At 36.7% G+C, this 115,343-nt stretch carries 123 protein-coding genes, 1 tRNA gene, 1 pseudogene and 2 riboswitches (2 of these 127 only partly in view); of the genes and pseudogenes, 120 read left to right on the top strand and 5 right to left on the bottom strand.

Annotated elements, in window-relative coordinates; genetic code table 11:
- A protein-coding gene (aspS, locus tag UFO1_RS09685) for an aspartate--tRNA ligase (RefSeq protein ID WP_038670306.1) crosses the window boundary here: on the top strand, positions 1-1,421 show its 3' portion. It extends 373 nt beyond the left edge of the window; 1,421 of the gene's 1,794 nt are visible here — the last part of the coding sequence; its start codon lies off the left edge, out of view; the stop codon is at positions 1,419-1,421.
- A gap of 123 nt (positions 1,422-1,544) precedes the next feature.
- On the opposite strand, the gene UFO1_RS09690 is transcribed toward aspS, so the two are convergent.
- Positions 1,545-1,862 carry a hypothetical protein gene (locus UFO1_RS09690; protein ID WP_038670308.1) on the bottom strand — a complete coding sequence of 106 codons (318 nt, stop codon included), beginning with the start codon at positions 1,860-1,862 and terminating at the stop codon, positions 1,545-1,547.
- 176 nt (positions 1,863-2,038) lie between these two features.
- Here UFO1_RS09690 and UFO1_RS09695 point away from each other — a divergent pair, with 176 nt between their 5' ends.
- The 62 genes from UFO1_RS09695 to UFO1_RS10005 all read left to right on the top strand — a co-directional run bounded on the left by UFO1_RS09695 (position 2,039) and on the right by UFO1_RS10005 (position 53,307).
- On the top strand, positions 2,039-3,340 hold the full coding sequence (locus UFO1_RS09695) for a replication-associated recombination protein A (RefSeq protein WP_038670310.1): 1,302 nt from the start codon (positions 2,039-2,041) through the stop codon (positions 3,338-3,340).
- Positions 3,341-3,439: 99 nt separating this feature from the next.
- The gene (locus UFO1_RS09700; protein ID WP_038670312.1) at positions 3,440-3,898 is read left to right on the top strand and encodes an Rrf2 family transcriptional regulator; all 459 of its coding nucleotides are present in this window, start codon (positions 3,440-3,442) and stop codon (positions 3,896-3,898) included.
- Complete coding sequence (gene nifS, locus UFO1_RS09705) at positions 3,879-5,084, top strand: cysteine desulfurase NifS (RefSeq protein ID WP_038670314.1); 1,206 nt, start codon at positions 3,879-3,881, stop codon at positions 5,082-5,084. Before UFO1_RS09700 ends, nifS begins: the two co-directional genes overlap by 20 nt.
- Positions 5,085-5,107: 23 nt before the next feature.
- Entirely contained in the window at positions 5,108-5,479 is a 372-nt protein-coding gene (gene nifU, locus UFO1_RS09710; RefSeq protein WP_038670316.1) for a Fe-S cluster assembly scaffold protein NifU, read from the top strand.
- A gap of 8 nt (positions 5,480-5,487) precedes the next feature.
- Entirely contained in the window at positions 5,488-6,579 is a 1,092-nt protein-coding gene (gene mnmA / locus UFO1_RS09715) for a tRNA 2-thiouridine(34) synthase MnmA (RefSeq protein WP_038670318.1), read from the top strand.
- A 147-nt stretch (positions 6,580-6,726) separates the two neighbouring features.
- Complete coding sequence (locus tag UFO1_RS09720; protein WP_038670320.1) at positions 6,727-7,230, top strand: PRC-barrel domain-containing protein; 504 nt, start codon at positions 6,727-6,729, stop codon at positions 7,228-7,230.
- Between the two features lie 66 nt (positions 7,231-7,296).
- The gene (locus tag UFO1_RS09725) at positions 7,297-7,479 is read left to right on the top strand and encodes a hypothetical protein (RefSeq protein ID WP_038670321.1); all 183 of its coding nucleotides are present in this window, start codon (positions 7,297-7,299) and stop codon (positions 7,477-7,479) included.
- A 352-nt stretch (positions 7,480-7,831) separates the two neighbouring features.
- Positions 7,832-8,827: an AI-2E family transporter gene (locus UFO1_RS09735; RefSeq protein ID WP_236639423.1), complete on the top strand. Its 996-nt coding sequence runs from the start codon at positions 7,832-7,834 to the stop codon at positions 8,825-8,827.
- Positions 8,828-8,907: 80 nt separating this feature from the next.
- Positions 8,908-11,526, top strand: a complete 2,619-nt coding sequence (gene alaS / locus UFO1_RS09740) for an alanine--tRNA ligase (RefSeq protein ID WP_038670324.1) — start codon at positions 8,908-8,910, stop codon at positions 11,524-11,526.
- A 230-nt stretch (positions 11,527-11,756) separates the two neighbouring features.
- On the top strand, positions 11,757-12,011 hold the full coding sequence (locus UFO1_RS09745; protein WP_038670325.1) for an IreB family regulatory phosphoprotein: 255 nt from the start codon (positions 11,757-11,759) through the stop codon (positions 12,009-12,011).
- Positions 12,012-12,038: 27 nt separating this feature from the next.
- On the top strand, positions 12,039-12,455 hold the full coding sequence (ruvX, locus tag UFO1_RS09750; protein ID WP_038670327.1) for a Holliday junction resolvase RuvX: 417 nt from the start codon (positions 12,039-12,041) through the stop codon (positions 12,453-12,455).
- Between the two features lie 68 nt (positions 12,456-12,523).
- Positions 12,524-12,865 (top strand): DUF1292 domain-containing protein, encoded by a 342-nt coding sequence (locus UFO1_RS09755; protein ID WP_038670330.1) that lies wholly within the window; start codon positions 12,524-12,526, stop codon positions 12,863-12,865.
- A 233-nt stretch (positions 12,866-13,098) separates the two neighbouring features.
- A complete protein-coding gene (gene mltG / locus UFO1_RS09760) occupies positions 13,099-14,112 on the top strand; it encodes an endolytic transglycosylase MltG (protein WP_038670332.1) in 1,014 nt (337 codons plus the stop codon).
- Between the two features lie 13 nt (positions 14,113-14,125).
- Complete coding sequence (locus tag UFO1_RS09765) at positions 14,126-14,725, top strand: O-methyltransferase (protein ID WP_038670334.1); 600 nt, start codon at positions 14,126-14,128, stop codon at positions 14,723-14,725.
- Positions 14,722-15,951, top strand: a complete 1,230-nt coding sequence (locus tag UFO1_RS09770; protein WP_038670336.1) for a U32 family peptidase — start codon at positions 14,722-14,724, stop codon at positions 15,949-15,951. Before UFO1_RS09765 ends, UFO1_RS09770 begins: the two co-directional genes overlap by 4 nt.
- On the top strand, positions 15,944-16,150 hold the full coding sequence (locus UFO1_RS09775; protein ID WP_038670338.1) for a DUF4911 domain-containing protein: 207 nt from the start codon (positions 15,944-15,946) through the stop codon (positions 16,148-16,150). Before UFO1_RS09770 ends, UFO1_RS09775 begins: the two co-directional genes overlap by 8 nt.
- Before the next feature lie 71 nt (positions 16,151-16,221).
- The gene (locus tag UFO1_RS09780) at positions 16,222-17,895 is read left to right on the top strand and encodes a penicillin-binding protein 2 (RefSeq protein WP_038670339.1); all 1,674 of its coding nucleotides are present in this window, start codon (positions 16,222-16,224) and stop codon (positions 17,893-17,895) included.
- Between the two features lie 80 nt (positions 17,896-17,975).
- A complete protein-coding gene (gene aroQ / locus UFO1_RS09785; protein ID WP_084159808.1) occupies positions 17,976-18,431 on the top strand; it encodes a type II 3-dehydroquinate dehydratase in 456 nt (151 codons plus the stop codon).
- A 1-nt stretch (position 18,432) separates the two neighbouring features.
- A complete protein-coding gene (locus tag UFO1_RS09790; RefSeq protein ID WP_038670342.1) occupies positions 18,433-19,500 on the top strand; it encodes an aminopeptidase P family protein in 1,068 nt (355 codons plus the stop codon).
- A gap of 36 nt (positions 19,501-19,536) precedes the next feature.
- Positions 19,537-20,094 carry an elongation factor P gene (gene efp, locus UFO1_RS09795; protein ID WP_038670344.1) on the top strand — a complete coding sequence of 186 codons (558 nt, stop codon included), beginning with the start codon at positions 19,537-19,539 and terminating at the stop codon, positions 20,092-20,094.
- A 196-nt stretch (positions 20,095-20,290) separates the two neighbouring features.
- Positions 20,291-20,731, top strand: a complete 441-nt coding sequence (locus tag UFO1_RS09800) for a CD1247 N-terminal domain-containing protein (RefSeq protein WP_038670346.1) — start codon at positions 20,291-20,293, stop codon at positions 20,729-20,731.
- Between the two features lie 153 nt (positions 20,732-20,884).
- Positions 20,885-21,883: a stage III sporulation protein AA gene (spoIIIAA, locus tag UFO1_RS09805; protein WP_038670348.1), complete on the top strand. Its 999-nt coding sequence runs from the start codon at positions 20,885-20,887 to the stop codon at positions 21,881-21,883.
- 43 nt (positions 21,884-21,926) lie between these two features.
- Positions 21,927-22,448: a stage III sporulation protein SpoIIIAB gene (spoIIIAB, locus tag UFO1_RS09810; protein WP_038670350.1), complete on the top strand. Its 522-nt coding sequence runs from the start codon at positions 21,927-21,929 to the stop codon at positions 22,446-22,448.
- Between the two features lie 61 nt (positions 22,449-22,509).
- Positions 22,510-22,707 carry a stage III sporulation protein AC gene (gene spoIIIAC, locus UFO1_RS09815; protein WP_038670352.1) on the top strand — a complete coding sequence of 66 codons (198 nt, stop codon included), beginning with the start codon at positions 22,510-22,512 and terminating at the stop codon, positions 22,705-22,707.
- Between the two features lie 12 nt (positions 22,708-22,719).
- Positions 22,720-23,106, top strand: coding sequence for a stage III sporulation protein AD (gene spoIIIAD / locus UFO1_RS09820; RefSeq protein ID WP_038670353.1), 387 nt, complete (start codon positions 22,720-22,722; stop codon positions 23,104-23,106).
- 8 nt (positions 23,107-23,114) lie between these two features.
- Positions 23,115-24,275, top strand: coding sequence for a stage III sporulation protein AE (gene spoIIIAE, locus UFO1_RS09825; protein ID WP_038670355.1), 1,161 nt, complete (start codon positions 23,115-23,117; stop codon positions 24,273-24,275).
- Between the two features lie 18 nt (positions 24,276-24,293).
- Complete coding sequence (gene spoIIIAF / locus UFO1_RS09830; RefSeq protein ID WP_236639426.1) at positions 24,294-24,887, top strand: stage III sporulation protein AF; 594 nt, start codon at positions 24,294-24,296, stop codon at positions 24,885-24,887.
- A gap of 15 nt (positions 24,888-24,902) precedes the next feature.
- A complete protein-coding gene (locus UFO1_RS09835; RefSeq protein ID WP_038670359.1) occupies positions 24,903-25,508 on the top strand; it encodes a hypothetical protein in 606 nt (201 codons plus the stop codon).
- A gap of 10 nt (positions 25,509-25,518) precedes the next feature.
- A complete protein-coding gene (locus UFO1_RS09840; protein ID WP_038670361.1) occupies positions 25,519-26,049 on the top strand; it encodes a SpoIIIAH-like family protein in 531 nt (176 codons plus the stop codon).
- A 125-nt stretch (positions 26,050-26,174) separates the two neighbouring features.
- On the top strand, positions 26,175-26,576 hold the full coding sequence (locus UFO1_RS09845) for an Asp23/Gls24 family envelope stress response protein (RefSeq protein ID WP_038670363.1): 402 nt from the start codon (positions 26,175-26,177) through the stop codon (positions 26,574-26,576).
- 40 nt (positions 26,577-26,616) lie between these two features.
- Complete coding sequence (gene amaP, locus UFO1_RS09850) at positions 26,617-27,156, top strand: alkaline shock response membrane anchor protein AmaP (RefSeq protein WP_038670365.1); 540 nt, start codon at positions 26,617-26,619, stop codon at positions 27,154-27,156.
- A 41-nt stretch (positions 27,157-27,197) separates the two neighbouring features.
- Positions 27,198-27,428 (top strand): DUF2273 domain-containing protein, encoded by a 231-nt coding sequence (locus UFO1_RS09855; protein WP_038670367.1) that lies wholly within the window; start codon positions 27,198-27,200, stop codon positions 27,426-27,428.
- Between the two features lie 124 nt (positions 27,429-27,552).
- Entirely contained in the window at positions 27,553-27,963 is a 411-nt protein-coding gene (gene nusB, locus UFO1_RS09860) for a transcription antitermination factor NusB (RefSeq protein ID WP_038670370.1), read from the top strand.
- An 81-nt stretch (positions 27,964-28,044) separates the two neighbouring features.
- A complete protein-coding gene (locus UFO1_RS25170) occupies positions 28,045-28,185 on the top strand; it encodes a hypothetical protein (protein WP_158442789.1) in 141 nt (46 codons plus the stop codon).
- Positions 28,186-28,298: 113 nt separating this feature from the next.
- Complete coding sequence (gene xseA, locus UFO1_RS09865; protein ID WP_038670372.1) at positions 28,299-29,513, top strand: exodeoxyribonuclease VII large subunit; 1,215 nt, start codon at positions 28,299-28,301, stop codon at positions 29,511-29,513.
- Positions 29,500-29,766, top strand: coding sequence for an exodeoxyribonuclease VII small subunit (xseB, locus tag UFO1_RS09870; RefSeq protein WP_038670374.1), 267 nt, complete (start codon positions 29,500-29,502; stop codon positions 29,764-29,766). Before xseA ends, xseB begins: the two co-directional genes overlap by 14 nt.
- A complete protein-coding gene (locus UFO1_RS09875) occupies positions 29,760-30,638 on the top strand; it encodes a polyprenyl synthetase family protein (protein WP_038670376.1) in 879 nt (292 codons plus the stop codon). Before xseB ends, UFO1_RS09875 begins: the two co-directional genes overlap by 7 nt.
- 10 nt (positions 30,639-30,648) lie before the next feature.
- Positions 30,649-31,107, top strand: coding sequence for a divergent PAP2 family protein (locus UFO1_RS09880; protein WP_038675076.1), 459 nt, complete (start codon positions 30,649-30,651; stop codon positions 31,105-31,107).
- Between the two features lie 131 nt (positions 31,108-31,238).
- The gene (gene dxs / locus UFO1_RS09885) at positions 31,239-33,125 is read left to right on the top strand and encodes a 1-deoxy-D-xylulose-5-phosphate synthase (RefSeq protein WP_038670377.1); all 1,887 of its coding nucleotides are present in this window, start codon (positions 31,239-31,241) and stop codon (positions 33,123-33,125) included.
- 3 nt (positions 33,126-33,128) lie between these two features.
- Positions 33,129-33,941, top strand: coding sequence for a TlyA family RNA methyltransferase (locus UFO1_RS09890; RefSeq protein WP_038670380.1), 813 nt, complete (start codon positions 33,129-33,131; stop codon positions 33,939-33,941).
- A 137-nt stretch (positions 33,942-34,078) separates the two neighbouring features.
- The gene (locus UFO1_RS09895) at positions 34,079-34,948 is read left to right on the top strand and encodes an NAD(+)/NADH kinase (RefSeq protein WP_038670382.1); all 870 of its coding nucleotides are present in this window, start codon (positions 34,079-34,081) and stop codon (positions 34,946-34,948) included.
- The gene (locus UFO1_RS09900) at positions 34,935-35,549 is read left to right on the top strand and encodes a class I SAM-dependent methyltransferase (protein WP_038670383.1); all 615 of its coding nucleotides are present in this window, start codon (positions 34,935-34,937) and stop codon (positions 35,547-35,549) included. The genes UFO1_RS09895 and UFO1_RS09900 overlap by 14 nt, the downstream gene beginning before the upstream one ends.
- Complete coding sequence (gene argR / locus UFO1_RS09905) at positions 35,509-35,961, top strand: arginine repressor (protein WP_038670385.1); 453 nt, start codon at positions 35,509-35,511, stop codon at positions 35,959-35,961. The genes UFO1_RS09900 and argR overlap by 41 nt, the downstream gene beginning before the upstream one ends.
- 19 nt (positions 35,962-35,980) lie before the next feature.
- Positions 35,981-37,696, top strand: coding sequence for a DNA repair protein RecN (recN, locus tag UFO1_RS09910; protein WP_038670387.1), 1,716 nt, complete (start codon positions 35,981-35,983; stop codon positions 37,694-37,696).
- A gap of 218 nt (positions 37,697-37,914) precedes the next feature.
- Entirely contained in the window at positions 37,915-39,258 is a 1,344-nt protein-coding gene (gene spoIVB, locus UFO1_RS09915; protein ID WP_038670389.1) for a SpoIVB peptidase, read from the top strand.
- A gap of 77 nt (positions 39,259-39,335) precedes the next feature.
- Entirely contained in the window at positions 39,336-40,193 is an 858-nt protein-coding gene (spo0A, locus tag UFO1_RS09920) for a sporulation transcription factor Spo0A (protein WP_371256684.1), read from the top strand.
- Positions 40,194-40,418: 225 nt separating this feature from the next.
- The gene (locus UFO1_RS09925; protein ID WP_038670393.1) at positions 40,419-40,946 is read left to right on the top strand and encodes an NUDIX domain-containing protein; all 528 of its coding nucleotides are present in this window, start codon (positions 40,419-40,421) and stop codon (positions 40,944-40,946) included.
- A gap of 113 nt (positions 40,947-41,059) precedes the next feature.
- Positions 41,060-41,701, top strand: a complete 642-nt coding sequence (gene spoIIM, locus UFO1_RS09930; protein WP_038670395.1) for a stage II sporulation protein M — start codon at positions 41,060-41,062, stop codon at positions 41,699-41,701.
- A gap of 510 nt (positions 41,702-42,211) precedes the next feature.
- Entirely contained in the window at positions 42,212-43,099 is an 888-nt protein-coding gene (gene xerD / locus UFO1_RS09940) for a site-specific tyrosine recombinase XerD (protein WP_038670399.1), read from the top strand.
- Positions 43,100-43,335: 236 nt separating this feature from the next.
- Entirely contained in the window at positions 43,336-44,661 is a 1,326-nt protein-coding gene (locus tag UFO1_RS09945) for a pyrimidine-nucleoside phosphorylase (RefSeq protein ID WP_038670401.1), read from the top strand.
- A 118-nt stretch (positions 44,662-44,779) separates the two neighbouring features.
- Complete coding sequence (locus tag UFO1_RS09950; protein WP_038670404.1) at positions 44,780-45,955, top strand: D-alanyl-D-alanine carboxypeptidase family protein; 1,176 nt, start codon at positions 44,780-44,782, stop codon at positions 45,953-45,955.
- A 104-nt stretch (positions 45,956-46,059) separates the two neighbouring features.
- Entirely contained in the window at positions 46,060-46,395 is a 336-nt protein-coding gene (spoIIAA, locus tag UFO1_RS09955; protein ID WP_038670406.1) for an anti-sigma F factor antagonist, read from the top strand.
- A 10-nt stretch (positions 46,396-46,405) separates the two neighbouring features.
- The gene (gene spoIIAB, locus UFO1_RS09960) at positions 46,406-46,837 is read left to right on the top strand and encodes an anti-sigma F factor (protein ID WP_038670408.1); all 432 of its coding nucleotides are present in this window, start codon (positions 46,406-46,408) and stop codon (positions 46,835-46,837) included.
- Between the two features lie 10 nt (positions 46,838-46,847).
- Positions 46,848-47,579, top strand: a complete 732-nt coding sequence (locus UFO1_RS09965) for a SigF/SigG family RNA polymerase sporulation sigma factor (RefSeq protein WP_038670410.1) — start codon at positions 46,848-46,850, stop codon at positions 47,577-47,579.
- 319 nt (positions 47,580-47,898) lie between these two features.
- Positions 47,899-48,099: a dodecin family protein gene (locus tag UFO1_RS09970; RefSeq protein ID WP_007934091.1), complete on the top strand. Its 201-nt coding sequence runs from the start codon at positions 47,899-47,901 to the stop codon at positions 48,097-48,099.
- Between the two features lie 168 nt (positions 48,100-48,267).
- On the top strand, positions 48,268-48,720 hold the full coding sequence (spoVAC, locus tag UFO1_RS09975) for a stage V sporulation protein AC (protein ID WP_038670413.1): 453 nt from the start codon (positions 48,268-48,270) through the stop codon (positions 48,718-48,720).
- A gap of 11 nt (positions 48,721-48,731) precedes the next feature.
- Positions 48,732-49,739 carry a stage V sporulation protein AD gene (gene spoVAD / locus UFO1_RS09980; RefSeq protein WP_038670416.1) on the top strand — a complete coding sequence of 336 codons (1,008 nt, stop codon included), beginning with the start codon at positions 48,732-48,734 and terminating at the stop codon, positions 49,737-49,739.
- 42 nt (positions 49,740-49,781) lie between these two features.
- Positions 49,782-50,129, top strand: coding sequence for a stage V sporulation protein AE (spoVAE, locus tag UFO1_RS09985; protein WP_038675077.1), 348 nt, complete (start codon positions 49,782-49,784; stop codon positions 50,127-50,129).
- A complete protein-coding gene (locus UFO1_RS09990; RefSeq protein WP_038670418.1) occupies positions 50,129-50,521 on the top strand; it encodes a hypothetical protein in 393 nt (130 codons plus the stop codon). Before spoVAE ends, UFO1_RS09990 begins: the two co-directional genes overlap by 1 nt.
- 9 nt (positions 50,522-50,530) lie before the next feature.
- Positions 50,531-51,217, top strand: a complete 687-nt coding sequence (locus tag UFO1_RS09995; RefSeq protein WP_038670420.1) for a hypothetical protein — start codon at positions 50,531-50,533, stop codon at positions 51,215-51,217.
- A gap of 1 nt (position 51,218) precedes the next feature.
- Positions 51,219-51,827: a stage V sporulation protein AE gene (locus tag UFO1_RS10000; RefSeq protein WP_305809538.1), complete on the top strand. Its 609-nt coding sequence runs from the start codon at positions 51,219-51,221 to the stop codon at positions 51,825-51,827.
- Positions 51,805-53,307 carry a spore germination protein gene (locus tag UFO1_RS10005; protein WP_038670424.1) on the top strand — a complete coding sequence of 501 codons (1,503 nt, stop codon included), beginning with the start codon at positions 51,805-51,807 and terminating at the stop codon, positions 53,305-53,307. Before UFO1_RS10000 ends, UFO1_RS10005 begins: the two co-directional genes overlap by 23 nt.
- Positions 53,308-53,333: 26 nt before the next feature.
- On the opposite strand, the gene UFO1_RS10010 is transcribed toward UFO1_RS10005, so the two are convergent.
- A complete protein-coding gene (locus tag UFO1_RS10010) occupies positions 53,334-54,077 on the bottom strand; it encodes a DUF4363 family protein (RefSeq protein ID WP_038670426.1) in 744 nt (247 codons plus the stop codon).
- Between the two features lie 228 nt (positions 54,078-54,305).
- On the opposite strand from UFO1_RS10010, the gene UFO1_RS10015 reads away from it, so the two are divergent.
- The 6 genes from UFO1_RS10015 to ytfJ all read left to right on the top strand — a co-directional run bounded on the left by UFO1_RS10015 (position 54,306) and on the right by ytfJ (position 58,365).
- Positions 54,306-54,926, top strand: a complete 621-nt coding sequence (locus UFO1_RS10015; protein WP_038670428.1) for a site-2 protease family protein — start codon at positions 54,306-54,308, stop codon at positions 54,924-54,926.
- Between the two features lie 16 nt (positions 54,927-54,942).
- On the top strand, positions 54,943-55,932 hold the full coding sequence (trpS, locus tag UFO1_RS10020; protein ID WP_038670430.1) for a tryptophan--tRNA ligase: 990 nt from the start codon (positions 54,943-54,945) through the stop codon (positions 55,930-55,932).
- Between the two features lie 2 nt (positions 55,933-55,934).
- Entirely contained in the window at positions 55,935-56,642 is a 708-nt protein-coding gene (locus tag UFO1_RS10025; RefSeq protein ID WP_038670431.1) for a ScpA family protein, read from the top strand.
- Positions 56,643-56,649: 7 nt separating this feature from the next.
- On the top strand, positions 56,650-57,165 hold the full coding sequence (gene scpB / locus UFO1_RS10030; protein WP_038670433.1) for an SMC-Scp complex subunit ScpB: 516 nt from the start codon (positions 56,650-56,652) through the stop codon (positions 57,163-57,165).
- Between the two features lie 91 nt (positions 57,166-57,256).
- A complete protein-coding gene (locus UFO1_RS10035) occupies positions 57,257-57,922 on the top strand; it encodes a DUF2953 domain-containing protein (protein WP_038670435.1) in 666 nt (221 codons plus the stop codon).
- A 2-nt stretch (positions 57,923-57,924) separates the two neighbouring features.
- A complete protein-coding gene (gene ytfJ, locus UFO1_RS10040; protein ID WP_038670437.1) occupies positions 57,925-58,365 on the top strand; it encodes a GerW family sporulation protein in 441 nt (146 codons plus the stop codon).
- A 118-nt stretch (positions 58,366-58,483) separates the two neighbouring features.
- On the opposite strand, the gene UFO1_RS10045 is transcribed toward ytfJ, so the two are convergent.
- Complete coding sequence (locus UFO1_RS10045; RefSeq protein WP_038670439.1) at positions 58,484-58,672, bottom strand: hypothetical protein; 189 nt, start codon at positions 58,670-58,672, stop codon at positions 58,484-58,486.
- 193 nt (positions 58,673-58,865) lie between these two features.
- Between UFO1_RS10045 and UFO1_RS10050 the strand changes: the two genes are divergently transcribed.
- From UFO1_RS10050 to UFO1_RS10065, 4 genes are all read left to right on the top strand, one after another.
- Positions 58,866-60,023 carry a D-alanyl-D-alanine carboxypeptidase family protein gene (locus UFO1_RS10050; protein WP_038670440.1) on the top strand — a complete coding sequence of 386 codons (1,158 nt, stop codon included), beginning with the start codon at positions 58,866-58,868 and terminating at the stop codon, positions 60,021-60,023.
- 85 nt (positions 60,024-60,108) lie between these two features.
- Positions 60,109-60,702, top strand: a complete 594-nt coding sequence (locus tag UFO1_RS10055) for a nucleoside recognition domain-containing protein (protein WP_038670442.1) — start codon at positions 60,109-60,111, stop codon at positions 60,700-60,702.
- A 4-nt stretch (positions 60,703-60,706) separates the two neighbouring features.
- Positions 60,707-61,240 carry a spore maturation protein gene (locus UFO1_RS10060; RefSeq protein ID WP_038670444.1) on the top strand — a complete coding sequence of 178 codons (534 nt, stop codon included), beginning with the start codon at positions 60,707-60,709 and terminating at the stop codon, positions 61,238-61,240.
- A 164-nt stretch (positions 61,241-61,404) separates the two neighbouring features.
- Entirely contained in the window at positions 61,405-62,448 is a 1,044-nt protein-coding gene (locus UFO1_RS10065; RefSeq protein ID WP_236639371.1) for an FAD-dependent oxidoreductase, read from the top strand.
- Between the two features lie 20 nt (positions 62,449-62,468).
- Here the strand turns inward: UFO1_RS10065 and UFO1_RS24045 are convergent, their stop codons facing one another.
- Entirely contained in the window at positions 62,469-63,929 is a 1,461-nt protein-coding gene (locus UFO1_RS24045; RefSeq protein WP_051788887.1) for a recombinase family protein, read from the bottom strand.
- Positions 63,930-64,326: 397 nt separating this feature from the next.
- Here UFO1_RS24045 and UFO1_RS10075 point away from each other — a divergent pair, with 397 nt between their 5' ends.
- From UFO1_RS10075 to UFO1_RS25175, 10 genes are all read left to right on the top strand, one after another.
- The gene (locus UFO1_RS10075; RefSeq protein WP_038670446.1) at positions 64,327-65,526 is read left to right on the top strand and encodes an iron-containing alcohol dehydrogenase; all 1,200 of its coding nucleotides are present in this window, start codon (positions 64,327-64,329) and stop codon (positions 65,524-65,526) included.
- Positions 65,527-66,101: 575 nt separating this feature from the next.
- Positions 66,102-66,189, top strand: a riboswitch (glycine riboswitch).
- 157 nt (positions 66,190-66,346) lie between these two features.
- The gene (gene gcvT, locus UFO1_RS10080) at positions 66,347-67,450 is read left to right on the top strand and encodes a glycine cleavage system aminomethyltransferase GcvT (RefSeq protein ID WP_038670448.1); all 1,104 of its coding nucleotides are present in this window, start codon (positions 66,347-66,349) and stop codon (positions 67,448-67,450) included.
- Positions 67,451-67,452: 2 nt separating this feature from the next.
- On the top strand, positions 67,453-67,842 hold the full coding sequence (gene gcvH / locus UFO1_RS10085) for a glycine cleavage system protein GcvH (protein ID WP_038670450.1): 390 nt from the start codon (positions 67,453-67,455) through the stop codon (positions 67,840-67,842).
- Position 67,843: 1 nt separating this feature from the next.
- Positions 67,844-69,190: an aminomethyl-transferring glycine dehydrogenase subunit GcvPA gene (gcvPA, locus tag UFO1_RS10090; RefSeq protein WP_038670452.1), complete on the top strand. Its 1,347-nt coding sequence runs from the start codon at positions 67,844-67,846 to the stop codon at positions 69,188-69,190.
- Positions 69,187-70,638: an aminomethyl-transferring glycine dehydrogenase subunit GcvPB gene (gene gcvPB, locus UFO1_RS10095; RefSeq protein ID WP_038670453.1), complete on the top strand. Its 1,452-nt coding sequence runs from the start codon at positions 69,187-69,189 to the stop codon at positions 70,636-70,638. The genes gcvPA and gcvPB overlap by 4 nt, the downstream gene beginning before the upstream one ends.
- Positions 70,626-71,426: a radical SAM protein gene (locus UFO1_RS10100; RefSeq protein ID WP_038670455.1), complete on the top strand. Its 801-nt coding sequence runs from the start codon at positions 70,626-70,628 to the stop codon at positions 71,424-71,426. Before gcvPB ends, UFO1_RS10100 begins: the two co-directional genes overlap by 13 nt.
- Positions 71,423-72,406, top strand: coding sequence for a radical SAM protein (locus UFO1_RS10105; RefSeq protein ID WP_038670457.1), 984 nt, complete (start codon positions 71,423-71,425; stop codon positions 72,404-72,406). Before UFO1_RS10100 ends, UFO1_RS10105 begins: the two co-directional genes overlap by 4 nt.
- Positions 72,384-73,211, top strand: coding sequence for a biotin/lipoate A/B protein ligase family protein (locus UFO1_RS10110; protein ID WP_236639372.1), 828 nt, complete (start codon positions 72,384-72,386; stop codon positions 73,209-73,211). Before UFO1_RS10105 ends, UFO1_RS10110 begins: the two co-directional genes overlap by 23 nt.
- A gap of 31 nt (positions 73,212-73,242) precedes the next feature.
- Entirely contained in the window at positions 73,243-74,649 is a 1,407-nt protein-coding gene (gene lpdA, locus UFO1_RS10115) for a dihydrolipoyl dehydrogenase (RefSeq protein ID WP_038670461.1), read from the top strand.
- Positions 74,650-74,806: 157 nt separating this feature from the next.
- A complete protein-coding gene (locus tag UFO1_RS25175; protein WP_158442791.1) occupies positions 74,807-74,953 on the top strand; it encodes a hypothetical protein in 147 nt (48 codons plus the stop codon).
- A 281-nt stretch (positions 74,954-75,234) separates the two neighbouring features.
- Here UFO1_RS25175 and UFO1_RS26115 read toward each other — a convergent pair.
- Positions 75,235-75,717 (bottom strand): annotated as a pseudogene (locus UFO1_RS26115) (CBO0543 family protein).
- Positions 75,718-76,327: 610 nt separating this feature from the next.
- On the opposite strand from UFO1_RS26115, the gene UFO1_RS10125 reads away from it, so the two are divergent.
- The 37 genes from UFO1_RS10125 to UFO1_RS10310 all read left to right on the top strand — a co-directional run.
- On the top strand, positions 76,328-76,933 hold the full coding sequence (locus UFO1_RS10125) for a DJ-1/PfpI family protein (protein ID WP_038670464.1): 606 nt from the start codon (positions 76,328-76,330) through the stop codon (positions 76,931-76,933).
- A 419-nt stretch (positions 76,934-77,352) separates the two neighbouring features.
- The gene (locus UFO1_RS10130) at positions 77,353-77,532 is read left to right on the top strand and encodes a hypothetical protein (RefSeq protein ID WP_038670467.1); all 180 of its coding nucleotides are present in this window, start codon (positions 77,353-77,355) and stop codon (positions 77,530-77,532) included.
- A 547-nt stretch (positions 77,533-78,079) separates the two neighbouring features.
- Positions 78,080-79,057 carry a hypothetical protein gene (locus UFO1_RS10140; protein ID WP_038670470.1) on the top strand — a complete coding sequence of 326 codons (978 nt, stop codon included), beginning with the start codon at positions 78,080-78,082 and terminating at the stop codon, positions 79,055-79,057.
- Positions 79,058-79,079: 22 nt separating this feature from the next.
- The gene (locus tag UFO1_RS10145) at positions 79,080-79,802 is read left to right on the top strand and encodes a pseudouridine synthase (RefSeq protein WP_038670472.1); all 723 of its coding nucleotides are present in this window, start codon (positions 79,080-79,082) and stop codon (positions 79,800-79,802) included.
- Between the two features lie 98 nt (positions 79,803-79,900).
- Complete coding sequence (locus UFO1_RS10150) at positions 79,901-81,145, top strand: NAD(P)/FAD-dependent oxidoreductase (RefSeq protein WP_038670474.1); 1,245 nt, start codon at positions 79,901-79,903, stop codon at positions 81,143-81,145.
- A gap of 78 nt (positions 81,146-81,223) precedes the next feature.
- On the top strand, positions 81,224-81,754 hold the full coding sequence (locus UFO1_RS10155; protein WP_144390879.1) for a DUF5359 family protein: 531 nt from the start codon (positions 81,224-81,226) through the stop codon (positions 81,752-81,754).
- Positions 81,755-81,828: 74 nt separating this feature from the next.
- The gene (aroF, locus tag UFO1_RS10160; RefSeq protein WP_038670476.1) at positions 81,829-82,839 is read left to right on the top strand and encodes a 3-deoxy-7-phosphoheptulonate synthase; all 1,011 of its coding nucleotides are present in this window, start codon (positions 81,829-81,831) and stop codon (positions 82,837-82,839) included.
- Between the two features lie 33 nt (positions 82,840-82,872).
- Positions 82,873-84,168: a 3-phosphoshikimate 1-carboxyvinyltransferase gene (aroA, locus tag UFO1_RS10165; protein WP_038670478.1), complete on the top strand. Its 1,296-nt coding sequence runs from the start codon at positions 82,873-82,875 to the stop codon at positions 84,166-84,168.
- 63 nt (positions 84,169-84,231) lie between these two features.
- Positions 84,232-84,906, top strand: coding sequence for a (d)CMP kinase (gene cmk / locus UFO1_RS10170; protein WP_038670480.1), 675 nt, complete (start codon positions 84,232-84,234; stop codon positions 84,904-84,906).
- Positions 84,899-85,489, top strand: a complete 591-nt coding sequence (locus tag UFO1_RS10175) for a 1-acyl-sn-glycerol-3-phosphate acyltransferase (RefSeq protein WP_038670482.1) — start codon at positions 84,899-84,901, stop codon at positions 85,487-85,489. Before cmk ends, UFO1_RS10175 begins: the two co-directional genes overlap by 8 nt.
- A 167-nt stretch (positions 85,490-85,656) precedes the next feature.
- The gene (locus UFO1_RS10180) at positions 85,657-87,627 is read left to right on the top strand and encodes a bifunctional 4-hydroxy-3-methylbut-2-enyl diphosphate reductase/30S ribosomal protein S1 (RefSeq protein ID WP_038670484.1); all 1,971 of its coding nucleotides are present in this window, start codon (positions 85,657-85,659) and stop codon (positions 87,625-87,627) included.
- Positions 87,628-87,639: 12 nt separating this feature from the next.
- The gene (gene fni / locus UFO1_RS10185) at positions 87,640-88,704 is read left to right on the top strand and encodes a type 2 isopentenyl-diphosphate Delta-isomerase (protein ID WP_038670486.1); all 1,065 of its coding nucleotides are present in this window, start codon (positions 87,640-87,642) and stop codon (positions 88,702-88,704) included.
- Between the two features lie 74 nt (positions 88,705-88,778).
- Complete coding sequence (locus tag UFO1_RS10190; RefSeq protein ID WP_038670488.1) at positions 88,779-89,537, top strand: DUF1614 domain-containing protein; 759 nt, start codon at positions 88,779-88,781, stop codon at positions 89,535-89,537.
- Entirely contained in the window at positions 89,530-90,690 is a 1,161-nt protein-coding gene (gene spoIIP / locus UFO1_RS10195; RefSeq protein ID WP_038670490.1) for a stage II sporulation protein P, read from the top strand. The genes UFO1_RS10190 and spoIIP overlap by 8 nt, the downstream gene beginning before the upstream one ends.
- A 217-nt stretch (positions 90,691-90,907) precedes the next feature.
- On the top strand, positions 90,908-92,215 hold the full coding sequence (locus UFO1_RS10200) for a DUF512 domain-containing protein (RefSeq protein ID WP_038670492.1): 1,308 nt from the start codon (positions 90,908-90,910) through the stop codon (positions 92,213-92,215).
- 4 nt (positions 92,216-92,219) lie between these two features.
- Positions 92,220-92,756, top strand: a complete 537-nt coding sequence (locus UFO1_RS10205) for a cob(I)yrinic acid a,c-diamide adenosyltransferase (RefSeq protein ID WP_038670493.1) — start codon at positions 92,220-92,222, stop codon at positions 92,754-92,756.
- 40 nt (positions 92,757-92,796) lie between these two features.
- On the top strand, positions 92,797-94,119 hold the full coding sequence (gene der, locus UFO1_RS10210; protein ID WP_038670495.1) for a ribosome biogenesis GTPase Der: 1,323 nt from the start codon (positions 92,797-92,799) through the stop codon (positions 94,117-94,119).
- A gap of 21 nt (positions 94,120-94,140) precedes the next feature.
- Entirely contained in the window at positions 94,141-94,755 is a 615-nt protein-coding gene (gene plsY, locus UFO1_RS10215) for a glycerol-3-phosphate 1-O-acyltransferase PlsY (protein WP_038670497.1), read from the top strand.
- Between the two features lie 234 nt (positions 94,756-94,989).
- Positions 94,990-96,468, top strand: coding sequence for a stage IV sporulation protein A (spoIVA, locus tag UFO1_RS10220; RefSeq protein ID WP_038670499.1), 1,479 nt, complete (start codon positions 94,990-94,992; stop codon positions 96,466-96,468).
- A gap of 256 nt (positions 96,469-96,724) precedes the next feature.
- Positions 96,725-97,171, top strand: coding sequence for an ACT domain-containing protein (locus UFO1_RS10225; protein ID WP_007934159.1), 447 nt, complete (start codon positions 96,725-96,727; stop codon positions 97,169-97,171).
- A gap of 13 nt (positions 97,172-97,184) precedes the next feature.
- Positions 97,185-98,480: a homoserine dehydrogenase gene (locus tag UFO1_RS10230; protein ID WP_038670502.1), complete on the top strand. Its 1,296-nt coding sequence runs from the start codon at positions 97,185-97,187 to the stop codon at positions 98,478-98,480.
- Between the two features lie 28 nt (positions 98,481-98,508).
- On the top strand, positions 98,509-99,420 hold the full coding sequence (gene thrB, locus UFO1_RS10235) for a homoserine kinase (RefSeq protein WP_038670504.1): 912 nt from the start codon (positions 98,509-98,511) through the stop codon (positions 99,418-99,420).
- 45 nt (positions 99,421-99,465) lie between these two features.
- Positions 99,466-99,542, top strand: a tRNA-Pro gene (locus UFO1_RS10240).
- A gap of 560 nt (positions 99,543-100,102) precedes the next feature.
- A riboswitch (purine riboswitch) is annotated at positions 100,103-100,204 on the top strand.
- A gap of 205 nt (positions 100,205-100,409) precedes the next feature.
- Complete coding sequence (locus tag UFO1_RS10245) at positions 100,410-101,207, top strand: xanthine dehydrogenase family protein subunit M (RefSeq protein WP_038670507.1); 798 nt, start codon at positions 100,410-100,412, stop codon at positions 101,205-101,207.
- The gene (locus UFO1_RS10250; protein WP_038670508.1) at positions 101,198-101,647 is read left to right on the top strand and encodes a (2Fe-2S)-binding protein; all 450 of its coding nucleotides are present in this window, start codon (positions 101,198-101,200) and stop codon (positions 101,645-101,647) included. The genes UFO1_RS10245 and UFO1_RS10250 overlap by 10 nt, the downstream gene beginning before the upstream one ends.
- A 1-nt stretch (position 101,648) precedes the next feature.
- Positions 101,649-103,937 carry a xanthine dehydrogenase family protein molybdopterin-binding subunit gene (locus tag UFO1_RS10255; protein ID WP_038670510.1) on the top strand — a complete coding sequence of 763 codons (2,289 nt, stop codon included), beginning with the start codon at positions 101,649-101,651 and terminating at the stop codon, positions 103,935-103,937.
- A gap of 108 nt (positions 103,938-104,045) precedes the next feature.
- Positions 104,046-105,377, top strand: a complete 1,332-nt coding sequence (locus UFO1_RS10260) for a nucleobase:cation symporter-2 family protein (protein ID WP_084159929.1) — start codon at positions 104,046-104,048, stop codon at positions 105,375-105,377.
- A 201-nt stretch (positions 105,378-105,578) separates the two neighbouring features.
- On the top strand, positions 105,579-106,832 hold the full coding sequence (locus tag UFO1_RS10265; protein ID WP_038670512.1) for an aspartate aminotransferase family protein: 1,254 nt from the start codon (positions 105,579-105,581) through the stop codon (positions 106,830-106,832).
- Between the two features lie 11 nt (positions 106,833-106,843).
- On the top strand, positions 106,844-107,287 hold the full coding sequence (locus UFO1_RS10270; RefSeq protein WP_038670514.1) for a type II toxin-antitoxin system RatA family toxin: 444 nt from the start codon (positions 106,844-106,846) through the stop codon (positions 107,285-107,287).
- Between the two features lie 19 nt (positions 107,288-107,306).
- Complete coding sequence (gene htpX / locus UFO1_RS10275; protein WP_038670516.1) at positions 107,307-108,176, top strand: zinc metalloprotease HtpX; 870 nt, start codon at positions 107,307-107,309, stop codon at positions 108,174-108,176.
- Positions 108,177-108,298: 122 nt separating this feature from the next.
- Positions 108,299-108,811 carry a gamma carbonic anhydrase family protein gene (locus UFO1_RS10280; protein ID WP_038670518.1) on the top strand — a complete coding sequence of 171 codons (513 nt, stop codon included), beginning with the start codon at positions 108,299-108,301 and terminating at the stop codon, positions 108,809-108,811.
- Between the two features lie 13 nt (positions 108,812-108,824).
- Complete coding sequence (gene ndk / locus UFO1_RS10285; protein ID WP_038670520.1) at positions 108,825-109,241, top strand: nucleoside-diphosphate kinase; 417 nt, start codon at positions 108,825-108,827, stop codon at positions 109,239-109,241.
- Positions 109,242-109,266: 25 nt separating this feature from the next.
- Positions 109,267-109,770, top strand: coding sequence for a cob(I)yrinic acid a,c-diamide adenosyltransferase (locus UFO1_RS10290; RefSeq protein ID WP_038670522.1), 504 nt, complete (start codon positions 109,267-109,269; stop codon positions 109,768-109,770).
- Positions 109,771-110,103: 333 nt separating this feature from the next.
- Positions 110,104-112,188: an elongation factor G gene (gene fusA, locus UFO1_RS10295; protein ID WP_038670524.1), complete on the top strand. Its 2,085-nt coding sequence runs from the start codon at positions 110,104-110,106 to the stop codon at positions 112,186-112,188.
- 164 nt (positions 112,189-112,352) lie between these two features.
- Entirely contained in the window at positions 112,353-113,396 is a 1,044-nt protein-coding gene (locus tag UFO1_RS10300; protein WP_038670526.1) for a sugar ABC transporter substrate-binding protein, read from the top strand.
- Positions 113,397-113,471: 75 nt separating this feature from the next.
- Positions 113,472-114,989: a xylose ABC transporter ATP-binding protein gene (locus tag UFO1_RS10305; RefSeq protein ID WP_038670528.1), complete on the top strand. Its 1,518-nt coding sequence runs from the start codon at positions 113,472-113,474 to the stop codon at positions 114,987-114,989.
- A gap of 2 nt (positions 114,990-114,991) precedes the next feature.
- Positions 114,992-115,343 carry the start of a sugar ABC transporter permease gene (locus tag UFO1_RS10310; protein ID WP_038670529.1) on the top strand. 872 nt of this gene lie beyond the right edge of the window, so 352 of the gene's 1,224 nt are visible here — the first part of the coding sequence; it begins with the start codon at positions 114,992-114,994; the stop codon falls past the right edge of the window.

A 115,343-nucleotide genomic window follows, 5' to 3' on the forward strand; every position in this document is an offset into this window, starting at 1 on the left:
ATGTGGATGAGACGTTACGTTTAAAATATCGCTATTTAGATTTACGCCGTCCAGAAATGCAACGTAATTTGATGCTTAGACATCGCGTAGCGAAAACTATGCGCGATTTTCTCGACAATAATGGGTTTATGGAAATTGAGACCCCAATGCTAGCAAAGAGTACTCCAGAAGGCGCTAGAGACTATCTAGTACCAAGTCGAGTAAGTCCTGGAAAGTTTTATGCTTTACCACAATCTCCTCAAACTTTCAAACAGATGCTGATGGTTGCAGGCATGGAACGTTATTTCCAAATTGTTCGTTGTTTCCGTGATGAAGATTTAAGAGCTGATCGTCAACCAGAGTTTACTCAGCTTGACATTGAAATGTCGTTTATTGATCAAGAAGAGATATTGACGATCATGGAAAATATGACAGCTCGTATATTTAAAGAAGCACTGGATGTTGAGATACAAACACCATTTTTGCGTTTGAGTTATGAAGATGCAATGAATCGTTATGGTTCTGACAAACCGGATATACGCTTTGATATGGAATTAGTTGATCTTTCAGATGCTGTAAAGAATTCAAATTTTAAGGTTTTTGAAACCGTTTTAGCAAATGGCGGGCAAGTAAAAGCTATCAATGTTAAAGGCTATGCCAATGCTCCAAGGCGTGAACTTGATGGCTTGATTGAGTATGTATCTACTTATGGTGCTAAAGGGTTAGCTTGGATTAGCTATACATCAGAGGGAATTAAATCTGCAATCACTAAATTTTTAACAGATGAAAATATGGCTGATATTACTAAAGCTGCTGGAATTGAGACTGGAGATTTATTGCTTATCGTGGCAGACAAGCCTGCTGTCGTGGCCAATTCTTTGGGACAATTGCGTTTGGAGATGGCACGTCGTCTTAATTTAATTGACAATGATAAGTTATCTTTTTTATGGGTTGTCGACTTCCCAATGTTTGAACATGATGAGGAAGAAAATCGTTGGGTAGCTATGCATCATATGTTTACTTCACCGCGGGATGAAGATGTAGAATATCTAGAGAGTAATCCTGGTCGTGTAAAAGCTAAAGCCTATGATATGGTGTTAAATGGCACCGAAGTCGGTGGTGGCAGTATAAGAATTTATAATCGTGAACTGCAAGAACGAGTATTTACTGCAATTGGTTTTACTCAAGAAGAAGCATTTGCTAAATTTGGTTATATGTTAGAAGCATTTGAGTATGGTACACCACCACATGGTGGAATTGCATTTGGATTAGATCGGTTGATTATGATTATGGCTAAACGACCATCCATTCGAGATGTAATTGCTTTTCCAAAAACCCAAAGCGCTACAGACGTTATGACGCAAGCTCCATCTGAGGTGGATGCGAAGCAGTTAAGAGAGTTATCCATAAAAACAACTGTTGTGGCAAAGGTGAAGGTATAATATGAAATAAGTAGGAGAGTACCCGCCTTTGGCAGGTACTCTCCTATTAGTAAAAAAGTCACTTTAAAGTGAGTATTTCTTTTATATTATGGAGAAAAAATAAAACCACCTCAGTAGGTGGTTTTATTTTGCGATTAGACTTTCATTTATATGTACACGCTTGTCCAATTTTTGAATATCTTCCCAAGCATAACGCAAGTCTTTTTTTATAGCACTAGTGTCTTTCTTTAAGGTAGTGGTATCTTTACGAATCGCTAGCACATCACCTTTAAGATTGGAAACATCACTACTTAAACTAAGAAGATCATCTTGTAAGTTATCGATTCTATCATGAATTGATGCTTGTCCTTCAGCTAAAGTGCTGAGTTGTCGATCGATTTTGTCAAAACGATCAGTAATTTGTTTTTGCCCTGCGAGAAGTTGCTGAAGGAATTCATTCATCGTTTATTTACCCTACCTTTAATCAATAAGTCCATAATAATTTTTAAAAATACAGGATATCACAAGTTCTTATATAAAGTATAATAAAAGGTAGATATAAAGTCAAAGGGAAATATTTAATGACGTACTTTGGTGAAAAAAGGTAATAAATGGATATTTAAAGAGAAGGTGATAACATGGACTTATTTGCATATTCCAACCAAGAAGAAAATAATCAAACGGCTCCTTTAGCAGTACGGATGCGTCCTAGGAATTTAGACGAATTTATTGGACAAAATGAGATTATTGGTAAGGATAAATTTCTGAGAAAAATGATTGATGGTGACAATCTTCCATCAATTATTTTATTTGGACCACCTGGTACAGGTAAGACAACATTGGCACAAATTATTGCTAATACTACAGGAAGTTATTTTGAAAAACTCAATGCAGTATCGGCGGGCATTGCTGATATTCGGAAAATCGTTGAGGCAGCAAAGGAAAGGCTCGGATTTTATCGACAACGCACTATTGTTTTTATAGATGAAATACATCGATTCAATAAAGGCCAACAAGATGTGCTTTTACCATATGTGGAGGACGGCAGAATCATTTTAATTGGTGCAACTACAGAAAATCCATATTTTGAAGTAAACGCAGCTTTGTTATCTAGAATGAGAGTGGTTCGCTTAAAATCTCTTGGAGTGTCGGACTTAGTAGAAATTATGCAACAAGCAATGAATGACAGTGAACGTGGACTTGGAAGCTTCAAGATTGAATACACAAATGAGGCTTTAGCTATTATCGCTGAATTATCCGGTGGTGATGCCAGAATTGCTCTAAATATTATTGAACAATCAGTAACTATGATGAGATCATCGAATGTAACTGAATTAACAATTAAAATTCTAAAGGAAGTAGTAGGTGAAAGGGTACAAAGGTATGATAAGTCTGGTGACCATCATTACGATACCGTGTCCGCCTTTATTAAAAGCATGCGTGGCTCTGATCCAGACGCCGCTTTACATTATTTAGCACGTATGATAGTAGCAGGAGAAGATGTTAAGTTTATAGCTAGGCGAATCGTTATTTGTGCTGCAGAAGATGTAGGCAATGCTGACCCTCAGGCTTTAGTAATAGCCATGTCTGCTGCTCAAGCGGTTCAGTTTATTGGTATGCCTGAAGCACAAATTATTTTATCAGAAGCTGTGATTTATATTAGTACTGCACCTAAAAGTAATGCTTCTTATATGGCCGTAGCCCAAGCAATCAATGACGTGAAGCAAAAAGATTGTGGACAAATACCGTTACATTTACGGGACGCTCATTATCCAGGGGCTAAAAAAATGGGACATGGCTTAGATTATTTATATCCCCATAACTATGATGGTAATTATATAGAACAACAATATTTACCGGATAATTTAAAGGGGACGGTCTACTATAGGCCTACTGAAAATGGCCAGGAATTAAAAAATAAAAAAAAGTCAAAAACTTAAAGATATTTTTTTGACAACAGGATTTTTTTTTGGTATATTAATAAATAAGAAAGCCTACTAAGTTACTCGGAATACTCGGGAATTGCGGGAGAGGTTACTGTGAAGATATCGACAAAAGGACGCTATGGCGTAGCAGCCATGTATGATTTAGCAGTACATTATGGAGAAGGACCAATTTCTTTAAAAAGTATTGCGCAGCGGCAAAAAATTTCAGAAAATTATTTAGAACAGTTAGTAAGCACTTTGCGTAAAGCTGGATATGTAAAAAGTATCCGTGGTGCGCAAGGCGGATATACTTTAAGTAAGGACCCGGCAAGAATTTCAGTAGGTGACATTATTAGAATCATGGAAGGCCCTATCGTTTTGGTAGATTGTCTATTAGCAGAATCAGAAGATAACGATTATTGCGAAAGGGCAGGTATATGTGTAACCCGTGGGGTTTGGGCAAAAGTTTGTGACAGTATAAGTTCAGTGTTAGATTCTATTTCACTTGCGGACTTATGCCGGGAAGAAAGATTACAAGGAGATGTTTGTGATAATGGAAAGAATTTATTTTGATCATTCGGCTACTACGCCTGTTGATAAGGAAGTAGCTAAGGTAACCCTGGAATATATGACAGAAAAGTTTGGCAATCCTTCTAGCGTTCATTTTTTTGGGCGTGAAACTCGCAAAGCTGTAGAGGAAGCTAGGTCAAGTGTAGCGGCTTTACTTGGAGCCAATGCCAATGAAATATTTTTTACCAGTGGTGGTACTGAATCTGATAATCTTGCATTAAAAGGTATTGCTTTTGCAAATCGTAAAAAAGGAAATCATATTATAACAACTACGATAGAACATCATGCAGTATTACATGCTTGTGAATATTTAGAGAAACAAGGTTTTGAAATTACTTATTTACCAGTTGATGAAAATGCTATGGTTCGCGTAGAGGATGTAAAAAATGCAATTACAGATAAAACAATCTTAATTAGTGTGATGTTTGCTAATAATGAAGTTGGTACTATTCAGCCAATTAAGGAAATTGGACAATTAGCAAAAGAGAATAAGATATATTTTCACACAGATGCAGTACAGGCCGTGGGCAATTATCCTATTGATGTAAATGAATATAATATTGATTTGCTTAGTCTTTCTGGGCATAAGTTATATGGACCTAAGGGTATCGGGGCGATTTACATACGCAAAGGGGTAAAGATTGAATCCTTACAGCAAGGTGGTTCTCAAGAACGCAAACTAAGAGCTGGTACTGAAAATGTTTCCGGCATTGTTGGTTTAGGGAAAGCCACAGAACTAGCTAGACTTGAAATGGATTCTAGAATTGCGCATGTGAAAACACTTCGTGATAAGTTGATTGCAGGAATACAAGAGAAAATTACAGATATTAAATTAAATGGTCATAAAGATTTACGATTACCTGGGAATGTTAATTTTAGCTTTCTTTATATTGAAGGTGAATCACTTCTTTTAAATCTTGACTTAAAAGGTATTGCAGCTTCTAGTGGTTCAGCTTGTACATCAGGATCTCTTGATCCTTCACATGTTTTGTTGGCTATGGGACTTACACACGAAACAGCTCATGGTTCCCTTAGGCTTTCCTTAGGGCGTGGCAATACAGAAGCCGATGTTTCCTATTGTTTAGAAGTATTACCACAAATTGTCGAAAGATTGAGGAGTATGTCACCATTAAGTGCTAATTCAAAGTTGGCGGCTAATAATCCTTGCAACCAATGTGATCATCATTAATTTATTTAAGGGGAGATATTATTATGTATACTGATAAAGTAATGGACCATTTTACCAATCCTCGTAATGTGGGTGAAATAGAAAATCCTAGTGGTGTTGGAGAAGTTGGTAACGCTAAATGTGGCGATATTATGAGAATTTATTTAGATGTAAAAGATGGAATTATCAAAGATGTTAAATTTAAAACTTTTGGCTGTGGTGCTGCGATTGCAACTAGTAGTATGGTTACTGAATTGGTAATGGGAAAAACCCTTGACGAAGCCTTAAAAATTTCAAATGATGCTGTTGCTGAAGCGTTAGACGGTCTTCCACCAGCTAAAATGCATTGTTCCAATTTAGCTGCTGATGCATTACATGAAGCTATTAAGGACTATATCAGCAAAAAAGGAAAGTGATTTGATTCATGGGTACTAAGCCAAGAGTTCTTGTAGCCATGAGCGGAGGGGTGGACAGTTCTTTAACTGCCGCCCTTTTGGTTCAACAAGGATATGATGTAATTGGAGCAACTATGCAAATCTGGGATAAAGATGTGCCGGAGAATGATGCTGAAAATCGGGGATGTTGCTCTTTAAGTGCAGTAGATGACGCTCGTAGGGTAGCTGAAAAAATTGGTATACCTTATTATGTACTGAATTTTCGCGATATGTTTGAGGAAACGGTTATTGATTATTTTATTGCAGAATATGGTGCAGGAAAAACACCGAATCCTTGCATCGCTTGCAATCGATTTGTTAAGTTCGAAGGTTTGTTGAAGAAAGCACTGGCTTTAGGAGCCGAATATGTTGCAACAGGCCACTATGCTCGTATTGGTTATGATGATAAATTAAACAGACATACGTTGAGTAAGGGAATAGATTCTACCAAAGATCAATCCTATGCTTTATATCATTTGAATCAAAATACATTGAAGCATTTCTTGATGCCCTTAGGTGATTATACTAAAGTTAGGACAAGAGAACTAGCGGCTGAATTCGGTTTATTAGTTGCGAATAAACCTGAAAGTCAAGAAATTTGTTTTATTCCGGATGATGATTATAAAGGATTTTTAGCGGAGAAAACTCCTGAGGCACTGAAACCAGGTGATGTGGTGGACTTACAGGGACAAGTCATAGGAAAACACCAAGGACTCCCTTTGTACACTATTGGACAACGTAAGGGATTAGGAATTGCTGCAGGAACACCCCTATATGTGGTAAAATTAGATTATGATAAGAATCAAGTAATAGTTGGATCGAATGAGGATGTTTTTGCTTCGGAACTTATAGCAGAAGATCTGAATTTTATTACTATTGATAAGTTAGAACATCCTATTACTGTTTCTGCTAAAATTCGTTATGGCTCACGTGAAGGTACTGCTACTGTAACTCCTCTTGCTGATGGTGGTGTTCATGTAAAATTTGATCAACCCCAAAGGGCGATTACACCAGGGCAGTCAGTTGTATTTTACGATGGAGATATGGTTATTGGTGGCGGTATAATTAGAAAATCTATGTAGGTACACAAAAGATAGACCTTATTAATAAAAACAAGGACTTGGCTTTAATGCCAAGTCCTTGTTTTTATTAGATATACTATATAGATGCATTATAAAATAATCTATTTCGGGTAATAATAGTATTACAATCTATTGGAGGCTATTCTTATGCAAAGAATGCGAGACATAGTTGGACTGCCTGTAATAGAAACTGAAACAGGTAAGCAAATAAGCCAAATAGAAGATATTGTTTTAAATATTGATGAGGCGAAAATCTATGGAATCATTACTAATAGTGCAAAGGATTTGTCATCTGAACAAGGTATCTCTTTTATGAACATATTAAGTTTAGGCCGTGATGCTGTTATGGTACGGAACCATTCAGTCATACAAGAAGCCACTGCTTTTTTTGAAATGACAGCTATTTACTATATAAAAGAATTATTTGAGAAAGAAATCGTAACGGAAGAAGGGTTACGCTTAGGTATATTAGTTGATGTTTTTTTTGATACTAGTACTGGTGAAATGAAATCATATCAAATATCTGATAGTATCATATCAGATTTACTATATGGTCGAAAAAAAATGCCGATACCCAAAATTCAAGTTATAGGCAAAGACAAGGTAATAGTTCCTGGAACAATGAAAACTCTTCTATATACTGAAATATAAGTAAACAATAAGAAGAGAGTCACTTTTCTTATTGCCAATAGATGAAAGTCGTGTGAGGTGCGAATTATGACGGTTTGTCCTGTATGTAATAGTAAAAGAGCGATTGGTAAAGTAGGAGCAGTACAATATTATTGTTGGGATTGCTGTATTGAGTTTATAGTGCGAGGGGAAGATGTTAAGATTTTTAATGTCGAACCTGATGGTACATTAACTCTCTATTTAGATCCATTAGAAACCGCTGCTCATTAAGGAAAGGGGTGATATGATGCGCAATTTTTGGCAGGGCTTATTCTGGGGAAGTTTCATTGGAATCATGTTAGGGACTATCATAAATCCGATAATGAATACGTCTACATTTAGAAGGAAACCATTCGTAGAGCGTAGTGCCGACTCAGTAGTTTCTACAACACATGGTTTAATGAGAAAGGCCCGTAAGCGGTTACTACACAAATTTGATTAGAAATAAAGTGGAGACCACAGGGTCTCCACTTTATTTTAGCTTTAGAATCATAGTTTTTAGTATTTATAAGTAACGGATCAAAACCAACTTTTTAGAATGAGGTATTTTAAAGTGCTTATAAAAAAGACACATTTTAGGATAATGATTATTTTTTCCCTTATAACAGTTTGTTTTTATTTTTTTTGGATGGTACGAAATGCATTATATCCTTTTCTCATTGGCCTATTTCTAGCATATTTATTAAATCCAGCAGTATGTTATTTGGAAAACAAAAAAATGGGAAGGGTATGGGCGATTATTGCCGTATACATACTATTATTTGGTATTGTTATTATTGGTGGAAGTAAGTTGCTTGCTATATTGATTAGAGATTTACAATCCTTTGCCCAGGATTTACCGTCTATGATAGAAAATATTAATATACTGTTGGTTAAAGTGCAATTACAGTATCAAAACTCTGCATTGCCATATTATTTAAGGTTAGCGATAGATGATGCCTTATTATTATTAGAAGGTGATGTGCAGGAATTTATTGGAGAAATCGTAAATGGTATAATTAATCTTATAACACATTCTTTGGGTTTAGCAATAAGCCCAATATTAGCCTTTTATCTTCTTCATGACTGGCATGAAATTAAAAGTAAATTATTATTGTTATTGCCAAGCCAATGGAGAGGGGAGTTGATTTCATTTTGGCGTGATGTTGATAAAGTGCTAGGGGGGATTATTCGAGGACAATTAATCGTAGCATGCATTATTGGTATCTTTGTAACAATCGGTTTATTTTTACTTCAAGTAAAGTTTGCCCTAATTATTGGGATATTGGCAGCATTGTTTGATATAATTCCTTATTTTGGTCCTATAATCGGAGCTTCGCCGGCGGTGATGTTAGCTATATTGGAGTCACCTTTGTTAACCTTAAAAGTAATTCTATTATTTTTTATCATACAACAAATTGAAGGAAATATTATTCATCCTAAAATTATAGGTGAAAATATAGGACTTCATCCCTTGACTGTGATTTTTTTTGTTTTTGTTGGAGGCGAGATGGGTGGAATTATTGGAATGCTGCTTGGTGTGCCATTCGTGGCAGTTGGTAAAGTATTGTTACATCATATAATAAAGGTATTGTTATAACCACCATTAATTGACATTGGGCAATTATTTATGTATAATGTCGAACGAGAGTATGCCTAACAATCTGGAGGTTGATGAACTTGAATTATATAACGGGAAATGAACTTCGTAAGAAATTTTTAGCTTTTTTTAAAAGTAAAGATCATTTAATATTACAAAGTTATCCATTAGTTCCTGAGAATGATCCTACATTATTATTAGTTGGTGCAGGTATGGCACCATTTAAACCATTTTTTACAGGAAAGATGAATCCGCCACATCCGAGAATTAGTACTAGCCAAAAGTGCGTACGTACAGGTGATATTGAGAATGTTGGTCGTACGGCTCGTCATCATACTTTTTTTGAGATGCTAGGAAACTTTTCTTTTGGTGATTATTTCAAAAAAGAAGCAATTGCTTGGGCTTGGGAGTTTATTACTGAGCAATTACAAATGCCTAAGGATAGATTATGGATAACAATTCATACAGAAGATGATGAAGCATTTGCTATTTGGAATAATGATATTCATATACCCGCTGATCGAATTATTAGAATGGAAGATAATTTTTGGGAAATTGGTCCAGGACCATGCGGGCCATGTTCAGAACTATATTTTGATTTAGGTGAAGAACGGGGCTGTGGAAAACCAGACTGTGCAGTCGGTTGTGATTGTGATCGATTTTTAGAAATTTGGAATTTGGTATTTACCCAGTATGATCGAGATGAAGCTGGAAATTATACCCCATTGGCTAAAAAGAACATTGATACAGGAGCAGGGCTAGAGCGTATTGCATCTGTATTGCAAAATAAAAAGTCTAATTTTGAAACAGATTTATTATTTCCGCTTATTGAGCATGCAGCAAAAGTAGCGAATGTGGAATATGGTGCTGACAACAAAATAGATGTTTCCCTTAAAGTTATTGCGGATCATATTCGGAGTATGACGGTTATGATTGGCGATGGCATATTACCTTCGAATGAAGGTCGAGGCTATGTATTACGTCGGATTTTACGTAGAGCGGTTAGACATGCCCGCTTGCTAGGTATTGAAAAAATGTTTTTGGTTCCAATGGTTGATGTTGTAATTGCTATTTTTGCTGAAGCATACCCTGATTTAGCAGAAAAACAATCTTACATAAAAAAAGTAATCCAATTAGAAGAAGAACGTTTTCAAACAACATTAGTACAGGGTATGGAGTTATTGAACGGCCACGTTCAAAGTCTAAAAAAATCTGGAATTACAATGCTAGATGGTGCAACTGCCTTTAAGTTATACGATACTTTTGGCTTTCCTTGGGAACTTACCTTAGAAATACTGGAAGAACATGACATGCAGCTAGATAAACAGAATTTTGATGCTGCGATGAAAGAACAACGAGAACGTGCACGGGCAGCCCGCCAGGATCACGCTGAAAAAGTAATTATACCTGATTTGTCTAAGCTAGCAACGGAGTTACTTACTGTTGATGAACAGGCAGATAGCGCACAGGTGGTCTTAGCTTGGAAAGATGGTATGCTTGTTGATGAAGTTCACGATGGTGAGGATGTAGCCGTTATATTGGATGTGACGGGTTTCCATGCCGAAGGTGGCGGTCAAGTTGGAGATACTGGATTTTTAGAAAGTTCCATGGGGAAAATACAAATTACTGCTACTAAGAAGTTGGCAAATGGTACAACTTATCATATTGGTAATGTTACAGAAGGTTTATTGAAAATTGGCGATACTGTAAATCTTAAAGTTGATATGATAAGGCGGCGGGAAATTGCACGCAATCATACAGCGACCCATTTGCTTCATGCTGCTTTAAAGCAAGTCTTAGGAACACACGTAAATCAGTCAGGCTCATTTGTAAGTCCTGAAAGATTACGTTTTGACTTCTCTCATTTTTCTCAAGTGACTCCAGAGCAATTAGTGGAGATTGAACAGTTTGTACATCAAGCTATTTTAGAGAACATTTCTGTTTCTATTGTTGAGACGAATCAGAGTGCAGCGAAAGAAATGGGAGCTGTAGCTTTATTTGGCGAAAAATATGGTGAGTCTGTTCGAGTTGTTTTAGTGGGCGATGTAAGTAAAGAACTTTGTGGTGGCAGCCATGTAGTCAGTACTGCAGAAATAGGATTATTCAAAATCGTTGGTGAAGCTGGTATTGGTTCTGGTATTCGAAGAATTGAAGCTGTGACAGGAAAGGGTGCAATTGAATACGTTAATGCGCGAGAACAATTACTAGTTACTGCTGCAACGGTTTTGAAATCACGTCCTGAAGAAATTGTTCTTAAGGTAGATAGTGTTGTCGCTCGTGTTAAAGAATTGGAGCATGAATTAACTGAACTCACTAGTAAATTAGCCCATGGTGAAGTAGATGCGTTATTAGCTAGTTCTCAAGAGATTAATGGTATTCAAGTTGTCGTTGGTAAAGTTAGTATTAATGATCCTGATGGTTTGCGTACCGTGGCGGATATGGTGCGAAATCGTTTAACTTGCGGTATTGTTACTTTAGGTTCTATTAATGGAGATAAAGTCAATTTTGTTGCAATGGTAACAAAAGAAGCTATAGCAAAAGGTATACATGCCGGTAATATTGTAAAAGAAGTTTCTAAAATAACTGGCGGTGGTGGTGGTGGCCGTCCAGATATGGCCCAAGCGGGTGGCAAGAATCCAGAAAAACTTGCCGATGCTTTACAATTTGCCATAGAAGTTATTAAAAAGCAGATTAAATAGTTCTAAGTGTACGTAGAGTGGGATATAGTAACTCTACGTACATTTTTGTACATAAAAAATAGTAATTGCATCTTTTGAGATTTAGAAGGTGATTTCTTATGGAGTATGTTAATTACTTAATAATATATAGCGAAATGAAATAATTATTTTTATTTTAGTGGAGGAAATAACTAGTCCAGGTAGAATATAATGGTATAATGGGGAGATACTATTAGAGAGGAGGATGCTCAATGCCTAATATATCGGAAGAAACAATGATGTTTCGTGTGGAGAATGAGGAAAATAATGCAGCGATGGTTATTAATGCTGTATATCAGTCGTTAAAGACCAAAGGATATAATCCAATAAATCAACTAGTAGGATACCTTTTATCCGGAGATCCTACATATATTACCAGCTATAACAATGCCCGTGGATTAATACGTAAATTAGAGCGGGATGAACTTCTAGAAGAGTTGGTAAGAGCATATCTCAAAGATAAATAATATGTTGTAGGTATAGTGGGAGGACAAATGCGCATACTAGCTCTTGACGTTGGTGATAAAACAATTGGTGTTGCAGCAAGTGATTTGTTATTACTGACAGCCCAAGGCATTGAGGTCATTCGCCGTACTTCTTTAGAAAGAGATTTTATTAGGTTGAGTGAGATTGTTAATGAGTATGAAGTTGAGACAATTGTAATTGGATTACCTAAAAATATGAATGGAACAATCGGTCCTAGAGGCGAGTCAATGCAAGATTTTGCTGATAAAGTTGCAGCACAGTTTCCTAAAATAAAAGTGCATTTGTGGGATGAACGCTTATCCACAGTAGGGGCGCAAAAGGCATTAATTGCTGCAGATGTGAGTCGTGCCAAGAGGAAAAAAGTAATTGATAAAATGGCTGCGGTGTTTATTTTACAGGGTTATCTAGATAGTTTGTCCTGCTAATAACTTCCTTGACAGGATAACTTTTCTAAGATAAAATTACAGTACACTAAAAGGAAGAGGTGATATGAATGGCTGATTTTGAGAAAGAAGACCTCGAAGAATTGGATGAAGAGCTTGTGGTTGTTATGACTGATGAAGAAGGTAATGAATATTATTATCGTGAAGAAATGATTGTTCCAGTGGGTGACAAGCAGTATGCCATATTAATTCCTATCGAAGATGGAGACGATTGCGAATGTCAGGATGCTGGATGCGGTTGTTCTGACGATGAAGTTGATGTATATATTGCGCGCATTGATACTGATGAAAATGGCGAGGAAATATATGTCGATCCTACCGATGAAGAATTTGAAGATGTTCGTAAGGCATATGAAGAACTAATGGTAGAAGAAGAGGATGAAGCCGAATAGGCTTCATTTTTTTACAGATTGAAAGTATAACACTTCTGATTAGGCAAGCAACTATGGTTTGCTGCAAGTCATGTTTTTTTATGATGGCATAGTTCTAATTTTGATTTCTAGTGATTAGGCTTTTGGCTTAAGTCTAGGGACTTACCAGAAACCTAGTCTTTTTTTATCTTTTTGTGTATAATATAGTCATTGCCTTAAAAAGATAACTAAAAATGCTAGGGAGGTGGTATAAGATGAGTTATAGGCTGATGCAATTTAAATGGCATATTCTGTTAGTATTTGTTTTTCTTTGTTTGGGAAACGTTATATATAGATTGACACAACCGGTTACTGCACCTGTAGCGGAAAAAGCAGTAATTGTAGTTAAGTCGGGAATGGCTGCCAATGAAATTGGTGAGTTGTTGTATCAACAAGGTATGATAAAAAGTGTATTAGCATTTCATGCTGTAGCTAAAATGCAGGGATTGGCAAATTCTTTGCAGGCAGGCGAATATGTAGTAAACAAAAATATGACGATTCAACAAATTGTAGCAATGTTAGCTAAGGGGGAAACAGTATATCAACAAATTACGATTCCAGAAGGATATACTGTCGATCAAATTGCGAAACTAATACAAGAAAAGCAGCTTGGTAGTGCGGAAAAGTTTAAAGCACTCGCTAAAAATAGTAATGTTTCTTCTTATCCTTATATGATGAATTATAATGCAAATGTAGTATATAAAGTTGAAGGATATCTATTTCCTAACACTTATCAAATCACTAAGGGTGCGACAGAAGAGCAATTACTAAATATGATGATTACTCAATTTGATAAAGAGCTTAGTGAAAGCATGAGGGAAAGAGCAACTGCAATTGGTTTATCAGTCAAGGATGTAATTATTTTGGCATCTTTAGTAGAGAAGGAAGCCCAAATAGAAGGTGATCGCCCAATTATTGCCGGAGTCTTTCTTAATCGTTTAAAACAAGAGATGCCTTTACAATCTTGTGCTACGATTCAATATATTTTAGGATATCCTAAAGTAGAACTTTCAGTGGAAGATACAGAAATTTCTTCTCCTTATAATACCTACCAACACATGGGACTACCTCCAGGACCTATTGCAAATCCTGGAATGGCAGCAATAAATGCTGTTTTATACCCAAAGGAAACCAGCTTTATATACTTTGTTGCAGATAAGCAGGGCGCGCATCATTTTAGTAAAACATATGAAGAACACCTTGCAGCAATTGAACAAGTGCGTAAATAATAGGAGTGATATATTGAATTTGCTAAATGAAATGGAAAGATATGCTACTGATAATAATATACCAATTATTAATAAAATGAGTAGTAATTTGCTAATTGACGCTGTAAAAAGTAAACAACCAAAATCGATTTTGGAAATCGGTACTGCCATTGGCTACTCAGCATTACTTATGGTTCAATATATGCCACAGGATGGTAAAATTACTACCATAGAGCAAGATGCTTCTCGTATTGATCTTGCTTATGATTACATTGCTAGGGCTGGTAGAACAGAACAAATTCAGCTATTAGACGGTGATGCGAGTACTATTTTATCAGATCTTGAGGGGACATTTGATCTAGTATTTATTGATGCGGCAAAAGCTCAATACCTTGATTATTTAGGTAAAATTATAGACAAGTTATCTGTTGGCGCTGTTATTATCGCTGATAATGTATTATTTCGCGGCATGGTTTTGAGTGAAGAGCCACCGTTGAAACGTTACAAAACTATTGTCAAGCGTTTAAAGGAATATTTGGAATTTGTTAATACAGATTCTCGTTTTACTACAACAATTCACCATGAGGGTGATGGAGTGGCTATTTCTTATTATCAAGGAGCGAATAAAAAGTGAGAAAACCCGAACTTTTGGCACCTGCTGGTAATTTTGAAAAGCTTAAGATGGCTCTTCTTTATGGAGCAGACGCTGTATTTATGGCCGGCAAGTCCTTTGGACTGAGAGCTTTTAGCGGTAATTTTACGGAAGATGAGCTAAAAGAGGGTATTAATTTTGCCCATAGTTTACAAAAAAAAGCATATGTTACTGTGAACATATTTCCTCATAATGAGGATCTACCAGAACTACCTGCCTACATTAAATTTTTAGTTGACTGTCATGTTGACGCAGTGATTGTTGCCGATGTTGGTGTATACCGAATTGTTCGAGAAGTAGCACCTACATTACCTATTCATATTAGTACGCAAGCCAATAACACTAACTGGTCTTCAGTACTTTTCTGGCAAGAATTGGGGGCTGATCGAGTAGTGCTCGCTCGTGAATTGTCTCTAGAAGAAATTACAGAAATTAGGCAAAAAGTGAGTCTTGATCTTGAAGCGTTTGTTCATGGAGCGATGTGTATATCTTATTCTGGACGTTGCTTAATGAGTAATTATTTTGCTGATCGCGATGCAAATCGGGGACAATGCGCTCAACCCTGCCGCTGGAAGTTTAACTTAGTAGAAGAGAAACGCCCAGGTGAATATTATCCTGTACTAGAGGATGAACGTGGGACTTATATCTTCAATTCAAAGGACTTGTGTTTATTGCCAAACATTCCTGAATTGATCAATAGTGGCTTGGATAGTTTTAAAATCGAAGGTCGTATGAAAAGTGTACATTACGTGGCTACAGTAATTAAAGTATACCGTGAAGCCATTGATGCTTATATAGCGGATCCAGACAAATATAGTGTTAAAACAGAGTGGCTCGAAGAATTGCAAAAAATCTCTCATCGTGCCTATACAAGTGGATTTTACTTTAACAAAGCAACTCAAGATGATCAAATTTATGGATCATCTTCTTATGAACAGACATTTGATTTTATTGGTTTAGTGAAAAGTTATGACGCCACGACACGTATGGCTATTATTGAACAACGCAATAATATAAAAATTGGGCAAAGAATAGAGATCATGCAACCTGGGAGGCCTAATTTTTCACAAGTCATTACTGAAATGTTTGACATGGAAGGCAATTCTATAAGTGTTGCGCCCCATGCTCAACAGCTTATTCGTATTCCTATGCTCCAAGAAACTGTGGAGTTTGCCATGTTACGCCGTGAGGTACAGGAAAATGCATGAACAAATTCTAATTCGTATTGATGTCAAGTACATAAATTATCTAAATCGGATTATGGAAGGGTATGAATATTTAGGTGTAGTTACTACTGTAAAAGATCAGGTTGGAGTATTACGTATCCGTGTTACACCCGATACATATAAAGAAGTACAAGATATATTAGAAAATCTACCGATTGAGTTTGAATATGTAAGCTCATAGCGCATAGCTGCAGTATAATGAAAAATTAATAATTTTACCAGACAATGCCATACTATCATTGAGGTGATAGTATGGCATTACAAGTTTCACGCATCTACAAAATGTTGACGTTATTTCTTTTGGTCAGTTGCCTACTAATTATGCGGTTATTCTATTTACAAATTATTGCTGGCAACGAGCTTGCAAGCCAAAGTTTAAGTATGCGTATTCAAGAAGTACCTATTGAAGTTGCCAGAGGAGAAGTTGTTGATCGCAATGGATTAGCGCTCACAAATACAGCGCAACATTTTAGCGTTGTTATTTTTCCAGGATTAATTCATAATGCTGAAACTACGGCTAGTCAATTAGCAATGTTAATGGGGCTTTCGAAAGAGTATATTCTATCGGAAATTACAGGTAATAAACGCCCCTTTAAGTTAAATAGTAAGGTTGATGCCATGGTTGGAGACAAAATAAATCTCTCTAACATTTCAGGAGTTATAGTCGTAGCGGAAAGAGTTAGATATGGTTATCTTCCTATAGCAGCCCATGTAACAGGCTATATTAATCATGCTGATAACCAAGGTGTCAGTGGCATTGAAGCTATGTATGATGACGTATTACGAGGCAGCCAGCCAGAATATGCTGCAGCATTGGTCGATGCAGGGCAACAGATTATACCAGGTTTAGGGTATAAGCGTTTACGATTGCTAGACCATTCTGGCCCAAGCAATGTAGTATTAACTATAGATAGACAAATACAAAAAGATGTGGAAAATATATTGGATAATCATGATGTAAAAGGGGCGGTAGTAGTAATACGTCCAAATACAGGTGAAATCTTAGCTATGGCGTCACGTCCTAATTTTGATGCAAATCATCTTGATGACTATTTAAAACAAAGTAGTGCGCCTTTATTAAATCGTGCTATCGCAGCGTATCAGCCTGGGTCAGTATTTAAATTAGTGGCGGCAGCAGCTGCATTAGAAATTGGGATTGTACATCCAGATGATAGTTTTTTTGATCCTGGTTTTATTGAGGTCGATCATATACGATTTAACGGATGGGACTATGACAAAGGTGGGCGTGGTAAATTGACTTTTACCGAAGCTTTAGCATACTCTAGTAACCCTGTCTTTATTGAAGTTGGCTTAAAATTAGGTGCGGAGAATTTAATTTCATATGCAAAAAAATTAGGCTTTGGTAACAAAACCAATTTAGATTTTTATGGTGAGGCTGAAGGGTATCTACCGCCAGTTGATAGTATTTATCCAGGAGAACTTGCAAATTTAACCATAGGTCAGGGAAAATTGGAGGCAACACCACTTCAAATTGTGTCATTAGTTGCAACGATTGCAAATGATGGCGTTAAAGTAAATCCGTATATAGTGAACAAGTTGACAAATGCGGAAGGCGTGGTTGTGAAAAATTATGTTGCAACACCAGGTAAGCAGGTATTAACCCAAAGAACCGCTAAGCAAATGCAAGAAATGATGGGAGCAGTTACCCGTTTTGGGACAGGGCAAGCGGCTTACGTGGAAACAATTGGTTCAGCAGGTAAAACTGGTTCTGCTGAAACTGGACGAACAAATGAGTCTGGGAAGAGTATTAATCATGCATGGTTTGCTGGTTATGCACCTTTAAAAAATCCACAATATGCGATAGTCGTTTTTATTGAAGAGGGAATGTCTGGCGGCGATGTAGCAGCACCAATTTTTAGTGAGATTATGTCAGCCATAATAGGCCCAGCAAAAGAATTGAAATAGCTTACAAAAAACTAGGCAATAAATTAAAAATATGATAAACTATATGAGATAATGAATTATTATGCTAAGGCTGTGATATTGTGATAGAAGAAAAACCTTGTATTTTGGTTATTCATGGGCCTAATTTGAATTTATTAGGAAAACGTGAACCAAATATTTATGGTAAGCTGACGCTAGATGAAATTAATGCAAATATAAGGGGAAAAGCTAACAACCTAGGTATTGCAGTGGAATTTGTTCAATCAAATCATGAAGGTTATATAGTGGACGCCATTCAGCAAGCTGAAGGCAAACATAAGGGTATTATTATTAACGCTGCGGCTTTTACTCATTACAGTATTGCTATACGTGACGCTTTAGCTGCTATTTCTGTTCCCGCTATTGAAGTGCATTTGTCGAATATTTATAAGCGTGAAGAGTTTCGCCATCATTCGGTTATATCTTCAGTTGTCTATGGTCAAATCAGTGGATTTGGATCTGATAGCTATCTTTTAGCATTGGAGGCAGTTGCCCGTTTAATCGGCAACAAGAGATAAAATGGAAAGAAGAATAATAAAACTTCGTAAGTTTATGAATGAAAATGATTTACATGCAATGCTTGTTAGTAAACCGGAAAATGTACGGTATTTCAGTGGATTTAGTGGTTCAGCCGGTATGTTATTAATCACTAATAACTCTAACAAATTATTAACGGATTTTCGTTATATTGAACAAGCTACTGCTCAAGCTAAGCAATTTGAAATAATACGCTATAGCGCAACTTTATGGAAAACATTGGCTGATCTTGTTAAGAGTTCAGATCTTTCAAAAATTGGCTTCGAAGGTGATTTTATCACTTATGATGGGTATCTTGAAGTAGTTGATACTCTTCCTATGATCTCCTTAGTACCAGTTAAATTAGATAACCTGCGTATGGCAAAAGATGATGCTGAAATTGTTTCTATTAAGAAGGCCGTAGAAATTGCTGACAATGCCTTTTTGCAAATCCTGTCTTTTATAAAACCTGGAATGACGGAGCAGGATGTTGCTCTTCAATTAGAATATTATATGCGTAAGCTTGGTGCAGAAAAGCCAGCATTTGATACTATAATGGCTTCTGGTGCTCGTGGGGCACTACCTCATGGAAGAGCTTCCGAGAAAGTAATTGAAGTCGGCGATTTTGTGACAATGGATTTTGGTGCAGTATATAAGGGCTATCATTCAGATATTACACGTACAATTTGTATGGGCAAAGCCAATACGCGGCAAAAAGAAATATATGGAATTGTCCTTGAGGCACAATTAGCAGGTGTCAAGGCTGTTGCTCCTGGAAAAGTTGGCAAAGAGATTGATACAGTATCTAGAGATATTATTACTAATGCTGGTTTTGGTGAATTTTTCGGTCACGGGCTAGGACATGGATTGGGGCTTAATATCCATGAAGAGCCGAGGCTTTCACCTACTAATATACATACTGTTTTATTGGAAAATATGGTAGTAACAGTTGAACCAGGAATTTATCTGCCTAATTGGGGTGGAGTTCGCATTGAAGACACTGTTTTAGTTAGTACTGAAGGGTGTCAGATATTGACTGCTAGTAACAAGCAGTTGATAGAATTAGACTAATTTATTTTTACAAATTGAATTTTTGGAGGTAGCAAAATGATATCAAGTGGTGACTTTCGTACAGGTGCAACAATTGAAATTGACAATAATGTTTGGCAGATAGTAGACTTTCAACACGTAAAGCCAGGTAAAGGTGCGGCTTTCGTGCGCACGAAAATGAAGAATGTACGTACTGGAGCGGTTGTTGAACGTACGTTTAATCCAGGTGAAAAGTTTCCTAAGGCTCATGTTGATCGTCGTGAGATGCAATTTTTGTATGAAAGCGATGGCAGCTATAACTTTATGGATAATGAAACCTATGAGCAAAGTGAATTATCCGCTGATCAATTAGGTGATGCAGTAAAATATTTAAAAGAAAATATGACTATTGGTATTATGTTTTTCCAAGGAACTATTATTGGTGTAGAATTACCAGTAGCAGTTGAACTTACAGTAGTTGAAACAGACCCTGGTATTCGCGGCGATACAGCAACTGGTGGTACTAAACCAGCGAAAATGGAATCTGGTTGTGTAGTGCGTGTACCTTTATTTATTAATATTGGTGATGTTCTACGAATAGATACCCGTACAGGTGACTATTTAGAAAGAGCGTAATTAGCTTTATATAGAGGTATAAAAGATTATTAAAAAATCTTTTATACCTCTATTTTTTATTTTTATATGAATAGATAATTCGAAAAATAGTTAAAATAAGTTGTAGTGACAGTTGAAAAAGTAACGAGAATAACTGTCTAACTATTGGGTATAATGAAAATATCGTAGTAAATTACTTTAAAGGGGGTTATTTCATATGGCAAATATTAAAGAACGAGTAGCTTATTTACAAGGATTGACGCAAGGTCTCAATGTCAGTTCTCACTCTGCCGAAGGTAAGTTGTTAATAAATATTATTGATGTCCTCGATGATATGGCTGAGGAATTTAGTAACATTCAGATGGTGCAAGAGGACTTAGAAACATATGTAGAAAGTATGGATGAAGATTTAACAGATTTAGAAGAAGAAGTATATGATGATGTTGCTGGGGAAGAACTAGTAGAGGTGCAATGCCCTTCTTGTCACGAAACAGTTAGTTTTGAGTCCAGTTTATTAGAAGATGAAGATGATTTAGAAGTTTCATGTCCTCATTGTGGTGAAACTGTATATGATAGTGCATTAGAAATTGAGGTTACGGATATTGGTGATGGACAAATTAATAATAACTTTAATTATGGACTACACCCTGGAATTTAGTAGTATATCAAAATAAATATACTTTTTCTTGGTTGTGATCTTTTATATGAAATTCTAGTTTGCAAAAAAATCCCGGGAAACCGGGATTTTTTTGTGTTATTGGCATAAATTTCTAGTTGCTCCATATCTATGTAAAGAAAGGATGTAAGATATATGACTGATAGCAAACTTATTTTAGTTAAGAATATCTTAGAAGGTTATATCTATCCTGTCTTACCTTATAAGTTAGTTACTATGATACAAGAGATACCTTTAGAAAAATTAATTGACCTAACGGAAATAAGATTACGAGTAAATCAACCCCTACTATTGGTATTAGGTAATACCGATATCCTTGTAAGCCCTATGGGAAAAGAATCAACTATTCATGGAAAAACTTATGTATGTAATCAAGATGATCTACAGAAAACATTGCAACTTATTAGTAAAAACTCACTATATGCCTTTGAGGAAGAGCTAAAAATGGGTTTTTTAACCATTGATGGTGGACATAGAATCGGTTTAACTGGACAGGCAATTGTAAATGCTGGAGAGGTTAAGGCACTAAAACATATAAGCTCTCTCAATATTCGTTTAGCTAGAGAGGTCAGGGGATGTGCTGACAAAATTATGCCATTTATTATTACTAAAGGAGGTCATGTCTTAAATACCCTAATTATTTCACCCCCTCGCTGCGGAAAAACTACAATTTTACGGGATCTTATAAGGCAAATAAGTGGAGGATCTAAAATATGTAAAGGACTGCAAGTGGGGGTTGTTGATGAACGCTCAGAAATTGCTGCATGTAAAAACGGAGTCAGTACTGTTGATTTAGGGCCGCGTACCGATATACTGGATGGTTGCCCTAAAGCTATAGGTATGTTGATGTTGATTCGCTCAATGTCACCGGCTGTAATAGCAACAGATGAGTTGGGGAGGGTTGAAGATATATATGCCGTTAATGAAGCCTTAAATGCAGGTGTTAGTGTACTAGCAACGGTACATGGTCGGAATAATAACGACTTGTTATATCGACCGTATGTGAAAGAGTTATTAGAAAATAAGTCCTTTGACCGTTACATTATCTTGGGAGACAGTCCATCTGTCGGTACTATTGAAAGAATTATCGATAGTAAAAGTAATGAAATTTTATGGGACATAACAACAAAGTAATTCACTGTGGATCATTTTTTCCATAGTAAAAAGGAGTAACGTAATGTGGCTAAAAATAATAGGTAGTATTTTGGTGTTAATAACAAGTTCCTATATTGGGTTTAAAATGGCGGCCTCGTGCCAAGAAAGGCCTCGCCATCTTAGGCAAATTATAAGTTGTATTGCATCAATGAGATCTTATATTTTATACGCCCGTGTTCCTCTACATGAAGCTGTGGCTCAATGTACGAATGGAATCTATGGACCTGTAGCTACTTTTTTTCAGAAAATAGCTGCTATGCTAGAAAAGCAAACAATATTGACTCCCCAGGAAGTGATAAGTAAGGTTTTACATGAAATGCAAGGAAGTTTAATGTTAAAGACTCCAGAAATAGAAGTACTACATGTTTTAGGTGGGAATTTAGGCCACATGAATTGTACGGAGCAAGAAAAATACCTATTGTTAGTAATTGAACAGTTAGAACGATTCGAGAATGAAGCGACAAGATTGCGCGATCTTAATACTAAAATGTATCGTTACTTAGGGGTTTGTGGGGGAATGGCCATAGTAATTATATTAGTCTAATAGGTATTAGCTAGTTATTTAAAATAACCGAAGGGTGGTAGTACTATGAAGGAGGATAATAATGGGCCTGGATATATTATTTAAGATTGCCGGTGTTGGTATTTTGGTTTCCGTTTTTCATACAGCACTAAAACAGGCTGGTAAAGAAGATATGGCACATTTATGTACACTGGCAGGATTTACTGTAGTTTTATTATGGGTTGTTCAATTATTAGGAAGGTTATTTACTACAGTACAAGATGTTTTTAAGTTATTTTAAGGGGTGCAGGGTGTGGAAATTATTCAAATTGTCGGGCTTGGATTTGTTGTAACCTTACTTATCTTAACAATTAAACGAGAAAGGCCGGAAATTGCAGTACAGTTAAGTTTAACCTTAGCAACCATCATTTTTTTAATAGTTCTTACTAAAATTAATGTTATTCTAAATTTATTCCGTGATATGGCGGATAAGGCTAATATTAGTCAAATGTATTTAAATACGATATTAAAAATTATTGGTATTTCCTATATTACTGAATTTGGAGCTCAAGTATGCCGAGATGCAGGCGAGGGAGCAGTAGCAGGTAAAATTGAATTTGCAGGTAAAGTGTTAGTTATGGTAATGGCTGTTCCTATTATCGCTTTGGTAATGGATACCATTGTCAGATTGATTCCATGAGGTGAAACATGAAAATATTTATTATGGCAATAGTATGGCTAATGCTTAACATAACTAGTGTTTTTGCCAATCCATTAAATAGTGTTGAAATTGAGCAGCAACTATTAGAGAAAGTTTCTCCTGAAAACATAAATCAATTTATTCAGCAAGTTAATCAAGAACTAAATGATGAGATCCCCTTATTAAATAGTGATACTATTCATGGTATAGCAACTCAAGGATTAAATGTAAGCTGGCAACATCTCAGGCAATCCATAATTGCAAACTTCTTTCACGAAATAACAGTAAGTACTCATTTAATGGGTAAATTATTATTTCTAGCAGTATTATGTGCAATGTTACAAAATCTACAGAATTCTTTTGAAAAATCCAGCATTTCTTTATTGGCCTATAGTGTTTGTTTTATTTTTATGTCATCGATTGCTCTAACTGCTTTCTATAATACATTAAAATTAGCAAGTCAAACAGTGGGGTATATGGTTGGATTTATGGAGGCTTTGTTACCCCTTTTAATGTCACTCTTAGCAGGAGTTGGGGCGATAACTTCTGCGAGTTTGTTTACCCCCTTAATGTTATTTGTCATAAGTAGTATGAGTGTTATTGTTAAAGATGTGGTTTTGCCTTTGTTATTTTTAACAGCAGCTCTTGAATGCTTAAACTTTCTTTCTGATACATACCGTTTAAGTAATTTAGCGAGTATATTAAAACAATCAGGTATGATAATACTCGGCTTCTCAATGGTAATATTTATTGGAGTTATTACAATTCAAGGCACAGCAGGTAGTATTGCAGATGGGTTAGCACTGCGCACGGCAAAATTCGCAACAGCAACCTTTATTCCTGTAGTAGGTAAAATGTTTGCCGACACGGTGGAATTAGTAATGGGCGCATCCCTACTTTTAAAAAATGCAGTTGGCATTTTTGGTATTATCGTAGTATCCATGATTTGCATACTTCCTTTAATTAAGATATTATCTTTAATTTTGGTGATAAAAATTTCTGGTGCATTAGTACAACCACTAGGCGATGAAAAAATGGCAAAATGTCTTGATTCTATAGGAAATAATTTATTTTTAGTATTTGGTGCAGTATTAACAGTTGCTTTAATGTTTTTTTTAGATATAACCATGATTCTAGCTGCAGGTAGTGCAGCTATGATGCTGAGGTAGGTGTTTTTATTGATTGCTATGTTTACTGGCTGGGTTAAATATATTATTTTTGTTGTTTTATTTGCATCATTTTTAGAACTTTTATTACCAAGTAGTAGTATGCAACGATTTGTAAGGGTCATTATGGGATTATTTATTATGTTAGCAATTATGAATCCAATTATTTCAATAATACAAAATCATTTAATACCAACAAATCAAGTACCAGCACTGAGTACAAACTTTGGCAATTCCATAATGAATGATTCAATGAACATGTCTAACGAGCGTGAAAGGTTATCTCTTGAACTGTACAAAAAAGAATTAGCTCAGCAAATGAAAATTTTAGTAATGGCTATTGATGGTGTAGCCGATGTTCATGTAAATATAGAAATTAATACCGTCAAGAATAGCAGTATAGCAAGTGGTATTGAAAGTGTTATTTTATATATTAAGCCGGGTTTATCGGCAAAGGATCGGAAAGTTGCTGCCGTATCAAAGATAACGATTGGCGAACAAAAAGATAAAACTGAAGACCCACATATAGATCTAAAAAAAAGAATTTCGGAGATAGTAACAGAGCTTTACCAAATTCCCAAAGAAAAAATTGAAGTAAGGATTATACATCCATAAAGGAGTGAGTAATATATGAACGGTTTAGATACTGTTTTATCGTATACAAAAAAAATGTGGCCGAGGCAATTACTAAAAGATGGGGTAATAAACTCACGATTAATTTGGCTAGGCATTTTAGGAATAGGGCTCTTGTTATTGGGAGGAGTCTTTGATCATTCCTTAATCGATTCTAATCAAAAAGCTCCTGCTGAAGTCAGTAAGAACCCTACTCCAGTAAATCGTAGTTATGAAGAGATTGTAGAAGGAAAATTAGCAAATGTATTATCACAGGTAAAGGGTGCCGGATCCGTTGTTGTTAATATCACGTGGGAAAATAGTAGCACGCAGGAACATGCTAAAAACGTAACAAAGGAAAGTAAAACCATTCAAGAAAAAGATACTTCAGGAGGAGTTCGTAGTACTACTGAAACCAAAGAGAGTGAACAAATTCTGGTAGGCAAGGAAAATGGTATCGATCGTCCAGTTCTTGTGCGAGAAGTAAAGCCAATAATAAAAGGTGTATTGGTTATCGCTGAAGGCGCATATGATTCTAATGTTAAGGCAAACTTAACGAAAGCTGTAGAAGCTGGCTTAGGGATTCCTTCCTATAAAATTACTGTATTAGCTCAAAAAAAGTGAGGAGTTTATTATGAAAATATTCACTTTCCACAAAATAAATAAATATACTATATTTGCTGTTGGACTGGGTATAACTATAATGATGCTTGTTCTAATTAAAGGTTTAGGTACCATGCTACAAGCAAAAGTAAATCAATCTAACGCAATGCAGGTTTCCGCAACAAGTGTTTCCGAACCTATTATCCCCACTAGTAGCCCAGATTTTTTTATCGAATATCGATTGGAACGCGATAAGATTCGAAGTGAGCGCTCAGATTTATTAAGAGAAAATATCAGAAATGCAAAAACAGATGATAGTAGAAATCAAGCCCAATCTACAATCCTGAAAATGATTGCTGAAAAACAAAAAGAAACTGAGATGGAAAGCCTAATAAAATCGCGTGGGTTTGCGGATGCTTTAGTATTTGTCAGAGAAAATTCAGTAAGTGCCATAATAAAGACCACCTCCTTATCTCGGGAAGAAGTAGTTCAAGTAGCAGATGTTATTAGTAAGGTCTCAGGAATGAAATCTGAAGATATTTCAATTAGCGCAAAACCTTAATATATGCAAGTTGCTTAGCTAGTTTGTAAAGATGGAAAATGTTTGTTATAATAAAATAGCTATCGTAACGTAATTGTATTATTATATATAGTATAAAATTATCTTGAAATGGGGGGGATTTGTGAGTGGATAAACGTGAACGCAGTGAAAAGATGGAAAATAACGACGTTGGCTCTATTCGTATTGCGGATGAAGTCGTAGGGATTATTGCAGGTATGGCTGCCACCGAAATTGCTGGCGTAGCAGGCATGAGTGCAGGCTTGGTAGGTGGTATTGCGGAGATGCTTGGCAAAAAAAGCCTGGCTAAAGGCGTAAAAGTAGAGGTTGGCGAGCGTGAAGCTGCCGTGGATTTATACATAATTGTTGAATATGGCGTACGTATACCGGACATTGCTTTAAGAGTACAAGAAAATGTAAAACGTGGAATCGAATCAATGACAGGGTTAGATGTTGTAGAAGTTAATGTTCATGTACAAGGCGTGGGCTTTAATCAGGATGGTAAAGAAGAAGATATTCGTGTGCGGTAAAGTCATGTTGTAGCAGCAGTCGTGTAGAAAGGAGTAATATATGGGAATTTTTGATCGCATCATTTTATCTATTTACACCTTATTGTTGGCAATTTTATCAATAGGCGTAATCTTACTTTCTTTGCGCCTTATTTCTTTGGAATGGGTTTGGACAGGTATTTCGCTTCTTAGCGGACAATGGGAAGCTGGTTTGGTAGGGGCGGTGTTTTTATTGGTAAGTATTCGGTTGTTACTAGCAAGTATACGTTCTCACCGAATTAAAGAAACTATAGTTCATCATACCAATATGGGTGACGTACATATTTCACTTGATGCCATAAAAAATTTAGTTGAAAAAACAGCTAGACATACACGCGGTGTACGAGGAGTTAAAGTTCGTGTTAGTCATGATGGACAAGGTTTAAAAGTATCTTTAAAAGCAGTTGTTAGTCCAGAAAACAACGTTCCAAGTGTTTCAGAAGAATTGCAAAAGAGGGTTCATGCCTATATAAAAAATACGGTTGGTATTGAATTAGTTGATGTACAAATTTTAGTTGAAAATATATCTAATGATTTTAAGTCTAAGCAACGTGTAGAATAATAGTTAAGAGAAAATTCTCTAGTATGTAAAGGAGTGTAAATATGAATTCCGAGTTACTAGCAAAAATATGGCAGTATCATAGCGGGAAAATTATAGGTTTAGTGACAGGGTTTTTAGTTGGTATTTTCATTTTAGTATTCGGCTTTTTACATACTATGTTTGTAATGATATGCATGGTTGCTGGTTATTTGGTCGGCAAACGAATTGACGAAAAAGAAGACATTATGGATATTTTGGGTAAATTATTGCCTCCAGGATATTATCGTCAATGAAAAAAGTATGGTATACTATAAGTCCAATAGTAACGATGTTGTTATAAGAATTTTGTATGACTTACCAAATGTCATGAATTTAGTTTTACAACATTGGAGTGAAGCATAAGAAAAGAGGGAAGTTATGAGCCGTAGACAAGCCCGTGAATTGGCACTTCAGACTTTATTTCAGTTAGATTTTAACACTACAGGTAAAGATGAAGCACTACAGACAGCATTAAGTGAACATGATAATATTGATGAAAACACTAGAAAATACACCGAAAATCTTGTTATTGGCACACAGGAACATTTAAAAGAAATAGACACAATTATTGGGGACATTTCAAACGATTGGAAAATAGATCGTATGCCTGGAATTGATCGAAATATCGCTAGGATGGCAATTTATGAAATGAATTTTGGTAATGAATCATTACCACCTAATGTAGTAATTAATGAGGCTATTGAATTGGCCAAGCTTTTTGGAACTGAAGAATCAAGTCGATTTGTAAATGGAATTCTAGGAACATTGGTCAAAAGAACGGACAAGTAAGCTATAGTTGCTCGTCTATTAGTACCATTCAGTATTTACTTTGCATATGATACATAAAAAACATATGCGGAGGTGCTTTCGATGTTGAGATATATGTTATTTGGGGCGGCAATAGGTGCATTTATAGGTTATCTTATTCCGCCAGGTAGCTTTTTTTGGTTTATATTAGGAGTAACTGGTGGTTATATAACATGTCAATGTGTAGAGCAGCGTCGATATTGAAGAAAACTATCCAGACTTTCGTCTGGTTTTTTTTGTACTCATGTTATATGATAAATAGAAAATATAGTTGATAAAGTGATTTTATCAACTATATTTTCAAATGAAGGTGAATTATGAATATAGTTAGTGTAAGTGAAATAACAAAATACATAAAACAACTTTTTGAGTCCGATGCTAAAGTTGCATCTGTGTTAATACGTGGAGAAATATCAAATTTCAAGAAACATTATTCTGGGCATTGTTATTTTACTCTCAAAGATAGTAATGCTACAATTAGAGTTGTAATGTTTAAAAGCCGCGCACAATTTCTAAAATTCGAACCAAGGGATGGTATGAAAGTAATTGCTGGCGGCCAAGTCACAATATTTGAAAGAGATGGCCAATATCAGTTATATGCAGTCCAGTTGGTACCAGAAGGAATTGGCGAATTAAGTATCGCTTTTGCCCAACTAAAAGAAAAGTTGGAGGCAGAGGGACTATTTAATGATGAACATAAACAAACACTACCAATGTTACCAAAAACAGTGGGTATTGTTACTTCACCAACAGGTGCAGTTCTTAGAGATATTATTACTGTATCTAAACGAAGACACCCTGGGATCTTACTAAAGTTATGTCCTGTTCAGGTACAAGGACCAGATGCACCTTTACAAATTGTCCATGGAATTGAAGTCTTTAATAAGTTGTGTAATGTTGATGTTATTATTATTGGACGTGGTGGGGGCTCTATTGAAGAATTATGGGCATTTAATGATGAAAGAGTGATACGAGCTATTGCCGCTTCAAAAATTCCTATTGTCTCTGCAGTTGGCCATCAGACAGATTATACCTTGGCAGATTTTGTAGCTGATCGTCGGGCAGCTACACCATCGCAAGCAGCAGAATTTGTTGTACCTGATGTCAGAGAGCTTCACAAATATGTCTCTACCTTAAAAAGCATGTTAGAAAGTAATGCACGGGGTGTATTGAAGAATCATCGCATGAGGCTTGAGCAATTTACAAGGAGCAGAGTTTTTAAATATCCGTATGAGAACCTAGCAATAAAACAACAACTGGTCGATAATCTGCTGCAAAATTTGCAGCAGGTAATGAAGAAAATGGTCATAGAAAAACAACATGGTTTTAAAATTATGGCCGAAAAGTTATCAATGCTGAATCCACTAGCTGTATTGGCACGAGGATACGGTATTGTGCGTACAAACGATGGACAACTTGTTAACAATGTTACGACACTGCAGCCAGGAAAAAGAATTGAAATTGTGCTCAATGAAGGTTTGATAGATGCTGAAATAATTCGCGTACAGGAGGGGCATTATGGTAAGAGCTAAGAAAAAAGAAGAGTTAGATGAAATGTGTTTTGAAAAGGCTTTGGAAAATCTAGAAGCTATTGTAAAACAGTTGGAAAAGGGAGAATTACCATTAGATGAATCATTAGCCAACTTTGCTGAAGGAGTAAATTTATCGAAAATTTGTTTAAATAAATTAAATTATGCTGAACAGCAAATAGATAAAATTTTATTAGAAGAAAAGGGAAAAGTAATAGAAAGACCCTTATTGTTACAGGAGGACGATAGATGTTAAAACAATATTGTCAGGAAAAAGGTAAAATAATTGATGAAGCTTTAGGCAAATTTGTTCCCTGCGAAAATATGTATCCACCAGCTATTTTTGAAGCTATGCGTTATAGTTTATTTGCGGGTGGAAAACGTTTACGTCCGATATTACTCATGGCAGCAGCTGACGCTGTTGGTGGAACAGGTACTGATTATCTTAACATAGCCTGCGGATTAGAAATGATTCACACCTATTCTTTAATTCACGATGATTTACCAGCAATGGACGATGATGACTATCGAAGGGGTAAATTAACTAGCCATAAAGTTTTTGGTGAAGGTATGGCCATTTTAGCTGGAGATGGGCTATTAACTGCAGCATTTACAGTTATGTTGTCTCAGCCCGCCGTTAAGCCTGATGTGCTAGTAAAAGTCTTAGGGGAGATTAGTACTGCTGCGGGTGCTACAGGTATGATCGGTGGACAAGTCATTGATTTATCTTCTGAGGGAGAAGTTATTTCTATTGATACTCTCGCTTATATGCACCAAGCAAAAACGGGAGCCTTATTTAAAGCTGCTCTAAGAGCTGGGGCACAATTAGCAAGAGCAAAAGAATGGCAAATTGAAGCATTAACAAAATATGCAGAACAATTTGGTTTGGCTTTTCAAATAACGGATGATATCTTAGATGTAACTGGCTCGCAAGAAAAAATTGGAAAACCAATTGGTAGTGATATGAAAAATCACAAAGCAACCTATGTAACCTTATATTCTTTAAATGAGGCAAAGATAATGGCAAATCAAGCCGTAAATCAAGCCCTAGAAGCGTTAAGTCATTTTGGTCATGAAGCTGATATCTTGAGGGAAATGGTACGGTCTTTATTAACACGAGATAATTGAGGTGTTTATTGTGGCAGAGTGTATCGCTCTTATGGGAAAAAATATTATATTGGCCACCGCTCTGACTGCCTGGTTTTGCGCTCAAGTTCTCAAGACATTAACGTCCTATTGGAAGCATGGTGCGCTTAATTTTGAACGTTTAGTAGGTGCGGGCGGAATGCCTAGTTCCCATACGGCATTAGTAATGAGCTTAGCCTGGGCTGTAGGACTTCATGATGGCTTTGATTCATCATTATTTGCTGTAACTATTGTATTGGCAAGTATTGTTATGTATGATGCAGCTGGAGTACGTAGAGCAGCTGGGAGGCAAGCAAAAGTTATTAATAAGTTAGTGCGTCAACTACGTGCAGAACATACAGTACGTGATATTCGCTTGAAGGAGCTCTTAGGGCATACGCCTCTAGAAGTATTAGCTGGAGCAATATTAGGAATTACTATTGCCCATGGCTTTAAGAATTTATTAGGATAACAAGTATATCATAAGGGCTTTGTGATAAGCCTTTAATATCACAGTAACTATAGAAAACTTAATGCTGATTGAATCATGTTATGTTATAATGTTTTTACAGATTGTGGATTACTGAAAGAGGGTTGTTATATTTGAAGACAATACTTGAGGCCATTAATAAGCCCCAAGATTTAAAAAAACTCTCATTTGAACAAATGAGAGTTTTAGCGGAAGAAATTCGTCATTTTTTAATCTGTTCCGTCTCTAAGACAGGCGGACATTTAGCCCCCAACTTAGGTGTTGTAGAGCTAACGATTGCTATACATAAAATATTTAATAGCCCCGTTGATAAAATCGTATGGGATGTTGGTCATCAATCATATGTACACAAAATTTTGACAGGTAGGCATAATGAGTTTTCATCGTTACGTCAGTTTGGTGGTATAAGTGGATTTCCTAAAATAAGCGAGAGTGTGCATGATGCTTTTGGCACAGGTCATTCTAGTACGTCTATATCTGCTGCATTAGGAATGTCATTAGCTAGAGATATCGTAAACGACAAAGAAAATGTACTAGCTGTTATTGGTGATGGTTCTTTGACTGGCGGTCAGGCCTATGAAGCATTAAACCATGCTGGACATTCAGGAACAAATATGATTGTTATTCTTAATGATAATGAAATGTCCATTGCTAAAAATGTTGGTGCTATTTCGGAATATTTGTCTAAAATGCGTACAGAGCCCAAATATACAAAAGTTAAACAAGATATTGAATTTTTGTTACGGCGTATTCCAGCGATTGGTGATACAGTAGCAAAAACTGTAGAGCGTGTCAAAGACAGTTTGCGCTACCTACTAGTCCCTGGTGTTCTATTTGAAGAATTAGGATTTAATTATATTGGCCCGATCGATGGACATAATTTAGAATTGCTTTGTGAAGTTCTTGAAAAAGCGAAAAAGATGCAGGGGCCTATTCTAATCCATGTTCTTACTTGTAAAGGAAAAGGTTATAAACCTGCTGAATGTAATCCAGGTAAGTTTCATGGTGTTGGGCCTTATTGTGTCGAGTCTGGCGAAGTGATAAAAAAGGGTAATAACCCGACGTATTCAAGTGTCTTTGGTGATACTCTGCTAGATTTAGCAAAGCAGGATTCACGCATTGTGGCGATAACAGCCGCTATGCCAGAAGGAACTGGTCTCAAGAAGTTCGCAGCTGCCTTTCCTAAACGGTTCTTTGATGTAGGTATTGCTGAACAAAATGCGGTTACCATGGCTGCGGGCATGGCAGTTAAGGGAATGAAGCCAGTAGTGGCCTTATATTCAACTTTTTCTCAAAGAGCATATGATCAGATTTTGCATGATATCTGTTTGCAAAAACTACCTGTAATATTTGCATTAGACCGGGCCGGAATTGTAGGTGACGATGGTCCAACTCATCATGGATTATTTGATTATAGTTTTTTGCGGCATATTCCGAATTTAGTAATTATGGCACCAAAGGATGAAGATGAACTACGGCATATGCTGCTTACGGCAATCAATATGAATGGGCCAGTTGCTATTCGATATCCACGTGGTAGTGGCTTGGGAGTCCCCATTGACAAGCCTTTACAGGCGATTTCCATAAGTTGTGCTGAGGAACTAAATAGCGGCACAGATGTAGTCTTCTTAGCAGCTGGTTCTATGGTTGAACCTTGCCAATCTGCCAGTAAGCTACTTGCCTCAAAAGGGATAAGCGCTGGTGTAGTAAACGCTAGATTTATAAAACCGTTAGATGAGCAGATTATCCGAAAATTATCGCGGGACGTTGGTGTTATTGTTACGGTAGAAGAGAATACCTTAACTGGAGGATTTGGCTCAGCCGTTCTTGAATATATAAATACGCAAAGTTTTAACTGGGTTAAAGTGCTACGGTTAGGTTTTCCTGATAAGTTTATTGAACAAGGCGCACGAACTCAACTATTGGAAAAATACGGTTTGACAGCAGAAGCTATTGCTGCTGAGGTAAATTCTTTTGTCCAAAAATTTGGAGCGCGGTGAAAAATGAGTAAAGTACATAAAGAACGTTTGGATGTTTTGTTATTGGATAAAGGCTTAGTTTCTAGTAGGGAACGAGCTAAGTCTTGTATTATGGCAGGATTAGTATTTGTTGATGAACAAAAGATTGATAAAGCTGGTACTTTAGTGCCAGTAGATAGCAACATTGTTGTTACTGGTGATAATATTGGTTACGTAAGCCGTGGTGGATTAAAATTAGCAAAAGCCTTGAATTTCTTTTCCGTAAATTTAGTCGATAAGGTTATGGCGGACGTAGGTGCTTCCACAGGTGGATTTACGGATTGCGCATTAAAAAATGGTGCTAAACAGGTCTATGCGATTGATGTTGGCTATGGTCAATTAGCTTGGTCTCTTAGAACTGATAGTCGAGTTATTAATATGGAACGTACTAACATTCGTAATGTTACCTTAGAGCAACTAGGACAGCCCTTAGATTTTGTTTCTATTGATGTTGCATTCATATCACTAACAAAAGTACTACCTGTTATTAAAACGCTATTATCCTTGACTGGTACAGTAGTGGCTTTGATAAAACCACAATTTGAGGCCGGACGAGGAAAAGTTGGCAAAAAAGGAGTAGTAAAAGATCCTTTAGTTCATAGTGAGGTTATTCATAATGTTATCAATCATGCATGTGAATTAGGATTTACACCCCTTGGCCTTACGTACTCTCCAGTAAAAGGTCCAGAAGGTAATATAGAATATCTTGTTCATTTAGCAAATTTTACAGCAGAGTTAGGAGTTACTGGTGAGACCATAGAAAAGATTGTACAAGAAGCTCATGCGGGAGCCATATAGAAAGTTGTTATTGGCAAAGCAATTTTATTATAGAGTGTACTAAAAGCCGCGCAACCTTAATGTAACAAGGCTGTTTTAATGGCAGGAGATTTAAATCACCTGCCATTATGGTGTATTTAAATAATGGGGGATTGTGTGTGTTAACAATAGGTCTATTTCCTAATACGAACAAGCAGAGTGTAGTTACTGTGCTAGGTTGGATGGTGCAGTACTTTAAAGAGCATGGTGTACGTGTTTTATTACCTACAGAGGCTGCAGAAAAAATGGGATATCTAGAGTTAGCCTGTAGTCAAAAAGATATGGTAAAGGAAATTACAGTAGGTGTTACAATAGGTGGCGATGGGACCTTATTAAATACAGCAAGAGAAATTGCTTGTGCTGGTATACCTATATGCGGAATTAACATGGGGCAATTAGGTTTTTTAACTGAAGTAGAGCTCCCCGATTTAAGCAGCTCCTTAGATAAACTTGTTCGTGGAGAGTATCGTATTGAAGAACGATTGATGTTAGATGCAATCATTGTTCGTAGAGGCAAGACCATTTATGTTTCTTCCGTTCTGAATGATGTGGTAATTAGCAAAAGTGGAGTCTCACGTATGATTAAGTTCAATCTATTTGTTGATGAAGAATTAACAGCTAATTATGCAGCTGACGGTTTAATTATAGCTACAGCAACTGGTTCCACAGGATATTCATTATCAGCAGGCGGTCCTATTATAAATCCTAAGTTAAAAGTGATTGTATTAACACCTATTTGCTCTCATACATTACATGTCAGACCATTAGTAGTTTCCGATGAAGAAGAAATAAAAGTAGAGATGATAGCAAATCAGGATGATGTTGTTTTAACAATTGATGGACAGACAGTATATAGCTTATTGCCTGAAGATACTGTGCTCGTGAAACGTTCATCCTTTAGGGCACAATTTATACGACTTAATAATAGAAGTTACTACGAAACACTACGTACTAAACTATGGCGGAGTGAGACAAATGCAAACTTTTAATGCAGTCAAATTGGCACAATATTTATTACTCCCGAAAGTTAATGAAGCGCAATGTATGATAGATGCGACGGCTGGAACAGGTAGGGATACTTTATTCTTAGCAGAAAATTCTTCTAGTGATTCCATTATTTGGGCTTTTGATATTCAAGAATTAGCAATTTTAAAAACACAAGATTTACTAAATCATCATAAAGTGGCCCCTGACAAGGTAAATTTGGTAGCAGATAGCCATGCTAGTGTAGCTTCCTATGTAAATAGTCCTATCGACGTAGCTATGTTTAATTTAGGATATTTACCTAATGCAGATCATACTATTACAACGCATTACCAATCAACAATAGAAGCTTTACAACAAATTTTAGATTTACTTTGTACCGGCGGTCTCATTTCCGTAGTAACCTATCCTGGGCATCAAGAAGGATATCTTGAGCAGCAGGCTGTAAATGAGCTATTTAAATCATTACCATCAAAGTTATTCACTGTGGGCTCTTGGTCTATGATGAACCATAGTAATCAGCCTCCCATATTATATGTAGTTGAAAAAACGAGGAGTGAAGCCTGTGAAAGTTTTGCGTCACGCCAAAATAAAAGCAATAATTGAAGATAATGTAATTGAAACGCAAGAAGAATTAGCTACTGCATTGCGCAAGCAAGGAATTGAAGTAACGCAGGCTACCGTCTCAAGAGATATAAAAGAATTGATGCTTATCAAAGTCCCTGCTGGAGATGGCCGCTATCGTTATGCTTTTCCTGTAGAACAAAGCGCAGCTTTTCTACAGCCCCGAATGGAGCGAATATTTCAGGATTCTGTTATTGGTATAGATTATAGTGAAAATATTGTAGTGATAAAAACATTGCCTGGTACTGCACAAGCCGTTGCGGCTGCCATCGATAATACCAAATGGCCAGATATTATTGGTACAGTAGCTGGTGACGATAATATTTTGGTTGTTGTTAAGCCAACTGATGCAGTTCCTCAGGTGATGGCAAAGTTACATACATTATCACAGTAAAAATTAGGAGAGAAATTACGTGTTAAAATCATTGACTGTTACTAATTTTGCATTAATTGAGCAGGCTATGGTGGAATTTGATGAGGGTTTAAATATACTAACTGGAGAAACAGGTGCTGGTAAGTCGATCTTAATTGATGCCCTCAGTATTATCTTAGGCAATCGAGCATCTGTTGATTCGATTCGCACTGGTTGTGATTATTTTCGAGTTGAGGCAGTATTTGATATTTCCAAGAACTCTACCATTTATAAAATAGTAGAAGATCAGGGCATTATCGTAGAAGATGATGCAATATTAATCATAAGCCGTCGTTTTTCTCGACAAGGTAAAAATGTTATCTTGATTAATGGATGCCATGTTACTGTAACTATTTTACGACAAATAGGTGAAAAACTTGTTGATATGCATGGTCAACATGAAAATCAGGCTTTATTACGCCCCGAGTCTTATTTATTTTTATTGGATGCTTTTGATAATAAAATTAAAGACATTTTGGGTGAATATCATATCGTTTATCAGAATTGGCAAGAAATAATGAAACAGCAATCGTTACTCGAACAAAATTCAAGAGAACGAGCTCAGCGTATTGATATGCTCAGTTGGCAAACACAAGAAATAGCTGCTGCAGAACTAAAGCCCAATGAAGAGGAAGACATTGAGAGGCAATTACCCGTACTAGCTAATGTTGAGAAAATTACCACTGCTGTCAATCGTGCCTATTTTTTGTTAGAACAAAGTAGTAATGGAATGAAGGGTATTTTACCAGCACTGGCTGAGGTAAAACATGAACTAGAAGTCATTGCTCGTTATGATAACCGAATACAGGGACAACTTAATGTTATCAGTGATGCTTTATACCAATTAGAAGAAAGTTGCATGGATTTGCGCGTATATAGTGATCAAATTGATTATGATCCCAATAATTTATCCGTATTGCAAGAACGTATGGATTTGATTTATAAGCTGAAAAAGAAGTATGGTGGAAGTACTGGAGAAATATTAGCTTATTATGAGTCTGCACTTTCCGAGTTGGCAGATATTCATAATTATGATAAAAATATCATCAAATTGCGTGAACAACAGAAAGAAATAGAAAGGTCATTAGGGCAATTTTCTGAAAAGATTACGGCTTTGCGACAAGAAGCTTCTAAATTACTTGCTAAGCAGATCTGTGGACATTTAAATGATTTAGGCATGACAAACGCGAAATTTAGTATAGAAGTAACAAAAAGCTCAAACTTTACTTTTAATGGAGCTGATGAAGTAATTTTCTTATTCTCAGCCAATCTTGGAGAACAAACCAAACCCTTGTATAAAATTGCTTCAGGTGGTGAACTTTCTCGTATTGCTTTAGCAATAAAAACAGTTTGTGCCCATCGTGATGCTGCTGGTATTATGGTGTTCGATGAAATTGACGCTGGAATAGGCGGTCAAGCTGGGCATATGGTAGCAGAAAAGGTTGCTAAAGTGGCATCGACTAGACAAGTGTTGTGTATCACTCATTTACCACAGATCGCGTGTATGGCTGATCGCCATATTTATATAAAGAAGCAAATTGAGGGTGAAAGAACGAATACTGTAATCCAAGTTTTGGATAAAGAGGAACAATTGCTTGAAATAACAAGAATGATTTCAGGTACTGATATAACAAAAATCGCATTGGACAATGCCAAACAAATGTTTGATTCTGCATATCGTAAAAAAGAAAAATGGGAAAATAAAGCGCAAGCATAAGCTTGCGCTTTATTTTTCGTCAAAATCGCCGAATTTCAAAATACATAAGATTATACGTGAATATCAACAGAATAATAGCCTTATAAAACGGGAATCTTTAAAGTTAAGAGGTTAAGAAGAAAAATCAATTTTCTTGGTGTCTTCTCTTTACTCAAACGTATGACTGTTTTTTTCTAGGTAGTTTTGAATACGATTAGGGAGGGGGAAATAATAAAAATATGAAAAATAGTAGGTACCGTTCTCTTTTGGGAATGTGTCTTGCAGTGTTAATTGTTGCCTTCTGTTTTTCGCCGCAGTTTCGTACTATCTATGAATTTCCACCTCATATGCGTATCATTGAAGGAGAAGTTGCGTTATTTAATGTTAATTTTCCTTTAACACTAAGTGTTGAGCCCGATGAAGAAGACCAATCCGCTCTGCCCAAATATGCGTTATCCCGATCCGTATTCTTAGAAACTTTAAAATTAAGAACAGCTACTATTCAATTTAAACTGTTAGGTATCATTCCCATTCGGACAGTACAAGTAGATGTGCTACCAACTATTAAATTGGTTCCTGGAGGACACTCGATAGGTGTTGTATTACATTCTCGGGGTGTCATAGTAGTTGGGAATTCACCTGTTTCTACGAATAATGAGCAATATGTAACGCCGGCGAAAGATGCAGGAATTACTGTTGGTGACGTTATTTTAAGTATTAATGATATTCCTGTACAAAGCGATAGCCAAGTAGCTGAAATTATTGACAATACTGGTAGACAACAGGAAATATTAAAAATACTTATAAAACGTGGTGAAGAACAAATAACAATTAATTTAAAACCAGTGCTATGTAATGATACCAAAAGATACAGAGTTGGATTATTTGTACGTGATAGTGCTGCTGGTGTAGGTACCTTGTCTTTTTATGATCCGAAAACTCATGCTTATGGGGCGTTAGGGCATGTAATCACAGATAGCGATACAAACCAACCGATTGATTGTGCTCAAGGTAAAATAGTGTCAGCGGCAGTGTCGGGAATTCAACATGGTAAGAGAGGACAACCAGGAGAAAAAATTGGTGTATTTATTGATGAAGACCATCTGCTGGGAAATATACAGAAAAATACTAAGTTCGGTATATATGGACAGTTGCATGATAACATAGCAAATGACCTATATTCTGAAGCAATACCTGTTGCTTCAATGAATCAAGTTCAGACGGGGCCTGCTGAGATTTTAACAGTTGTAGATGGGCAAACCATTGAGCGTTTTAAAATTGAAATTCAAAAAGTAAACTTACAAGAATATCCTGATGGTAAAGGACTCGTTATTAAAATAACTGATCCTATTCTACTAGAAAAAACAGGTGGTATTGTCCAAGGTATGAGTGGTAGTCCTATTATTCAAAATGGTAAGTTAGTTGGTGCAGTAACCCATGTATTTGTTCATGATCCAACTAGAGGCTACGGATGCTTTATTGACTGGATGCTAATGGAAATTGGCGTAGTTCCTAAATCTGAAAAACAATCTGCCAGAAAACTATTTACGTTTTCTGGTTTTTTTATGGAAAATACATATTAAAGATAGATAAGAACCTCTTTGCTTGTAATATTTAGGCAAAATGTGTAACAATTTAACGATAAATAATAAGCTAAAATATGGTTTTTTTTTCCATAGAAGGAAGGGATTTATATAGCTTTGTCGAATTGATATTATTAGAGAAAACAGCAGGGAGAGGATTTTACGTGATTAGAGAAACAATTAAAGTAGCTATTGCAGATGACAATAGAGAATTTGTTGGTATTGTTCAGGACTACCTTACTCAACAAGCAGATTTTCAATTAGTTGGTATTGCTTACAATGGTGAAGAAATTTTATCAATAATTGAAGAGAAAAGTCCTGATGTAGTAATTTTAGATATTATTATGCCTCATCTTGATGGTATCGGCGTTTTAGAACGTCTTAATACATTAGCTGCTAAGCGGCCTAAAGTTATAATGCTTACTGCCTTTGGACAAGAAAGTATTACACAGCGTGTCGTAGAATTAGGGGCTGACTACTATATATTAAAACCATTCAATATGGATGTACTAGCTAGTAGAATTAGACAATTAGCCACTACTATCACAACACAGCGCCCAGTCGTGGCTCAAGCAATTAAGGCTCGCCCAGTTGATGTAGAAGTTACTAATATTATCCGTGAAATTGGTATTCCAGCGCATATTAAGGGTTACCAATATTTACGAGATGCGATTATGATGATTATCACTGAAATTGATTTATTGGGTGCTGTAACTAAAGTTTTATATCCTATGATTGCTGAAAAATATTCTACTACACCTAGTCGTGTGGAACGCGCTATTAGACATGCCATTGAAGTGGCTTGGAGTCGTGGTAATATGGATATGATTAATCGTTTATTTGGTTATACTGTTAAGTTGGAAAAAGGAAAACCGACTAACTCAGAATTTATGGCAATGATTGCCGATAAATTAAGATTGGAAATGCGGGCATAAGTTATCACTTTTAGAACAAAGCTCTACAAACTAGATTACTAGTATGTAGGGCTTTTTCGTGGTGAACGAAGTAACTTTTATACATAAGGTGAAGGTGATTGGGTAAGAATTATAGAAGTGTATAATGTCCATTAGGATTTATAAATATTATTTTAATATAAATGTTCTTAAAAGTAATATATGTATACGTATTCCTAAATATACCGATAAATTGGGGGTAATCTTATGAGTCATTTAGCGGAAAAATTTATAGACACAAAAGTAGTTTTCGAGGGTAAATTGCTCAAGGTATTTTCTGATAAAGTAGAGCTACCAAATGGTACTGAAGCATCACGAGAATTTATTAAACATCCTGGGGCTGTAGCGGTTGTTCCAATTACACCAGAGGGGAAAATTGTATTAGTAAGACAGTTTCGTTATCCTGTAGGTAAGGTCATGCTAGAAATACCAGCTGGGAAACTAGATTATGGTGAACATCCTGATGCGTGTGCATTAAGAGAATTAGAAGAGGAAACTGGCTTTATCGCAAAAAATATAAAAAAGCTGACCTCTATTTATACTACTCCCGGGTTTACTGATGAAATAATACATCTTTATATTGCTGATCAATTATCAGTATCTAAGCAACGGCTAGACGAAGATGAATTTTTAGATGTTGAACTGTATACAAAAGAAGAAATAAAAACTATGATTGCCGATGGTAAAATTAATGATGCTAAAAGTATGCTTGCTTTATTGTTAGCAGAAATATAACCAAGTTATTTTTTAAATGAATAAGTTAACACGATAAAGTAAGTGGACAAATAAGGTATAAACTCAGCTTGCATGACATATATCATAACAGAAGAAACAGGGAGGATGGTCGCATGCTGGGGTATCTTCGCCAAAATTTTGGAATGTATTTAAAGGCAAACATTGTTGCTTATTTTTTTATGATTCTTATTTTTGTTATTGGTATTGTTGTGGGGGCATTAGCTGTAAAGATATTGCCAGATGAACAAAAAACTGAACTTATTAATTACTTGCGTATTTTTTTTACAGGATTGGCTCAGGGAACTGAAGAAGTTGCCTCCTCTGAAACTATGATTGGTGTCGTAATGTTTAACAACGCTAAAACAGTAGTTTTAATGTGGATACTAGGATTTACTATTGTTGGAATACCTTTTGTATTATTTATTTTATTTACAAGGGGTTTTATAATTGGCTTTACTGTAGGATTTTTAGTAAATGAATATGTCATGAAAGGATTATTATTTGCATTTGCATCCGTACTGCCACATAATTTATTTGCCGTTCCAGCTATCTTAGTGCTTAGTGTATCAGCAACTACATTTTCTCTTATGCTATTACGCCGTAAGACCTATGGTAAGGTAAATATATGGTATGAAGCAATTCGGTATTCAATTTTATGCATGATAATTTTAGCCCTTATGCTGTTTGCAGCTTTGCTAGAAGTATATATTTCACCAGTATTTATGAAACTAGCAGCAAGCTTATTAGCGAAGTAGCAGTGAGCATAAAAGAATACTCGGCTATTCTTTTATTTATTAATTTGAGTATTGGAATAATAATTATGAGGACTGTAAATTTTACAGTCCTTATTCTATTTATAGTTGAATAAAGCAGGTAGATAGTGAATAAGCATTATATTAAGTTAAGCTAATTAGGAGGTGGAGTAGAAAAGTGGTAATTAATTTCTCAGGAAACAGTCTTATAAAGAAAACAAAACTTATTTTTAAGTTAATTATCTTAGTAATTATAGTATTTTATATTTTGCCGAAATTGTTAAGTTTGTTGTGGTATCTAAATCCTCCTGAACTTAAAATACGTGAAGAACATTTATTAGAGAAGCCGCTAAGGGTAATCTCAAATATAATAAATTATAGTTAACAAAAAAAAATGCCATAAAGTATGGATTTTGTTAATATTAAACAGGAAAAGAGAATATTATGTGGAATAAGGAATTAGAAAGATTTTCGTGATTTTATGACTGGAAAAGTAGAAAAAGGGTGGTAAAAATGGAAGGTTATGTTAATGAGTTTATTAACTATCTTGCAGTTGAAAGAGGTTTGGCACAAAATACGCTAGAATCATATGGTCGTGACTTGCATCAATTCCAAGTTTATTTACAAAATGGAAATATGGAAATCTTAAAAGACTCTAATCGCACTACCATCCTCAGTTATTTAAATAATCTTCAATCTAAAGGAAGAGCCGTTTCCACAATTTCCCGCAACCTTGCTGCAATAAAATCATTTTATCAATATCTGGTACGTGAACGTTATTTAGAAAAGGATCCCGCTGCTAATCTTGAGTCTCCAAAACTTGAGAAAAAGTTACCAAAGGTTCTAAGTATTGGTGAAGTTGAGGAATTATTAAAACAACCTAGTGGATTTTTACCTACAGGTCTTAGGGATAAGGCAATGTTAGAACTTTTATATGCTACAGGCATTCGCGTTTCTGAATTAATATCTTTGAATATATCAGACGTTAATTTAGAGATGGGATATATAAAATGTTATGGTAAAGGTGCCAAGGAACGTATAGTTCCTTTAGGCTCGATAGCTGCCAAGTGTGTACAGGATTACGTTGGTAAAGGACGTTCTAAACTAATACGTACATATGAAGAAGCCGCCCTTTTTGTTAATCATCATGGAAATCGATTGACAAGGCAGGGGTTTTGGAAAATTATAAAAAAATATGCACAGGAAGCTGATATTAGTAAAGCGATTACTCCTCATACATTGCGTCACTCTTTTGCTACACATTTACTAGAAAATGGTGCCGATTTACGTTCTGTACAAGAAATGCTTGGTCATGCAGATATTTCTACTACGCAGATTTATACTCATGTTACTAAAAATCGCTTAAAAGAAGTGTATGATAAAACACATCCCCGAGCATAGTAGTAGCATAAGTAATTAGGCTAGTTTTAAAAGGAAATTAATTGTTATATTTGTTTTGGGCCAATAGGATAGCTAGATTGTGTGCTCATCAAGTTTTTTTCTGTCTTGAAAAAAATAGGATTAAGCTTATTTCCTATTGACCCGATGGATTTTGTAGAAAGTTAATTTCTACTCTTTTGAAAATATTATTAGTTAAGGACAGAGCTTTTTTCACAAGAAATTCTGAGGTGAAATAAATGAGACTGTTAGATATTATTACTAAAAAACGTGATGGCTTTGTTCTCACCGATTTGGAAATCAACACTTTGATTCATGCATATACGAATGATGAAATACCTGACTATCAAATGGCAGCGTGGTTAATGTCAGTATATTTTCAAGGGATGACGATTGAAGAGACCGCAACGCTAACTATGGCAATGGCCAATTCAGGTAATATGATGGATTTAACTGCTGTTCCTGGTATTAAAGTAGATAAGCATAGCACTGGTGGCGTGGCTGACACTACCACGTTAATATTAGCACCCTTAATAGCGGCAGCTGGGGTACCAATTGCTAAAATGTCGGGAAGAGGATTAGGTTTTACAGGTGGAACACTTGATAAATTAGATGCTATTGCGGGAATCAAGACAACTCTATCACAAAGTGAATTTATTAGTATTTTGCAAAAACATAATGTAGCAGTAATTGGCCAGAGTATTGATATTGCACCAGCAGATGGTAAGATCTACGCATTACGAGATGTAACTGCTACGGTTGAAAGTATTCCTTTGATAGCTTCCTCAATAATGAGCAAAAAAATTGCTGCTGGAGCCAACAAAATTCTACTTGATGTAAAGGTCGGTAAGGGCGCCTTTATGAAAAAAATGGAAGATGCAATAAAATTGGCTGAAACTATGGTACACATTGGTCAATTAGTAGGAAGAGAAACTAGAGCTATCGTAAGTAGTATGGATGAGCCACTGGGACAAGCCATTGGTAACAGTCTAGAAGTACAAGAGGCTATAAATATATTAAGTGGACGTGGGGAAGAATCTCTAAGACATGTTAGTTTATTTCTAGGAGCTCATATGCTTCATATGGCTCGTGCTGTACCAAATATTACTGTTGGCTATGAAACCTTAACTAAATTGTTAGATAACAAAATAGCCTTAGCTAAATTTAAAGAGTTTATATTAGCCCAAGGTGGTAATGCAAACATAATTGATAACCCAAATTTATTGCCACAAGCAAAAATAAAGGTTAAAGTAGTAAGTACAGATAGAGGCTTTGTACAAATGGTTGATGCTGCAAAAATTGGCAATTGTGCTATGAGATTAGGGGCTGGGCGAGAGTACAAGGGGCAAAAAATAGACTTAGCAGCTGGAATAATGTTAGAGCAACGAGTTGGTGACTTTGTTGAAAAAGGGCAGCTTCTTTGTACTATCTATGCCAACGATGAACGCCATGTAAAAGAAGTGCAGGCATTACTTTTAGATGCTATTAAAATTGGTAGTGATAAAGTTTCTAAAACCAAGTTAGTTTTAGGAACTGTAGATATACAAGGGTTCCAGGCTATATAAAATTATATTAAACCAAAAATTGGACTAGCTTAGCTAGTCTTTTTTTATTGTTAAATTTCCAGTGTAATTGGTTTTTATCTTGGAGAAGCTAAAAAAAAGAGAAAGGAGTGTTTTGCTTATGTGTCGACTGAAGAAATTTAGAATGATTCTTCTTCTTGTCTGTATTTTAGTTTTAACAAGTGCCTTCAATCAAACGATACAAGCTGCCGACAATAAGAAAGCAATAAATGCAAGCTTTCAAACAACGGCGCAATCCGCTATTTTGATGGATGGTAATGGTACAATCCTATATGAAAAAGAATCACACAAACGTTTACCGCCTGCAAGCGTTACAAAGTCTATGACTTTGTTATTAGCGACTGAGGCGGTAGAACAAGGCAGGGTTAAATTAACCGACACAGTACAAATATCTGAAAATGCTTGGCACCAAGGTGGTTCACAAATATGGTTAGAACCTGGCGAGACAATGACTTTACACGAATTAATGATTGCCATCGCTGTGGTTAGCGCTAATGACGCTGCAGTAGCTGTTATGGAACATATATATGGAAGCCAAGAAGCTGCTGTGGAGGCTATGAACCAACGTTGTATTAGTCTAGGGCTTAATGATACTCATTTTGCAAATGTAAATGGTCTACCAGCACCTGATCATTATATGAGTGCATATGATACAGCACTCATTGCTAAAGAAGCGGTCAAACATCCTTTATATATGGAGCTCTGTGGTATAAAAGAATATTGGTTGCGTGATGGGAAAAATTGGCTAGTAAATACAAATAAATTATTATGGTGGTATAAGGGAGCAGATGGTTTGAAAACGGGCTGGACACAAGAAGCCCAATATTGTTTCGCTGGAACAGCGAAGCGTGACGGCTTACGGTTGATATCTGTTGTATTTGGTACACCTGAACCACGTTCTCATTTAAGAGAAAGTATAAAATTATTTGACTGGGGCTTCGCGAACTTTTCTGCAATGTCTATTGTAAATGCTGGAGAAGTCATTGAAAGAATAATGATTAATAAAGGGATGGAAAAAGAAGTTCAACTAATTGCTTCTGAAAACTTAACTTTATTATTAGGTAAAGGTGAAAGTAAAAATATACAAAAGAAAGTGGTAGTAAATCCTGCGGTTACAGCTCCTGTTGCACAAGGTCAAAAATATGGAGAACTATTAGTATTACGTGATGGTAAAGAAGTAGGTAAGGTCGATTTAGTAGCGGAAAAAGCTATAGAAAAGGCAAGTTTACTCAGGACATTGCAAAATATGATTACTAACCTATTCTCTATAAAGTAATAATAGTTAAAGCGGAAAAAATTCCGCTTTTTTTATTTTTGTGCAGGAAAAATTTACCTTTTGAAGAATAATATTAGCAGAGCTAAGTGAGGAGGAAAAAAATATTGAATATAACTACATCACTGAAACGAGGTGTCCTTTTGGTACGAGTCGAAGGCGAATTGGATATGCATGTTGCAGCAGAGTTTAGGCAAAAGGTAGATAACGCATTAGAAACAAGCGGTGTACAAAATGTTTTATTTAATTTACAAGGTGTTAATTTTATTGATAGTTCTGGCTTAGGAGTTCTTTTAGGACGTTATAAGAAAATTAGTGGCTTGGGCGGTGTTATGTCCGCGACTCAAATTCAACCACAAGTATCTCAAATATTTGAGTTATCAGGTTTATTAAAGATTATTAAGCTATATCATTCAGAAAAAGAAGCGTTAGAATGTTTATGAGGAGGGCATCATGGCAATAAAAAATCAAATTACAATGAGTATTCAAAGTCTTAGCGAAAATGTTGGTATTGCCAGGGTGAGTGCTGCAGCTTTTGCAGCTCAAATTGATTTTACTTTAAATGAAATTGAGGAAATTAAAGTTGCTGTATCAGAAGCCGTTTCTAATGCTGTTATACATGGATATGAATACCAGAATGGGGAAATAGAAATTAGAATGACTCTGTATAATGATAAATTAGAATATATTATCATTGATCATGGTAAAGGAATTACGGATATTGATTTAGCACGGCAGCCTTCCTATTCGACTGATCCAGAACGTATGGGTTTGGGATTTGCATTTATGGAATCCTTTATGGATGAACTGGCAATCACGTCAGAGGTCAACAAAGGTACAGAAGTGCGAATGGTAAAAAAAACGTTACTAAAAACGGAGCATTAGGTGGTACGCCATGCTTGAAGATAAAGAGATAAAGGCCTTGCTAATTAAAGCACAAAACGGTGATCAGATCGCTAAGGAATACATTTTAGAAAATAATATAAATCTTGTTAGAAGCGTTGTACATCGATTCACAAACCGTGGGTATGAATGGGATGATTTATTTCAGTTAGGGTGTATTGGGCTGGTGAAAGCAATCGAACGTTTTGATACTACATTTAGTGTCAAATTTTCTACATATGCGGTACCAATGATTATTGGTGAGATACGTCGATTTATGCGAGATGATAATCCTGTTAAAGTTAGTCGGCCTATTAAGGAGCTAGCATATAAAGTACATCGTACCCAAGAAAGGTTACAAGGTCTTTTAGGCCGAGAACCGACAATAGCGGAAATTGCGAAAGATTTAAGCTTAGTACCGCAAGAAATAGTAGCGGCACTTGAAGCGAATCAATCACCTGTATCATTATATGCCAGTGTATTTCATGATAGTGGAGATCCAATACTTCTTCTTGATCAGTTAAAGTATTGTGATGGGCAAGACAATGCTTATTTTGAAAACCTAGCGCTAAAAGAAATTTTGTTACGTTTACCAGAAAAAGAGCGTGTAGTGATTCAGTTACGTTTTTTTGCTGATAAAACACAAGCAGAGGTAGCTGAGATAATAGGATTATCTCAGGTGCAAATATCGAGAATTGAAAAATATGCTCTTAAATTAATGAGAGAATTTATGCAGACCTCCTAAATAGAGGTCTTATTTTTTTATTTAAAAGGACATAATAATAGTAGAGGTGAGAATCGTGTTTCGCAATAAAAAATATATTATTATAGCGCTGGTAGTAACGTTAGGCACAGGTATATTTACATGGTTTTTCTTTGATGGCAAGTTGCCACATCGATCACCTATACGGGCAAAGCAAGTTTTCTACCAGATAGTAACGAATAGAGTTCTTATGTAAAATATAACGGTATTTTCTTATAGAAAAAATATGAGCAAGTATAATACCAATAGTTGTGCGCAAACTATAGAGGAACCACATTATTTTATCAAGGAGGTAATAAGCATGGTTGTAAAAGTTATTGAATTAGTTGGAACTTCTAGTCATAACTGGACAGACGCAGTAGACAATGCAGTCATGGAAGCATCTAGATCAATTGATGACATATTGGGTGTTGAAGTAACTAACTTTACTGCTAATATTGACAATGGGCACATAGCAGAATACAAAGCCGATGTAAAAGTAGCTTTTAAAGTAAATCATTAAAAGTATATGGATGTTAAAGAGAGAGTGCCTTTTTGGTACTCTCTCTTTAGATAAACAACTTTTATCTATTTTAACGCATATTTCAGAACACTGTGGTCAAAATAAGAAAAGACTTCTTTTGTAAAGGTAGAAAAGTTAATACGATAAATTTTTTTAAAGGTGAATTGAATGAAAAACGAGCAGCAGGAAATGCAACAAGAGAAATATCAAAGTAAAGTGGATAACCTTACACCTAAGCCTCCCTTGTTAAAAAACATTTGCTGGGCTTTTATAGTAGGGGGAATTATTTGCACTTTGGGGCAGTTAATTACAGATTATTTTGTAGGGCTAGGGTTTGTGAAGAAGGAAGCATCAGCCTATTCTACAGTGGTACTAGTGTTTTTAGGGTCTTTTTTAACGGGGTTAGGGCTTTATGATGATTTAGGTAAACGGGCTGGAGCAGGTTCGATCGTACCCATCACAGGGTTTGCTAATTCAATCGTAGCACCTGCTATGGAGTTTAAGCGGGAAGGTTATGTATTTGGAGTGGGTGCGAAAATGTTTGTTATTGCTGGACCAGTATTAGTCTATGGAATGATAACATCTTTCATTATAGGATTAATTTATTGGCTAAGACTATAGGAGGTGATTAAGTGAATAAAAAGAAAGGAAAGCAAAGTATTCTATTTGCAAATCCACCAGTAATAACAAGCGTAGCCAATATTGTTGGCCCTATGGAAGGGGAAGGATTCTTACAACAATATTTTGATACGATTATGCAGGATAATTTACACGGTTTAGCTAGTTGGGAACAATGTGAATCTTATATGATGGAATATGCTATTAAAAAGTCTGTAGAAAAAGAAAATAGTACAATAGATAATATTGATTGTATTTTTGCTGGTGATTTGTTAAATCAGTTAATGAGTACTCATTTCGCTATGAAAAATTTACAGAGACCTTTTTTAGGACTTTATGGAGCTTGTTCCACTATGGTAGAAGGCATGTTGCTTAGCGCGATAATGTTAGATGGTGGCTTTGCTAGTAAGGTTGTAGCTGCTGCTTCTAGTCACCATGATGCTGCAGAACGTCAATATCGATTTCCTAATGAAATGGGTGTACAACGACCCCCTAGTGCACAATGGACAGTAACGGGCTCGGGCGCAACCGTTGTTTCAATATCGGGAACTGGTCCACGCATTACCGGAGCAACTATTGGTAAGATTGTAGATTTCGGTATTAAAGATCCCAACGCAATGGGACCTGCAATGGCGCCAGCAGCTGTTGATACGTTATGGCAACATTTTCAAGATACAGGAAGGACTCCAAATTATTATGATATGATTTTCACTGGTGATTTAGGGAGTGTAGGAAGAGATTTAGTAATCCAATTGCTGCAAGAAAAAGGCCTTGATATAGCAACGAATTACCAAGACTGTGGGTGTATGATTTATCGAGAGGAACAAGATGCTCACGCAGGTGCGAGTGGATGCGCTAGTTCGGCAATTGTCTTTACTGGTCTTATATACCAGAACTTAATGAGTGGTAAATGGGAAAAAATCCTTTTTTTAGGAACTGGAAGTTTACATAGTACAACTTCTTATCAACAAAAAGAGTCAATTCCTTGTATTGCTCACGCAGTAGCAGTAGAAGTATTATAATTTCATGTAGAAAAAGGGGGGGGAATATTGCAACTATATATTATGGTTTTTGTCATTGGGGGAGGCTTGTGCGTTCTTGGTCAATTGTTAATGGATGTAACACCACTAACGCCCGCCCACGTTTTAGTACTATTTGTGGTTTTGGGAGGAATATTAAGTGGACTAGGCTTATATCAGCCATTGGTTGACATTGCTGGAGCTGGGGCAACTGTGCCGCTGTTAGGTTTTGGTCATGCGTTAGTCAGTGGGACGATTGAAGATATAAATAATTATGGTTTTTTGGGAATCTTTAGCGGTGCTCTAAGGTCAACAGCCTCAGGTATAATGGCCGCAGTTGTTTTTGGCTTTTTTATGGCAGTATTATTTAACCCTAGGAGTAAAGGCGGATAATGCTAGCAGTCGACATTATTGGTATAGCTGCAACAATTCTTCTGATAGGAATACGTTATCCTCACTATGTTTTAGTAGCTGCATTTATTCACGAGTTAGGTGGCATTTTAATTACTGTGTTTCTACATGGGCAAATTGATAGTATAGTAGCAGCTGGGGCTTTTGGGACAATAGAAGTTAGTAATTATAATGCAAGTTTTATAGGAATTTTGATTTTATTTAGTGGTTCCTTAGCAAATTATATTGCAAGCTCTCTAACAGGTGGAATTGTCTTTGAATCAACGTCTCGATTACTAAATCCGATAAGTATTCTAAAATCTCCTTTTTCTGTGATAAATTATCGATTGTGTATCGTATCCTGCGTTATTAACCTTTGGAAGATTTTTATGTGAGGTGCAATTGTGCAAAAAAGAGCTTCACGACGTTCAATGAATAGTGGAAGAAAAAATGAAGAACAACAGACAAATAAAGTAGAAAAACAGGGAGATTCCATTTCGCAAAAAGACTGTAATACAGATAGTTTAATTGCTGACATGGCTCAAGGATTTATTCAGGCGCAAGCTAATACAGTGAATAATGCCAGCAAACTATCTAATAAGGATGTTATATCACTATTAGAAAAAGTAAATAATCAATTGGAAGAAATAAAAGGATCCACCAAAGAAAAACAAAATGTAGGGAACCAAGCACAAGGTGGTCAATCCTCTAATAAAAAATCCACACAGCAAGAAGAAGTGGAACAATCAACTAGTGGTAGTAGTAGTAAGGAAAAAACAGATCAGGAATTACTAAAACAGCTAAAAGAGTTAGTAGGTGCAACACTTCAAGAAAAAGGCAAAAATGAAAATAGTATAAATACATCTTCGAAATCACAAAATGATAGTAGTGAAAATTCAGATACAAAAAATCAACAACAAAGTAATATGCCAGCTCAGATGGCGAGTCAGGTACTAGCACAAGCGCAGTATGAGTTAGCTAACGAGCTAGAAAATAGTTTAGAAAAACTTAAGCAAGTTATTAAAAAAAGTGAAAAAGTTGCTACAAATATTAGTAATCTATTAGGTGAAGAAAACAAAAATAAATCTTGAGGTGAAAGTATTGTCAAAAAAAATAAGAGTAATACTAGTTACAGATGGTGATAGAGTCGCGCAACATGTTGTAGAGGAAATGGCTACATCCCTGGGGTTACGTTGTATCTCGGCTTCTGGCGGAAATCCCACTCCAATAAGTGGACAAGAGATTGTTACTTTATTAAAACAAGTTCATCATGATCCGGTATTAGTTATGTTTGATGATAGGGGCAGTCGTCATAAAGGCAATGGAGAAGTTGCTATGGAATATGTGGCTTCTCATCCTGATATTGAGGTTTTAGGAGCTGTTGCAGTGGCATCAAATACAACTGGTATAGCTGGAATTGCTACTGATGAATGTATTACCAGTGGAGGTGACATCGTAAATAATCGTTCTGTCGATAAAAATGGCGCTATAAAAGGTGGGCATCATAATAAGTCTATTATTACGGGAGATACGGTAGATGTACTAAATGATGTGGACATACCTTTTATTGTAGGGATAGGAGACATTGGCAAAATGGATAGAGCAGATGATATAAGCCGAGGTGCACCTATTACTCGTAAAGCAATTGAAGAGATTTTAAAACGGAGTGGCATTGAATATGGAAGAACAAGAGAGAATTAATAAAGACTTAGATCATAATATTAATTATTTAAAGGACTTATTAGGCGTTGGAGAAAGCTTTGACATTATTTTTCGTGAATATAAGGTAGGACACAAAAGGGCAGCATCATTCTCAATCAATGGTATGACAAATGACGTAATACTTACCAATGTTTTTCAGGATATGCTTACACTACATCCAGAAGAGTTATCAATAAATACTTTACAAAAGTTGTTTTATACTCGAGCAACGCATTCTCAAGTGAAGTTAATGGATAATATGAAAGATGCGGTAACGAGTCTATTATCTGGTGAATTGTTATTTTTAGTAGATGGAGAAACGGAACTAATAATCTTTGATGCTAGAGCATATCCTGCAAGGATGCCTAGTGAATCCACTATTGAAAAAGTAACTAGAGGTTCACGAGATGCATTTGTTGAAACGTTACCCTTCAATACAGCATTAATTAGACGACGCCTACGTGACCCCAATTTACGCTTTGAAATCGTAAAAGTAGGTGTACGCTCAAGAGGAGATATTGCCGTTTGCTATATCAAAGATATTACGGACCCTAAGCTTATAGATATCGTAAAACAACGCTTAAATAACATCAACATTGATGGTATACCGATGGCAGAAAAGGCTATAGAGGAGTATATTGTCGGTGGAAGTAAGTGGAATCCATTGCCAAAAATAAGATATACGGAACGTCCCGATGTCGCAGTAGTTCATTTGCTAGAAGGGCATGCCTGCATAATTTCTGATAACTCACCGAATATAATGATACTTCCAACTACCTTTTGGCATCACGTACAGCATGTAGAAGAGTTTCATCAGCACGTAATGATTGGGTCTTATCTTCGCCTAGTAAGACTTTTTGGCATATTATTATCTTTGTTATTACCTCCATTATGGCTGGCATTGGTTTTACAGCGTCATTTACTACCAGAGGCTTTGGCGTTTCTTGGCCCGCGGGATCCGGGGATTATTCCCATTGGTTTTCAATTCCTTTTAGCTGAGGTCGGCGTAGAGCTAGTACGCATGGCAACTGTTCACGTGCCGACTGCGCAAGCTACTTCTCTTGGTTTTATTGGTGCCTTTATGTTAGGTGATTTTGCTACCAAAGTTGGTCTCTTTGGTAATGAAATTATTTTTTATACTGCTGTGGCAGCCGTTGGTGCTTTTGCCACGCCAAGTATAGAATTTGCTATGGCTATAAGGTTTTTTCGTGCGGTTTTATTATTGTTAGTTCTATTCTTCAAGTTACCAGGTTTAATAGTAGGATTAATAGGTATCTTTATAGTAATGGCTACTACTAAGTCATTCGGAATTCCTTATTTATGGCCATTCTTACCTTTTAACTTAAATGGGATGAAAGATGTCTTACTACGATTACCTTTACCAAGCAAAGTTTTACGTCCTGCCATATTAAAACCTCTAGATCCTGACCGATTAGAGAATGAAAATAAAAAAGATGAAGACAAAGATGAAAACAAATAATGAATCCTCGCTTAAGCGAGGATTCATTATTTTCCCTTATAGTATTCTCTTATTTTCGCCATGCTTTCGTTTATATTTGCTATGTGTTCTTCTGCAGAACCCTTATTCTCAGCTTCAACGGCGTCTTTTAGTTGCTTTACCGAGGAATGAGTTTTGGTTGTTTCAGAGAGGATTCCTATCTTTTCCATACTAGGCTTGGTTTGCCCCCAGGTGCCCTCTAGTTCTTTCATTTTGGCCTGGGCCTTTTTCCAAGCCATATCGTGGATATAGAAACTAACGTTTCTAATCGTGTTACCAACTGCAACAATATCTGAAAGGGGTGAAAGCTTATATGATTTGCCTATATCACTAATGTTAGCCATGAATTTATTAAGACTTTCATAAGAATCAGCATTTTTATGTCCACTAATATCAGTTACTAATTTCTCTAGAGCACCGTCAGCCTCTTTAACTCCTTTTTTGTCACCAATTTGATTCTTTATCTGAGGCCATAATGCTTGTAATGTACTTAGTCCACTTTCAGCTTGCGCCCAGTTACCATTTACAATGCCTTCAAAGATAACTCCAGCAGTGGCTTCTAAATCATATAATTCTTCCGGCGGAGCTGTAAATCGCTGGGTTAAAGGTGGATTTGGTTTAGTCTCTACCGGTTTTCCGGCAGGTCCTATTTCTGGCTTCTTTGCTGGGCTAAACATACTGCAACCACTTAGCAGTAATGATATACTAATTATTGCTGCCAGCTTTTTATAGGATGATTTTAGTCGTGACAATGCAGTTACCCCTCCTTTTGACTATAGCATTTGCGTGTAGTATACTATTTATTCTTAATTTTTAGTAAAATAGAAGGGATAAATCCATAATATCTCTTTCATCTAGCCAAGATTCTCATAAAATATTTTAAATAGGGTTATTTTTTTGCTTTAGCTAAATTTTTCTAGTATAATTAGGTTACAATTTGCTTTTTATGAGAAAGTAGTATAGCTTGAGGGGGAACAAGAGTGTTTGGTTTCGATGAAAATATGATATTTAGAATTCCAGCTCTACTTATTGCTTTGACTATTCATGAGTATGCTCATGCTAGAGTGGCGGTATGGCTAGGAGATAATACTCCACGAATGATGGGACGGTTAACATTAAATCCTATTGCCCATCTTGATCCCTTCGGACTGATTATGTTATGGCTATTCAAATTCGGTTGGGCCAAGCCAGTACCAATTAATCCTAACAATTTTGCAGATTGGCGAAAAGGAAACATATTAGTTTCTCTTGCAGGGCCCATTTCAAATGTAATTGTGGCATTTGTGGCTGCCATTACTTATGGTGTACTATTTAAGTTGCATCTCCTTTCAAGTGGAATAGCTATGATTATAAGTTTTACTTATAGCTATAATTTAATTTTTGCAGTTTTTAATATGATTCCCTTACCACCACTTGATGGATCAAAAGTATTAATGAATCTATTGCCAGGACGGCAAGCTTATTTTTTTGAGAGAATTGAGCCCTATGCTCCATTTATTTTAATGGCACTAGTCCTTTTTAATATGATTAACGTTTTTATTGGACCATTTTATAGTGCTTTAGATTTTATTATTAATCAATTAGTAGGAAAAATTCTTTAACAGGGGGAACTTTGAAATGAATAAAGGACGTATTTTTAGTGGCATGCAGCCATCAGGTAAATTTCATTTGGGAAATTATATGGGTGCATTAGAAAACTGGGTAAAATTACAACATGAATATGAGTGTTTTTTTAGTATAGTTGATTGGCATGCCTTAACCTCCTCCTTCGAGGACACGAGTAAGATTCCAGAACGTATTCACGAAATGGCTTTAGATTGGCTAAGTGCTGGTCTTGATCCAGAGCGTAACGTTATTTTTGTACAATCACATGTAAAAGAACATGCAGAACTACATCTATTATTATCCATGATGACTCCATTATCTTGGCTAGAACGGGTACCTACTTATAAAGATAAATTACAGCAATTGGGTGTACAAGGAAAGGATATAAATACCTACGGCTTTTTAGGATACCCAGAGTTAATGACTGCAGATATCATTTTATATAAAGCAAATATAGTTCCTGTAGGGGAAGATCAAATTCCACATTTAGAGTTGTCACGCGAAATAGTACGGCGATTTAATAATTTATACCAACCTGTTTTTCCCGAACCTCAAGCTAGCTTAAGTCGGGCTGCTGTTTTACCAGGTATTGACGGGAGAAAGATGAGTAAATCTTATGGGAATGAAATTCCTTTTGCGGCTAGTCCTGATGAACTTAGGGCTAGGGTTCGTCTAATGGTAACGGATCCTCAGCGGGTCAAAAGAACAGATCTAGGGAATCCTGATGTATGTACCGTTTACACTTTTCATAAGATTTTCAACAAAGAACAGTCTGCTGAAATTGCTCAATCTTGCCGGCAAGCAACATTAGGGTGTGTAGACTGTAAAAAATGTTTAGCAGAGAAGATGGTTACTAATTTGGCCGATATGCATGTACGCCGTCAAGAGTTAGAAGCTAATCCAGGGCGGGTTAAAGAAATTTTAGTTTATGGTGGCGAAAGGGCAAGAAAAGTTGCTGCGAAGACAATGGAAGAAGTTCGCCAAGTCATGAACCTTGCTTAAGTATGTCGGAATATAAAATTAAATTAGAAGTTTTTGAAGGCCCAATGGACCTATTAATGCATTTGATTGAAAAAAATCAAATTGACATTTATGATATACCTATTGCAATAGTAACGGAGCAATACTTAGGATATCTTAAATCCTTAGAGATGTTTAATATTGATGTTGCTAGTGAGTTTTTACTCATGGCAGCAACTTTATTACAAATAAAGTCGCGTATGTTATTACCACGAAAACCACAGACCATTGAAATAGATGAGGAAGAAGACCCACGTCAAGAACTTGTTGATCGGTTATTAGAATATCGCAAGTTTAAGGAAATGTCTGCGGTGATGGAAAACATGTTACGGCAGCGAGAACATTTCTTCACCCGTTTACCAGAAGAATTCCCAGTGAAGATCCCATTACCTGAAGGATTGAATATTAATGATTTGGTAGTAGCATTTGCTGCGGTATGGGAAAGTAGTATTGATGATTATGAACTTGTTTCTCGTGAGGAATTTAGTGTGCAGGATAAGATGTATGATATTATCCACTTATTATATAAATACAAGGGAAAATTAGAATTTAGTCAGACTCTAATTCGTAAAGGAACTAAATCCGAGGTAATCGCCTCCTTCTTAGCATTACTAGAATTAGTGAAATTGCAAAGGGTGATCATTGCTCAGCAAGAACGCTTTGGAGCCATCAATATTACATTGAAAGAGTGAAGAATTAATGTTTTACTTACAATATAAAAAGCATGTAGAAGCTCTACTTTTTGTTAGTGGCGATCCAATCTCTACACATAAAATGGCACAAATTCTTGAAATCCCCGAGGAACATATTAATTTATTGGTTGAACAGCTAATACAAGATATGGCTGAAGATAGCCGTGGATTGACGATTGTTAAAGTTGCTGCTGGTTACCAGCTTTGCACTAAACCTGAATTATCTTCTATATTAGAAAGGTTAGGGCAAGTTCAAGATAATAAGTTATCCGCTGCTGCTATGGAAACCTTATCAATTATCGCTTTTAAACAGCCAATTACAAAGCTAGAAATTGAAAGTATCCGTGGTGTGAAGATTGATAGAGTGTTAGCTACATTAAATGAGCGGCAAATGATAAAAGAAATAGGACGTAAAGAAGCTATTGGAAGACCCATTTTATATGGAACAACCGAGACGTTTTTAAAATGTTTTGGTTTAAATGGCCTACAAGATTTACCTCCTTTAATCGAACTTCTACCGTAAACAGCCCCTAGGGGCTGTTTTTTTGTATATGTATCTATTCTTAGGTTAACACTAAGAAGACGTAAAGAATAATAGTAAGGGAGCAACAAGAGTGGAACTTTGGTTAATGTTACTAATCGCTATTATAATAATTAGTTTGCTACTTTTTTTTAGTAAGATATATATAGATATTAAATATAAGCGTAATGGTAAGAATGATTATATTAAGGTAGATGTTTCTATGTTAAAAAGATTGTTAGTCTATCAGATGGAAGTTCCGATTGTAGAAGTAGACGATAATAAGAGTCCCTTTTTAATTCAATCTGTATTAAAAACTGCTAACGCTAGCGATGAAGTATATAAAAAAAAGGAAAAACGCCTTATAGATAAGATGGCAAAGTTATATAGTAAGCGGCCGAGTAAATTAAAGCATGCTATTCACCAAATTAATTATTTCACTCATTTGTATTCCAAGGCTATTGATAAGATCCTTAGATTAATAGTTTGTGAAAAATTTTACTGGAAAACTGCCTATGGGGCAGAGGATGCTGCCCTAACAGGAATCATGGCAGGATTATTATGGACAGGGCAAACATTTTTGATCACTCAATTTAAAAGACGTATTACTTTACTTGGTAAACCGGTTATTATGTTACATCCTATATTTGGATGTAATCAGTGCGAGGTAGATTTTCAATGTATATTCAGCATAAGACTTGGTAATGTTATAAAAGCAATTAGGAGTATATATGCTATTAAAAATGAAAAGGAGAAATAAAAGTGTCTGAACATCCAATTCAAGGGCTAATGAAAACAGCTATGGAAAGTATTAAAGATATGGTAGATGTAAATACAATTGTTGGTGATGCTGTTGAAACTCCGGACGGAACTATCATTATACCAATTTCTCGAGTATCCTTTGGTTTTGCAGCTGGAGGAGGCAATTGTGAACCCGAAAACATAGAGGAGTCTAAAGCCGCTATTTCATTTGGTGGTGGTAGTGGTGCAGGAGTAAGCGTAAAGCCAGTAGGCTTTTTAGTCTGCTCAGCAGTGCATGGCGTTCGCTTTATGCCGGTAGAAGGGAATGTTATTTATGATAGATTAATAGATTTGGTACCTAAGGTATTGACTAAGATTCAAGAAATGCTAGAAAACACGAAGAGTGATAGTATGGATGATATGGATGAATTAGCGGAAACTGCTGAAACACAAGGTAAGTAATTGTTTATTCAATTGCTTCACCTCAAATCAAGTTTATTTTAGTAAAGAAGTAGTAACATATACTACTAAGTAAAAAACCGCACATTATAGTGCGGTTTTTTACTTAGTAGGTAGTATCTTATTGTAATTGATCTAATTTTTCTTTAATTTGGGTTGCATGTAACGCTTCTGCTTCTGCAAAGTGACTGTACATCTTAGAAACATCTGCATTTTTAATCTGTTTAGCAAAGGTTTGGTAATCGCGCACTAACTCTTGTTTGCGCGTTAACGTATTGCGTAAAGCAGTTGTCATATCTAGTGATTCCATAAATTCACCCCCTTTACTTTATCGAGAAGGCATTAAATTAAAACAAAGAATTAATTATTTTAATTAATGCGAACTATATAGTATTATTTCCTACTACTATCGTAAAAATGTATCTTTGTTTTGACGATTAGACAGAACATCGTTATAATATAAAAGAGTTGTTTTAACCATCATTCAAGAAAGGGAAAAATTCATGATTAAACAAAAGAAAGTAATCGCATCCATTGTTGTTTTTATGTTTGTATCAGTTATTACAACAACTGTTGGCTTTGCGTCTACCAATTCTCCTAATGTTACAGCGAAGGCAGCTATTGTTATGGATGCAGCTACAGGCAAGGTTTTGTACAGTAAAAATGCTGAGGAACGTAAATATCCTGCCAGTACTACAAAAATGATGAGTTTAATTGTTGCTCTTGAACATGGTAATCTTGATGATCTAGTCACTACAAGTGCCAATGCTGCTAGTACTGAGGGATCCTCTCTCTGGTTAACGCAAGGAGAAAGTTTAAAAATGATTGACCTGTTGTATGGCATTATGCTTATATCAGGGAATGATGCCACTGTGGCTGTCGCAGAACATATTTCAGGATCGGTAGAAAACTTTGCTAAATTAATGACAGAGAAAGCACATGCGATTGGAGCTAAGGACACCCATTTTGCTAATTCTAGTGGTTTACCTGATCCAAATCATTATAGTACTGCGCATGATTTAGCACGAATTGCAGCATATGGTTATAAAAATCCCTTGTTTACCCAAATTGTAAGTACTGAGCATAAAGTGATTCCTTGGCCAGGTAAAGGATTTGATCGTGATTTATACAATGAAAATAAAATGCTTTGGTTTTATGAAGGGGGCAACGGTGTAAAAACAGGTTATACCGATGTTGCTGGACGTTGTTTGGTCTCAGGTGCTAAGCGTAATAATATACAACTAGTTGCAGTAGTTTTGGATAGTGAAACCATGTGGGACGATTCAAAAGCCTTGTTAGATTTTGCATTTGCTCAGATAAAATCAGAAAAAATGTTTGAGCAGGGCGATATATTAAATACCATTAAAGTACTAAATGGCAAGTCGGAAGTAGTGAGATTGTTAGCTGATACTAGTATCTCTGTTCCTGTCTCAGAATCAGATAAAGATGCATTTCATACAATCGTTGACGCGCCCAGTAAAATGGAAGCTCCAATAGTAAAAGGACAAAAACTTGGTACCGCTAGAGTCCTTTATAATAATACCGAAATTGCTACTATTGATCTAGTTGCAGAAGAAAGTGTCGAACGTAAATCTTTCTTTGGCACGCTATTTACATCTGCTTGGAGTATCTTTACATTTTTCATTAAGAATTTTGCCTAAAGTGAGATAAGATCTCACTTTTTTATTTTAATTAAATTGTTCTAGTGATAACAGGTACATCATACCTTCATAAGGGGTGATGTATATGATTAATTTAATCTGGCTATTATTGCTGGTGGCAGGTATACTATATGCCGGTTGGCAGGGTAGAATAGAAGTGGTAACACAAGGTGCAATTAGCGCGGCGGAAGGAGCAGTAGGATTATCTTTTAAGTTAATTGGGATTATGTGCTTATGGCTAGGCATTATGAAAATTGCTGAATTAGCAGGTATTGTAAACTTTATTTCACGACTATTGGGCCCGGTCATTCGTTTTCTATTTCCTAGTGTACCAAAGAATCATCCAGCTATGGGAGCAATTATTATGACTCTTAGTGCGAATATGCTAGGCCTTGGTAATGCAGTTACGCCACTTGGTATAAAAGCAATGCAAGAATTACAACAACTTAATAAAGAAAAAGATACAGCCTCACCTGCTATGTGTACACTATTAGCATTATGTACAGCAGGATTTACATTGGTGCCTGCTACCATTATCGCAATTCGATCTGCTGCAGGATCAGTTAATCCAACTGAAATTATTGGTGCAACGTTAATCGTGAGTTTTATTGCCACTATTAGTGTGATCATTGCTGATCGCCTTTGCCGAATTTATTATCAATGTCGTGTAAGGAGGTAGACGGATGTTTATCCTACTCTCCGAGCACTTATCTGTTTGGGTGATACCCATCATTTTATTACTGGTTCCAACAATTGCCTACTTTCGCCATGTAAAGGTATATGAAGCTTTTGTAGAAGGCGCATCTGAAGGATTTTACACTGCAATTCGAATTATGCCCTTTTTGGTAGCCATGATGGTTGCAATAAATATTTTTAGGTTATCAGGTGCAATGGATCTAGTAGTAGAGGCTATAAATCCGGTTTTAACATTTTGTGGCGTTCCACCGGAGCTAGTACCATTGGCTATCATGCGCCCGCTATCAGGTACGGGAGCATTAGGTTTAACTACTGAAATATTAAATACCTATGGACCCGATTCTATGCTTGGTCGAATTGCTTCTACTGTCTTAGGAAGTACAGATACAACTTTTTATATATTAACGGTATATTTTGGTGCGATTGGTATAAGTAATCCACGTTATTCAGTTTTGGTTGGTTTACTTGGTGATCTGATCGGCTTTTGGGGCTCTATCTATATATGCCAACATTTATTCTAGTGCTTATAGATGTTACCGATCTTATGCTATTTCTTATAGAAGGATAAAGTAGGTATAAAAAAGGATGATTATGTAATCATCCTTTTTTATTTGCTATTTAAGTGTCACTTATCGTTGAAGAGAATAGACTGTAGTGTGATAGCAGAATGTATGGGGGGATGTTTATGGTAAAGGTTGTAGTAATTGGAGGAGGATGGGCAGGATGCGCTGCAGCATTGTCAGCAGCTAAAACTGGAGCCCATGTGCTTTTATTGGAGCGTACTGATTTGCTATTGGGCACTGGTCTAGTAGGAGGTATATTCCGTAATAATGGAAGATATACAGCAGCAGAAGAAGCCATTGCTATGGGGGGCGGAGATGTATTTGTTGCTATGGATGCTAATACTAAACATAAAGGTTTCTCATTCCCAGGACATAAACATGCTTCTACATATGACGTAACAACAATGGAACCGTTGGTTAAAAAAATATTACAAAACTATGGTATTGAAATTAGGACTTATACTCGAGTAGTTGATGTAGTAAAACTTGGCAAGAAGATTCAGGCCTTAGTTGTAAATGACGGAGCCGAAATAGACGGTGATGTATTTATTGATGCAACTGGCACGGCGGGATCTATGGGGAATTGTCTTAAATATGGTAACGGGTGCGCCATGTGTGTATTACGTTGTCCCGCATTTGGCCCACGAGTAAGCGTTACAGCGAAAGCAGAAGTAAAAGAAATAATGGGAAGAAAAGCGGATGGATCCTTTGGCGCAATGAGTGGGTCTTGTAAGCTAGGTAAAGATTCAATTAATAAGGAAATCAGAGACCAATTAGATAGGGAAGGCGTCGTAGTATTACCACTACCAGAAAAACTGCAAAAAGGCAGTTCGTTAGGTAAAAAAGCATGCACTCAATATGCCTTACCTGAATATGCAGCTAACCTTGTGTTGCTAGATACTGGCCATGTAAAACTAATGACACCCTTCTTTTCCATAGAAGATTTACGAAAGGTTCCTGGTTTGGAACAAGCTCGTTATGAAGATCCTTATGCAGGGAGTGTAGGTAACTCGGTAAGGTATTTGGGAATGGCACCTTGCTCAAGTTCTTTAAAGGTTGAAGGTGTGGAAAATCTGTTTTGTTGTGGTGAAAAATCAGCAATTCTTGTAGGTCATACGGAAGCTATCGTCACTGGTTTACTAGCAGGTAATAATGCTGTAGCATAGTACACAAAAAGCGATGCCTCTCAAAATTTAATAAAGATATTATTTGCCTTATCTATCGTGACGCTATGGACAAAGCTCAATACTATTTGTCGTCGTTCTTCTTTGGTTGCACCGTCCCAAATCATATCAAAGTTCGTTAATATATTAAATATCTCTTTTGCTGTAGCAACTTGGCTGGTATTTACTTTCATGATTTTATCGTATTCAAGTATTTTACCTTCGAGATAAGCACGGTGCTCATGCAAATCTTTAATTCGATTAACTAGGTCATCTGCTGAAATAATTTCTTTTTCAAAGGCATCATACCATTTATCTAATTTTTTCTTAATTCCATCTAATTCTCTTACTGCCTGCGTTTGGGATTTTGTAATATGTTCATTTGCAGTATCTTTTAGAAGTTTATCCATAGTATTTTTTAAAATTATTGGATCCTGTTTATACTCATGTAAAGATTTAATGACAGCCATTTCGATCTCAGACGCACGCTTATGTCCACATTTGCAATTCACATCACGAATCATAGATTTTGAAGATCGATCTTGTGAGTAACAAGTATAATAGTCAACTTTCTCCACTGGATTCCTAGGATTCTTCCATACTTTTTTCATTCGCATCCTAGCACCACACTCACCACAATATATGATTCCTGTTAAAAGACCTGACTCGGCGTTTGGGGTGTAACTACTTCTTATTGCTTTAATTTTTTGTGCAGTATAAAATTCTTCCTCTTGGATGATAGCAGGGTGTTCCCCTTTATTCATATTTCCTTTATGCTCCACAAATCCTGCGTAGAATGCATTTCTAAGGATAGCCCTTATAGTACCTCTTGACCACTGGTTTGCGGTGCTTGGTGTTGGAGTATGACGTTCATTAAGAGCATCAGCAATATGTTGATACCCTTTGCCACTATTAAGATATTCTGAAAAGATAAAGCGAACTGTTTCAGCCTCCATTTCATTGATTTCTAATTTTCGAGTGTCGCGATTAAATTTGTACCCTAGCGCAATAGGGCCTCCCATAAAACGACCTTGCTTTGCAGCTTCCTTTTTCCCCTCGCGTACACGCTCTACGATTGTTTCTCTTTCCAATTGAGCAAAAACGGCCATCATACCAATAGCAGCCTTACCAAATGGGGTAGTAGTATCAAATGGTTCAGATACAGATTTAAATCCAACAAAGGAAGGTTCAAAAACGTCTTCAAGTAGATATAAAACATCTTTTTGCCGACGCGATAGCCGGTCAAGCTTGATAACTATAACGGCTCCGATTTTTTGTTCTTTTACATCCGCTATCAATCGTTGCATTGCGGGCCTATTAAGATTTTTGCCACTGTACCCATCATCAATATATAAGTCATATAAATTCCAGCCCTGTGATTGGCAGTAAGCGATGATACGCGATTTCTGTGATGGAAGTGAGACTCCATGTTCTGCTTGTTCATCGGTACTGACACGCAGATATCCAGCTGCTGAGATTATCATAATATCCTCCTAGATATATATGTTGGATACAGATCATTTCTGTTTTAGTAGTAGTGAGCTTTAATAGATATAGTCTTCATTCCTTTAGTTAATACCTATAAGGTACGCAATTAAATATATTCTTCATATCATTCATTAATTAAAAAAACTTTCTAAGTTTAATAGATTTGATTCTATTTTCGCAGGAAGTGATATTTTATTTACAGATGATACAAACGTTTAAGATAAATGAGAACTATATCACTTAACAGCGAGAAATAATCTTGTGCATGAATTGTAAATCCTAATCTATCTCTAGAATGTTATTGTTATAATTTTCACAAAAACAGTTATCTTTGTTTTTTAGTGACATATATATATGGATATAAGGAAAATTAATAGAAAGGTGGGAATGTATATGTGGGAAAGACAAGTTGATTTGGAACGAATTGTGGAAATTCGGACTAAGACTATAGTGTATTTTGGTGTGGGCGCGATTACTAAGATAACCGAAATTGCGATCATTTTAGCTAAACAGGGGATTAATAAGGTTCTCGTAGTTACTGGTAAGGGGTCACATATCAAGTCTGGTGCTTGGGTACATGTGGAACAGGCCTTTTCTTTTGCTGGTATCGCACCAGTATTATACAGTAAGATCACTCCCAATCCGACGGTTGATCAAGTTGATGAAGCAACACAGGTAGCAATGGAGTTTGGAGCACAAGCTGTTATTGCTATTGGTGGTGGCAGCCCGATTGATGCAGGTAAGAGTGTGGCTGTTTTATTAGCTAACCAAGGTAAAACAGCACGTGAACTGTACGAATTTGCTTTTGTACCTGAAAAAGCAGTTCCGATTATCACCATTAATTTAACCCACGGAACAGGGACTGAGGCTGATCGTTTTGCAGTTGTCAGTATACCTGAGAAGGAATATAAGCCGGCTATTGCCTATGACTGCTTGTATCCTATGTACTCTATCGATGATCCAGCCCTCATGACTACTTTGCCAGCTGATCAGACAGCCTATGTATCAATTGATGCTATCAATCATGTTGTCGAGGCGGCTACCACAAAATTGGGCAACCCTTTTGCCATCAGCTTAGCTCGAGAAACAATTCGCTTAGTTGCCCATTACCTTCCATTAGCTCAGCATAATCCGAAGGATCTGGAAGCCCGCTATTATTTGCTGTACGCTTCCATGATCGCTGGTGTTGCCTTCGATAATGGACTTTTACATTTTACGCATGCCATGGAACATCCTCTTAGTGGCATGAAACCAGATTTGGCCCATGGTTCAGGACTAGGAATTCTACTGCCAGCAGTAGTGAAACACATTTATCCAGCCAAGGGAGCTATTTTGGCAGATATCCTAGCACCTTTACTACCTGGAATCAAAGGTACGCCAGAAGAAGCACATTCTGCTTACATCGGCTTAAAGCAATGGCTTAAGGCACTCGGCATAAAGGAAAACTTGCGTGAGGAAGGATTTGTAGATGGTGATGTGGCTCGTCTGACAGATTTAGCTTTTGAAACTCCTAGCTTGGGGTTACTACTCAGCATGGCACCAATTGAGGCCAGCCGGAAGACGGTTGCTGCTATTTATGCAGATTCTCTATAAAAAAATGCCTCAAGGATTCTGGAGCGAATCCTTGTAGGCATTTTGTATGTTTACTATTACGACTATAGATAATGATAGTAAATTCTGCTGCTTCCTATTCAAATTATATTTATCAGATACCTTCAGCATATTATATTGAAGCGCTGGAAGATTCAGATGTATTAGTCATTATACAAATTATATGACTTATATTGATAGTGAGCCACTATTTTTGTCATTACAAGACGATACACAGAATACATTTATTATATAAAAGAAGAGAGAAGCTTACTTTAATATGATACTTAACAACGTTGCCGTGATATTATTGAGAACATTTAGATATCTATTCTAAAGTAAAACAAAAGCATGTTGCATCTTACTTAGGGGCTTCTCCTGAAACATTAAGCCTACTTAAGAAAAAATGGTAAAAAGCACTTTTTATCATCATATCTATTAATAATTACATTTATTCGGAAAAATTCTACAAGGATTCAAATGCGAATTTTTTGACAGGATAATCATCGATAAAATACGATTGACACAAATTAACTAATTTGCTAGAATATTCGTAATAGTAAAATAATGCATAGGGATGATGGTTATAGGGAGAGATCGCTAAATGCGGCGCCGAAGGAGCAAGAACTTTGTCAAACTCTCAGGCAAAAAGGACCGTAACCGGACTATACTCTGGAGAGCACGCCTTGTGTAAAGGCGTCACCGATGGGGAGCCTATTTAGGCAAAACTCTCAGGTACAACAGACAGAGACAAAGGAGGATTCGTCCGCCTTTGTCTCTGTCTTTATTTTTTTTAAAACCAAGCAGAAAGGGGAGATGGATTATGGCAGCATCAAAAAAGACGCCTCTATATGAGACACATTTAGAGTACGGTGGAAAGATTGTTGAATTTGGAGGTTGGCTACTGCCAGTACAGTATACTGGGATTTTGGAGGAACATCGAGCAGTTAGAGAAAAGGCTGGCTTATTCGATGTTTCACATATGGGGGAGGTACTTGTCAAGGGGCCTGATGCCTTTGCATTTGTACAAAAATTAGTAACGAATGATGTATCTCGCCTTGCTAATCATAAAATACAGTATACGCCCATGTGTTATCAGGATGGTGGTACTGTTGATGATTTGCTTATTTATAAGCAGGGTGAAGAAGAATATTTATTAGTTATTAATGCGGCTAATATTGAGAAAGATTGGCAGTGGATGCAGGAAAATAAGGGAGGCTTTCATACAGAATTAATCAATTTATCCGATCACACAGCGCAGCTAGCCTTGCAAGGTCCCCTAGCTCAGGCTATTCTTAGCCAATTGACAGATGTAGCTTTAGAAAATCTAGAGTATTATTGGTTTTTACCAAAAGTAATGGTGGCAGGCAAGGAGACGCTAGTATCTAGAACTGGTTATACTGGCGAAGATGGATTTGAAATTTACTGTCGTCCAGAGGATGCAGCATCATTGTGGAATTCTATAATGACCGCAGGTAAGTCTTATGGGCTGTTACCTGCAGGTCTAGGCTGTAGAGATACTCTGCGTTTTGAAGCTTGCCTGCCACTCTATGGGCATGAATTATCCAAGGAGATTTCCCCCTTAGAAGCAGGGATTGGTATGTTTGTGAAGCTGGATAAAGGTGACTTTATTGGTTGTGCTGCTTTAGCAGAGCAAAAGAAAAATGGCGTAAAACGTAAAATTGTAGGTTTTGTTATAACTGGACGAGGGATTGCTCGGCCTGAATATCCTGTAATGGCACAAGGGCGATGCATTGGGACAGTAACCACAGGAACCTATTCGCCAAGTTTGGATAAGAATATCGGTCTTGCTTTAGTAGAAGCCGAATTTGCTATAATTGGACAGCAATTTGATATAGAAATTCGTGGTAAGAAGGTAGCTGCTCAAGTAATTCCTAAACCATTTTATAGAAGAAAGGGGAAATAAAAATGAAAACTCCAGTAGAATTAAAGTATTCACGCGACCATGAATGGGTAAAAATTGAGGGAACTCGTGCAAGGGTGGGTATTACCGATTATGCTCAGTCTCAGCTTGGTGATGTAGTGTTTGTTGAGGTGCCTACAGTGGACAGTAAGATAGCTGTAGGGGCGAGTTTTTCAGTGGTAGAGTCAGTGAAAGCAGTATCTGATATTTATGCACCTATTGGTGGTGTGATTGTGGAAGTAAATGAGACGCTTACTGATGCACCAGAAATTATGAATGAAGATCCTTACGGCGAGGGTTGGCTGGTAGTCATCGAAATAGCCGATCCAGCAGACTTGAACCAACTACTTAGTAGTGACGAGTATGAAAAATTAATAGCTGAGGGAGGTCATTAAAATGGGGTGGAGCTATTTACCTCATACTTACGAAGACCGACGTGCCATGCTTGCTGCCATTGGTGTAGAGAAAGTGGAAGATCTTTTTAATGATATTCCAACCCATCTATTATTTAATCGCCCACTACAGTTACCTGCTCCCATGTCGGAGCTGAATTTGATAAACTACCTTCATAAATTAGCTGGGGTAAATGCTAATCTCCAGGAATATACTTGTTTTCTAGGTGCAGGGGCTTATGATCACTACATACCAAGTGTGATTGACCATGTAATAAGACGTTCTGAGTTTTATACAGCTTACACTCAATATCAGCCAGAGATCTCCCAAGGATACTTGCAAGCATTATGGGAATACCAAAGTATGATCTGCCAGTTAACAGGGATGGAAGTCTCCAATGCTTCCATGTATGACGGTGGTACCGCCTTAGCCGAGGCGGCAATGATGGCATGTAACGTCACAGATCGCAGTGAAGTGCTGGTAGTAAGCACAGTGCATCCTCATTACCGCACTGTGCTCACTACGTACGGAACGGATTGGGGATATAAAACAACAGAGATTGGTTATACAGATGGTACTGTGAATAGGGAAGAACTCACACAATTAATGAGCAAAAATATCGCTGCTGTCATCATTCAATCACCTAATTTTTTCGGGTGTATTGAAGATATAAAAAAAATTGCTGACCTTACTCATGCAGAGGGAGCATTGCTTATCGTAGCTGGCGATCCTATTTCCTTAGGTATTTTAGAAGCACCTGGTGTACTTGGTGCCGATATCGTAGTTGGTGAAGGCCAGTCTATGGGATTAGCAACTGCTTTTGGTGGTCCTTATCTGGGTTTTTTTGCTGCTAATGAGAAACTGATGCGCAAGATGCCTGGTCGTATTGTGGGGCAGACCGTGGACCATGATGGTAATCGAGGATTCGTGTTAACTTTACAGGCAAGGGAACAGCATATACGTAGGGAAAAGGCGACTTCAAATATCTGCTCCAATGAAGCTTTGTGCGCCTTAACAGCTGCTGTATATTTGAGTGCTGTTGGTAAAGAGGGTCTGCGTCAGGTAGCCGAATTATCACTGCAAAAATCTCACTACGCATGCCGTGAGCTGACAAAACTAGAAGGATTCACCTCTGTATTTGGGGCAAGTTATTTTAAAGAATTTATTATACGTTGTCCAAAATCCATCGCTCAAATCAATGAAGAATTACTACAGGAAAAAATGATTGGTGGATTGGACCTTGGTATTTATTATCCAGAACTTAAAAACTGCATGCTATTGTGTGTAACAGAAAACAGGACGCAGGACGATATTAACCAATTGGTAAAGAAATTGGGGGCGATAGTATGAGAAAAACTAAATCCTTGATTTTTGAAATAGGGAAAGAAGGTCGCTGTGCCATAGATATGTCAAAATGTGATGTACCAGAAGAAGCCATTACATCACTAATACCCCGAGAATTCTTACGAAAAAATCCTGCGGCCCTGCCAGAAGTCAGTCAACTAGATTTAATGCGTCATTATACAGAACTGTCTGAACGGAATTTTGGTGTAGATTCAGGCTTTTATCCATTAGGTTCGTGCACCATGAAGTATAACCCAAAAGTGAATGAAGATATCGCCCGTTATCCTGGATTTGCTTTATTGCATCCTTTGCAGCAGCCTGAAACAGTGCAGGGCGCCTTAGAACTGTTATATAACATGGAACAGTATCTTGCTGAGATTGCAGGAATGGATGCTGTTACCATGCAGCCAGTTGCAGGTGCTCATGGTGAATTGACCGGATTAAAGCTGATTCGGGCCTATCATCGGCGCAATGGGGAAGCGCGAAACAAAGTTATCGTGCCTGACTCGGCTCATGGCACCAATCCTGCATCAGCTGCCGTATGTGGGATGGAAATCGTGGAAATAAAATCAAATGAAGATGGATCTATCAATTTAGAAGCACTCCGCAGAGCAGTAGGACCAGATACGGCTGCCCTCATGTTGACTAATCCAAGCACCTTGGGATTGTTCGAAACCAATATTCAAGAAATTGCTAGCATTGTCCATAATGCGGGTGGACTGTTATATTATGATGGGGCTAATGCCAATGCCATTTTGGGGATTGTTAGGCCTGGAGATATGGGCTTTGATGTTGTCCATTTTAATCTTCATAAGACCTTCGGTACACCACATGGGGGTGGTGGTCCAGGCTCAGGACCTGTAGGTGTAAAGCGTAGCCTTGCCCCATTTTTACCTACCCCTGTGCTCACTTTTGATGGAAGTAAATATGACCTAGATCATAATCGTCCACTGTCTATTGGCAAGGTACATTCTTTCTATGGTAATTTTGGGATTATTGTTCGTGCCTACGCTTATATCCGTGCTTTAGGTCCAGATGGATTGCGCCAAGCCAGTCAAGATGCTGTAATGAATGCCAATTACTGTTTGACCCAGTTGCGGCAACAGTACCATGCTCCTTTTACTCGTTTTTGTATGCATGAATGTATCTTAACATCCAAGGAACAAACTCAATATGGCATTCGAACGCTAGATATTGCCAAACGACTACTGGATTATGGTTATCATCCACCCACCATATATTTCCCTATGATTGTAGAAGAAGCACTCATGATTGAACCAACGGATACAGAAAGCAAGGAAACCTTAGATGGATTTATTGCTGTAATGAGAAAAATTGCGCAGGAGGCCAAAGAAGACCAGTCCCTAATTAAGAGTGCTCCCAGTACTACAGTAGTTGGGCGTTTAGATGAAACTTTGGCCGCTCGCAAACCGGTTGTAAGATGGAAAGAATAATTTGTTTTACATACCCCAAGAATACCAAATCCATCAGTGTCACAGAAAATCGCTGTGAACAAAATTGCGCTCATTGTGGTGGTCATTATCTTAAATACATGTTGCCAATCTCTGCTATGCAGGAGAGCAACGCCACTAGCTTTTTGATTAGCGGCGGCTGTAAAGCTGACGGGACCGTTCCTATTGGTCAGCATATTTCTGAACTGAGAGCCTTAAAACGAGGAAGGCTTTATAATCTTCATGTGGGATTGATAGATAAGGCTGAAATTGTAGAAATCGCTGAGATTGCTGACTGTATTTCTTTTGATTTTGTTGGTGATGATGAGACCATTCGTGAAGTATTTGGTATAGAACGGACAGTAAGTGATTATATCCATTGTTATAAAGAATTACGTCAAAAAGTTAAGGTAATGCCCCATATTTGCATTGGTCTACATGCTGGCGAGATCAGAGGCGAATATCAAGCAGTGGAACTTTTGCAGGAGCTCGGTATGGATGCATTAACATTTATTATTTTTACACCAACTCGTGGGACTCGTTATGCAGATTGTTTGCCCCCAAAGATGGAGGAGGTAGTAAAACTATTAACGTGGGCTCGTCAGGTATGTCCCTCGATACCCATTCACTTAGGTTGTATGCGTCCTGGTGGACATTATCGTAGTGAAATTGATCAATGGGCGGTTAAAATCGGTATGGATACGATTGTGAATCCTACGCCTAAAGCTGTGGCACTAGCAAAAAAATTAGGCATGTCTATCTTATGGACTGAGGAGTGCTGCGTACTATGAACCTTTGGAAACTTTCTGCAGGTACAGCCTGCGTAATTGGCAAAAAGAAAATTAAAGCGGATGTTCTGCCTACTACTGCTTATATTATGCTCGGGGAAAGGTGCAAAAACAACTGTCAATTTTGTGCCCAGTCACGGGACAGTGAGGCCAGGGTAAACCTGCTTTCCAGGGTAACTTGGCCAGTTTTTCCGAAGGAAGAAGCTGCCGCCGGAATCAGAGATACTTATAAAGCAGGAGCAATAAAGCGAGCTTGTTTGCAGGTGGTATACAGCGCAAATAGTTGGGATACTACTGTTAATGCACTTGAATTATTACATGTTAGCAGTGCGGTTCCTATCTGCGTATCCAGTCATCTAGAAACAGTAAAGCAGGCGAGAGAACTTGTATCAAGAGGCGCAGAAAGGGTTTGTATTGCTCTAGATGCCGCTACGCCAGAGTTATACGAGAAGGTGAAAAACGGCCAGTGGGCTTCCAAGTGGAGCCTCTTACTAGAGTGCACACTGGCATTGCCGGGCCTTGTTACCACGCATCTCATCGTAGGATTAGGAGAAAGTGAAGAGGATATGGTGAGTCGAATGGCGGCCTGTATTGATAAAGGAATCAGAATTGGCTTATTTGCCTTTACGCCTATACGTGGGACCCCTTGGGCACATCTGAATGCGCCAACAATTGCTCACTATCGGCGCATTCAGATTGCTCATCATCTGCTTAGGAACGGGTATAAGCAGGATATCATTGGCTACCAGGATGGGATCATTTCCGAGTTTAATGTACCCGAGGTTGAGTTATTAAGGATATTAGAAGACGGTCAAGCTTTTCAAACAAGTGGCTGTGATGATTGTAATCGTCCTTACTATAATGAGCGTCCTGGCGGTCTTATGTATAATTATCCTCGCCGCCTTACTTCTTTAGAAGTTACTAAGGCCATTGAGGAGTGCGAGATTGTTAGGGGAGAATATGATGAACTGGCGACTAATTAACAGTGGGTTCGCTGATGCCGCAATAAATATGGCTGTTGATGAAGCCATATTACTGGCACATAGCGCTGGTAAAGTTCCGCCCACACTCAGGTTCTATGGCTGGCAACCTGCAGCAGTTAGTCTAGGATATTTTCAAAGGGCGATGTCTGAAATTGATTTTGATCAATGTAAAGAGCGTAACATTGACGTGGTACGCAGATTAACTGGAGGTAGAGCAGTTCTGCATGATGCCGAGCTCACCTATAGCATTGTGGTCCAGGAAGATGACCCTCTAATCCCTAAAACCATTACGGCATCTTATCGCTATTTTAGCAACGGTTTATTAGTTGGTCTTAGGGAACTTGGTATACAGGCACAAATGACTGTGCCTGCAGCGGCTTATGGGCAGAGGAAAAAACAACCTGCGTCAGCGGCTTGCTTTGATGCTCCTTCTCATTATGAAGTTACAGTAGAAGGGCGAAAGCTGGCGGGAAGTGCCCAGGTACGTAAGAATGGCGTTATTTTACAGCATGGATCGTTACTATTGCGGTTTTTCGCTGAGCAGTTTGTAGAGTTACTGCGGCTGCCATCAGTAGAAAAACGCCAGCAGACAGCTCAAATGTTAAAGGGGAGAGCTACAGCGATTGAAGATGTGTTAGGAAGAACCGTAACGTGGCAAGAAGTGTATCATCCCATGCCCGAGGCTTTTGGGGCGGCTCTAGGCATCAAGCTAGTGAGTGGAGAACTTACAGAAGAAGAAAAGAGAGTAAGTAAAGAGTTGGCGTCAACAAAATATAGTCAGGACTTCTGGAAAATGCTTCGTTAGCTGTGGCAACAATACCAAGGGAGGGAAAAAAATGGGTTATGATGTAGCGGTGATCGGCGGTGGTCCTGGAGGCTATGTTGCCGCCATACGAGCTGCCCAATTAGGCGGGAAAGTATTATTGGTAGAAAAGGATAAGATGGGTGGAGTCTGCTTAAACCGAGGTTGTATTCCTACCAAAACCTTATTAAAAAGCGCTGAAAAATGGCAAGAACTTAAGAATTGTCATGAATTTGGTCTGCAGGCTGAGAATATAGGATTTGATTTTGATGCCATTAGATTACGTAAAAATCAAGTTGTTAACAAGCTGCGTGGCGGTATTGAACAGTTAATTAAAAGCAATGCTATAGAAACGATATATGGAGTAGGAGTACTAGAAGGGCCAAATCGGTTGATTATCACACAAGGAAAAGAGAAAATCAGTTATGAAGCAAAACATATTATTGTTGCTACAGGTTCTGAGCCCATGCATTTACCTATACCAGGCCAGGATTTGCCTAATGTCATTGACAGTAATCAGCTGCTAGAGATAGATCATGTACCACGCAGTATGATGGTCATTGGTGCAGGTGCGGTAGGGATTGAATTTGCCGCTATTTTTCAATCCTTTGGCTCAGATGTAACCGTAGTAGAAATGCTGCCGACAATTTTACCGAATATTGATAATGAAATAGTCAAACGTATGGGGATCCTTTTACGCAAACAGGGCATAAAAATGCTGACAAATACCAAAGTAATTGGTATGGAGGAAAACAACGAAGGCGTTAAGGTTTCTCTTGATAATGGTAAGTCAATTCAAGAACTCACTGTGGGAAAAGTATTAGTAGCAACTGGACGAAAACCTATAGTAGCTGGGCTAGGGCTTGAAGCTGCAGGTATTGATTACAGCCAGGCTGGTATTAAGGTGAACAGCAAAATGGAGACCAATATACCTGGAATTTATGCTATCGGTGATGTCACTGGAGAGGAAATGTGGGCTCATGCCGCCTCGGCAGAGGGTATGGTTGCTGCAGAAAATGCATTGGGTGGTAATATTAGTATGGATTACAGTGCAGTGCCAGGTTGTATATTTACTACGCCAGAATTAGCTATGGTTGGGCTTAATGAGAAGGAGGCTCAAGACACAAACATAGATATAAAAGTTAGTAAATTTAATTTTGCTAGTAATGGTAAGGCTGTTTCTATGGGGGAAGCAGATGGTTTAGTCAAAATTATAGCCGATGCTAATAATGATAAAGTACTAGGCATGCATATCTTAGGAGCCCACGCTAGTGATCTAATTATGGAAGGTGCAATCGCCATTCATAATGGCTTAACGGCAGATCAAATTGCCCACACAATTCACCCTCATCCTAGTTTATCTGAGACGGTAATGGAGAGCGCCCATGGAATTAATGGTGATATCATCCATCAGTTTATCTTGAAGGGACGACCTCTATGAGTATTTTCTAATTTACTAAAGACATTTTTGAAAATATAAGACACAGCACGTCCATTTAGTAGTGGAATAGTGCTGTGTCTTTTCTGCGTCATTATATTTTTTATCTATAGTAATGTTGGAAAGCAGTAGCTCATAAACTGTACGGGAGGTGGTGAGGGTGGAAAAAACAGCATCCCCTAAGTATAACGTGACAGTAAGTTATAATCCTCATAAAGATTTAGATAAATTGGCTAGAGGATACGCAGTTATGATTAAAGTCGCCATTCGTATAATAAAGAAGAAGAAGATTTCTGAAGTAGAATGACTTCTCCGGCAAAAAAATGGACAGGATAGTGATTAATTTGTTGTAAGGATAAAATTTAAGTAGTTTAGATTTACTCTAATCTATTTTGAAAAAACCAAGTTTTGCATAAGTATACACCGCTCCAGCAAGCAATGCGCCTCCTACAAGTAGAGCAATCGTACATGACTGGTCTTGCATATAATAATCCCTCCGTTTTTCATAATAATTACTCTTTATAGTGTATTCATTATTCACTATAATGTTAACTTTGATTTTTTAGATCTAGTTGAGAAAATAGAATATTAGGACGGAATCGATGGTATTTTTAAAAAACATCTGTAATATAACCTAGACACATATAAAGAAATGAATAAAGTTATCCATGAAATATAACCTGTCCAATTTATGTACTTAATGAGCTGTGTATAATTCTGAAATATAAGTTCTAGACCAGTGATAGCGAAGCAGGTACTAGCATAGTATATAAACTTAATTGATCTGCCTTTACTTTCTGGATAATAGATATTTTAAAAAACACAAATGACAGGGTAGGCTAAATACTCAAAGGAAAAATTAGTTCTATTAACCTCAGAGAAAAAACGTATAGGGTATTCGATAAATCCCAAATCAACGGTAACTAACCCAAAAAACCAAGTGAACGATTGCATAAATAAGAAACTGATTTGGGCATTGCGTTGTTTATATCTGGGAATAAATAGCACATAAGAAGCTATTGGGATAAACCACATTATATATAATATAAATTTTTCAAGTGACATTATCATTCTCCTTACATCAATTTGTTATTGTTGTGATTCTCTAATCGAAAAATCTTATTATCAATTATTCCCATTAAAAAGGAATGTAAGATTTATTATTGAGCTTTCCCTCATTCATTATCTTGAAAAATGGAAATAGATATGGCGTAATACCATATCTAGTATGTGTAGTATATGGGGATAGTAGGAGTGATTTTATATGATGGTGGTTAATTCTGATAAAATGATAATATGGTGTTTGCATTCGCAAACCTACAATGTAGTAGTTTTTATTTATCTTATCATTATTATCACCAATCAGTGGTCTATTTGCTCCATACAAGTAAATTTAAGATCATGGATGTGTAAGTATGTCATAATTTTTATATTGCCTTATAGCAGGAATTTTTTGGATTAGGTAGTAAGTTTTAAATATGATAGATTTACTTTCTATGGGTGATTTTCTAGAAATATAAGTAGAGACTTTATTGAAAGTTTAAAAAGAGTTACATATGTTATTGGTTATATATGGCCGATAAGAGGATAAAGATATTCTCTTAACAAAGTGATGACGGTAGAGCCTAAAAATTAGCTGATAAAAAAGAAGTAAACCGATAATTAAGATGGAGGAAGTTATATGATCTACAGAGTGGACATACTTTTATTTGATAAATTTGAAACATTAGATGTCTTTGGTCCTGTTGAAATACTTGGGGGTTTGCCTGATATTTTTAAATTGAATTTTGTATCTGCTAATGGAGGAATTGTTGAAAGCTCTCAAAATGTAAGAGTAGATACTAATTTATATACAAGCGAAAAAGGTAAGGAAAAAATTTTTCTTGTGCCAGGTGGAATTGGAACAAGAGAAAATATTCAAGACAACAATTTTATAAATCTTATTAAAACTTTTTCTAGTCAATCAAAATATATACTTAGCATATGTACAGGTGCGGCTTTACTCGCTAAAACGGGAATGCTAAATGGAAAAAGAGCAACAACAAATAAAAGAGCATTTAATTGGGTTACAGAGCAAGGGAAAGATGTTCTGTGGATAAAAGAAGCAAGATGGGTAAGGGATAATAATATATATACATCTTCAGGGGTATCGGCTGGAATAGATATGACATTAGGATTTATAGCAGACCTTTTGGGGAAGGAAAAAGCATTAGAGATTAGTCAAAGGATTGAATACTTCTGGAATGAAAATAGTAACTATGACCCGTTTTCCAAGATGTATGAATAATTGATTATATAAAATAAGGGAAGTCAAAGTGGCTCCCCAATTTTATAAATAGCAATATATCGCAGACAAACAATATGCACACAGGGCCTGTTCATTGCCAAATTTACGTTGTACAAAACATTCTCTTTCTTGACCACAAGCATCACATTTCATATATTCAGACTCGCTACTTGCAGAAAGCATAAATACGCCCCTTTTTAAATTTAGCTTGTAATAAAATCATATCCTTTATACGGAGCTAATTAGGAATATTATTACCTTGCCCGATTGTGTATTAATTGTACAAGAGGATGTTTGAAAAATACCAAAGTTTATGAGGATATATATTAATAGACTATCTTTACACCTAGCGGGATTATTGATCTTTTGTTGAAAAAGTGAGTTGGCTTAATTTGTAGATAAGTATCGGAGGTAGAAATATGGCGGCAACAAGATATTACGATGTAAAAATTACTGTTCTAAAAAAGATTGAAGTAGGTGATATAGCATTAGGGCATGATTATCCTTGGATTAAGCAAAAAGGAACTGAAATATTTTGTTGTGCTGATGGGCTTCATCCAATTCTTTATAAATTAGAAAGAATTGAAAATAGTATCTAAGTAAAACTATCTTATTAATACAATAGCGAGAGCTATGAGAATTATTGGCCTCCTAGATATTCACCAAGCTGCACAATTAAAAGCTGGGGACGGATTGTAGGATATGTAATAGTATTTATTTTGAGATGAGGACAATTGTTCAAGGAATGGAAATACAAGAGACTCCCTAGAGTTTAGGGAGTTTCTTGTATTTATTATAGGAAATAATGGATGGCTACATCAAAAGAATGTCCTAATTATTTAGTATAATGAAGAAAAGTATTATTGCATATCATATTGTAAATTACGCTGTTAGACATTGTTTGGATATGCAATATTTAGAATTACCAACAACATTAGTCTCTGGTGACTTCATCCACTTTGTACATGAACAGATGAAAACTGAAGCGGGATTAAGTATGCGTTATTCTTTTTCAGGATCTGTATATTTTGAAAGAATGAAAAATCTATCCCTTTATTCTATAAACCGTACTGAAATAAATGAAAGAGTAACTCGTGCTGGATTGAATGATATCTATAATATATGCCTAGTATAAGGAGGTATAAGATGGATAGGAATATATTCCAGTGTATTGATATTAATTCAAAATATTGCCCATGTTTATTAGCAGAAACGAATCAGTGTGTTGTTTGCAGTCATTTAAAAGGAGACGGTACTTGTAATTGCAATTGGGCGGGAGTATGTATATTATACGAAAAACATTGGCAGTATAAAAAACAACCACAAAGTGATGAAATCATAAAAACAAGGAAGGAAGAAGAGGTTAACTTTGTTATAAAAGAACAAATTAGTGAGAATACATATAGGCTAGAAATGCAAGTGAGTAATGAATTTGCCGAACAATTAACTTCAATCGGTTCTTTTGTTTTTTTACGGCGTCCAAATGATCCACACTTTTTTTCTTTCCCCGTTAATATTATGAAAGTGGAAAATAATACGATACAAGTAGTCATAGAAACCATCGGACCTAAATCACTTAGGATTATAGCCGATAATAACTGTAAAATAGTCATACGTGGACCTTACTGGAACGGAGTTTTAGGTCAGCCCTGGATTGACAATCTTACTTATGGTAAGATAATATTAGTAGCTGGTGGTATAGGGCAAGCCCCAGGATTACCTCTTGCGGTTAATTTAATGAATAAGGATAAGAATAATCAAGTTATGACCATATTAGCCCCTGGTAAGGTAGGAAGTATATTTATTGCAGAAGAATTACATCAATTAGGTGCTCTAGTACATATTGTACCTTCCTTGCGTAAGGTAGGAATGCCTACGCTTAAAAAGTGGATAGATCAGGAGAAGCCCGACCTTATAGTAAGCGCCGGACCTGATAGTCAACATTATGGAGTAATAACAGCTATGCAGGAAGCAGGAGTTAATATACCTATGGTGGCGACTAATAATGCTACAATGTGTTGTGGTGAAGGTATTTGTGGCAGTTGCTTAAAAAAGGTACAGGGAAACAAAGAAATTAGACTTTGTAAACAACAAACTGATTTTTATAACATTATGGTAGATTAATTATTTTTCAAAGGAGCTTATTATATTGGAACGTTTGCAGAAAGTTATCAGCCAAGCTGGAGTTGCTTCTAGAAGAGAATCCGAAAAAATTATACAACAAGGTCGAGTGACGGTAAACGGTAAGGTAGTTACGGAAATGGGGACGAAAGTAACTCCAGGTAAAGACCGGATTATGGTTGACGGTAAGCCTATAGCCGGTGAGAAACTCGTCTATATTTTACTGTATAAACCAAAGGGAATATTAACTACACTAAAAGATCCCCAAGATCGTAAGACAGTGGCATCATTAGTTAGTGATATTACTCAGCGTATCTACCCAGTAGGTCGGCTTGATTATAATACAGAAGGCCTACTATTATTAACTAATGATGGCGCACTAACCCATGCATTAATACATCCAAGTAAGAAAATAGATAAAACTTACATAGCCAAGGTTGCTGGCAGACCGTCACAGGAAAAACTCGACTTACTTAGGGTTGGTATTCAATTAGAGGATGGCATGACAGCACCCGCTGTAATAAACATGATAGATTTTGATCGAGAAAGAAATATGACGAGTCTACAAATCACAATTCATGAAGGCAAAAATCGTCAAATACGACGTATGTTTGAGGCAATCGGTTCGGATGTGAAGCAACTTAAACGGGTTCAATTTGCCTTTCTGACACTTGAAGGTTTACGCCGAGGTAGTTATAGACACTTACTTCCTCAAGAAGTAGAAGCCTTACAGAATCTCAATAAATAAATAAGAGTGTGAGCCCTTATTTGCAACATAATAAGGGCTTTTTGTTATACTACATATAGGAATTTTATGCACTAAAATCTACATGAAAGGGTGTTTAGATGAAAAAGATTATTGTAATTGGTGGTGGGCCGGCAGGAATGATGGCCGCCGTTAGTGCCAGCCAAAATGGTGGAAAAGTAACTATTTTAGAAAAGATGTCTGTTGTAGGTAGGAAATTATCTATTACTGGTAAAGGTAGATGTAATATTACTAATATTGCTGATAAGGAAACTATTATCAAAAACATGCCGGGAAATGGCTCTTTTATCTATAGTGCCTTATATAGTTTTAGTAACCAAGATATCATCGATTTTTTAAATAGCTATGGAGTAATGACTAAGGTAGAACGGGGTGGACGTGTCTTCCCTGTAAGCGATCAAGCAAAAGATGTCGTGCAAGCTTTTATGAAGGCCTTTAAAGAACTTGATATAGAAGTGGTAACGGGTCAGCAGGTAAAAAGAATTCTCACGCATGATGGTAAAGTAACAGGAGTTCTTGCTAATAACAATGTTCAGTACAGGGCTGACGCTGTGATTTTAGCCACTGGTGGTGCTTCTTATCCTGGTACTGGTTCCTCTGGCGATGGATATCGTATGGGTGAAATGATTGGACATACAATTGTTCCATTAAAGCCGTCGTTAGTACCACTAGAGGTAGGGGAAGATTGGATTGGTGAGCTACAAGGGTTATCATTAAAAAATGTATCTGCTAGTGTAATTTTTGGAGGCAAAAAAGTAGCGGATGATTTCGGCGAGATGTTATTTACTCATTATGGGTTATCTGGACCTATTATTTTATCATTAAGTAAGAAGGTAGCTGAACTACTAACAAACCATCCCAATCAAGAGGTACTAATACAAATTAACTTAAAACCAGCTTTAACATCTGAAGTGTTAGATAAACGAATTCAGCGAGACTTTGAAAAATTCGCCCGCAAACAATTGAAAAATTCACTTGGTGAATTACTACCAGCTAAATCAATTAATGTCATTATCGATTTAGCGCATTTGGATCCGGATAAATTTGTTCATCAAATAACAAAAGGCGAGCGTGCCCGATTAGTAGAACAGATCACAAAATTAACCTTTACAATAACAGCCACACGTCCAGTTAGTGAGGCAATTGTCACAGCAGGTGGTATACACGTTAAGGAAATCAACCCCAAAACCATGGAATCAAAAGTGGTGGAAGAACTGTATTTTGCTGGTGAAGTAATTGATATTGATGGTTATACTGGTGGATATAATTTGCAAGCTGCTTTTTCTACTGGATATGTAGCAGGTCAAAATGCGGCAGAAATGTAGCATCTAACAGATCAGTATGTACTGGAAGAAACGGCGTATAATAAAGACAAAAAGGTAGAAAAGCGGGTGACATCTTTAGTGACTAACTCTAAGGACAATTGGATGGAACGTGGTGAAGCTATACTATTTCGCTTGCTAGTAATCTGTATTACGACGTTGTTTATATCCCAACTGTTGCTATTTAAAGAAGGTACACGAATCTATTTATCGAAAGTTGATCAAATGGAAGGTGAACGTATTACTGCTGCTATACCTCTACATACAGATACGCCCTTACAAATTGTTGAAGAAACTACTGTTATTAAACACTATCAAAATCTTTTGCGTAAAAGTAAGGTACTTCTAATTCACATGGTTAAACCATCTACAGAATCAGATGTTTTTATAATGGTAAATGGTAAAAGAGTAGACGGATTTACCAAGGGCAATAGCAAGATTACCATATATGATGGTGATTATGTTGAGATTGATGCAACAGCCCTTGCTCAGCCAATTCAATTTATTATTAATGTCCCAGATAATGATCTACTTTCTCCACAGGATGGCTTAATCGTAGAAGGATCGAAGAGAATTCTGCCAATTGGTAAAATAAAATTTAAAAATGAGTAGTAAAAAGGATAATAGAATCTGGCGGTGAATTATAAATAAATATATTTTTGTTAAATTATCGGAGGCTCTTATAGATGATTATTGTAATGACAGATTCGACAGATAAACAAATCGAACATGTAATGGGGAAATTTCGCCAGCATGAAATAGAGGTTCATTGTCTTAATAGTTATGGTAAAACAATTATTACGGCGATTGGTGATTCTTCAACTTGTAATCCTGCAAGTTTTGAACGAATGCCAGGGGTTGAAAAAGTAATATCAATTGTAACGCCGTTCAAATTAGTTAGCCGGGAGTTTCGGCGAGAAAATACTATAGTAACTGTTGGTAATGCTGTATTTGGTGATAAAAATGTATCTGTTATTGCTGGTCCATGTGCTGTCGAGGGATATGAGCAATTACTAGAAGCTGCCCTAGCCGTAAAAAAAGCTGGAGCATGTATGCTTCGTGGAGGGGCTTATAAACCGCGCACATCACCATATAGCTTTCAAGGACTCGAAAAAGAGGGATTGGCAATACTTAAAGCCGTTTCTCTTAAGGCAGGATTACCAGTTGTTTCCGAGGTAACAGATCCTCGAACAGTTGAAATGATGAGTGAGTATGTAGATATGCTACAAATTGGTACCCGCAATATGCAAAACTTTGTACTTTTAAAAGAAGTAGCCAAAAGCGGGAAACCGATCTTACTTAAACGTGGTCTATCAGCTACTATGGAAGAGTGGTTGATGGCAGCAGAATATATTATGGCTGGTGGCAATGAGAATATAGTGTTATGTGAACGCGGTATTCGTACTTTTGAAACATATACGCGTAACACCTTAGATTTAAATGCAATACCTTTAATCAAACACCTTAGTCATTTACCAGTTATTGTTGATCCTAGTCATGGTACTGGGAATTGGCGTTTAGTTAACCCAATGTCAAAAGCCTCTCTTGGAGCTGGAGCGGATGGCTTAATTATTGAAGTTCATCCTTGTCCAGAAGAAGCTGTTTCCGATGGGCAACAATCGCTAACACCTCACAATTTTGAACAAATGATGAGAGAATTACAATGCCTGGCAATGGCTATTGATAGGGTTATGTAATATAGTTGACTAAAACATGGGGGGAGATTTTACATGTTAGAAAATATAACTATAAGTCCTAAAGGTGGTTTATCTGGAACAATACATATTCCCGGCGATAAATCCATTTCTCATAGAAGCGTTATGTTTGCAGCACTTGCTTCTACACCTGTAGTAATAAAAAATTTCTTATACGCTGAAGATTGTCTATCAACTGTTAGTTGTATGCGAGCATTAGGGGCAAAAATTGAAAAAGATGCATCTAATAACTTACATGTTCTAGGAAATGGATTACATGGTTTACAAGAGCCGCCTAACATAATGGATGCAGGAAACTCTGGGACTACATTACGTCTATTATCAGGTATTTTAGTAGGACAACCCTTTTTTAGTGTACTTACAGGTGATGCCTCTTTGCGTAGTAGGCCGATGGCTAGAGTCGTTACTCCTTTAACTAAGATGGGCGGGAAAATAAGCGGTCGTCAAGATACGCGGTATATTCCTATGGCTATCATGCCAAGTGAAAAAATAGAGGGTATAGAATATAATATGCCAATGGCTAGTGCTCAAGTAAAATCAGCAATATTATTGGCAACGCTATTCGCAAGTAGCCCAAGTATTGTGACAGAACCATATATATCCCGTGACCATACAGAACTTATGTTAGAGACTTTTGGTGTAAAAATTGAAAGACAAGGTACGAGTGTAGGCGTTAGTCCTGTAGCTGAGTTACAGGCACCAGCGGAAATTGATGTGCCTGGGGATATAAGCTCAGCTGCCTTTTGGTTAGTAGGGGCATCCATTATTCCTAATAGCCATTTAACTCTTAAAAATGTTGGAATAAACCCAACTCGCACAGGCATTTTAGATATACTAAGGCAAATGGGGGCAAATATAACGATCGAAAATGAACGTTTTAGTGGTGCTGAGCCTGTAGCTGATCTAGTGGTCAAATCAGCCGAATTAAGAGGTGTTACAATTGAGGGCCCTATTATACCAAGACTAATTGATGAAATACCAGTATTGGCTGTAGCAGCTTTATTTGCAAACGGGCAGACTGCGATTCGGGATGCTGACGAATTAAGGGTAAAGGAAACTGATCGATTAAAGGCTGTTGCTAGCGAACTGGGTAAAATGGGAGCCATTATAACGGAAACAAAGGATGGCCTTATCATTAATGGCCGCCAGCAATTACAGTTTGCCAAATGTTGTTCTTACCATGATCACCGAATGGCTATGTCTCTTGCAATTGCTGGTGCTGCATCAAATGGTGTGGAAATTAATCAACCTGATTGTGCTAATATTTCTTATCCTAATTTCTTTACAACATTAGATATTATTAGAGCATAATTTTATACTGCTTCCAGTTATAGATTGGAAGCAGTATATTTAATTTTGTATATGGAGGAAGTCATGAAAAAATTAATTATTGCGATAGATGGGCCTGCTGGAGCAGGTAAGAGTACGGTTGCTCAAATACTGGCTCATAGGCTTCGTTATAACTATATTGATACAGGAGCAATGTATCGGGCGATTACCTGGAAAGTAATGAAAACCAATGTAAATAATGATATAATAGCTATTGAAAATATAGCTAAAAATATTAAGATTCAATTAGATTACGTCGATGGAAAGACTACGGTATTTGTAGATGGTTTTAATGTTACTGAGGAAATCCGTAATCCAGAAATTTCTCGGCTGGTTTCTGAAATTGCTCAAATTAGAGCTATACGTGATGCTATGCTCCAATTGCAACGTCAAATGGCCACCGCTGGTGGAGTTGTTATGGATGGACGTGATATTGGCACCCATGTCCTACCTAATGCGGATGTAAAAGTATTTTTAACCGCTTCCATTAAAGAACGTGCTGACCGCCGATGGCGAGAATTAACGGAGAAGGGATTTATTGTTAATCGTGAAGAACTTGAGAAAGAAATAGCTGACCGCGATAAAGCAGATAGCGAACGTGAATTTGCACCACTAATACAGGCTTCTGATGCTATATTAATTGATACAACTACACTTTCTATAGAAGAAGCGGTAACAGCAATTTTAAAAAATTGCGAGGAGAGATCTAGCCTTGTATAACGTAGTTAGGGTCTTTTTACATTATTTTTTTAAGGTTATTTTTCGTTGTAAAATTATTGGAGCCGATAATATACCCTCCCATGGTGGTGCAATTATAGCTGCTAATCATGTGAGTCTGTTTGATCCCCCTGTAGTTGGAACTGCTTTCGCTAGACCTATTCATTTTATGGCCAAAGAGGAATTATTCGCAAAACCAGTTTTAAAATGGATTTTCACAAAGTTGAAAGCCTTTCCTGTGCGTCGTGCTACAGCTGATCGGACTGCCATTCGTCATGCGATTACTTTACTAAATAATGGTGAGCTACTCGGCCTTTTTCCAGAAGGTACACGTAGCAAGACGGGAAAACTAGGTAAACCAGAAACAGGCTTGGCTATGATTGCTTTAAAGTCTGGAGCCCCAGTAGTGCCTGCCGCAATAATTGGTACTAATAAGGTCTGGAAAGATGGACTTCTATTACCGCGTTTTATAGTTAAGTTCGGTAATCCGATCACTGTTGAACAGGGAAAAGCTGATAAAGAAGCAATGGAAAACCTTAGTAATAGAATAATGCAAGAGATTTCTCATTTATTAGAAGAAAGATAAACTACTACATTAAAAACAAAAGGTACTTATGATCTGCATAAGGTACCTTTTTGTTTACTGCTTGAAACAGTACATCCTCTTTTTATGTTACAGTCACTAAATAAAAGGAATTATATTATTTACAGGGAATATCAATAAGTAATTTGCAATTAATAGGAGGTCACCCTATGAAAATATTCACGGCCGAACACCTAGGCTTTTGTTATGGTGTTAAACGTGCAGTGGCAATGGCTCAGGAGTGTGTCGGCATGGAAGGTGAGATACATACGTTGGGGCCTATCATTCATAACCCTCAAGTGGTTAAACGTTTATCAGATCAAGGAATTGAGGTAATTAATGATTTATCCTTAGTAAAGGATAAGAGTACAGTTATTATTCGTTCTCATGGTATTGGTCCAAATGTATACGCAAAAGCTGAGTCAAAAAATTTACAAATTATTGATGCTACTTGTCCCCATGTAAAAAAAGCACAGCAATCAGCTCATGAATTATTCCAGGCTGGTTATACTGTGGTAGTAATTGGTGAAAAGCATCATCCAGAAGTGAAAAGTATCGTTGAGTGGTCAAATAATAAAGCTGTAGTGGTAGAATCAGTTGTTGAAGCGCTGGAAGTACCTAATACACTTAAAATAGGTGTCGTGGCACAGACTACTTTTGCAGGAGAATTATTTCAAAGGATTGTTACTATATTACAAGAAAAATGTGAAGAATTGAAAATCTGCCGGACAATCTGTACAGCTACTGATCTTAGACAACAGTCAGCACTTGATATAGCGAGTAAAGTTGACTTGATGTTAATCATTGGAGGTAAAAATAGTGCAAATACATCAAGGTTAGCCCAATTATGTCGTGATGAAGGGAGCCTTGTCTATCACATCGAGACGGCCGCCGAACTTATTATACAAGATTTTTATGGGGTGGAGACAGTTGGTATTACTGCTGGAGCATCTACACCAGATTGGTTAATAGAGGAGGTTTATAAAAAAATGCAAGATTTTAATGAAATTTTAAATTCGGGGATCAAGAAGCTTGAGCAAGGTAGTATTGTAAAAGGTAAAATTGTAGGCATTCGTAAAGATGAAGTTTTTGTAGATATCGGTTACAAAGGAGAAGGAAGCATTTCTCTAGCCGAGCTAGCCTATCCGTTTCCGGAAAATGCTGCAGAAGTAGTCAGTGATGGGCAAGTTATTGACGTTTTTGTATTAGATGCAGATCCTGCTGATGGAGTGATAAAATTATCGAAGGTAAAAGCGGATGCAATTGTTGGTTGGGATATATTAGAGCAGGCATTTCATGATAAAACAACACTCGATGCCAAAGTACTAGAAGTTGTTAATGGGGGGTTAAAAGTATCCGTTTTAGGTATAAATGGTTTTATTCCGGCTTCTCAGGTAGATCTTCGTTTCACAGAAGACTTATCCGCCTTTTTAAATCAAACGTTAACGCTTGTTCCTATTGAAGTCGATAAAGCAAAAAAACGTGTTGTATTATCTCGTAAAATCTTATTAGAAGAACAACGCCGTCTGAAAGAAGAAGAAACGATTGCAACCTTAGCTGTTGGCCAAATTATAGAAGGTACAGTACGACGTATTGTTGATTTTGGTGTTTTTGTTGATATTGGTGGAATCGATGGACTAGTACATATTTCTGATTTGTCATGGCATCGTATCAACAAACCTCAAGAAATTGTAGCGTTAGGAGATCAAGTCAAAGTACTCATCTTAAAAATCGATCGTGAGGCAAAAAGAATTTCTCTTAGTTTAAAACAGGTAGGACGTGATCCTTGGTTAGATTTAATAGAACAATTTTCTATAGGTGCCATCGTAAAGGGCAAAGTTAGTAATATATCAAAATTTGGAGCTTTTGTAGAAATCGTTCCAGGTGTTGAAGGCTTAGTGCACTTATCAGAATTGTCGGATGAGAGAGTAAATAAAGTTGAGGAAATAGTAAGTCTTGAACAGGAAGTGTCTGTAAAAATATTGGAGATCGACAAATCTAGTAAACGTATTTCTCTAAGCATTAGTAAAGCACAGCAGGATGCAGATCGAGTAGAATATCAATCTTATTTAGATAAGAACGAAGGTACAGGTTTAACAATTGGAGATAAACTTGGGCACCTATTTAAAAAACTAGAATAGGGAGATGAAAGGGTGCGCCAGTCACGTAAATTAGATCATTTAAAATATTCTTTAGCTTTAACAGATGGCCCTGGTGACAGTGGTTTTGCAGATATTTCCTTGATACATAATTGTCTTCCTGATTTAGCTTGGAATCAAATTGATATTTCAAGTTCTATTGCTGGTATACCTCTTCATCATCCCCTAATTATTAATGCAATTACCGGTGGAGCGGATGATGTTGCCGAAATTAATAAATCAATTGCAAAATTTGCCCATTTGACAAATACGGCAATGGCTGTTGGTTCTCAATATGCTGCTTTAGAGTATACAGATGTAAAATATTCTTATAAAGTTGTGCGCGAAAATAATCCTCACGGTACAATTTTTGCGAATTTGGGTGCTTATGCAACTCCTGAGGAGGCTCAATTAGCAGTAGAAATGATAGATGCCCAAGGAATACAGATACATTTAAATGTAGCCCAGGAAATTGTAATGAAAGAAGGCGACCGAGACTTTTCAGGATATTTATCTAATATTTCGAGAATCGTTGATAAGGTAAAGGTTCCTGTAATTGTCAAAGAAGTAGGGTGTGGCATTGCGAGAGAACAGGCTATGTTATTAGCCGATACAGGTATACGCGCAATTGACGTGGGTGGTACTGGCGGGACTAATTTTATAGCAATTGAAGCTGCTCGTAGTCAAGCAACTATCAATCCTGATATCTTATCTTGGGGAATCCCTACAGTAATAAGTGCAGTTGAAACAAAATCAGTTCTTCCTACACAGGTGGATATGATGGTATCTGGTGGAGTAAGATCCGCTTTAGATGTAGTAAAATCTCTTGCTTTAGGAGGTATTGCTACAGGAATGGCAACACCTATCATTAGGATGTTGTGTGAAAAAGACATTGATTACGCAGTGAAATGGTTTCAAAACTTTCTATATGAAATACAGAGCTACATGCTGTTCTTAGGAGCTAGCAGTATTAGAACATTAGCAGAAACACCTATAGTCATTACTGGACATAGTAAGGATTGGCTAACAGCTAGAGGAATTGATATAACGAATTATGCTACTTATAAAAAGCATGGCTGAGGCCATGCTTTTTTTGCATTTTTTTTCTCGTAAGAGGGCAAGATAAACCATAAAATACAATTGAGGTGAAAAATATGAATATGCCAATAGGAATGATTATGCTATTGGTGGTTGGAGTTTTGGTTTATTTTGGCGTGGCTCATCGAATCCTGGATAGAATGCGTTTAACAGATAAGCAGGCTTTACTTTTTATTCTGGCTGTAATTGCGGGAAGTTTTATTGATATTCCTCTTATGCGTACACCCGTAGATGTAAGCATAAATGTTGGAGGAGCTTTGTTACCAGCATTACTATCTATTTGGCTGATTTTTAAGGCAGATGAAACAGCTGAAAGGGTGCGTGCAATCTTAGCTGCTATTTTGGTAGCCGCAGCTGTATCCTTAGGTTCTCGCTATTTGCCATATGAACCAGAAAATATGTTTTTAGATCCTAAAATTATATACGGCGTTTCGGCGGGTCTAATTGCTTATTTAGCTGGGCGCTCGAGGCGCAGTGCTTTCGTTGGTGGAGCTCTAGGCATTGTATTAAGCGATATTGTGCATTTAGTTACCCTTATGAGGCTAGGGATTGCTGGAACAACAAATATTGGCGGTGCAGGTGCTTTTGATGTAGTGTTAATTGCCGGAATTGTAGCAGTTATGGTAGCGGAATTAGTTGGCGAAACACGAGAGAAAATGCAAGGCGGCCCAGAACTTGGTAGGTACCGCCCAGAGGGACTATACGAATTCAGTAAAGAACTTTCCCATACTAATCAGAAAAATAAACCAACTAGCAATCAAACTGACCCAGTTGACGACACGAAGCAAAAAGATAGAGGTGAGGGAAATGACTAAACTGCGGGGGGCAGTTATAGTACTACTTTTATTATGCAGTATGACTATACAAGGGTATACACATGAGCGAAGTGATGGTGGATATTTTTCTATCGTGGATGAGAGTGGCACCGTGGTCTATATAACTGGTTGGGGAGTACGAGTGGGTGATGAGTTCCTTACTGAAAAAAATAAGCGCTATGAAGTTATTAGTATAGAAGGTGATATAGCCCATAGCAAATTAATAGGTGATGTCAATTTAAGTAAATATGGGCAATCAGAAGACAATCCACTCGTAAGTTTATTAAAACCTAGTATCACATGGGCTCAAGGAAGTGGTAAAGTAGCTGTTTACCATACTCATTCTGATGAGTCTTATACTCCTACAGATGGCAAGGATAGTATTCTCGGAGCTGGTGGCATCTATAAGGTGGGAGACAGTTTTACCAGTGCCCTTCAGTCCAAGGGATTGGAAGTGTTTCACTCCGATGCAAAACATGATCCACATGATGATATGGCTTATGAACGTTCACGACGAACTGTAACAGATCTATTAAAAAAACAACCTGATGCTATTTTCGACATTCACCGAGATGCCGCACCTCCAGAAGTATATAAGGCTAACATTGATGGTAAGGATGTTACTAAATTACAGTTAGTTGTTGGTAAATATGGACCAACGGGTAAACAAATTGAGGATTATGCCTTGCAAATTAAAGCTGCCTCAGATACGCAGCATCCTGGTTTAATAAAGGGTATCTTTTTTGCTAAAGGCGGCGATTATAATCAAGATTTGCACCCACGGTCGATGCTGCTTGAAGTTGGCTCAGACAAAAATGATCGGCAATCGGCAGAAAGAGGTGTTGCTTTGTTTGCTGATGTAGTGCCAACAATCTTAGGAAAAACAGCAGCAACACCAAATAATGTTGCCGGACAAGCAGGGCTAGGCACTACAGAGGCAGGTCCTTCTGGTGCAAGTAAATCAATGGGTTGGATCGTAGGAGCTTTGATTATTGGTGTAATCGCCTTCTTATTTTTAAGCACTGGTAGTATGAAAGAAGCAAAGGGAAAGCTTAAACAGTTTACAACAACTGAGTTTGCGAACTTTTTTGGACCAAAAATAAAACAAAAAAAAGAGATTGACAAGGAAAATAACAAAAAAGACGAAGATTAGTATTGACGTATGTAGAATATTTTTTCATAATATAATAGTGTTTCATGAGAATATATAGTATGATATGAATATAATGGGTTTTACAATAAGCATATTTATAAATCTTAATGAAGAAAATATAAATACGTGCTATTTTAGAGTGATGCTCTTTCATCACTCTTTCTTTATTTGCAGGAAATAAAGAAAAATTAAGGAATATACATAAGAGGTGAGATTGGTGGTATATAGCGGTATTATTGCAAAAGTTATGCCAAATAGTATTGCTGAAGAAGTAGGATTAGAATCTGGAGATCGTTTGCTTGCCGTAGATGGAGAAAACATTCGAGATATCATTGATTTAAGCTTTGCTTTAGCAGATGACTGTGTAGAAATTTTAGTTGAGAAGAAGAACGGTGAACAGGAAATTCTTGAAATAGAGAAAGAGTATGATGAAGATTTAGGTATTGAATTTGAAAGCGCTGTTTTTGACGGTGTTCGTCGATGTGCTAATAAATGTATCTTTTGTTTTGTAGATCAGATGGCACCAGGTATGAGGGAAAGTCTATATGTCAAAGACGATGATTATCGATTATCATTTTTGTACGGAAACTTTGTAACATTAACAAATCTTGGCCCACAAGATATTAAGAGAATACGTCAGCTTCATTTGTCACCTTTATACATATCAGTGCATACTACAAATGGTCTTCTTCGTGAGAAAATGTTAAATAATAAAAATGCAGGAAACATCATGACACAACTACGTACACTAATTGATAGTGGCGTTGAAATGCATACACAGATCGTATTGTGTCCAGACATAAACGATGGGGACGAACTAGAAAAAACAATAAATGATTTATATGCATTGCATCCTAATGTATTGTCTATGGCAATTGTCCCTGTTGGCTTAAGTCGTTATCGGGATGCATGTTATACATTGCAGGGATTTACCCCTGAGAAGGCTCATGCAGTTGTCGATAAAATAACTCAATGGCAAAAAAAATGCCGTGATAAAAGTGGTACCTCCTTTGTATATTTATCGGATGAATTTTATCTTACAGCTGATTTGCCAATTCCAGCCTATGAGATGTATGATAATTTCCCTCAACTTGAAAATGGAATCGGTCTCGTTCGGAATTTCCTTGCTGAATGGCAGGAAGAACCACTTAAAATGCAAGGGTATACTGAGCCTCATTATTTAGATGTAGTTTGTGGCATATCTGCAAAAAAAGTATTAGGGCCTTTGTTAGAAAATTTAGAAATACCCAATTTGACGATTCGAGTGCTGTCCGTAGAAAATGTTTTCTTTGGTACGGATATAACGGTAAGTGGCTTATTAACTGGACAAGATATTTGTAGCACCTTAGATGAAGTTGGAGGAGTTAGAACTGGGGTTATAGTACCTGGATCAGCTCTAAAAAAAGGGGAAACAATATTTTTGGATAATACGACATGTGACGAATTAGAAATAAATTTAGGAGTACCTGTACGCGCCGCTTATAGTGCTACGGATTTAAGACAGTTATTACAAGCGTGGAGGTAAATTCATGACTAATTTGGGATTGATTCAAGTATATACTGGCAATGGCAAGGGGAAAACTACTGCTAGCTTAGGTTTAGCATTTAGAGCATGTGGACATGGTTTAAAAGTATGTATGATCCAATTTATGAAAAATAGTACAGAGTATGGTGAAGTAAAAATCAGTAACTATTTACCTGGGTTTAAATTAATTCAAGTTGGGCGCAATGATTTCGTAGATTTGGAAAATCCAGAGGATATTGATAAAAAATTAGCACAGGATGGATGGGAGGTAGCAAAGTCAATCCTAATGTCTAGTGAGTTTGATATTATTATTCTTGATGAAATTAATGTAGCCATGGCTTGTAAATTACTCAATGTGAACAAAGTTATCGATTTCTTAACAAGAGATTGTGACTCATTAGAAAAACGTCCAGAAATAATATTAACTGGTAGATACGCTCCACCGGAAATTATTGCCGTTGCCCATCTAGTAACTGAGATGCAAGAAATTCGACACAATTATTCCGAGGGAATAGAAGCGCGTCAAGGAATCGAATTTTAAATTTTTGAATAAGAATATAACAAGTATAGGAGATAAATATATGAGCAAACCAATTCTAGCCATAGTTGGGCGACCTAATGTTGGTAAATCCACTTTATTTAATTATATAGGACAAAAAAGAGTGTCAATCGTTGAGGATATCCCTGGCGTTACTCGTGATCGTATTTACTTAGATGCTGAGTGGCTTGGTCGTGAATTTACTATGATTGATACAGGTGGTATTGAAATAGAGTCTAGCGACAAAATTTTGACTGCTATGAGATATCAGGCAAAATTAGCAATTGACGAAGCAGATGCCATTTTATTCATTGTAGATGGTAAGGTAGGTTTAACCTCTGCCGACGAAGAGGTCGCTATTATTTTGCGTAATACGCGTAAACCTGTTATATTGGCCGTTAATAAAGTTGATAATATGAACAAGGCAAATGAAATTTATGAATTTTATAATTTAGGTCTTGGTGACCCCATTGCAATTTCTGCGGCAAATGCCTTAAATATTGGTGATTTGCTCGATGAGATTGTTAAACGTTTACCAAATGAAGAAATTCAAGAAGAAGATAATGAGAAAATTAGAGTTGCGGTGATTGGCCGCCCTAATGTAGGAAAATCTTCTTTAGTGAATCGACTAGTTGGTGAAGAACGGGTTATTGTAAGTGATGTAGCAGGCACTACTCGTGATGCTATTGATACTCACTTTACGAAAGATGATACATCCTTTGTGTTAATAGATACTGCTGGAATGCGACGCAAGGCTAAGGTTGAGCTTCCCGTTGAACGCTATAGCGTTATGCGAGCATTACGGGCTGTAGACCGTTCAGATGTAGTTTTGATCGTTATTGATGCAGTAGATGGAGTTACAGAACAGGATAAAAAAATAGCAGGTTATGCTCACGATGCAGGTAAAGCCTCTGTTATCGTTGTAAATAAGTGGGACTTATTAGAGAAAGATGGGAAAACTTCTTTACGGTATACAGAAACGATTCGTACTGAATTAGCCTTTATGCAGTATGCGCCAGTTCTTTTTATCTCAGCCCTTACTAACCAACGGGTACCACGGGTAACCGAATTAATAAAATTCGTAGCAGAACAGCATACCATGCGTGTAGCTACCAGCGTCTTAAATCAAGTTGTAGAAGATGCAGTATCTATTAATCCACCACCCTCACAATATGGTAGGCGCCTAAAAATTTACTTTACTACGCAGCCGAATGTTAAACCACCTACTTTTGTTTTCTTCGTAAATGAACCAGATATTATGCATTTTTCCTACTTGCGTTTTTTAGAAAATAGATTAAGAGAAAGTTTTGGCTTCGAAGGAACCCCTTTAAAGCTAGTCGTTCGTGGACGTAAAGAAGAAGAATAATAAATAGGAGAAATAGTGATAATGGATTATTTACTCATCGCTATACTCGGGTATTTGATCGGCTCTATTCCTAATGGTCTACTTATTGGGAAAAAGCTATATAATGTAGACTTACGTCAATTCGGTAGTAAAAATATTGGAGCAACGAATGCCTTTCGTACCCTGGGATTATGGCCTGCTTTATGGGTATTTCTTACTGATGCATTAAAAGGGGTTATTGCAGTTTATTTAGGTAGCATTTTGGTAGGTACGCCGACAGCGTTATTAACAGGCGGAATTGCTGCTATCGTTGGCCATAACTGGTCAATATTATTGAATTTTACAGGTGGGCGTGGCGTTGCTACTGGTTTAGGTGTCATCGCTGTCTTAGTACCTAAAATTACAGTAGTGATTTTCCTACTATGGGCTATTATTGTTTATATTACTCGTTATGTATCTCTTGCTTCGATTGTTTCAGCAGTGCTGGTACCTATTTTAATGTGGTTTTCTGGTGAACAAATTGAATTTTTTTATTTTGGTATTATTGCTGCCTTATTTGTTGTTGGTAGGCACAAAACTAACATTGAAAGATTACTGAAGGGCACAGAGTTGAAAATAAAAGTAGGAAACAGATTAGTTGATTCAAAAGAAAAATAAATATCAAGTTGAAAAGAAAAAGACTTGGCATGTGCCAAGTCTTTTCTTATTTTGTAATATTATTGCTGGCATGTCATATATTTATAATGATTAAATTGCCAGTATTTCATTACTTTTTAAAATACTATTTAATATCGTTTAATTATCATTTTTTCTTCAGGGGAGGGATGGATGCGAGTGTAGAACATACGCGAGTATTTTTCATAAAGCGCAGTTGTGGGGAGGGAAAGGTAAATGGAAAAATTCGATTTATTTCGAGATATTGCCGAACGTACTGGTGGTGATATTTATATTGGTGTCGTAGGTCCAGTACGTACAGGGAAATCAACGTTTATTAAACGATTTATGGAAACAATGGTATTACCTAATATGATTGATCCCTATGAAAAAGAAAGAGCTAAAGATGAATTACCACAAAGTGCGGCCGGCAAAACAATTATGACTACAGAACCCAAGTTTATTCCAAATGAAGCTGTAGAAATTAATGTTAAAGACAACATTAATGTAAGAGTTAGAATGGTTGATTGTGTAGGCTACACTGTTGACGGTGCATTAGGTTATGAAGAAGAAGATGGCCCCCGTATGGTGCTTACACCTTGGTTTGATCATGAGATTCCTTTCCAAGAGGCAGCAGAGGTAGGCACAAAAAAAGTAATTGATGAACATTCAACAATTGGTCTTGTGATTACTACTGATGGTAGTGTAACAGATTTACCAAGAGAAAAATATTTGCCTGCTGAAGAACGAGTCATTAATGAACTGAAAGAGCTGGAAAAACCATTTTTAATTATATTAAACACCTGCCGACCAGCGGCAAAGGAAACACGTGAATTAGTTGCCAAACTCGAAAACACCTACGACGTACCAGTTGTTCCTGTTGATTGTATTCAACTAAGCCAGGATGATATATATGCTATCTTGCAAGAAGTATTGTATGAATTTCCAGTTAAAGAAGTTAATATTTCTTTACCAAAATGGATTGAAGAACTGGAGAATGAGCATTGGCTTAGAGAAAAATTTGATGATGCAGTACAAGAGGTTATCCAATATGTAAGAAGACTAAGAGATATTGACAGGGCTATTGATGATTTGTCAGGCTATGATTTTATTGCTGATGTAATATTACATGATATGGATCTAGGAAACGGGATAGCGGTAATAGAAATTACTGCTCGTAATGATTTATTTTATCAAGTATTAGAAGAATTGACAGGTTTTACGATTTCTGGTGAGCATCACTTACTGCGTCTAATGCAAGACCTATCAGTTGCTAAACGTGAATATGATAAAATTGCCAGTGCATTAGAGCAAGTTAAATTGACTGGTTATGGCATTGTGTCACCACAATTGGATGAAATGGTGTTGGAAGAACCGGAGATTATTAGAACAGGGAATCGTTTTGGCGTAAGACTAAAAGCAGCAGCACCTTCTTTACATATTATTAGAACCGATGTACAGGCCGAAATATCACCAATTATCGGCAGTGAAAAACAAAGCGAAGAATTAGTTCAATATCTTATGAGAGAATTTGAAGGGGAACCAGAAAAAATATGGCGCACAAATCTATTTGGCAAATCACTTAATGCTTTAGTTCGAGAAGGTATCCAAAATAAACTATCAGGCATGCCAGAAAATACGCAAGTAAAATTACGAGATACTTTACAAAAGGTTGTCAATGATGGTAGTGGCGGTTTAATTTGTATTATCTTTTAAACTTTAGTAAGAAAGCTAAGATCAGATGAGTAATTAACTTCATTTGAGTCTTAGGATAAGGTAATTTATTACCATTTTTATCTATTTTTAACTAATAAAGAAAAATATGTATTTTAAATCAATAAAAAATGATCAATCTGTACAGATTGATCATTTTTTTTATGAATTATACTTGTTTTTTGTAGTACATTAATGCTATACTGTCTACTGAGAGTAGATTATTATCCGTATACGTAATACTTGAGGGGGTAAGACAGTGATTGGACAAAAATCCGTGTTTTTTTTAGTTCGGGAAGAAATATTACCAGAAGCAATAAAGAAAACAATCAAAGTAAAAGATATGCTCAAACGTGGTGAAGCACGTACTATTAATGAAGCTGTGGAAAAAATGGAATTAAGCCGCAGCGCTTATTATAAATATAAAGATTATGTATTTCCTTTTTATGAAGCAAGCAAAGAGAAAATAGTTACATTAGCATTATTGCTTGAACACAAACAAGGCGTTTTATCAAGAGTGTTAAACACTATAGCTAATGAACGTGGTAGTGTATTGACGATTAACCAAGGGATACCTCTCCAAGGTGTAGCCAATGCTACCATTTCAATTGAAACCGCTGAATTAGTCATTGATTTAGAAGCTTTATTGGATAAAGTTAGAATGGTCGAGGGCGTTAAGCGATTAGAAGTGTTAGGCCAAGCTTAATAAGGAGGAAAACATGAATAATATGATTACTATTGGCTTACTTGGTATGGGTACAGTAGGGGCAAGTGTCGTCAAAATACTGAATAACAATACCAATGATATTCTACAAAAAGTTGGCGTTCCTGTAAAGATAAAAAAAATCATGGTTCGTCAGCTTGATAAAGTTAGAAGTATCGATGTGGATGCAGAATTCACTACAGATATTGATGATATCATTAATGATAAAGAAATTGATATCATCGTTGAAGTGATGGGTGGGATAATTCCAGCCAAGGATTATATTATAAAAGCTCTGGCAGCAGGCAAGCATGTAGTAACTGCTAATAAAGATGTTGTCGCTAAATATGGGCAAGAAATATTCGAAGTTGCCGAAAAAAGTAAAGTTGATTTCTTATTTGAAGCCAGTGTTGCTGGAGGTATTCCGATAATTCGTCCCCTTAAACAATGTTTGGCAGCAAATAGAATTAGTGAAGTTATGGGAATTATTAATGGCACAACTAACTTTATGCTCACTAAAATGACAAACGAAGGTTTGGATTTTGATAGTGTATTAGCCGAAGCGCAAGCAAAAGGATATGCCGAAGCCGATCCTACTGCTGATGTAGGTGGATTTGATGCTGCTCGTAAAATTGCGATATTAGCTTCTATTGCTTTTGGTAGCAGAGTTTCAATTGACGACGTTTATGTGGAGGGTATAACTACTATCTCCACGGAAGATATAAATTATGCAAAAGAACTGGGATATGTAATTAAATTACTCGCCATCGCTAAAGATGATGAACGTGGTATTGATGTTCGTGTGCATCCAGCCTTCATTCCATCTAAGCATCCATTAGCTTCAGTACATGATGTTTTTAATGCTATCTATATTAAAGGTGATGCTGTCGGCGAAACTATGTTTTATGGAAGAGGGGCTGGAGGAATGCCTACAGCTAGTGCTGTAGTTGCCGATATTATTGATGTAGCTCGTAATATTATTCATAATGCAAATAGCCGTATACTTTGTACTTGTTATACACAGAAAAGTTTTTGTCCTGTACAAAATACAGAATCCCCATATTATATTAGATTATTAGTAGCAGATAAACCTGGTGTTTTGGCTGCTATTGCGGGTGCCTTTGGTGCGCAGCAAGTCAGTTTGCATTCAGTCATTCAAAAGCGTAAAGTAAATACTTCTTCAGAACTAGTATTAATTACGTATCAAGTTTCTGATGCGAATCTACGTCTGGCTATTAACACAATTATGGGCATGTCAGTAGTTAATAAAGTAAGTAGTGTAATACGAGTAGAAGCAGAAAATTTTGCATAGTGTCTGATAATATGATAGGAGATAGGATATGGAAATTACTGTAAAAGTTCGTGTGCCAGGAACAACTGCCAATTGTGGGCCTGGTTTTGATGCAGTAGGCATAGCCTGTACTGTTTATAATGAATTAGAATTATCTTTAAGTGAAAAAGGAACGATAAGGATTGAAATAGTAGGTGAGGGAAAAGACAGTATTCCTAGTGGTAAAGATAATATTATTTGTCAGGCAGTACAAACAGTATTAGACCGAGTTGGGAAATCTTATGAAGGCATTTATCTTAAATTGTATAATAATATTCCTTTAGCCCGTGGATTAGGAAGTAGCGCTGCTGCTATTGTGGCTGGACTTTTTGCCGCAAATGCGGCAACTGGAAATATATTAACTAAAGAGGAAATCTTTCATATGGCGACTGAAATAGAAGGTCATCCTGATAATGTTGCACCGGCAATATTCGGTGGTATTACCATTAGTGTAATGCAAGACAATCACCCTTCCTATTTGCGCTTTATTCCTGGAAAAAGCCTTAATATGGTAGTAGCAATTCCTGAGTTTAATTTGTCTACCCACAAAGCACGTCAAGTTTTACCTACATCCATAGATATTAAAGATGCTGTTTTTAATATTAGTCGTGTCGCTTTATTAATTGGTGCCCTATGTAAAGGCGAATTTCGTCATTTACGACATGCACTAGAAGATAAAATTCATCAACCTTATAGGCAACATCTCATACCGGGCATGCAACAAGTATTTAATGCTGCTATCGCAAAGGGAGCCTATGGCGCGGCTATTAGTGGTGCTGGGCCATGTCTAATCGCATTTTCTGAATCTAATTGTGATGATATTGGTATCGCCATGGTAGAGGCTTTTGCTAACAATAAGATAAATGCCAACTATGTGGTACTCAATATTGATCCTGACGGTGCAAAAGTAATTACAGAATGATTCTTGACAGAACGTTTTAAAAAAGGTAGAATAGATTTTGTTAGTCGGGGCGTAGCGCAGTTTGGTAGCGCATTAGACTGGGGGTCTAAGGGTCGCAGGTTCAAATCCTGTCGCTCCGACCATTTTATCATTAATGCTATTGACATTTTGTCAATAGCTTTTTTATTTTTTGAGAAACATCAAATTCTTAATGATATTCAATGTAGCTCTATCAAATATGAGAACGGAAACGTTAGCTTCTGCTCTCATATTTTTTATATGTTGGTATTACGTACCAACATATAAGTCTATTAGCAAAAGATGAGGATAACCTAAAAAGTTACCGAAGCTGTTGTAGATTTGTAATATTATCCTGTACACTGCCTATAGAAAAGTACATATACTGAATTATTTTAAAAATAAGAAGTGACTTATGAATAACAAGAAAGAAAATGAATCTATGTGGTGCAATCACCCCATTGTAATTTTTACTGGAATATTAGCACTATACTGTCAGTAATTCAATTATAGTATTATTTAATTTATAGGTAAATAACCCACTAGGCCTCTTACGTGCCAGGTGGGTTATTTTCTTATATTGATTTTAAATATTGATGCTTACAATCAAAATCCGAACGATATAAACAAAAAACGACTAAAAGTTTGTTTTTATTGACAGTAATATTACAGACTGTTACAATAAATGCGTTAAGTAAATATATTTCGTATAATTTTGGAGATATGGTCCAAAAGTTTCTACTGGCAACCGTTAAATTGCCTGTCTACGAGTGAAAGTGTACCTAAGGCTATACGGTGTATCGCTTACTATTTGCGTTTGCATATCCCTAATAACCATTGGACACAAGTGTTTTTAAACACTAACCGATAGGATAATCCTTGGCGGGAAGGTTTCGCTCATTTTTCTATAAAGCGAACTTTCTTACTAGGGTTATTTTTTTTGTCTAATACTTATTCCTTTATATACATTTTAAGCTTTGGGAGGTAGATGAATGTTTACATTACTTAATTTGGTACAACCAGATACTATAGAGGCGGCATATAAAGCACTAGTTGAAAAAAGAAATAACATTGTTTTAGGTGGCTGTGCTTTTTTAAGAATGGGTTCGCAAAGAATTGGTACTGCAGTAGATCTTTCAAGACTTAATTTAAATTATATTGTAGAGCAAAATGAATATGTCGAAGTAGGTGCAACAACAACATTTAGAGATATTGAAACAAATCCTCTTTTAAATCGGTATTTTAATGGAGTATTGCCAGAAGCCTTAAGCCAAATAATAGGAATCCAATTTAGGAATACCGTTATGATTGGAGCAACCGTTTATTCCAAATATGGTTTTTCCGATTTACTAACTGCATTGCTAGCTTTAGATACAGAAATAGAATTATACAAAGGTGGAAGAATGTCTCTAAAATCTTTCTTAGAGAATTCTTTTGAAAAAGATATATTGACAAGGATATTTATAAAAAAGAATGAAAGAAAAGCCAATTATCAGCATTTGAGAAATTCCTGTAGTGATTATCCCATATTAAATGTTGCTGTTTCCAAATTAAATGATCAATGGAAAATCGTTGTAGGTGCTAGGCCACAACGAGCTATAATTGTTCAAAAGGCTTCTGAAGAAGTGGCGAATTTAGAGCTGAATAGTAAGAACATAGATAGGGTAGCTACTATGGCTTCAAACGAAATTACTTTTGGAACTAATATGAGGGGTACAGCTGACTACCGAAAATCCATATGTAAAGTATTAGTAAAAAGAGCCATAATGGAGGTATTGCAATGCAAATAGAGGTTATTGTCAATTTGAAAAAAATCAAGATGGAAGTAGATGCTAATGAGTTCTTAGCTGATACATTAAGAAAATATGGAATATTAAGTGTCAGAAAAGGTTGTGATACAACCTGTTGTGGGCTTTGTACCGTATGGATAGATGATAAACCTACCTTGTCTTGTACCACACTCTCTTTTAGAGCGAATGGGAGAAAAATTACTACTATAGAAGGCGTTCATAAAGAGGCTAATGAATTTGCCCAGATACTTGTTGCAGAAGGTGCAGAGCAATGTGGCTTCTGTAGTCCCGGTTTTATTATGACTGTACTTGCGATGAAAAATGAGCTTACTAATCCAACTGAAGAAACGATAGTACATTATTTAACGGGTAACTTGTGTAGGTGTACAGGATATATGGGACAACTCAGAGCTATCAAGACCTATTTGGGGGTACTGTAAGATGAAGACCGTTGGTAAAGGTATTTCTAAGATTGATGGAATGAGTATTGCTACAGGTAAACCTGTCTATACAGAAGATTTGGCAATGGCCAATTGTTTGGTGGTAAAGCTGCTTAGAAGTCCCCATGCATTTGCAAGAATAAACTCCATTGATACCACTATTGCAGAAAAGTTAGAAGGCGTTGAATGCATTCTAACATATAAGGATGTTCCTAAACAAAGATTTTCACTAGCTGGACAATCCTACCCTGAACCTTCACCTTACGATCGACTAATCCTAGAAGAAGTAGTCAGATATATAGGAGACGAGGTCGCCATTATTGCAGCTGTAGATGAAAAGACAGCATTAAAGGCTATGTCCTTGATAAAGGTTAAATATGAACTATTTGATCCTGTTTTAGATTTTGAAAAGGCTATAGGACATGCTTCAATCGTTCATGCTGAAAATGATGTTCACTGCAATTTTGATATTGGTATGAAAAAGGATTTGAATATTGTCTCCTCGCATAAGGTCGAAGTAGGAAATATAGATGAAGAAATAAAAAAATGTGACATAGTTGTTGAAGAAACTTATTATACTCAGGCAAATGCTCACGCAATGATGGAAACCTATCGGGCTTCTAGTTATTTAGATCACACGGGGAGACTTGTAATCGTAAGTTCAACACAAATCCCTTTCCATGTCAGACGTCAGTTAGCAAAAGCTTTACAAATACCTGCTAGTAAAATAAGAGTTATTAAACCAAGAATTGGTGGAGGATTTGGCGGTAAGCAAACTTCAGCTGTTGAAATATTTACAGCGATTGTTACTCTGAAAACAGGAAAACCAGCAATTATTATATATGACAGAAAAGAAACCTTTAGTTGCACTACCAGTCGTCATGCAATGAGACTATCGGTTAGATTGGGAGCCGATAGTAATGGGTATATCCGAGTTGTAGATATTCAAGGTTTATCTGATACAGGAGCTTATGGAGAACACGCTTCTACGGTTTTTTCGGTAGTAGGGGATAAAACTCTTCCCTTATATAATAAAACAACGGCTGTTCGTTTTACGGGTAATGTTGTGTATACCAATAAAATGCCCGCTGGAGCATTTCGAGGCTATGGAGCTACGCAAGGTGCTTATGCATTAGAGTCAACAGTTAATTTACTAGCAGAAAAACTAGCTATGGATCCGACCGAAATTCGATTAATGAATTTAATAAAAGAAGGTGAAACATGCCTAACATATAACGGTAAACTGCTGGGAAGCTCCACATTACACAAGTGCATAGAAAAGGGTAAAGAGTTAATAGGCTGGAAAGAAAGATACCCTGCGCAACAAATTGACAAAAACAGAGTAAGGGCTATTGGTATGGCAGTTACTATGCAGGGATCAGGTATAGCTGGTATTGATACTGCATCAGCAGAAATACGACTTAACGACGACGGCAACTTTACCCTTCTCATCGGCTCTACAGATATGGGAACGGGCAGCGATACGATTTTGGCGCAAATGGCTGCCGAGATTTTAGAGATTCCCATAGAAAATATTATCGTTAACGCTGCCGATACAGACATTTCTCCCTACGATCCAGGCTCGTATGCTTCAAGTACAACTTATGTTACAGGGATGGCTGTGGTACAAGCAGCGCAAGATTTAAAAAGGCAAATTATTGAAAGCGGTGCAAAGTTTCTAGAAGTTTCATCAGAGGAAGTAGAATTTGATGGAGAAACTATAAGTATGATCAAAGGAGAGGGATCCGTTAGGCTTGAAAAACTAGCTGAATTTTTAGTTTTAGGAACGGGTAAACATCAACTAGTAGGTAATGCAACCTATGGAAGCCCCGTTTCGCCGCCACCATTTATTGCTGGTTTTGCCGAAGTAGAGGTTGATAAAGAAACTGGAAAGATAGACTTAATAGATTTTGTAGCCGTGGTAGATTGTGGAACTGTTATAAACCCCAAGTTAGCAAGGATTCAAGTAGAGGGCGGTATAGTTCAGGGCATTGGTATGGCACTCTATGAAGATGTGAAATTTGGGGATAAAGGAAAGCTACTGACAAATACATTTATGCAGTACAAAATCCCCTGTAGAAAAGATATTGGAAATGTACAAGTTGCTTTTGAAGAAAGTTTTGAAAAGACAGGACCTTTTGGCGCAAAATCTATAGGTGAAGTAGTTATTAATACACCTGCACCAGCAATTGCACATGCAGTTTATAATGCAGTTGGTGTTAGGGTAACATCACTTCCAATTACTCCTGAAAAAGTATTTATGGGAATGCAGAATAGAATAAATTTCTAGTTAAACGTGTTTATTTAAAGGTCATTACTTTATATATAAACTTAAAATAAAAAATAGGAGATTGGACAATTGGAAAACAAAAAAAACATTCATCCAGTAGACGAACTTATGCCTAAAGGGCAGTTATTTACTTACGGGCTACAACATGTAATGGCTATGTATGCTGGTTGTGTTGCTGTTCCTTTGATAATCGCCAATGCACTAAAATTAACCTCGGAACAATTGATTATTTTGATTAATTCCGATTTGTTTGTCGCAGGTATAGCAACGATTATTCAATCCTTGGGGCTATTAAATATGGGTATTAAAAGCCCCATAGTGCAAGGTGTTTCCTTTGCGGCTGTAGCACCAATGGTTTTGGTTGGGCAAAACGCTGGTGGACAAGTTCCCGGATTATTAGCGATTTTTGGTGCAACCATAGCTGCAGGTGTTATCAGCTATGCTATAAGTCCACTATTTAGCCGGCTTATTCGTTTTTTTCCACCAGTAGTAACTGGTTCTATTATTACTTTGATTGGCATTTCATTATTACCAGTTGCCATACGGTGGGCAGGGGGGGGCATCCCTGGTACGCCTAATTTTGGTAGTATTCAATCCATTGGAATGGCATTTGCAGTATTAATGCTGGTTATTATACTATATCGGTACTTAAAAGGATTTTATAGTAACATAGCTGTACTGCTCGGATTAGTCATCGGTACTATAATTGCTATACCTTTGGGTATGGTTGATTTTTCTAAAGTTGAAAACGCGGCTTGGATTGGCTTGGTTCAGCCTTTTTACTTTGGTTGGCCTACATTTGATTTAGCTGGAATTGTTGCTCTGGTTATTGCAATGTTGGTTATTATGACAGAAACAACAGGCGATTTTATTGCCGTTGGCGAAATTATTGGTAAGCCAGTAACTCAGCAGGATTTGACTAGAGGATTACGGGCAGACTCTTTTTCTACCATGCTTGGTGGTATCATGAATACGTTTCCTCACTCAGCCTTTGCCCAAAATGTTGGCCTTGTCAGCCTAACTAGAATTAAGAGCCGATATGTTGTTGTTGCCGCTGGAATGATTCTTGTTACATTAGGACTATTTCCTAAGGCTGCTGCTGTCGTCGCCTGCATCCCTACACCAGTACTTGGTGGTGCTGGAATTGCAATGTTTGGAATGGTTGCCGCAAGTGGCATTCGGGCTCTTACTGCCGTAAAATTTGAAGGTACACATAATGCCATGATTGTGGCAATAAGCATTGGAGTCGGATTAATACCTCTAGCAGTGCCAAGTTTTTATCAAAACTTCCCTAAATGGGCTCAGGTAATTTTGCATAGCGGAATAACATCTGGTAGTATTTTAGCAATTGGTTTAAACTACTTCTTTAATGAATTAGGTAACAATACACAAAGTCCTAATGTTGTTACTACAAGATATGCACAAACGAAGAATGTTTAATTAAGTCTATAAAGAAAAACCTCCACATTACGTTCGTTAGAAGTGTGTAATGTGGAGGTTTTTTTGTCTCTATTAAAAATAAATCAAATATAGATATTAGGATAGGAAAAATAATGAATTCAGAGTATATAAAAGAGGAATTTTATTGCTATAAATAGAAAACAATACCAAGGAGAATATTTTCTTTTTGGAGGTGTCTGTGTGAATTCAGAGCACATAATTAGTGAAACAATCGAAAATTATGAACAATATATTAATCCAGCGATGGCCAAGTTGTTCCGTTATATGGGTCTGTCAACAGTGGAATGGAAAGCTGAAGGCAATATAATATATGATATTGATGGTAAAGAATATATTGACTGCCTAGGTGGCTATGGAGTATTTAGTTTAGGTCATCGCCATCCTAAAGTTGTTGAGGCAGTAAAAAAACAACTTGATTTTATGCCCTTGTCTAGTAAAGTATTATTTAATAAGCCTATGGCTGATTTGTCTGCCTTACTAGCAGAAATTACACCAGGAGAGTTACAGTATAGCTTTATAGGAAATAGTGGTACTGAAGCGGTTGAAGGAGCACTGAAACTTGCGCGAATTCATACTGGAAGATCTAGAATAATCTCTACTACTAATTCTTTTCATGGTAAAACATTGGGATCACTTAGTGCCACTGGAAGGGATTTATTTCGCGATCCATTTAAACCATTATTGGATGGTTTTGAACATATCCCTTTTAATGATTTAGAAGCAGTCAAACAAGTCATGAGTCATGATGTTGCTGCTGTTATTGTGGAGCCAATTCAAGGTGAAGGGGGAATTATCGTTCCTTCCGATGATTATTTGCCTGCCCTTCGCAAACTTTGTGACGAATACGGAGCTTTGCTCATTTGCGATGAAGTCCAGACGGGTTTAGGACGAACGGGCAAAATGTTTGCCAGCGATCATTATAATGTAATACCCGATATTTTAACAACTGCTAAAGCCCTTGGTGGTGGCATTATGCCCATCGGTGCATTTACAGCAAAACCAGATATTTGGGAAAAATATATAACTAGTCCTTTTTTACATACTTCCACCTTTGGCGGCAACCCTCTAGCATGTGTCGCTGCAATAGCAGCAATTCATGTCTTGCGCGATGAAGATATTATCAACAAGTCTGCGACCACTGGCGCGTACTTTCTCGCTAAATTAAAGAGCCTGCAGCAAACTTATCCTGATGTTATTAAAGATGTACGGGGCAAGGGTCTTATGATTGGCATTGAATTAACAAAAGAAGGAATTGGTGGTTTACTAATTTCAGAACTTGTTAACAAAGGTGTTTTAGCAGCGTATACGCTTAATAATCCAAAAGTAATACGTATGGAACCACCATTAATTATTACAAAGGAATTAATTGATCTTGTACTTAAAGTTCTACACGATGCAGTAGAAATGGCTCATGATATGATTGAAGATTTGTAGGAGGATTTATAATGCCATATGTTGAGGTAATGATTTCAGTTAGTTGTGATCGGGCGAAAATTTATCCGATCTTAAAGGATATGGAGAAGTATCCTGATTTCATGAATGATTTAGTTAGTGTTGAAGTACTAGAACGTACGGGTAATACTACGGTTACTAAGTGGGTATCTAATGTTGATGGACGAGTTATTAAATGGACAGAATTAGATACTTTTGATGATGAAAATATGCATATTTCCTATAAACAAGTAGAAGGTGATCTAAAGAAAATGGAAGGGGAATGGTTGTTAACCCCTAATAGCGAAGGTACGGAAATTAAGCTAACTGTAGATTTTGAATTTGGTATTCCTATGATATCAGGTCTATTAAATCCAATCCTAAAGAAAAAGGTCCGTGACAATAGTATAAATATGCTTAAAGCTGTCAAAGAGAAAGTGGAAACTAATATATTGTAGATGTATGTGAGGTGCAAATTTGAATACAGTAAGGACGGCAGTTCTATTAGCTGCTCTAACAGGATTATTATTAGCGGTAGGTGCCTTCTTCGGTGGAACGAAGGGTATGACAATTATGTTCGTAGTGTCTCTGCTGATGAATTTTGTTAATTACTGGTTTAGTGATAAAATAGTTCTTAGTATGTATGGTGCAAGAGAAGTTCCCCCCCAAGGTGCCGTTGATTTAATTAAGATGGTTTCTGGCTTAGCAAAAAAAGCTAAGCTTCCGATGCCCAAAGTATATATTATTGATACTGATGTGCCGAATGCTTTTGCAACTGGACGCAATCCTAAGCATGCTGCTGTAGCAGTAACTACAGGTATCATGCGAGTACTTAAAGATGAAGAACTTGAGGGTGTAATTGCTCATGAGTTAGCCCATATTAAAAATCATGACACTCTCGTTAGTACGATAGTAGCCACTGTCGCTGGTGTCATTACTATGATTGCCAATATTGCTCAATGGACGGCATTCTTAGGTTTGGAAAATCATGATGATGAAGAAAGTTTTGGGGTTACAAGTATTGTAGAATTTATTTTTTTAGTATTATTAGCTCCTATTGCTGCAACTCTAATTCAATTAGGAATTTCACGTGCAAGAGAATTTCAGGCAGATAAAATAGGTAGTTCAATTTCCGGAAATCCGATATCCCTTGCTAATGCCTTAGAAAAAATTGAATATTACGCGAAAGATAAAGTAATGTTAGAAGCAACTCCAGCTACATCTCATATGTTTATTGTTAATCCGTTTAGTGGTGCTGGTATTTGGATGATGAGGTTATTTAGTACTCACCCTACTACTAGTGACAGGGTTATTAAATTAAAAGAGTTAGCCAAAAATGTACGTTAAGAAAAAAGCCTCTGAAATAATGTTCAGAGGCTTTTAAAAAAAAAAGCTATTTCATATTTTTATGCTCAATTACTGGGTATGACGACTAATTGTACTATACTATATAAAAGGGTTGATGATTCATGCAAAAACAAAATGTAATCTCATTTAAGGGGGTTACGCCTACCATAAATGATAATGTATTTTTAGCAAGTGGTGCATATATTATTGGTAATGTTACAATTGCTTCTCATGCAAATATATGGTTTAACACTGTTATACGTGGGGATGTTCATCCTATAAGTATCGGCGAATATACAAATATACAAGATAACTGTACCATACATGTTATGCATAACCAAGATACTGTAGTAGGTGATTATGTTACTGTTGGGCATGGTGTTATTTTGCATGCATGTCATATAGGAAGCAATTGCCTTATTGGCATGGGGGCAACTATATTGAGCTATACAGAAATTGGTGAGAACTGTATTATCGGGGCAGGATCTCTGATAACAGAACACAAAAAAATCCCCCCTAATTCTTTGGTGATGGGGTCGCCAGGTAAAGTGATACGTACAGTCACAGAGGAAGAAATTAAAATAATTAGACAGTCTGCCCTTACCTATTACGAAGAATCACTATATTATCGTTGAAGGGATGAGAGACATGGAAAAAACTTTGATTTTATTAAAACCCGATGCAGTTGTTAAAGGGGTCTGTGGACAAATTATTGATCGATTTGAAAAACGAGGTTTTAAAATTATTGGCTTAAAAATGTTGCAATTATCGAAAGAATTAGCTGAGACTCATTACCAAGACCATCGGAATAAGCCTTTTTTTCAAGAGCTAGTTACTTTTATTATCTCTGGACCACTGATTGCTATGGTTATATCTGGTGAAAAATCCATTAAAGCAACGCGGACTATGATGGGGTTAACAAACCCAGCGGATGCAGCACCAGGGACTATCCGTGGGGATTTTGCTCTAAATGTTAGAAATAATATAATTCACGGATCTGATAGTTTAGAAAGTGCCGAAAAAGAAATCCGAACTTTTTTTACTGACAGTGAACTCATTTCTTAATCCTTATAATAACTAGGAGGTTTTTATGAAAGTTTATACTAAAACAGGCGATAAAGGAACTACAGGCTTATTAACAGGTGAACGTATTGATAAAGATAGTCTTAGAGTTGAAGCATATGGCACAGTTGATGAAATTAACTCTGCATTAGGATTAGCTAGGGTTTCATGCAGTAAATCGTCTAGTAAGGATATTATCTTTAGTGTACAGAAAACCTTAATGCTGGTAATGGCTGAGTTAGCTAGTATTAATGCTGGTACCCATTATATTAACGAGGAACATGTGAAACAATTGGAACAATTTATTGATACAATTGATGCTCAATTACCTCCTTTAAATGAATTTATAATACCAGGTGGTAACGCAGGTGCTGCTGCTTTGGATTTGGCAAGAACAACTGCTAGAAGAGGGGAACGACAAGTTATTCGCCTATCTAAGCAAGAAATAGTTAGTGAAAAAGTGTTAGTCCTGTTAAATCGATTATCTGATCTGTGTTTTATGCTTGCTCGTTTGGAGCTTGCTCAAGATTAGCATCGCAAGAAAGTATAATACACCATTACTACTATAACAGCATACACTATAAATGTATAAACTGTGTATCATGTTAAGTAATAAGGGGGAGAACGCGGTGAAACCTTTAAAAATTTATGTTATGGCAATACCTAAGCCACTGCGTAAAATCATGCAATTGTTTTGCAAAAGCTCTTGAATTGAGTAATGATAACCGCCTATTATGGGCGGTTATTAATTTTTAAGGATAAATAAATTGAAAAGAAGGAAAGTTCAGTATTGGCAGAGAATTGTAAAAATAAGTTATATTAATTAGTGTAGGAGAATGACTAAATTAATATAGGGGGAATTAAATTGAAGGAATACAGAAGTGATAAACTTAGAAATGTGGGGATTGTAGCCCATGGTGGTGCTGGTAAGACAAGTCTCGCGGAATCCTTATTATTTAATTCAGGAGCAACAACCCGTATAGGTCGTGTGGACGATGGAACGACAATGACAGATTTTGAGCCAGAAGAAATTAAACGAAAAGTAACAATTAGCGCAGCGTTAGCCCCATGTGAATGGCGAGAGCATAAAATCAATTTTATTGATACTCCCGGATATGCTGATTTTATTGGTGAAGTAAAGGGTGCTTTAAGAGCTGTTGACAGTGCATTAGTTGTGTTATGTGCAGCATCGGGTGTTGAGGTAGAAACGGAAAAAACATGGAATTATGCAAATGAATTGCATTTACCACGAATTGCCTTTATTAACAAGATGGATCGGGAAAACGCTGATTTTTATAGCGTCATTCAAGAAATGAAAGATAAATTTGGTCCTATGGTCTTGCCTATTCAGCTTCCAATTGGTGCTGAGGACAGCTTTAACGGCATTGTCGATTTAGTAAAAATGAGAGCTTTTATCCCCTCAAATAAACAAAATACACAAATAGTAGAAGCTGATATCCCTGATAATTTGCAAGAGAAAGCTTTCGAATTTAGGCAAAAATTAATTGAAGTCGCAGCCGAATCAGATGATGATCTCTTGACCAAATACTTAGAAGGTGATGAACTATCTGAAGATGAAATAAAGGTTGGCTTATATAAAGGCATTAACCAATCAGTAATTTTTCCTGTTATGTGTGGTTCAGCTTATAAAAATATCGGTGTTCAACAAGTAATGAATACGATAGTCGACTATTTAGCCTCCCCAGCAACAAGCAAAGTCTTAGGAATGCATCCAGTTTCTAAAGAAATTTTAGAGCGGAAAACAGTAGATGCATTTTCTGGAATTGTATTTAAAACTACTGCAGATCCTTTTGTTGGACGTCTCAGTTATATCAGAGTACTATCAGGGATGATGAAGCCTGACAGTGTAATCTACAATTCATCGAAAGAAAAAATGGAGAGAATTGGGAATCTTTTTACCCTACGTGGCAAGCACCAAGAAGCGTTACCTGTTATACATGCAGGTGACATTGCTGTTGTAGCTAAATTACAGGAAACAGTAACAGGTGACTCTCTATGCGAGAAAGAAAAACCTATTATTTTTGAATCAATATCGTATCCTAAGCCTATGTTTACAATGTGTATTGAAGCTAAAAATAAGGGTGATGAAGATAAAATCGGAAATGCACTAAATCGTCTTATGGATGAAGATCAAACCTTTAAAGTCATAAAGAATACAGAAACAAAGCAATTGTTAATTAGTGGTATGGGGGAATTGCATACAGATATTATGGCGGAACGAATGAAACGTAAATTTGGTGTAGATGTAATTATATCAAATCCTAAAGTACCATATCGTGAAACAATTCGTGGGACGGTTAAAGTAGAAGGGAAACACAAAAAGCAAAGTGGCGGTCATGGACAGTACGGTCACGTGTGGTTGCAATTAGATCCGCTGCCCCTAGGTAATAATTTTGAATTTGTTGATTCAATTTTTGGTGGTTCCGTGCCACGTCAATATATCCCTGCTGTTGAAAAAGGCGTGCGAGAAGCCCTAACAGGCGGTGTTTTAGGCGGTTTTCCAATGGTAGATGTAAAAGTAACACTCTATGATGGCTCATATCATAATGTTGATTCTTCAGAAATGGCCTTCAAAATTGCCAGTATTATGGCCTTACGTAAAGGAGCATTACAAGCAAAACCAGCATTATTAGAACCAATTTGCAATGTGAGTATAAATGTACCAGACTCTTTTATGGGAGATGTAATTGCTGACTTGAACGGCAAGCGGGGCCGAATACAAGGAATGGAACCTGCCAATCAAGGGGTTGGCATTATAAAAGCTCAAGTTCCTATGTCTGAAATGTTTAGGTATGCTATCGATTTACGTTCTATTACACAAGGACGCGGATTTTTTGACTTAAACTTCTCTCATTATGAGGAAGTGCCTCCACGTATTGCAGAGATGATAATTGCTTCTAGTAAGAAAGAGAAAATTGAAGAACATTGATTTTTTAGTAACAGGCCTTTATAAGGCCTGTTATTTCTATTAATTCAAATAATCTCATGTCGCTATTTGACAGAAAAAAACATTTCTAAATTAAAGGAATTTTACAAATATTTAGTTAATAGTATGTATTGGTAAACTGAAAACATAAAGGGGGATTCTTTTAAATGAAAAAAGTGGTTAAATTTTTGGCAACCCTAATGGCATTGACTATGATGATGTCACTGCTAGCAGGCTGCAGCCAAAAAGCCCCAGCAGCAACATCGGAACAGAAAGTAGAGAAATTTAAAATTGGTCTATCCCTACCAACTCAGAGAGAGGAACGATGGGTAAGAGATAAGGAAACTATGGAAGCTGAAGCAAAAAAAATAGGTGTTGATCTAGAGGTGCAAGTTTCTGATAATGACTCAGCAAAACAAGTTTCTCAATGTGAAAATCTAATTACCAAAGGTGTTAAAATTTTGATTGTAGGTCCTCATGATAGCAAAGCAGCGGCTGCTATCGTCGAAAAAGCTCATGCTGCTGGTGTAAAAGTTATCTCTTATGATCGATTAATTTTGGATTCCGACGTTGATCTTTATGTATCTTTTGATAATTTTAAAGTCGGCGAAATTCAAGGTAAATATATAACCGAGAAAGTCGGCAAAGGCAATTATGTCGTTCTTTCTGGAGACCCTGCTGATAATAATGCCAAACTATTTAAGGAAGGTGCGATGAAGTATATTAAACCTTTAGCTGATAAAGGTGATGTTAAAATTGTATTAGAACAAGCCGTGAAAGATTGGAAACCAGATGAAGCTATGAAACACATGGAAAATGTGCTAACTGCTCAGAAAAATGATATTCAAGCAGTTCTCGCTCCTAATGACGGAACAGCAGGTGGAGCTATACAAGCAATGGCCGCTCAAGGCTTAGCTGGAAAGATTCCTGTCACTGGGCAGGACTCTGAATTAGCTGCAGCTAGAAGAATTCTTGAAGGAACTCAATCGATGACAGTCTTTAAAGATACTAGAGAACTTGGAAAAGCTGCTATCGCAGCAGCGCTAAAGATGGCAAAAGGTGAAAATCCAGGTGCTAATGGTAAGGTTAATAACGTTAAATTAGATGTCCCTTCCATTCTTGTAGAATCGGTAGTTGTTGATAAAACAAACTTAGATAAAGTATTAATCGATAGTGGATATTTAAAGAAAGAAGATGTATATAAAAAATAGTATAAATAACTAAATTGATTTTAGAGGAACAGGGAGATTTAACTGTTCCTCTAAAATCATTAAGGTGGTATATAAATGAGTGAGTACATTCTTGAAATGATAAATATAACAAAAGAGTTTCCTGGCGTCAAAGCGCTAGATAACGTTACATTTCGGGTAAAGAAAGGAGAAATCCACGCTCTTGTAGGAGAAAATGGTGCAGGTAAGTCTACTTTAATGAAAGTGTTGAGTGGAGTATATCCTTATGGCACATATAGTGGAGATATCGTATTGCAAGGTATGGTGCAGGAGTTCAGCAAGATTAAAGATAGCGAAAAAAAAGGGATTGCTATTATTTATCAAGAACTCGCCTTGGTAAAACAGATGAATATATGTGAAAATATCTTTTTAGGTAATGAATTTAAAAATAATGGATTTATTGACTGGGATAAGTCCTTTCACGAAACAGAAAAAATTCTACAAGAAGTTCGGTTGGATATCAATCCTTCCACTAAAGTTTTAAATTTAGGGATTGGTCAACAACAATTAGTCGAAATTGCTAAAGCCATATCAAAACAAGCCGATATTTTAATTTTAGATGAACCAACAGCAGCACTTACAGAAACAGAATCTGAAAATCTTTTAAATATCCTCGTTGAATTAAAGGAAAAAGGGGTAACTTGTATCTATATTTCCCACAAGCTCAATGAGGTGCTAAAAATTGCTGATACGATCACCGTTCTAAGAGATGGAAAAACTATTTGTACCGAATATGCGAAAGACATGAATGAAAATAAAATCATCTCACGGATGGTTGGACGAGAATTGACCCAACGTTTTCCCTATCAACAGCATACTCCAGGCGAAGTAGTTATAGAGGTTGAAAATTGGATGGTACATAGTCCAGAGATTTCTGAGAAAATTATTATTAATAACGTCAACTTTAAAGCGCATAAAGGGGAAATTGTAGGCATTTCGGGATTAATGGGAGCAGGTAGAACAGAACTTGCTATGAGCATTTTTGGATGTTATGGAAGTAAAAACTCCGGAATAATTAAAATCGACGGGAAAAAGGTTACTATAAATAATGCAAAAGAGGCTATAAAAAATGGCATATGTTATCTGTCAGAAGACAGAAAGCAGTATGGCCTTGTATTAATGATGGATGTCAAAAAAAATATTTCCCTATCCAGTTTGGATAAGATTTCTAATTTCAATATTCTTAATGATAATGAAGAAATTAGAATGAGTGAAAAATATGTAGATGAGTTACATGTTAAAACTCCTTCGATAGAACAAAAGGTCGGAAATCTTAGCGGTGGAAATCAGCAAAAAATTGTCTTGGGAAAATGGTTGATGGCTGGGCCTAAGGTGCTAATATTAGATGAACCCACTAGGGGGATAGATGTTGGTGCAAAATTCGAAATATATAATATTATGAATAGTTTGGTCAAACAAGGTGTAAGTATTATTATGATCTCTTCAGAGTTACCTGAAATTTTGGGTATGAGCGATAGAATCATTATTATGCATGAAGGAAAAATTCGCGGTGAATTATTGCGGGAAGAAGCAACACAAGAAAAGATAATATTTTACGCAACTGGAGGAATCTAATTATGGGAGAAACAAGTAAGGTAGACGCTCGTACTAATAATATCCAACGCACAAATTCGTTTAAAGAAATTTTAGTAGGATCTATTAAAAACAACATCAGACAATATACAATGGGCATTGCTTTGTTAACGATATGGCTGATATTTACAATATTGACAGATGGTATTTTTATTACTTCAAGAAATCTATCTAATCTTTTTTTGCAATCTTGTACAATAGCAATTCTAGCTTCGGGCATGGTATTGGTCATGGTAGCAGGCCATATTGATTTATCCGTTGGGTCGATTGCTGGCTTTCTTGGAGCTGTTGCAGCCGTATTAATGGTAAAAATGAATGTAGATACTGTACCAGCAA

This window comes from Pelosinus sp. UFO1 (assembly GCF_000725345.1).
In the GTDB taxonomy this organism is placed as follows: Bacteria; Bacillota; Negativicutes; order DSM-13327; family DSM-13327; genus Pelosinus.

Bases quoted from the DNA above. Each gene is read 5' to 3' on its own strand.
- UFO1_RS09690 (WP_038670308.1), bottom strand. From the start codon at position 1,862: ATGAATGAATTCCTTCAGCAACTTCTCGCAGGGCAAAAACAAATTACT.
- UFO1_RS09695 (WP_038670310.1), top strand. From the start codon at position 2,039: ATGGACTTATTTGCATATTCCAACCAAGAAGAAAATAATCAAACGGCT.
- nifS (WP_038670314.1), top strand. From the start codon at position 3,879: ATGGAAAGAATTTATTTTGATCATTCGGCTACTACGCCTGTTGATAAG.
- nifU (WP_038670316.1), top strand. From the start codon at position 5,108: ATGTATACTGATAAAGTAATGGACCATTTTACCAATCCTCGTAATGTG.
- mnmA (WP_038670318.1), top strand. From the start codon at position 5,488: ATGGGTACTAAGCCAAGAGTTCTTGTAGCCATGAGCGGAGGGGTGGAC.
- UFO1_RS09720 (WP_038670320.1), top strand. From the start codon at position 6,727: ATGCAAAGAATGCGAGACATAGTTGGACTGCCTGTAATAGAAACTGAA.
- UFO1_RS09725 (WP_038670321.1), top strand. From the start codon at position 7,297: ATGACGGTTTGTCCTGTATGTAATAGTAAAAGAGCGATTGGTAAAGTA.
- UFO1_RS09735 (WP_236639423.1), top strand. From the start codon at position 7,832: ATGATTATTTTTTCCCTTATAACAGTTTGTTTTTATTTTTTTTGGATG.
- UFO1_RS09745 (WP_038670325.1), top strand. From the start codon at position 11,757: ATGCCTAATATATCGGAAGAAACAATGATGTTTCGTGTGGAGAATGAG.
- ruvX (WP_038670327.1), top strand. From the start codon at position 12,039: ATGCGCATACTAGCTCTTGACGTTGGTGATAAAACAATTGGTGTTGCA.
- UFO1_RS09755 (WP_038670330.1), top strand. From the start codon at position 12,524: ATGGCTGATTTTGAGAAAGAAGACCTCGAAGAATTGGATGAAGAGCTT.
- mltG (WP_038670332.1), top strand. From the start codon at position 13,099: ATGAGTTATAGGCTGATGCAATTTAAATGGCATATTCTGTTAGTATTT.
- UFO1_RS09775 (WP_038670338.1), top strand. From the start codon at position 15,944: ATGCATGAACAAATTCTAATTCGTATTGATGTCAAGTACATAAATTAT.
- UFO1_RS09780 (WP_038670339.1), top strand. From the start codon at position 16,222: ATGGCATTACAAGTTTCACGCATCTACAAAATGTTGACGTTATTTCTT.
- UFO1_RS09790 (WP_038670342.1), top strand. From the start codon at position 18,433: ATGGAAAGAAGAATAATAAAACTTCGTAAGTTTATGAATGAAAATGAT.
- efp (WP_038670344.1), top strand. From the start codon at position 19,537: ATGATATCAAGTGGTGACTTTCGTACAGGTGCAACAATTGAAATTGAC.
- UFO1_RS09800 (WP_038670346.1), top strand. From the start codon at position 20,291: ATGGCAAATATTAAAGAACGAGTAGCTTATTTACAAGGATTGACGCAA.
- spoIIIAA (WP_038670348.1), top strand. From the start codon at position 20,885: ATGACTGATAGCAAACTTATTTTAGTTAAGAATATCTTAGAAGGTTAT.
- spoIIIAB (WP_038670350.1), top strand. From the start codon at position 21,927: ATGTGGCTAAAAATAATAGGTAGTATTTTGGTGTTAATAACAAGTTCC.
- spoIIIAC (WP_038670352.1), top strand. From the start codon at position 22,510: ATGGGCCTGGATATATTATTTAAGATTGCCGGTGTTGGTATTTTGGTT.
- spoIIIAE (WP_038670355.1), top strand. From the start codon at position 23,115: ATGAAAATATTTATTATGGCAATAGTATGGCTAATGCTTAACATAACT.
- spoIIIAF (WP_236639426.1), top strand. From the start codon at position 24,294: ATGTTTACTGGCTGGGTTAAATATATTATTTTTGTTGTTTTATTTGCA.
- UFO1_RS09835 (WP_038670359.1), top strand. From the start codon at position 24,903: ATGAACGGTTTAGATACTGTTTTATCGTATACAAAAAAAATGTGGCCG.
- UFO1_RS09840 (WP_038670361.1), top strand. From the start codon at position 25,519: ATGAAAATATTCACTTTCCACAAAATAAATAAATATACTATATTTGCT.
- amaP (WP_038670365.1), top strand. From the start codon at position 26,617: ATGGGAATTTTTGATCGCATCATTTTATCTATTTACACCTTATTGTTG.
- UFO1_RS09855 (WP_038670367.1), top strand. From the start codon at position 27,198: ATGAATTCCGAGTTACTAGCAAAAATATGGCAGTATCATAGCGGGAAA.
- nusB (WP_038670370.1), top strand. From the start codon at position 27,553: ATGAGCCGTAGACAAGCCCGTGAATTGGCACTTCAGACTTTATTTCAG.
- UFO1_RS25170 (WP_158442789.1), top strand. From the start codon at position 28,045: ATGTTGAGATATATGTTATTTGGGGCGGCAATAGGTGCATTTATAGGT.
- xseA (WP_038670372.1), top strand. From the start codon at position 28,299: ATGAATATAGTTAGTGTAAGTGAAATAACAAAATACATAAAACAACTT.
- xseB (WP_038670374.1), top strand. From the start codon at position 29,500: ATGGTAAGAGCTAAGAAAAAAGAAGAGTTAGATGAAATGTGTTTTGAA.
- UFO1_RS09875 (WP_038670376.1), top strand. From the start codon at position 29,760: ATGTTAAAACAATATTGTCAGGAAAAAGGTAAAATAATTGATGAAGCT.
- UFO1_RS09890 (WP_038670380.1), top strand. From the start codon at position 33,129: ATGAGTAAAGTACATAAAGAACGTTTGGATGTTTTGTTATTGGATAAA.
- UFO1_RS09900 (WP_038670383.1), top strand. From the start codon at position 34,935: ATGCAAACTTTTAATGCAGTCAAATTGGCACAATATTTATTACTCCCG.
- spoIVB (WP_038670389.1), top strand. From the start codon at position 37,915: ATGAAAAATAGTAGGTACCGTTCTCTTTTGGGAATGTGTCTTGCAGTG.
- spo0A (WP_371256684.1), top strand. From the start codon at position 39,336: ATGGTTTTTTTTTCCATAGAAGGAAGGGATTTATATAGCTTTGTCGAA.
- UFO1_RS09925 (WP_038670393.1), top strand. From the start codon at position 40,419: ATGAGTCATTTAGCGGAAAAATTTATAGACACAAAAGTAGTTTTCGAG.
- spoIIM (WP_038670395.1), top strand. From the start codon at position 41,060: ATGCTGGGGTATCTTCGCCAAAATTTTGGAATGTATTTAAAGGCAAAC.
- xerD (WP_038670399.1), top strand. From the start codon at position 42,212: ATGGAAGGTTATGTTAATGAGTTTATTAACTATCTTGCAGTTGAAAGA.
- UFO1_RS09945 (WP_038670401.1), top strand. From the start codon at position 43,336: ATGAGACTGTTAGATATTATTACTAAAAAACGTGATGGCTTTGTTCTC.
- UFO1_RS09950 (WP_038670404.1), top strand. From the start codon at position 44,780: ATGTGTCGACTGAAGAAATTTAGAATGATTCTTCTTCTTGTCTGTATT.
- spoIIAB (WP_038670408.1), top strand. From the start codon at position 46,406: ATGGCAATAAAAAATCAAATTACAATGAGTATTCAAAGTCTTAGCGAA.
- UFO1_RS09965 (WP_038670410.1), top strand. From the start codon at position 46,848: ATGCTTGAAGATAAAGAGATAAAGGCCTTGCTAATTAAAGCACAAAAC.
- UFO1_RS09970 (WP_007934091.1), top strand. From the start codon at position 47,899: ATGGTTGTAAAAGTTATTGAATTAGTTGGAACTTCTAGTCATAACTGG.
- spoVAC (WP_038670413.1), top strand. From the start codon at position 48,268: ATGAAAAACGAGCAGCAGGAAATGCAACAAGAGAAATATCAAAGTAAA.
- spoVAE (WP_038675077.1), top strand. From the start codon at position 49,782: ATGGTTTTTGTCATTGGGGGAGGCTTGTGCGTTCTTGGTCAATTGTTA.
- UFO1_RS09990 (WP_038670418.1), top strand. From the start codon at position 50,129: ATGCTAGCAGTCGACATTATTGGTATAGCTGCAACAATTCTTCTGATA.
- UFO1_RS10005 (WP_038670424.1), top strand. From the start codon at position 51,805: ATGGAAGAACAAGAGAGAATTAATAAAGACTTAGATCATAATATTAAT.
- trpS (WP_038670430.1), top strand. From the start codon at position 54,943: ATGAATAAAGGACGTATTTTTAGTGGCATGCAGCCATCAGGTAAATTT.
- UFO1_RS10025 (WP_038670431.1), top strand. From the start codon at position 55,935: ATGTCGGAATATAAAATTAAATTAGAAGTTTTTGAAGGCCCAATGGAC.
- scpB (WP_038670433.1), top strand. From the start codon at position 56,650: ATGTTTTACTTACAATATAAAAAGCATGTAGAAGCTCTACTTTTTGTT.
- UFO1_RS10045 (WP_038670439.1), bottom strand. From the start codon at position 58,672: ATGGAATCACTAGATATGACAACTGCTTTACGCAATACGTTAACGCGC.
- UFO1_RS10050 (WP_038670440.1), top strand. From the start codon at position 58,866: ATGATTAAACAAAAGAAAGTAATCGCATCCATTGTTGTTTTTATGTTT.
- UFO1_RS10055 (WP_038670442.1), top strand. From the start codon at position 60,109: ATGATTAATTTAATCTGGCTATTATTGCTGGTGGCAGGTATACTATAT.
- UFO1_RS10060 (WP_038670444.1), top strand. From the start codon at position 60,707: ATGTTTATCCTACTCTCCGAGCACTTATCTGTTTGGGTGATACCCATC.
- UFO1_RS10065 (WP_236639371.1), top strand. From the start codon at position 61,405: ATGGTAAAGGTTGTAGTAATTGGAGGAGGATGGGCAGGATGCGCTGCA.
- UFO1_RS24045 (WP_051788887.1), bottom strand. From the start codon at position 63,929: ATGATAATCTCAGCAGCTGGATATCTGCGTGTCAGTACCGATGAACAA.
- UFO1_RS10075 (WP_038670446.1), top strand. From the start codon at position 64,327: ATGTGGGAAAGACAAGTTGATTTGGAACGAATTGTGGAAATTCGGACT.
- gcvT (WP_038670448.1), top strand. From the start codon at position 66,347: ATGGCAGCATCAAAAAAGACGCCTCTATATGAGACACATTTAGAGTAC.
- gcvH (WP_038670450.1), top strand. From the start codon at position 67,453: ATGAAAACTCCAGTAGAATTAAAGTATTCACGCGACCATGAATGGGTA.
- gcvPA (WP_038670452.1), top strand. From the start codon at position 67,844: ATGGGGTGGAGCTATTTACCTCATACTTACGAAGACCGACGTGCCATG.
- gcvPB (WP_038670453.1), top strand. From the start codon at position 69,187: ATGAGAAAAACTAAATCCTTGATTTTTGAAATAGGGAAAGAAGGTCGC.
- UFO1_RS10100 (WP_038670455.1), top strand. From the start codon at position 70,626: ATGGAAAGAATAATTTGTTTTACATACCCCAAGAATACCAAATCCATC.
- UFO1_RS10105 (WP_038670457.1), top strand. From the start codon at position 71,423: ATGAACCTTTGGAAACTTTCTGCAGGTACAGCCTGCGTAATTGGCAAA.
- UFO1_RS10110 (WP_236639372.1), top strand. From the start codon at position 72,384: ATGATGAACTGGCGACTAATTAACAGTGGGTTCGCTGATGCCGCAATA.
- lpdA (WP_038670461.1), top strand. From the start codon at position 73,243: ATGGGTTATGATGTAGCGGTGATCGGCGGTGGTCCTGGAGGCTATGTT.
- UFO1_RS10125 (WP_038670464.1), top strand. From the start codon at position 76,328: ATGATCTACAGAGTGGACATACTTTTATTTGATAAATTTGAAACATTA.
- UFO1_RS10130 (WP_038670467.1), top strand. From the start codon at position 77,353: ATGGCGGCAACAAGATATTACGATGTAAAAATTACTGTTCTAAAAAAG.
- UFO1_RS10140 (WP_038670470.1), top strand. From the start codon at position 78,080: ATGGATAGGAATATATTCCAGTGTATTGATATTAATTCAAAATATTGC.
- UFO1_RS10150 (WP_038670474.1), top strand. From the start codon at position 79,901: ATGAAAAAGATTATTGTAATTGGTGGTGGGCCGGCAGGAATGATGGCC.
- aroF (WP_038670476.1), top strand. From the start codon at position 81,829: ATGATTATTGTAATGACAGATTCGACAGATAAACAAATCGAACATGTA.
- aroA (WP_038670478.1), top strand. From the start codon at position 82,873: ATGTTAGAAAATATAACTATAAGTCCTAAAGGTGGTTTATCTGGAACA.
- cmk (WP_038670480.1), top strand. From the start codon at position 84,232: ATGAAAAAATTAATTATTGCGATAGATGGGCCTGCTGGAGCAGGTAAG.
- UFO1_RS10180 (WP_038670484.1), top strand. From the start codon at position 85,657: ATGAAAATATTCACGGCCGAACACCTAGGCTTTTGTTATGGTGTTAAA.
- UFO1_RS10190 (WP_038670488.1), top strand. From the start codon at position 88,779: ATGAATATGCCAATAGGAATGATTATGCTATTGGTGGTTGGAGTTTTG.
- spoIIP (WP_038670490.1), top strand. From the start codon at position 89,530: ATGACTAAACTGCGGGGGGCAGTTATAGTACTACTTTTATTATGCAGT.
- UFO1_RS10205 (WP_038670493.1), top strand. From the start codon at position 92,220: ATGACTAATTTGGGATTGATTCAAGTATATACTGGCAATGGCAAGGGG.
- der (WP_038670495.1), top strand. From the start codon at position 92,797: ATGAGCAAACCAATTCTAGCCATAGTTGGGCGACCTAATGTTGGTAAA.
- plsY (WP_038670497.1), top strand. From the start codon at position 94,141: ATGGATTATTTACTCATCGCTATACTCGGGTATTTGATCGGCTCTATT.
- spoIVA (WP_038670499.1), top strand. From the start codon at position 94,990: ATGGAAAAATTCGATTTATTTCGAGATATTGCCGAACGTACTGGTGGT.
- UFO1_RS10230 (WP_038670502.1), top strand. From the start codon at position 97,185: ATGAATAATATGATTACTATTGGCTTACTTGGTATGGGTACAGTAGGG.
- thrB (WP_038670504.1), top strand. From the start codon at position 98,509: ATGGAAATTACTGTAAAAGTTCGTGTGCCAGGAACAACTGCCAATTGT.
- UFO1_RS10245 (WP_038670507.1), top strand. From the start codon at position 100,410: ATGTTTACATTACTTAATTTGGTACAACCAGATACTATAGAGGCGGCA.
- UFO1_RS10250 (WP_038670508.1), top strand. From the start codon at position 101,198: ATGCAAATAGAGGTTATTGTCAATTTGAAAAAAATCAAGATGGAAGTA.
- UFO1_RS10255 (WP_038670510.1), top strand. From the start codon at position 101,649: ATGAAGACCGTTGGTAAAGGTATTTCTAAGATTGATGGAATGAGTATT.
- UFO1_RS10260 (WP_084159929.1), top strand. From the start codon at position 104,046: ATGCCTAAAGGGCAGTTATTTACTTACGGGCTACAACATGTAATGGCT.
- UFO1_RS10270 (WP_038670514.1), top strand. From the start codon at position 106,844: ATGCCATATGTTGAGGTAATGATTTCAGTTAGTTGTGATCGGGCGAAA.
- UFO1_RS10280 (WP_038670518.1), top strand. From the start codon at position 108,299: ATGCAAAAACAAAATGTAATCTCATTTAAGGGGGTTACGCCTACCATA.
- ndk (WP_038670520.1), top strand. From the start codon at position 108,825: ATGGAAAAAACTTTGATTTTATTAAAACCCGATGCAGTTGTTAAAGGG.
- UFO1_RS10290 (WP_038670522.1), top strand. From the start codon at position 109,267: ATGAAAGTTTATACTAAAACAGGCGATAAAGGAACTACAGGCTTATTA.
- UFO1_RS10300 (WP_038670526.1), top strand. From the start codon at position 112,353: ATGAAAAAAGTGGTTAAATTTTTGGCAACCCTAATGGCATTGACTATG.
- UFO1_RS10305 (WP_038670528.1), top strand. From the start codon at position 113,472: ATGAGTGAGTACATTCTTGAAATGATAAATATAACAAAAGAGTTTCCT.